Consider the following 115,343-nt stretch of genomic DNA (forward strand, 5'->3'; position numbering starts at 1 on the left):
TTGACATTCCTTCCTGCTGTTGTTCTCCCAAATAAAAAAGACGATGAAGATATCCTCTCCCCGTCTTTAGGTTTGTCTCGCGACTTAAATATTAAATTTAAAATGTTTATATTACCACCTCCTAAAATTTTAATCATTTGTGATATAATGTTAATATATTTACTGGAAGGACAAACTATGAACATATATATAGACGAATCAGGAACAATTAATAATCAACTTAAAAATGAATACTTCATTATCACGTTAATTATTCCAGATAATTCTAATACTCTAAAAAGATCCTATAAACGTTTTGTAGCATCTAATCTTGAAGAGCTTAAAAGAATAGACAATAGGCAAAAAATGTTTTTAAATGGATCATTTCATGAGTTAAAAGGTTCTGCTTTTGATAGACCCATGAAACAAAAATTTATAAACTTCTTTGCCAGAAAAAGCAACTTCAGTCTTTTCTATTTAAAAGTTGACAATTCAAGACTCAAAGATACTTTTTGTTCAAATACATCTAGAGTTTTCAATTACCTATTAAAAATATCACTGGACTACTTCATAAGAAATAATTACATACCAAGTGAGAATCATCTTTTACAACTTGATGAAAGAAATGAAAGAACCGAATCGAGATTCTTTCTTGAGGACTATTTAAACACTGAACTTTGCATAACTGGGATTAATCAAGGAAATTTTTCGGTTTCATATTTTGACTCTGCCAATAACTCAAATATTCAAATCGCTGATGTTTTCTCAAATATCTTGTATTCTCATCTTAAAACAGGTAATTACGCAGATGAGTTTAAAACTTTAAGAGACAATGGTATCTTAAAATATATTTTTGAATTTCCCCTATAAAACTTGACTTTTTTCTATTTTTAAAGTATCATGATTATATCAACAGTAAGTCTTATTCAAGTGCCATTATCTAGGTAAGCGATATGTGTTATCGTCACTCATAAGCAATTGGTATACATATTCTAGCCACCTATATGGTGGCTTTTTTCGTGCATTTTTACTTAACTCTAAATCTCGCCACTTTTCTAAATTTGGCTATGATAAATCAAAAATAGAGAGATTAAAAAATAATCAATCCCCTATCATCATAAACCGACTCACTAGTATCATTGCCACACCTTATAGCCCTATCTAGAGCCATTATTGTAGCAATTACTCCATCTATCTTTTCTGTAGATTTTTCTTTGTCTGCCTTGATGTTTCCAGCAGGATCAGTTCTTATAAAAATATTGTCCATCATCCATCTTAGAACTGGATGACCTCCATGGGCTATTTTTCTTTCGAGAGTTAGCTTCATTAATTCTTTTGTTGGTGGAGACATATCTTTAAATCCTTGACCAAAGGGAACTACTGTAAAACCCATGCCTTCTAAGTTTTGAACCATCTGAACTGCTCCCCACCTGTCAAAGGCAATTTCCCTAATGTTATATATCTCACCTAAGTCTTCTATAAATTTTTCTATAAAACCATAATGGACTACATTGCCTTCTGTTGTCATAATATGGCCTTGTTTTTTCCATAGATCATAGTTTACATGGTCTCTTTTTACTCTTAGATCGAGATTGTCTTCTGGCAACCAAAAGTAGGGTAATATTTGATACTTATCATCTTCGTCTATTGGAGGAAAGACTAAAACAAAAGCTGTAATATCTGTTGTAGATGATAGGTCAAGACCTCCATAACAAACTCTTCCTTTTAATTCTTCTTCATTAACAGCAAAATTACAGAGGTCCCATTTTTCCATAGGCATCCACCTGATTGCTTGTTTGACCCACTGATTTAATCTTAACTGTCTGAAGGCATTTTCTTCAGTTGGATTTTGCTTAGCCGATTCACAGGCTTGTCTTACTTTTTCTATAGGAACTGTAATTCCAAGAGAAGGATTTGCTTTATGCCATACTTTTTCATCTGTCCAATCATCTTCTCTGTCTGCTCCATAAATCACGGGATAGAAAGTTGAATCAGTTTTTCTTCCTTCAAGTATGTCGACTGCTTTTTGATGTGTTTCGTAGCAGATTGATTTGGTATCTGTTCCTGCAGTTGTTATGAGAAAATATAGGGGTTGAGTTCTCGCATCACCAGACCCTTTTGTCATAACATCAAATAACTTTCTGTTAGGTTGAGTATGAAGTTCGTCAAAGACTACACCATGAATATTAAATCCGTGTTTAGAATAAGCCTCTGCAGATAAAACTTGGTAAAAAGAATTAGTCGGCTTATATATCATCCTCTTTTGAGATGCTAGAATTTTTACTCTTTTAGATAAGGCTGGGCTCATCCTTACCATATCAGCTGCAACATCAAAGACGATAGTTGCTTGTTGCCTATCAGCAGCACAACCATAAACTTCTGCTCTTTCTTCTCCATCACCACAAGTTAGAAGAAGTGCTACAGCAGCTGCAAGTTCAGATTTCCCCATCTTCTTTGGTATTTCAACATAGGCTGTATTAAATTGTCTATATCCCGTATCTTTTACAATGCCAAATAAGTCTCTTATGATTTCTTCTTGCCAGTCAATAAGCTTGAAATCTTTACCTGCCCATCTACCTTTTGTGTGTTTAAGGCATTCTATAAAAGTAACAGCATAGTCTGCCTTGTTTTTATCATAGTGAGATGTAGGTAGCATAAATTTTGTTGGTTTATATTTCATTTGACCTCCTTCCTTGAAAAATAGGCATAAAAAATAGCCACTTGCTAGTGACTTCTACTACGACAAATAGAGCCTAAACTCTATTTGGATTTTTATTTTATCTTTGTCTTGCTATGTTTAATTCTTTGTATGCTTTCTTAAGTTCTCTTCCTAGTGTTTCTGATTCACAAAATAATTCAAATTCTTCTTCGTTTAGGTTTCCTTGTGACTCTTTCCAAAGTTCTTCATGAACTTGGTCTGCACATTTCTTTGCTGTTCCTGCTATGTCTAAAAGGTTAATAGCTGCTCCAATCTTGCCTTCTTTTGATTTTTTTATTGAGTTTTCTGCGTATCTTTTGCAAGCTTTAACTTCTGCTTCTAATCTTTCTAAAAGGTCTTTTTTCATGGTAATGCTCTCCTTTTCTTTTGTTGTACACATATTCCCGTACACCGAGAGATAAGTCAAGCAATCATCTTGCTTAACTCTCTATTTTTATTCTTAATTTCTCTTGAAAAGAAGTGCAGGTGTATATTCTTTTTCTTCTTTGTTTTCTTTAAAGTTCCAATTAGTCCTTCCTGTATCTATTTCAATCAAGTCTATAGGAAAGTACCCTTTTCTTTTAAAACTTTTTAACCCTTTCATAAGACCTGTTGACTGGTCTGAAATTGTAAATTCTTGTATTCCAAATCTTTCAAGATTCTCTATCATATCTTCGTGATTATCTACAAATCCAATGTCATCAAAGTTTATGATGTATCGCCCTATCCTTTGGGATTCCCTATATGCCCAATAAAATCTGTAACTGATTTTATTTTCTTCGAATTCTTCTTTTTCTTTAATGTTTTCTAACAATTCAATCTTTTTCATTTTTGTACCTCCTCTTTTGTTGTACACATATTCCCGTACAATAGAGGAATAGTCAAGCAATGTATGGTTATTTATTTAGATTTTTCAATAATATCCTCCCTAATAATTACATTTAACATCGAACCATTATCCCATTTTACTAAGATTGATCCAAGGGCATCTACCCCATAAACTGTGCCTAAAGTTCCAACTGGTGGAGCCTGTCCATCTTCCATTTGGATTAGTTTTACTCTTGTACCTACTGGATACGTCTCTTTCAATTTTTGTATAATTTCCCTTGAAATCATCTAATCACCCCACATACATATATCACTCAATCTAGGATTTATATCAAGTCATATTAATAGCATCTTCATACTTATATTTTTTTCCATCTCTTAAAAGGCTTATATCTTTATCACTACCCACTAAATTTAAATATCTTTTTACTGCTACATCAACAAATTTAGGTTCTATTTCTATTCCATAGCAGATTCGATTAAGCTCCTCACAGGCAATTAATGTAGATGCACTTCCTAAAAATCCATCAAGGACTAAGCCATTTGTTTGAGTTGATTGCTTTATTAAATAAGCAATAAGTGGTACTGGTTTTGATGATGGATGACCACATCCTTCTTTTTCTGAATCTTTAATTCCATCGAATTCAAAGACTGCTGTTTGTTTTTGATCTCCATACCAGTTATGTTTTCCATCTTTTCTCCAACCAAAGATAATAGGCTCCATATTAAATTTCCAATCTGTTCTCATGAAAGGAGCTCTTGGTTTTTTCCAAATAAGCCCTGCACCAACTTTAAAGCCTGCATCTTCAAAAGCATCATAGAAAACTCTAGCTTTCATAGTTGCATAGAATTCATAAATTGATGCATCCTTAGCCATTGCGTCTTTAAAGTTTGTAAAGACCTTCATTAAAAATTCATAGGCCTCTTTATCATTTAAGTTGTCATTTTTAATCGTTCCCGATTTATTTTTTAATTCAACAAAATATGGTGCATCGGTACATACTAAATTGACCTTAGTTTCGCCTAGTAACTTTTCAAAAGTATTCCATAGAGTAGAATCTCCACAGATAACTTTATGTCTACCTAGAGTCCAAATATCTCCTTCCTTGGAAAAAATAGGCTTTTTAAGTTCTTCTTCAACATCAAAGTCATCTTCTTCAGCCTCTACACCAAGGTCAAAGAGCGAAGATAATTCTTCAGTTGAAAATCCTGTAAGCTCTACATTAAATCCATAATCTTCTAGGGATTCAATTTCTACTCTTAGTAGTTCTTCATCCCATCCAGCATCAAGAGCCATTCTGTTATCAGCTAAGATATAGGCTTTCTTCTGCGCCTCATTTAGATGGTCTGCAAAGACACAAGGTACTTCTTTTATTCCCTCTTCCTTTGCTGCCATAATTCTTCCATGGCCTGCAATAACTCCGTAGTCCTTATCAATAATTACAGGATTGATGAAACCAAACTCTCGAATTGATGATCGTAGTTTATTAATCTGGTCTGCTGAGTGAGTTCTTGCATTGTTTACATAAGGTACAAGTTTTTCAATATCAACTAATTTCATTTCTTTTGTTGTAATCATATAAGCCCCCACTTAGTAAATTCCTCAAAACCACCGATAGAATTTATATAATCTCTAGCAATCTCAACTATTTCTGAATATGGTCTGCCATCCACAGCTTCATCTCCGATTGCACAGGATAATTCAATCTCTTTATTTTCTTCTTGTGCCTTTAAGTAGGCGTAAATATTTACTGATACATCAGCCTTTGATAGGTCTTTACCATGAAGACCCCCACCAGTTACTGCTCGTCCCATATCTGAGCCGAGTTTTCTATTAGTTGCTCCAGTATCAACATTAAACCCTCCAGTCCAATCTCCTAATGGATTTACTATTGCTCTTGGATAAATTGATTTTAAGATTTCTGTAGATACATTTGACTGACAAATAATAAGTTTATCTCCATCAATAATGTATTTTCCATCGTAAGGATAATTAGAATAAATTTCACGAGCAATTAAAGATAGTTTCTTTTCTTCATCTGATGTGGGTACTCCCTTAAAAATTCCATTGTCTCCACATCTTATCTTTTCTTTTTGATTCTTAGAAAGGTGGATATCCTGTTCTACTATTTTAATATCTGCCATGACATTTCCAGCTATCCTCTTAATCGCTGTTTCAATTTCTTTTTTATTTAGATTGCAGTCCGTTTCTATAATCACATGACAATTTCCATGCCCCAGCAAAACTTCAACTGCTATTTTAGGATTTTCTTTTTCCTTATATGCTAAATCTACAATTGCACCAGCGATACAATCTGCTATTTTATCTGGATGTTTTGGGTTTACTTTTTCAAACAAATTTATTACCTCCTTTGCCTTAGTAATTTTTCCATCATATCTTCCCCATAGTCTTCATAAACTTCTGTGCAGTTTTCTTTCACTATGTCATAAATTTCATACCATAAAAGATTTGCTGTCTTTTGAAACTGTGAAGACATCTGTACAAATGGAGATGCAATAACTCCTCCCGTAGTAGGATGCTTGCCTAATAGGCCAAATTGACTTATTGCCTCTTCACATTGAATGTATCTTGCAAAAGCCTGAGAGTAGGATTCTAATAGTCTTGGATTTACTAAATTTTCACAGTTTCTTTGTTTTAACCAACCCCAAGTCTCTTTATATATTTCATCAGCACCAAGTGGTATTCCATTCTTTTGCTTTGCAGATAGATAGTCACTAGGAGCCGGCATATCCGTTCCATCAAGAACTGCACCATCTGGTAAGTCAACTGCATCTATTTCTTCTGGACTAAATGTAGGAATATCATTCATTAGTATTTCTACTTTTTTACCTTTTTCTATTTTTTCAGCAGCAGGCTGTGGTTTACCTCCTGCTTTTACTCTTCTTCCGCCTCTATATGTTCCATCTTTAGCGATAGTATCACCTCCTAGTTTATTATTTTCTTTAATAGGGCCTTTGAACCCGTTTTTTTGTGCGTGAGAGGGCGGCACCGTTGGTAGGGAAATCAGCTTTTAAGATAACGACTCCCCCTCCCTCAAAACTTTTCTCGTCCAAATCTATCTCCACGCTCAGCATGAATCTTTGAGTGACAAGATTTACAAAGACTCATAAGATTATCTTCGTCATTAGTTCCACCACGAGAAAGAGGAAGTATGTGATGTACTTCCTCTACCTTTGTCATTCTATTTTCTTTTAAACACATTTCACAAAGTGGATGTTCACTGACATATCTTTTTCTTATAAGTCTCCACGCTTTTCCATAACGCTTGTGAGTTTTAGGGTCTCGTTTATATTTTTCATAGTTTTTGTTGTATTCTTTCTCATGTTTCTTACAGAATCGTCCATCAACTAACTCTGGACAACCTGGATGTGAACATGGTCTCTTAGGTTTTCTTGGCACTTTATCACTCCATAAAGAAAGCCCTGAAGATTAAATCTCCAAGGCTCTTTTAATTATTCTTTTGCTATTTTAACTATACTACAACTCCATAGTGACATTCTATGACATTTTGTGACCACTTAATTTCAGAGAGGATATTTCTTTCAATCCTCGATTATGAAGCCTATGAATATGTCTAATATCATAATTCATTTCAACTGCTATCTTCTCCCAAGATTCAAAACAAAGATATCTTTTTTCTAAAACGACTTGAAGTTCTTTATCTTCAATCTTTTTTATTGCTCTTACGATTTCTTTCTTTAAATCCACCAACTTATCTATGTCCCTATTAATTTCTTCTTGAAGGTCAATAATCTTAACAATAGTATCTTCAAGTTTTGATGGTCCTCTATTAGGACTCTTAGGCATATCGGATAAGGTTGATGTAGCTTTTGTAGCTAGTGCATTTAAACTTTCAACTTGCTCTAGCTTACTGTTAATTCTTTTGTCTAAATAAAAAGCTTGTTTTAAATATTCTTTTGCGTTCATTTCTTACCTCCATAAGTTTTTGAGGTAAGTTATCCATATAACTTCTACTCTTGTATTAATCTTAGCAAATTTTGATAGTGACATTCTATGACATCAACTCTCTAGATTTGCTTTTACTGCATCTATAAGTGCAGCTTGTGTTTTGTTCTTATTTTCTAATGCTTTTATAACATCTTCATCAATAGTTCCTTTTGCCAGTATATGATGAATCACAACTGTTTCTTTCTGTCCTTGTCTATAAAGTCTGGCATTGGTTTGTTCATAAAGTTCTAAGGACCATGTAAGGGAAAACCAAATAAGTGTTGAACCTCCAGCTTGTAGGTTAAGTCCATGACCAGCAGATGCTGGATGGATAATGGCAACTGGAATCTTACCTTGATTCCATTCTTTAAAGTCCTCACTTGTCTTAAGTTCTATTACATCAAACTTGTCTTTTATTCTTTTTAAATCTGACTTATACCAATAGGCTATTAGAACAGGTTTACCATTTGCACCTTCTATTAAATCTTCTAAAGCATCAAGCTTTCTATCATGAATATGAATCATATTTTTATTTTCATCGTAAACAGAACCTGATGCCATTTGCAGTAGCTTATTAGAAAGGGATGCAGCATTGACTGCATCTATATCTTTATCCTTAATACTAACAACCAAGTCTTTTTTTAAGGTCTCGTAGATATCTCTTTCTTTATCTGATAGATTTACAAAAACTTCATTGTTTATCTTCTCTGGCATTTTTAGATAGTCTTCAGCTTTCATAGAAACTGTGATATCTGATATCTTTTCATAGATTGCATCTTCAGCAAAAGGAAGTGGCTTATAGGAATAAATGATTGGTCCGTTTCTCTTATCTGGTTTGAAGTAGATTTCTCTGTACTGACCAATAAATCTTCCAAGTCTCTCTCCCATATCAAGCAGTCTAAACTCAGCCCATAAATCCATTAGACCGTTAGATGATGGAGTTCCAGTAAGACCAACTATTCTTTTTACCTTTGGTCTAACTTTCATCAAGGCTTTAAACCTCTTTGACCTATGAGATTTAAAAGATGATAATTCATCAATTACGATCATGTCGTAGTTAAATGGTAGTACGCTCTTATTTATTAGCCAGTCTACATTTTCCCTATTGATTATATAAATATCTGCCTGCTTATTTAATGCTTTTATTCTTTCTTTTTCACTACCTATGACTACTGAATATTTTAAGATTTCAAGATGAGACCATTTTTCTATTTCTTCCTTCCATGTATCTCTAGCAACTCTTAATGGCGCTATTATTAGAACTTTAGAAATTTCAAAAGAATCAAAGAGTAAATCTTTTATAGCTGTTAAGCTTATGACCGTCTTGCCGAGACCCATGTCAAGTAGAAGTGCTGATTCTTCATTTTCTTTTATAAATTCAGTAGCATAGTTTTGATATTTATGTGGAGTATATTCCAATTAGTCACCTCCAATCCTCTTAATTATTTCATCAATATTTTCTTTTGAATCAAGAACATAAGCCTTGAAACCTAAGTTTTTAAATTGCCTTATTCTCTTTTTCTGAATTGGTCTAGGTTCTCCTCCAGGTCTTTTTGTTTCAACAAATCCTATCTTTCCTTTAGGTAGAAGTATTATCCTGTCTGGTATTCCCGTCATTGAAGGAGATGTAAATTTAAGACAAAGACCCTTATTCTCTTTTACTCTTTTTACAAGGGCAGATTCAATCTCTTTCTCTCGCAATTTTCATACTCCTTCCACGCTTTCTCAAAAGTCACCATACAATCATAACAAGCACCCTGGCTCTCTAAATAACTTTTAATCAGTCTTTTCCATCCTTTAAATTTCCCTGTTTTATTTTTAGGAAAGTCTATATCTTCCTTCATATCTCTTGCTAAATCTCCTCTTAGAGACTTTTCATATAAATGATTTTTCATCATGTAATTATAGAAATTCATAAATCCTCCTTTTTTTCTAAAGTGTTGTATAGTGTAGCTTTATATAAACCTTTTACACGAGAGAATAAAAATAATATATAAAAGAAAGTAGGCTATAACTATTCACACCATACAAAACGTCTATATTAAGCCATTTTGCTGTTAAGTCAAGTGTAAATAGTCATGTCTTTTTGTAGTTTAGTGTATGCACTTTTCATTAATTAAGAAAAACTTTTTTCTATACAATCATCTTTATTTAGCCTATAAATGCTACACTAAGATGCATTTATAAAAAGTCGTCTTCCGACTCCATTAAATCATTGATGGTTATACCGCCCCATTCAATTCCCCTATTTGTCCTTTTCTTTTCATAACCTTCTGCTATAAGGGCTCGTGAAAAATCTCTATTATTCCTAATGTATTCTCCATTTGAACCAGCCCACTCACGATAAACTTGATATAACCTTGCACTCATTTCTTTATAATTTGTTCCTTTTATGCATTTATCTGAAATAAAATGGTTTATCCAGTCATTTTCTTCTTTATATGATCTTTTAGCATCATCTACAACATTACACTTTGGATATTTAAAGCCTGCATCTATATATTCTTTTGCTCCTTCAATCATCCACTGTAGAATTGCCCCACCTGCTTTTTCTATAAGCTTATCTATATAGTCTGTCTTAGGATTTTTAATGGCGACAGAAAATGGAGCCACCACAATTCTTCTCCAGGTTCCTCGATCATTAGATCCCACCTTTGGTAGATGGTTTGTATAGAGAATAGTAGAATGCGTTGGCGTAAATGAAAAGGGTGCATAGTATTTTCTTTCTGCTGAAATATCATCAACACTTGCTATCTGCTTCAACATAGAACTTGACAGTCTTTGACCCTCTTCTGTTTCAGAGGCTAGAATAAATCTCTTACCACATAACTCTGCAAGATCAACCTTCACATTCTTTGCTCTTGTTGTTAAAGACTCAGCTGGGATTTTACCTGCATAGTCTCCAAGAACGTGAGCCTCTGAATTAAAGACTGTAGACTTCCCATTTCCTCCATCTCCATAAGCTATAAGGAGTGCTTCTTCATAAACATGACCTATTAATGTCGACCCTGCATGGAACTTTAAGAAATTTATAAACTCATTATCTCCACCAGTTACATCCCTCAAAGTATCTATCCACATATCCATATTATCCTTGCTTGGAGCTAGGGCAGTAATCTTCGTGCAGTAGTAAGACGGGTCATGCTCTTTTATTTCACTTGTTTTTAAATCAATAACTCCAACAGGTGTATTTAAAATAAAAGCATCTGCATCAAGTTTTTCATTTTTAACTTCTAACAACGACTTAGCTAGTTTTAATATTCCAGATACTTTTCCGTGGTCGTTCATCTTTTTAGCAAAATTGAGATAGGCTTTTGCAGTATTTACTTTTAATTTTGCTTGTGCCTTTTTTTCCTTATTTCCCATCATTTCAGCACCTGCTAATTCTTGATAGGTCTCTTTAAATTCAATGCTTGCATTTTCTAAAACTTTTTTGGCAGTCTCCATATAAAGACTCATTACTTTTAGCTCAGAATCTTCCCATTTCTTTCCCGTCCAATAAAGCCAGCCTTGAGATATCGTGTAGATAGCTTTATCTTTGTTGTGCTTAGTAAAGATTTCAGCCATTGCTATATCTGTAAGTTTCTCTGGCTTATATTCCTCATATCTTTCATTGTATTCTTCAGGTGGAACATAATCTTCACTTGCTGCTACCTTTTTATAGAACTTATAAGCTGACCTCCAAATTTGTTCTAACTCATCATCTGCTAATGGTGGAGAGCAAAGGCTAGCTTTTTTATCGAATAGTTCTCTCGCCTCATCTGTATTTCCATATCGAATTAGAACCCTACCAGCAAAATGGTTCATAGTTGAATTTCTAGAGCCTTGCTGAATCAAGTCTTGAGAATTATCAAAATCCTCAAAGTCATCTTTTAGAATTTCTGTTACATATTTCCTTCCCCTAACTATTTCAACGGCAGGATTCTTAACTCCAAAGAAAAACCTCGCTCCATCTAAGGCATTCCCATCAAAGAAAGTATAAGTCTCTGATAACCTTTCTTTTATCCCTACATATTCAGCTAAATTTATAACCTTAGGAATTGGAAAATATATGTGCATTCTCGGTCTTGCAGCTTTTCCATTTTTTTCTTTTCTATGGTTTCTGCTATAAACTATGGTAAATTTAACTCCGTCAAATATTCTCTTTAAATCATTAGCTAAAATCCAGTCATCTGGATTTTCTGAATGGTCGTTGTCTATATCCATAGGAACACATTCTGACTCTATAAAATTATCGTTGGACCTGTAGGAGTTTTTATACTTTGCCATTACATGGTCAAAACTTGCAGCTTTCTCAAAGGACCTAACATCTACTGCATTAACCTCATTTGGATAAACACAATTTGACTCCACTCCTATTAAATTTGAGGTGTATATCTTCAATTAGGCTACCTCCTTTATATATCGAATCTTCATTTTTCTCTTCTCAGCAACTCCTATTTCTTCTGCCATTCCAGTGCTTATATAGTCACCAAAAACCCAGACTTCTTCACATTTACCAAGAAGGACATAATTAAAATGCATGGCAAGTTTTCTCTCGCTTTCATCACTCATAAACTGAGGAAATAAAAGATGTGGTGCTATGGGAATATTTCCTTTATCCAAAGCATATCGAGAGTACATCTTTGCCTTAATTACATTATTTTCTACATCTCCAGAAAATGGACTGCAGATATATACCAAGGGATAGTATCTCTTCTCTGCATTTTTAATTGCTTGATAAGGAGTGGAATCCTTGCACCCATTCCTGTTGTATAGTTCTTTATTCATAAATATCCCTCATTGTTTCACTACAAGTATTACAGCAAACTTGAGTAGAAAATAAATCGCCATCTTCCAATACTTTATTTAATTCTACTCGAACTTCTTTTCCACATTTTGGACAGGTGCAAAAGACATTCTCATCATTTATTTCAATGCTTACTTCCATGACATCATTTATTTTTTCTTTAACATAAAACATGAATAACCCTCCATTAATCTTTCTTATAAAATTCACTTTCAAACCCATCTGCATCTAGAATAAGTCCAGGTGCCCAACTAGGTACTAAGGACATGATTTCATTTATCTCTTCGATACTAGATGAATCACTTTCTATTACAACTTCATCATGGATATGCATGACGATATTAAATCCTTTTTTCTCAAGCCTCATCATAGCCTCTGCTAAAATATCTCTGGCTATTGCTTGAACTATATTTTCTACAAATTTTCCTCCGTAGGATTCTATCTTGTCCCATTTATTTCCTACTACGATTCCTTCATAGACTATTGATTCTCCACCAAATCGATTCGTCCCGATTTTTGCTTTTGGATAAGCAAGTCTTCTTTTTGAGGGTAGTTCTATAAAAAGAATGCCTTTTTCATAGCTAATAACTAGGCTCTTATATTTTTCTTTACTTCTAGTCTTTACAACTCTTTTTACGACTGAATCTATGTCCCACCAAAGACTTACTATATTTGGATTAGCCTCTCGCCAGGAATCAACTATTGATTGAAGTTCATCTTCAGATAAACCCATCTCAATACCACCCATTGCTTTAAGAGCACCTAAGGCTCCTTGGTAGCCACAGTTGTGAACTAATTTCCCTGATACGGTAAAACGGTTATTCTTTCCGGCATTTCGTATATCATAAAGTCTAGTCTTGCCTCTATACCTTTCCAATTTTTTCTTTTCTCGAATACAGCTAATTCTGCATCTTCTATAATTTCGTCTCGGCTTAATCCTTTTGAAAGTTTCCTTATAACAACACTTCGTGCATAAGGCCAGTATTTTTGATGAAATTCTGTTAATACAGTATTTCTCTTGTTCGAAGCATTCTCTATACGAGTTACAAATCTTAAGTTGCCTCTTTCGTAATGCCCATTGTTGTCTATTCTGTCTATTTCTAGTTCTTTTTTTGGCAATCCAAATCTTTCTATTAAATAAAGACCTGCCTCTAGAATTGAAGGAAACTTGAATTTTATTCCTCTTTCTCCATAGTTTTTGTATTCTGGATCTTTTGGGTTGGTACACCTTTGCTTTGCTGCTGTTAGCCTTCTGTCCAACCATCGTGGAATTTGTCTTGGTTGGGAACAAGCTTGACACCCCTTTGATCTTCCTGTCGTTAAATTTCCCCTGTCTTGCCATTGAATGCTTCCACATCCTTGACATCTTGTTAGGACATAACAAGAATTCCAATTTTTCGCCCATCTTTTTTCTGGACTTATAATCTTCACCCACCCGTATTGCTCTCCTACCATCTCCTGATTGTAGGAGATGTGCTCCGCTGGCGGCAGCTTCTCCAAATTGTATTGGCTTTTCTTGCCCCTCGATCCATACGATATGATCTTTTGTTGCTCTAAGCCCGTCATATTCAATCACTTCCCCTATCCCCTTATATATAACTCCATCATGTAAAACCCAGTTTTCTCCATCCCATAATTTATGAGCTTTTGTAAGGTTTTCTATAGGAACTAACCCCTTATCTGTAAGAACTAACTCACCTTCAGCAATACAAGCTAAAGTAGCAATCTTTCCTTTTTGTCTAAGATGTCCGTTTACTCCATGCTTTTCAACTGGCACTCCAAACATCCTCGATGCCGTTCTGCAATAGATATCTTCTCCATTTTCAAAGGCATCCAGTACCCATTGTTCCCCTGCAAGCCATGCAAGGACACGGGCCTCTATTGCTGAAAAGTCAGAGATAATAAACCTAGTTCCTTCTTTTGCTATAAAGGCTGTCCTTATTAGTTGGGATAAAATATCAGATGGTGATTCATATAGAATTTCCATAGTTTCGTAATCTCTATTTTTTATAAGACTTCTGGCAAGGTCTAAATCTTTTAGATTGTTTCTCCTTAAGTTTTGAACTTGAATAAGCCTTCCTGAATACCTTCCAGTTCTATTTGCTCCATAAAATTGGATCAGACCCCTTGCTCGATTATCTTTTCCTTTTACATTTTTCATAGCATCATATTTTCTAACTGAAGACTTAGATAATTCTTGTCTAAGTTCCAATACTTCTTTTATATCTCCCTCAGTATTTTTAAGAGCAGATTCTACATCTTTTTTAGCTAAGGAGTCTATCTCTAAGCCTTTTTTATTAAGCCATCCTTTTAGCTGTAAGGGGGAATTTGGATTTTCAAGACCAGTTAATTCTATGGCTCTGTCCATATTTTCTTCTCGTAATATTTCATCAAATTTAATAGCTGAATCAACTAAAACTTCATCAATTAAGATTCCTCTGTCATTGATGTTTTGGTCTATCCAGTAGTTTTCCCATTCTGATTGAGGCATAGGAAAGGCTGATAGTTTTTTCTTTATCTCCATTTCTGTTTCCACATCTCTTTGGTTATATTCTTTAAAGGTAGACCACTTTTCTAAATCATGATGTGGTAGATTTCTTGTCCTCATACCATTGGTCTTAGTAGGCTTACAAGGAATAGAAAAATATCTTATAAGAGCCTTGCCTTCATTCATCTTTTGCTTATCAAGTTTCAAAACCTCTCCGACTTTTTCAAGGGATAGAGGTAACCCTAGATAGGCTGACCAAATCATGGTGCAGTACCAACCTTGAGGTTTTAATCTCTTACCTAAAAACCTAGATAGACACACCCTTTCAAAGTTCGCATTAAAGGCCCACTTTTCTATACTTTCATCACTAAGTGCTGATAATATTTCTTCAGGAATAATCTCTCCACTTGCCAAATCTATGACCTTAACTTCTCCATCATCAATAGAATAGGCAAAGAGGAGGATTTCAAAATCCTCACTCTCGGCATATTTGTATACACCACTTTTGCCTAAATCAACTGAAGAATAGGTCTCAAGATCTATGGACAATATCTTCATAGCTATCACTAAGCTTTGTTAATTCTGCTAAATTATTTTTTCTATCTTCTTTTATTTGTTTTTCTATTTTTCTGATATCTCTATCTAGTTCTTTTAGCTGAGCTTGTAAAAATCCAAGCTTATACCATAAAAAGGACCAAATAGCTAAAACTATCGCTGTAATTAAATAGTCCATTTCTACCTCCTATGCTAAGAAATCTTCGTCATCATCGTCCATCGCATCGAAGTCATCTGCTGCATTAGACCTATTTCCTAGAGGTTGACCATCTCTTAGTTTTTGAATATTTCCTAGGCCAACGGCCACTCCTTTATTACCATTTACATTGTAGGCGTAGAAGTTAAGAGATACCCTTGCATAAACCCCTGAGTAGACTTCACTTCTATCAAGAATAGGTTCTACATTTCTATCCACAATTTGAGGTGCTGTCATAGAGTTGGCATTTAAGAAATATGCATCTGCATAAGCCTCATCATCTTTTTCTGTGTCACCATCTCTTAATGGAAGCTTGATAGCTTTCTTATTTGGTTTCTTTCCATTGAATTTAGAAAGTCCTTCATCAATAGCAGCATCCACTGCTTTTTCAATTTTCTCAATTGTCTTTTGGTCGCTCTTTGGAATAATGACAGATACTGAGTATCTTTCTTTACCGCCATTGATTGACTTTGGTTCCCATCCGTTAAAATATGATAATCTAACTTCACCTGTAATTACTTTTGTTTTATTTTGCATAATTTTCCTCCTGAATTATATTTAATTTTGCAAATCTACCATGATACTTTTTTGCCGCTTCGTTGTACGCCATTGCAGCGTCTACTTCTTTATCAAAACTGCCTAAATAAATATGCTTTTCATTTATTCTGATGCACGCTTGCCAACATCTATCTCTAATATGAAAAGTAACTCCCTTATATCTAGAGTGAGATTTCATGTTAAACTTTTTTCTATTAAAAGAATTTTCTTGTCTAGTTGCTAGCCTCAAATTAGATCGTCTATTATCTAATCTATTCAGATTTATATGATCTACTTCCATATTCTCTGGAGCATTTAGAATTTGCCTATGCATTCTAATATGGCGAGATTTATTCTCTGGATTGTGTCTACAGGCATATAACTGACCTGGATGACCGCTGGCAAACCACTTATATTTTGATAGTTCTTTGTAATCTTCATCGTCAACTAATGCATAAAGTCCTTTTGTAAGTGGTATTTTTTTCATTCCTTAACCACTCCAAATTCTTCTTTAACATTGTCAATTTTTACTTCCTCTCGTTTGTCATCAATGCTAACTAGGGTTAACTTTCCTTTTGGTTTTTCTAATAAGTCTACGATATTTTCATCAAAGACTTTTTTACCTAGTAACTTAGTCATAGCTGTGATGCCAAGTAACTTCTCTTCAAAGGGATTAAATCCCAGTTCTTTTACTTTTTTTACAACTTCATCTTAATCTCGGTATTTTCTATTTGACCTGCCTTCGACAAGTTTTAGGTTCTTCCATCTATGGCCCTTCATTGCTCTTTCTAAAGCATAGGCCTTGATATCTTTGACCCATTGTTCCATTTCGTCTAGTCTTGGTAAAATCTCTTCAATTTCATCATCAGATAGTTCTGGTGGTAGGATAAATTCTTCTTGTGCCAGTTTTAGGTTTTCTTCCGCTCTTTCCCTGCATTTATTCTTAGCTTTGCAGAAGATGCACCATTCTCCACAAGAGAATTCTCCTTCTCCTTTGTAAGCTTTCTCTGCAATCTCTCGTACAGATTCTCCCCACTTATAAAGTTCTATCTTTTTAATTTCATAAATTGATATATTACACCTTCTTGGTTGATAGATGTGAAGTATTACATTTTCGATATCATAAATTCCATCAAAGAGAGTCAGAGCACCTAGGCCATATAACATGAGTTGTGAATTCTCTTTAGCATCTACTAAAACTCCTTGACCATACTTTAGATCTATTACATGAAGTTCTTTTCCTCCAACAACTACACAGTCAGCTGTACCAAAAGACTCCTTAACATAGTCTGATAGGTCAAGCCTTTCTTCTACAAAGACGGCTGGACTTTCGTATCTACTTACTACTTCTGTTACATATGAGGCATATCCTTCAGTTAACTCATCCATTTCTTCATCATAAAAATCCAAATCCTCTGTTGGGTCTTTAGTATCTAAACCTAATAACTTCTTTAGTTTATATTCTGCTAAGGCATGAGCTGAGGTGCCTTCAAGTGCATAAGGACTAACTTCATCTTCATATTTTTGAGAAAGCCTAACGCTTGGCGGACAGTGAATCCATCTATTAGAAGATGATGCTGATAAAATAGCATGATCGCCCATTACAACTTCTCCACATCTGCTACCAAGCCTTTATAGTTACTTGGTTCAATCTCAGATAACTTTTTAGCTCCATACTTTTCTAAGAGTTCTCTTATTTTAGCTGTATGGCCTAATCTTGATTTGTCGGCTAGTATCTTTCTAACATCTTCAATTTCATAGGTCTTTTCTTCTTGTTTCACCTTCTCTTCTTTAGGTAGTTCCTCATCACTTTCTAGTGCTGTTAGAAGGACACCTATACTAGATGCAAGATTCTCTGCATCTTCTTTGATTTCCATTAGTAGCTTTATTCTTGACACTTTTTTCTCCTTTCTCTGGTTGCATTAATTCCTTAGCTATCTTCTTAGCTACAATTGAGATGGCTATTAAACTTTCTGCCATCTGTTCGTTTTTTACTAAGTCCACTTTGTTCCTCCTTTCATATTCCTTGGGACATTCATTAAATTTTTGAGTAAGATTTCTCCTCTCATACTCCTTAGGACATTTGCCTTCATTTTGAGTAAGTTGTATCTCCTCATACTTCTTAGGACATCCTGTTTGTATTTGAGTAAGACTTCTTCCCTCATATTCCTTAGGACATCTAGTAAGTTTTTGAGTAATTATTTTTTCCAAGGTCTCAATTTCTCTTGAATCTTTGGTAAATGCTTATTTTTGATGTTATTAACTGTTTTTTGGGATATTCCTACTACTTCTGCGACTTCTCTTTCTTTCATTTCGTAGAGAAAAAGTAGTTTTAGAACTTTTTTATCTCTTTCAGAAAATTCACTAATGACTTCTAAGAATGCTTCTTCTAGAAGTTTGTACGTTACTATGTCCTCAGTATTTTTAACGCTAGTTACTTCAAAGTCGTATTCTTCTTCAGCAACATCAAGGGATAAGGGAAGACCATATTCTTTTGTTTCGACAAATCCTGTTTCTAAGCTTCCTGCTTGGACGTAGTTTCCATTTTTCTCAGCCGCTGTTTTAATTCTTTCTTTATCCTGTAGCCCTTCTAAATTCTTGTAGGCTCTTTGGATTCTCTTTTTTTCTCTCCAGATTGGTTTCATATATTCTTTGTAGACTTCTTCACTAACTTCGATTTCTTTGCCATTTATTTCTAAATATCTTTTCTTTGCCATCTTTTGCCTCCTTGCAAAATCTCTAGATCCGCAAGAAGGCCATCCGTAAAAACAAAAAAAGACGGCAATAGAAAACCATGGTTTGGTTTTCCGACTGCCGTCTAGCGTTCTTGCGGATATCTTTTACTTATTTAAAATTTTAATTTCGCCTTTAACTACATAGGCTATGGTTGTACTTTTACCTCGTCTGATAGTTAGCTTTTTCTTGTCTTCACTAATATCACAGACTCTTTTTCCTTCTTTGTTTCTTATTTCTATAGGATCACCTCCTTAATATAAAAATAGCCAGATGAGTTTCCTTTTGAATACTCATCCGGCTATTTGATAGTTACATTTACTTCTTTGCTCGGTATGGTTTTTTCTTATTTTTGTTTGATATTTCCAGTGTTGAGATTTTCCCACAGTGTGGACATTTTGCTGCTATCTCTATTTTCTCTAAAGGAATTCTTGATACATCAAAAAATCTCTTTTTACAGACTGGACATGCCATTTGTTCCATAATACCTCCTTATCTTTCCTTGTTAGCTTCTTTGCTAATTTCTTTCTTAAAAAAATATAGCTAAGCTATATTTTAAAAACTAAATTCGTTATATAGTTCTTTTGTTAATTCAAAGTCATTAGGTGCATAGCCTAATACTTTTAATCGAACTAATGCTGCTGTTTTTGATACTTGGAATTGCTCTGATACTTTCATGACGAAATCAAATAGATAAGTTTCATCCTTAATATGCTTATCATAACCTAGATAGTATAAATACTTTATAATCGCTTTTTTATTCATCAAAAGACAAGAAGCAAATGTATTCGCCTGCCATTCTATTGTATCCATAAATCCCCAGCGTTTATTTTTCTTTTTATTAACATCGCCAGTTCGACAAGCAAGTGATGCAGGCTTTTCTTCTTCATTAAAAAAAGATAGTTGGTTTGGATCTCTATAAGATACACACGGATGTATGACCCCATGTCCACATTCATGAGCTAGGGTGAACCTTCTAAACCCTTTATCTCTTGGATTGTCTAATTGCTTATCTATTAGAATAGTATTGGCTCTATCTGTAAGATATTCTAGTTCCCATTGTCCAGTTTCAACATTTGGCATCAGGCTTTTCATTGTTCGTATTACTTGGTCATCATTAAAGACCATCATCCCTGCATAGCATCCGTTATGAGATAAGTAGGCATATTCAACATTAAACCCTAAATCAAATTCTGCCAGTCCCTCAATATCTACTGCTTCAAAATTTTCAATTGCAGAAGGACAATATTTATTGAGAATTTGCTCGGTCAGTGATTCAATTTGATCTAAAGTGATAAATGGAGCACCTGTACTTGATTTGTTGAAGTTATATTGATACATGCCTACCTCTCTTTTTCAATTTCTTCAATGAATTTTATCCACTCTTCTTCTTTTACATCTAAGTCTCTAGCCTTTCTCAAAGCTACGCTTAAGCCTTTAGTCTTTAAAATATACTCTGGCAAATCAGGTGCCACCGTATTTCTTTGCTTTCCAGCTAAATCCATCATAATGGATGATTCTTCTTCATCCAAGTTTAATATTTTAGCAATTTGGTTCAACCTATCTAAGTCAAAAGAATCTCTTTTTCCTTTCTCTACATCGCTTAGATACGGTGAGGAAATATTAAGCCTGTCTGCCATATCCTTTAAGGTGATTCTTAAATCCTTTCTCTTCTGAGAAATAAAATCCCCAAAAGTCAGTTCGTGATTGTTCATGATTACCTCCTATTACTTTATTAGCTAATCTGCTAACTTGTTTATATTTTACAACTTATTAATTGATGTGTCAAGTCCTAATATCTATTCTGTTCACTCTCCCTATAAATATCTATCCTGTCTACACACCCCTGCGATTTTTACTATTAATATGTTCCCACAAGGTATTTTTCAAATAGAAAAATGGCTTTTAAGATTTCTTCTAAAATCCTAAAAGCCATTGATTTCAACAGTTTTATAGCTTGTTATTCTATTTTCTTGACATCAATACTACAGTCTCCACATGTCTTGATCTCGGAAATTGGTCTATTATTTGGTAGTTTTTTATTTGGTAGCCATTTGCTAGGAATGTTTTTAAGTTTTCTACTTGAGTTTTTGGATTGCAGGATATGTAGACGAATTTTTCTGGATTTACTTGTAGAATTTTTTCTAAAGTTTTTTCATTTATGCCTGATCTTGGTGGATCGAGGATTACAAGATCAAATTTACCTTTAACTTTTTCTATTTCTTCTAATACATCTCCTGTTAGAAAATTTATATTTTCGATACCATTTTCTTTGGCATTTTCTTTGGCTTTTTCTACTGCTTCTGCTACTATTTCAATACCTGTAGCTGATTTTGCATTTTTTGCCATAAGTTGAGTTATAGTTCCTGTTCCAGAGTATAGATCAAGAACATTTATATTTTTATTTACATCGGCAAATTCTATGGCTTTTTCATATATTATCTCTGCTGCAAATAAGTTTGGTTGGAAAAATGAAAATGGAGAAATTCTAAATTTTAATCCCGACATTTCTTCTGTAATAAATTCTTCTCCGTACAAGAGATCAATTTTTTCCGCAATTACAGCATCTGCTAGCGAATTATTTGTAACATGAAAAATAGATACTAGTTTACCTGCTAGTTTAAGACTTAATAAAAATTCTACGAATTTGTCTTTTTCATTTTTATCAAAACTTTGGTCATCTGTTGTTACTAATATTGCCATTATTTGACCAGTTTTGTGAGCTTTTCTTATGATAAAATGTCTTAGTAAGCCTTCCTTTTTTGATTTGTGGTAAAATTCTGTGCCTTTTTCTCTAAAATAATTTTGAACTTCTTCTCTAATTTTGTTAAAGTCGCCATCTACTATGTTACAATTTATAGTATCCACAATTTCATAAAATCTATTTTGCCTATGTAAGCCTAGGACTAATTCTCCGCCCTTGTAGGAATCACCGAAAGTATATTCCATCTTGTTTCTATACTCATAAATTTTAGGAGGCGAATTGAAGATAATATCACTATCGATATCCATTTTGTTAGTTACAAGTAAATCTTTTATCATTTCTTCTTTTAAAGCTGATTCAACTTCATAATCTAATTTTTGATAGGAGCAACCTCCACAAATATCGGCATTGGGACAATGATTTTTATTAGTTTCCAAAGGAGAATCTTCTATTAGTCCTAAAAATTTTCCGATTTTTTTATTATTTCTATTTCTGGTAATTTTTACCTGGGCAATTTGGCCTTTAAGTCCGCCCTTAAATTCAACAGTTTGACCTTTTTCATTAAGACCTAGAGAAATATTTGGATATTGCATTTCATTTATCTTAACTTGGTAAATTTGTTTTTTTCTCAATATTTTCCTCCCAAAAATTATTAGCTTCTTCTTTTAGTAAAGAGCCTGTATTTACAATTTTAATTTCTTTTTTTCTCCAATGTTTTGGATAAAGCAATTGATATTTTCGACTTGTAAATCTATCATCTAAAAGGTAGATTATTCCCCTATCGTTTTCACTTCTTATAACTCGTCCAGCTGCTTGGAATACTTTATTTATGCCTGGATAAGTGTAGGAATAATCAAAGCCAGAATATCCTAATTTGTCAAAATGTTCTTTGATTAAATTTCTAAGGCTTGAAACTTTAGGCATCCCAACTGAAATTATCATAGCACCAATTAATTTTTCTCCAAGAAGATCAATTCCTTCAGAAAAAACTCCACCTAATACAAGAAAAGCAGTTTTGGCAGATTTTTCATCAAAATTTTTAATAAATTTTTTGATATCTTTTTCGCTCATCGACCTATCTTGTAATAAAATTTCATCGTCAAATTTTTGCTTATAGTCATTATAAACTTCTTCTAAATAAGCATAAGAAGGGAAAAATATAAAGTAATTTCCTTTTTTTGAATTGATAAATTCATTGATACTTGTGGAAATTTGCTCTAAATTTCTATTTCTATCTTTGTATCTCGTGCTAATTTCTCTACTAAATATGGCAAAATTGTTTTCAGGAAATGGCATATCTAGCCTTAGTTTTAAGCTATTTTCTGCCCCTAATATTCTCATAAAATAAGTAATTGGAGATAAGGTTGCAGAGAAAAACACCACTGTTCTTGCAAATTTATACTTATTATCCAAAACTTCTGAAGGATCAATGCATTTGATTTGAAAAATAATAGTTTGGTTTTCTTCATCAAAAGAAATAATCGAATAAAATCCTTTGGTATAATAATCACTTATTTTAAAATATTTATTTATATCAAAAAACAAATTTAACAAATCTTCATAATTAGGATCATTTTTTTCCTCTACCAAAAATCTTTGCAAGGGCTTTATTAATTTTTGTAAATATTCATCAAAGTCATCGATAAGATTTTCCTGGTAATAATATAATTTTTTGCCATGTTTATTGTATAATTCGTCAAATTTATCGATAATTTCCCTAATAATTTTAGAAATTTTTTTATATTTTTTTTCTTTTAATATTTCTAGCAAATCAGTAAATCTATTTTTTGAAAAAGTAAAAGAATACATTTCTCTTGCTCTTTCTAACAAATTATGTGATTCATCTACCAAAAATATATATCTACTTGAAATTTCATCAAAAAATCTTTTTAAATAAATATTTGGGTCAAAGACATAATTATAATCACAGACAACAAAATCTACATAATTTGAGATATCAAGCTCAAATTCAAAGGGGCAAATCCTGTATTTTTCAGCATAAGAGATTACTTTATCAAAATCTATTATTTCCTCATTTGAGATTATATCTAAAATACCATCATTTACTCTATCAAAATGACCCTTGGCAAAGGGACAATCGATGGGATTACATTTAACTTCATCATTTAGGCAAATTTTTTCCTTGGAAGTTATATTTAAAGCCTTGATAAATAAGCCTTTTTCTCTTAAAATTTTTATGGCTTTCATGGCTTCTTTGCCTTGGGTATTTTTGCTGGTTAAATAAAAAATTTTATCAGATAAGTCTTCTCCCATTGATTTTACTGATGGAAAAACCGTCGATATTGTTTTGCCAATGCCAGTTGGTGCATCCACAAATAAATTTTTGGAATCTAAAATAGATTTATAAACAGCAAGGCACATTTTTCTTTGACCCTTGCGGTAATCCTTATATGGAAAGTCTAAAATTTTGATACTTTCATTTCTTTTTTCTATATTTTTAGCTAAAATTTCTGAAAATTTTAGATAATTTTCCAATAAATTCATATAGAATTTGTGCAAATCTTCAATACTAAATTCTTTTTTAAAAATCTTTGTAGAATAATCCTCAACACTTACATAGGTTAAAGTTATAAATATTTTAGATAATTTCTTATCTAATGCATAAAAATACGCATAGCACATTCCTTGAGCCCAGTGGAGTTTGTTCGTATCGTCAATATCAGAAAGATCTCTTGCAGTAGATTTGATTTCATCGATAATAAAATCGCTTCCATCTTTTATAAGTCCATCAGCTCTACCAAAAACATTGAATGTGACAAAAGAAATTGTCGTTGAATTTTTTAGAGAAACTTCTTTTTTATAGTTATCTCCAAAAGAGCTTTGGATTTTTTGATGAGCTCTAATTCCTTCAATAAGTCTTGCATTATCTCTAAAAGTATTATCAATATCTCCAGATCTCATCACAAATTCTATTAAATTTCTTACAGAGATTTTAACTATCATTTTATCACCTTTTATTAATATACCTTAAGGCTGGGTATAAATGTATAGAAAGAAAGGGAGCAATTATGAACAACACAATCAAAGATCAACTAAATCACAGAACAATTAGAGAATTTAAGGATGAAAAACTCGACGATGAAATTATCGACAAATTATTAGAAGTTGCAAATAGATCTGCTTCAAGTAATGGTATGCAATATTTTTCCATAATAAATGTTACAGATCCAAAGATTAAGGCAAAATTTGCAGAAAATGGCGACCAAGAATATATGGCAAGAGTTCCACATCTTTTTATTTTTGTAGTCGATTTGTTTAGAAATTATATGATAGCAAAAGAAAATCATGAAGAAAATGATGAAATGATTGGTTTTGATAAATTTATCCAAGGATTTTCTGATGCGATAATAGCAGCACAAAATTTAACTGTAGCATGCGAAAGTCTTGGCCTAGGTTGTAATTATTTTGGCAATATCCACAATGATACAAAAATGGTTATAGATTTGCTAAAACTTCCAAAATATACCTATCCTGCTGTGGGAGTAGGATTTGGAATTGCTAACCAACAACCACAACTTAAACCAAGAATTGATATAAAACTAAAAACTTTTGAAAATTCTTACAAAGTTTTTGATAACTATAATGAAATGATAAAAGATTATGATGAAATAATCACTACTTATTATGATTTAAGAGATCATAATAAAGGTTCTGATTCATTTTCCAAACAAATTCCTAAAAAACAAGGAACTACAAAGAAAAATAGGTCTAAAATGTTTGAAACACTTATAGACCAAGGATTTAAGATTAATTTTAAGGATAAGACTCTTTAGGCCTTATCCTTTTTTGACTTTTGAAACATAAGGATTATCTTTTATATAAAATCTATAGGGATAATCTTTTGCTTCTTTGGCATAGTCGATACCGATTCTTTTATCAGCAATTATTTGAAAATCTTTAATATCATCTTCTAGATAGAAATTTTCTGTAAATAGATTTTTTCCATTTAGTTTTTTATCTATGGCTAAGGCTTTGGTTATTTTACCTGGACCATTTGTTAAATTTTTCTTTTGATATGGCGATAGATTTTCATACTTTAGACCAAATCTATTTAAGGAAAAGTTGTCTATTTCTGATAGCGGTTCTATAGCCCTTATCAATACTCCTTCTGGATGATTTTTATCTCTGGTTATAAAATTCATTAGATAATGTATGCCATAAGTTTGGTAGATATAAATAGTTCCGGCATCCTCATACATAATTTTATTTCTATTAGTTTTATTATTACCAAAGGTCTGGCAGGCTCTATCTTCTATTCCCATATAAGCTTCAGTTTCTACAATTCTAGCTTTATAGATTATATTATTATCTTTTCTTATTATAATTTTCCCCAGCAAATCTTTTGCCACCTCTAATGTATCTCTATCAAAAAATTCTCTCTTTATCATAAGCCCTCAATGTTTTTATTTTTCTATTTATATGATATCATATAATCATCAGAGTAGATAGGAAGCATCAAGTGCTAGAAAATGGGTTGTTGTTTCTAGACGAAGCCAAAGGCTATGATTTTCTATCGCAACCGCTGCCTCTGATAGAAAGGGGAAAAATGAATAAGAAGTTAACTATTAACACGCTTACAAAGATTGCAATTCTTGCAGCCTTATCAGTTGTTCTAAGAAGGTATTTTACAATTACAATTCCTGTAAACAAAAAACTTGGCATTGGTTATATTCCAATAATTATGTCAGGTATTTTGTATGGGCCAAGCCTTGGAGGAATTACAGGTGCTTTAGCTGATGTAGTTGGTATGCTTTTAAATCCAGATGGGATCTTCCACCCTGGTTTTACCTTTAGTGCATTTTTGATAGGATTTTTACCAGGCATTGTTTCATTTAAAATTTTTCATAAAGATTTAGATGAAAAATTAAATTGGATTATTATAATTAGTTCATTTTTAGTTTTTATGCTTGTAAGATTATTAGTTGATTCAATATGGTTAGTCCAATATTCCAAAAACCCATATTGGATTTATGTTTTAGGTAGAGTTCCTAAACAAGCTATTGAAACTGTTCTAAATATCTTTGTATTAAAAATATTATTACCAAGAATAAAAAAATACGCATAAAAAAATAGCTTTAAGCTTTTAAGTAAAAAAATGCAAGCGAAATTTTACTTAAAGCTTAAAGCTTTTTAATTTTTCTTTATAAAATAATTTATTAAATCAACTAATTCTTCTTTGTAGGAATTATCTCCAGCATAGCCGACAATAAGATGTCCATGCTCTTTGACTTTTCCAACTATCATCAAATTTCTATATAATTTATTTTCGCCAGTTCCTATGTATCTCATATCAGTTATGATTCCAATTATAAGCCTTGGAAAATCTATTCCATGCTCTTTTTCAAATTCTGCCATAACCCCATGAGCCATAATTTCTGCTGCTACTCCATCATCAATTGATAGCCCATCAAGGCATGCTATCAATATATTTGCTTTTTTTAGTTCAGCAGTATCTGCTTGGGCGATTTTTATATCGGTAATTATATCGTCATTGTTTTTCTTATCGTTGATATCTGCATTTCTTTGAGGAACATACAAAATTAAATCAGTTTTTTCTTCTATATATTTTGCTAAATTCTCAGTCCATGTAAACATAGCATCATTAAAAAAATGACTTGCTAAATATCCATACATTTTTTCTCCTTAAAAACCTCTTCCAGCTCCACCGCCACCGGATGAACCTCCGCCACCAGAAAATCCACCAGATGATCCACCAAATGAAGAAGATCCAAAATCGCTGCCTGAAAATAAGCTATCAAAAGAACTTTCATAACTTCTACTACTATAATAACTTCTCTTTCTTGGAAATCCATTTTTATATCTTTTAGATGGATAAGCTCTGTATAGAACTCTTCTAATCAAATTAGAAAAGATTATAAAACAAATTAGTATTAAAAACAATGTCCCTAAACTTATTCCTTTTTGACTCGGATTATTTGCCTTTAGATATTGATCGTAATTTCCATCTAATTTGATTTGGTATTCATCGGCAATTTCTGCAACTACAGCATTAAATCCTTCGTTTAAGGCCTTAGAATAATTAGAAGCTTTTAGATCGCTTAGCATAAAATTATCTATAATTCTACCAACTTTACCATCGTTAAGTCTTCCTTCAATTCCATAACCAGTTGCAATAAAAACTTCTCTTTTTCCACTTGTGTCATCTTGGCTTATAAGTATTAAAACTCCATTTTTTTTCTTACTATCGCCTATTTTCCATTTATTAAAAATTTTTACTGCCAAATCACTTGCTGGAAGCGATTGAGTGTTTTTGACAGTTGCAACTACGACCTGAGAACCTGTTTTGCTTTCTAGCTCTTTGTTGGTGGAATTTATATTATCCTTTGCACTTTGATCAAGCATATTTAGCTCATCTAAATAATAATCACTTGGAGGATCTGGTAGGTTTTCATTAGCCAAAGAAAAAAAAGGAAAAACTAATAGGCTAATGAGTAAAATCAAGTTTATTGTAAATATTTTTCCTTTCTTCATTCTTCTCTCCTTAATTATTTTTGTTAAAATCTACCGTTGGTGCATCTTGAGCTTTTTCGCTGGCTTGGAAATACTCAGCTTCTTGGTAGCCTGTTATTTTTGCTATAAAATTTGTCGGAAATCTTTTAATATCAGCGTTGTATTTTTTAACAGCTTGATTGTAATTTCCTCTTTCGACAGAAATTCTATTTTCAGATCCTGCAAGCTCATCCATTAATTGAGTGTATTGGGTATTTGCTTTTAAATCTGGATAATTTTCAACTACGACATTAATATCACGAATTGCTTGGCTAAGATTTTCGTTAGCATTTGCCAATTCTTCTGGTGTTTTTGCGTTAGTTACCCCAGCTCTAGCTTCTGTTATCTTTGTTAGGGTTTCGCCCTCATAATCAGAGTAACCCTTGACTGTATTTACCAAATTTGGTATAAGGTCTGCTCTTCTTTGCACGACATTTTGCACTTGGGCATAGGCTTCATTTACATTTTCTCTAGCTCCTGCCAACCTATTGTAGGTAGGAACTATTAGAAGTAAAGCTACCGCTACAATTGCTATTATTATTCCTATAGGTCCGAGACCACGTTTTTTTTGATAATTCTGGTTCATTTTTCCTCCTAAAATATTTATATTATATTAATACCCCTCTAAAAGTATAATCTTATTTTCTTTTAATGAATTTTTTACATCAATAATCCTTTGATTTTTTGAGCCTCTAAAAGCAAGTGTCAGATCTTTTTTTTCTTCTATAAAAGGTCCATCAACCAAAACATCTATTAGTTTTAGTAATTCACGAGCTTTTTCAATTCTAATTAATATTTCAAAAGTATAACCAGAATAAATCCATATAGACTTATCTATTTCTTTTCTAATTATTTTTACAATGTCCACTAGTCCGTCCAAATTTTCAAATGGTTCGCCACCTAGAATAGTTAAGCCTGAAACATTTGGATCTTTCAAATAACTTATAAGTTCTTTTGTTGTATCAGAAGTCCATTTTTCGCCAAAATTATGGTCTTGATATTCTTTATTAAAGCAGTTTTTGCAATTAAGTGAGCAACCAGTTACGAAAAAACTTGTTCTTATTCCTGGACCATTTGCTATATCATATTTTCTAATTTGGGCATAATTCATATGTGTAAAACCCTAGCTTTGATTTCTTTTGTACGTCCTTCATTCCAGAAATTTTCACCTAGATAACCACAAGTTCTTCTTACAACTGTTAGTTTGCTACGATCTTTGTTGCCGCAATTTGGACAATACCAATTATTTTCATCATCTAATAATATTTCTCCATCAAAGCCACACTCGCTGCAATAATCAGATTTGGTGTTAAATTCTGCATATTGAATATTATCGTAAATATATCTTATCATTGTCATAACAGCTTCGATATTATTAGTCATATTAGGAATTTCTGCATAAGAAATACAACCACCAGTTGATAAGCTTTGAAATTCCGATTCAAAGTCAAATTTTTCAAATACAGAAATTTTTTCTCTTACATCAACGTGAAAAGAATTTGTATAATAACCCTTGTCAGTCACATCTTTTATATCTCCAAATCTCTTCTTGTCTATTGATGCAAATCTATGGGTTAAGCTCTCTGCTGGAGTTCCGTAAACAGCAAAGGCTATGCCATATTCTTTTGACCATTCTTCTTTTTTCTGATTTAACATTCTCATTATTTTTAGGGCGAATTCTTTGCCTTCTTTGCTTGTGTGAGATTTGCCAGTTACAAGTATACTTGCTTCGTAAATTCCTATATAACCGATGGTTACAGTTGCATATCCATTTTCTAGAAGTGGCTTAATTGGCGTATGTTTTGGAAGTCTTGCAATTGCTCCATGAGAAAAATGTATTGGAGAAGAATCGCTTGTTACTTTTGATAAGTGATCGTATCTTAATAGTCCAACTTCTTTTACCAATTCAAGTCTTTTTTCCAAAATTTCAAAGAATTTTTTCTCATCATTTCTAGCAAGTATTCCAATTTGTGGAAGATTTATTGTACAAACTCCCATATTAAATCTGCCTTCAAATTTATAATTGCCATCCTCATCTTTATATGGAGGCAAAAATGCTCTACAACCCATTGGAGAGAATACATTGCCCTCATAATTTTCACGCATTTTTTTTGCGGAAATATAATCTGGATACATTCTTTTTGCCGTGCATTTTCCAGCTAATTGTGTTAAATAGTAATATTTACTATCTTTATGGATATTATTTTCATCCAAAACATAGATTAATTTTGGAAAAGCAGGTGTTACATATACTCCAGCTTCGTTTTTTATGCCCAAATATCTTTGTCTTATAATTTCTTCAATGATTTTAACACTTTGATCAAGATTTGGATCATTTTCATCTGTATGCATGAACAATGTTACAAATGGAGCTTGACCGTTACTAGTCATTAGCGTATTTATTTGATATTGGATTGTTTGTATACCAGATTCCAAATCCTTTTGAGTCATAGCTTCTGCCATTTTTTTTGAAACTTCGCCCTCGCCTAAAGTTTTTTCTGCAAGTCTTAGATTTTTATTATAGGATTTTTTTAAATAAGGACTTAGACAACTAATGTTTATTGATTGACCGCCATATTGGTTAGATGCAATTTGAGCTATTATCTGAGTCATGACATTGCAAGCTACTTGAAAAGATTTTGGTGTTTCTATTAATTTGCCATTTATAACCGTTCCATTATCTAGCATATCTTTCATATCAACTAGACAACAGTTAAAAATTGGTTGGATAAGATAATCCAAATCGTGAATATGTATGGCTCCTGATTCGTGAGCTTCTACCAATTCTGCTGGTATTAATTTTCTTTTTGCTATATCTTTGGCAACTTCTCCTGCTATAAGATCTCTTTGAGTTGATGCAATTAGTGGATTTTTGTTGGAATTTTCATCCATTACATCGACATTAGTCATATTTAATAAACCTAAGATATCCTTATCTGATGTATTTTGCTCTCTCTTGTAAGCTTGAACAGATTTGTAGGATTCGTAGGCTCTTGCAGTTGCTGGATTATTTTTTTCTATTAATTTGTAATATACCAAGTCTTCAATTTCATATATACTTAATTCGTTTACATCTTTTTTCTCATTTTCAATTTCACTAGCTATTTGATCTGCTTGACCTTTTATGTAAACTCCTGATGGAGAATGCATAGCTTTTTCAATTGCTATGGTGATTTTTTCCTTGTTAAATTCAGTTTTTTTATTATCTCTTTTAATTACTGTAGTCATGACGCTCCTCCTATATTGTGATTAAATTATACCATATGTAGTATGTTTTTTGCAATAGCTAACTATATATAGTATATAATAGTGAAAAACTTGCAATTAAAAAAAGCTTACTTAAGCTTGTAATTTTAATATTTCTAGTAAAATACAAGTAAGTAAGCTATTTTAATATTAAAATAGTGACATTTTTGCAATGATTAGACTAAGAAAAGTTATTGATAGTATTATTTTCATATTTTTTTTAAAGTAATTATTAAAATTAATAAAATATATTATTATAACTATTGAAACTATAGACGAATAAAATGCATAGGTTCTATCAAAAAATTTATCTGAAAATAATAAAATTATTACAGAAATAATAGCAAGCAGTTTTATAATTATATCTCTAAAACTTTTCATTAGTATTTACCTACACCAATAATATGAAAAATAGGGTTCGGATTAACTGTCACATAGATTCCATGTTTTTTACTAGTACTAGCGTCCCACAAAGCTGCTGAAACTCCAGTTGAGTAACCGCCAAATATTGCCGCAACAATATTTGCAGGTGGAAATGCAATGCCTATTGTTGAAGCAACTAATGATGCAACACCAGCAGCAGTTGCACTTTTCCCCAAGATGTTTGTTAACTTATAATATGAAAAGTAATACGTTTTGTTTACTCCTTTTCTTGCAAAACGGTATGTGAACAAATTATTATTATGTAAATTTGTATCCAGAGATGTATATTTACCAGTAATTGTAGAATAAATCTTATTTTCATTCTTGTAAAAAATTAATTCATCTATGGTTCCCTTATCTAAACTTAACATTCTAACTGTTCTTGTTTTATCATTTTCTAAAATTGTAATTTTTGTGTTTTCTACAGTCGTATAATTTTCATACTCTTCATTTCTAAAAGTACTATAATTACTAGTGTTCTCTACTTGTGAATATGCATAAGAATAAGAAATTGAATGTAAAAATATTAATATAGATATCATTAGCATTAGCTTCTTTTTCATAATTTGCTCCTTGTCTTATTAATTATCAATAATATTTTAAATATAGAAATATATTTCGTCAATAGAAAGTCTTAAATATTTTATATAAAAGAAAAAGTGCCTAACTTAATATTTATAAATTAAGTTGGCACTTTCTTAGCTATTTATTTTTTTCTAATTTTTAGCGCTTTATTTTCATCTACATCCAAAATAGCTGTATCTTTTTCTATTATATTTCCTTCGATTATCATTTTGCCAAGTTCAGTTTCCACATGAGTTTGTAAAAATCTTTTTACAGGTCTTGCTCCATATTCTACATCGTAAGCTTTTGCTAAAATGTATTCTTTAGCAGCTCCTGTTATTTCAAGTTTAATATCTAAATGATCAAGTCTTTTTTGAATATCTGCTATTTGTAAGTCTATTATCTTATAAACTTCCTCCCCAGTTAGTGGGTTAAACATTACTATATCGTCAATTCTGTTTAAAAATTCTGGTCTAAAGGAAGATTCAAGAGCTTTTTTAACCAAATCCTTACTATTTTGATCAATTGTTCCATCATCTTTTAAGCCGTCTAAGAGGTAATGGCTACCGATATTTGAAGTCATGATTATGATTGTGTTTTTAAAATCAACAGTTCTTCCCATTGAATCAGTAAGTCTACCATCATCTAAGACTTGTAATAAAATGTTAAATACATCTGGGTGAGCTTTTTCTATTTCATCAAATAAAATTACAGCATAAGGCATACGACGTACAGCTTCTGTAAGTTGGCCACCTTCTTCATAACCAATATAGCCTGGAGCAGCACCGATTAATCTTGAAACGGAATATTTTTCCATATATTCACTCATATCAATTCTTATCATGTGTTTTTCATCATCAAACATTGCTTCTGTCAACGCTTTTGCAAGTTCAGTCTTACCAACTCCAGTAGGACCTAAGAAGATAAATGAACCAATTGGCTTATTTATATCTTTTAGTCCACTTCTAGCACGAATTATGGCATCAGAAACAGATTTTATGGCAACTTCTTGGCCTATGACTCTTTGATGAAGTTTTTCTGGAAGTTTTAGAATTTTTTCCCTTTCGCCTTCTACAAGCTTAGATACTGGAATTCCAGTCCAATTGCTAACTACATCTGCAACATCTTCATCTGTTACTTCTTCTTTGATAGAATCATCTTCGTTTTGCTTAGACTCAAGACTCGCATTTTTTAATTTTTCTTCAAGAGATGCTAATTTGCCATATTTTAATTCTGATAATTTTTCAAAGTCGTATCTTCTTTCAGCTTGTTCTATTTCAACTTTAACTCTATCAATTTCTTCTTTTATTTTTTTGATATCATCGATAGATGATTTTTGTTCTTTCCATTTTAGGAAATCTTGATCGTATTTTTCTGACAAATCTGCCAATTCTTTTTCAAGAGTTTCTAGCCTTTTTTTAGAATTTTCATCTTCTTCTTTTTTTAGAGCGGTTATTTCAATTTGTATTTGTAATAATTTTCTTTTCTGCTCATCTAAGTAGGCTGGCATAGTGTCAATTTCTGTACGAACCGTTGCACAAGCTTCATCCATAAGATCTATTGCCTTATCTGGCAAAAATCTATCTGTTATATATCTATCTGATAATTCTGCTGCTGCAATTACTGCACTATCTTGAATTCTAATACCGTGAAAGATTTCGTATTTTTCCTTAATTCCTCTAAGAATACTTATGGTATCTTCAATTGATGGTTCATTTACCATTACTTTTTGGAAACGTCTTTCTAAGGCTCCATCTTTTTCAATATATTCCCTATATTCATTTAAAGTTGTCGCTCCAATTACCTTTATTTCTCCACGAGCTAGCATTGGTTTCATTATATTAGATGCATCCATTGCTCCTTCGCTTTTTCCAGCTCCAACAAGAGTATGAATTTCATCTATAAACATTATAATTTGACCATCAGATTTTTCTATTTCGTTAAGAACTGCCTTGAGTCTCTCCTCAAATTGTCCACGATATTTTGCTCCTGCTACTAAAGCGCCCATATCAAGGGAAAATATTTTTCTTCCTTGGAGCGGTTCAGGAACATCGTTATTTACAATTCTTTGGGCTAAACCTTCTACAATTGCAGTTTTACCAACGCCAGGATTACCAATCAAAACTGGGTTGTTTTTCTTTCTTCTTGATAAAATCCTTAGAGCATTTCTGATCTCATTATCTCTTCCTATAACCGGGTCGATTTTTCCTTCTCTTGCTTCTTTGGTCAAATCTCTACCAAATTTTTCCAAAGGGTTTGTGGTTTCTTCTGGATTATCTGTAGTAACTTTTTGACCTTTCCTGACCTTTGCTATAGAATTTTTAAAATTTTTATAAGTTAAGCCATAGGTATTGTTAGTATCAGATACATCGCTCTTTTCATTTAATAAAGATAGGAAAATGTGCTCTGCTGATACAAAGCTATCTCCCATAGCCTTTGCCTCATCTTCAGATTTTAGTAAAATTCTAGTAAATGTTTGGGTTGGATAAATATTTGATCCACCTCTTACTTGTGGAAGTTTTTCCATCATATTTTTAATTTCTTCTCTATAGCTATTAAAGTCAATATCCATAGTTTTAATGACTTGTGAAACTATAGAATCTGAATTTTCAATTAGGGCAAAGTTTAAATGAATCTCATTAACATCAGGATTTGAATTTTTGATAGCTATGTTATTGGCATTATTTATAGCCTCTAATGATTTTTGTGTAAATTTGTTGTAATCCATAATTATTCCTCCACTTCTTGTAATTTCTCGTATAATTCTTTTGCTTCTTTTGATAGATTTTTAGGGTTATCGATGATTAATTCTAAAATCAAATCACCCTTATTACCCTTTCTATCGGTGTAACCGTATCCTTTTAATCTCATTTTTTGACCTGAATTAGTCTCTTTTGGAATATTTACCATTAGATTGCCATCAATGGTTGATATCTTCTTTTTGCAGCCAAAATACGCCTGCCATGGAAGTATTCTTTCTCTTTTTATAATATCAATTCCATCAAGTCTTCTATCATCTTCATCCTTAATAATAATTTTTGCTAAAATATAAGCATTTATTCCATATTTTGATCCATCAATTTTTATCTTATTATTATTTTTAATTCCCTTAGGAATATTAATTTCTATATTTTTTATTTCGTTAGAATCTTTCACACTTACAGATTTCTTGCAACCCTTAATTGCTTCATCAATAGAAATTTCTATTATGGTATTTAAGGTGTTTTTTTTCTTAGAAGTGAAAGTTGATCCATTGGTAAATCTTTGAGATCCTGGCCTAAAGTTAGATGAACTTTTTCCAAAATTTCCAAACAAAGAATCAAAAAAGTCTGAAAATCCACTATCAGAACCTGTTGTATATGTGTAAGAAGATCCTCCAAAGTTTCCAAAATCAAAGCCAAAATCATTTGGATTAAAGTTTTGACCAGCTGAAAAATTGGCATTTTTGCCAAAAGTATCGTATTTTTTTCGCTTTTCAGGATCTGATAAAACCTCGTAAGCTTCGTTTACTTCGGAAAATTTATCTTTTGCATCTTTATCATCTGGATGAAGGTCTGGGTGGTATTTTTTGGCAAGTTTTCTATAGGCCTTTTTAATTTCGGCATCACTCGCTTTTTTGTCCACTCCCAAAATTTCATAATAATCTCTATATTTCATCTTATCCTCCATCGTATTTGTGTTTGACCATCTCTGACCTTAATAGAATTATACTATCTTGATATTAGTATTCAAGTAATTAATTTAAAAAAAATAAAAAATTAAACAAGTTTAAATTATCTTATTAATCATAAAAAAGCCCTCAAAAGAAGGCTTATTTTAATGATCGTATTGAACAAGGGAAATAATTTTATAATCGCTTAGTTTTTCTCTGGCTTTTAGAGAGGTTAATTCTATTAGGAAAGCAAAAGCTGCTACCTTTGCTCCTTGAGATTCGATTAATTTAGCTGTTGCCTGTGCAGAACCACCAGTAGCTATCAAATCGTCGATAATAAGCACCTTATCTCCTTTGTTTAGAGCATCTTTGTGCATTTCAAGTTCATTTTGACCATATTCAAGATCATAAGAAACTTTTTCAATTTCTGCTGGTAATTTTCCTGGTTTTCTAACTGGTATAAATCCAACACCAAGTCTATCTGCAAGAGGTGCACCAAAAATAAATCCTCTTGATTCTATGCCAACTATATAATCAAAGTCCAAAGAAGCTACTTCTTTTTCCAAAAAGTCTAAAGATTCTTTAAAAGCCTCCTTATCTTTTAGCAAAGTTGTTATATCCTTAAAAGATATTCCCTCTACTGGATAATCTTCAATTACTCTAATTTTTGATTTTAATTCCATATCATCCTCCAGTTAAAATTATACCCTAAATGATTCAAATTTATCGAAATAAATATTTTTTATATCTTGTTTTATTCTTTTAATTTTGGTTATAAATATATTGTAAGAATAAGGAGATATAATTTATGAAATATAGCATAATCGACCAAGAAAAAAGAGCTCATAATATTTATGAATCAGAAAATCAAGTTGTTACTCATCTAAATATTAAAAAAGGAGAGGAAATTCCAAGTCATGATAGCCCAATGACTGTAATAGTTGTAATCTATCAAGGAGAAGTTTCTTTTACAGAAGAGGGTGAGACTTTTGTTATAAAACCTGGAGATATAGTTAGTCTAAAACCAGGTGTTAGTCACAGTTTATTAGCAAAAGAAGATAGTAAGTTAATGGTAATCAAATCTAAATTAGCAGATTAACTAAAAAAGCGATCTAGAATTTTTTCTGATCGCTTTATTATTTTAATTGGTATTTTCATCGTCGTATTTAAGAACTGCCAAAAATGCATCTTGTGGAACTTCCACATTTCCTAATTGGCGCATACGCTTTTTGCCTTCTTTTTGTTTTTCAAGAAGCTTTTTCTTTCTTGAAATATCGCCACCATAACATTTGGCAATTACATCTTTTCTCAAGGCTTTTACAGTTTCTCTAGCTATGATTTTGCCACCAATGGCTGCTTGGATTGGCACTGCAAATTGTTGGCGAGGAATTTCTTCTTTTAGTTTTTCTACAATTGATCTTCCTCTACTATAAGCACTATCTTCATGAACTATAATTGAAAGAGCGTCGACAACTTCCTCATTTATTAAAATTTCAAGTTTTACAAGTTTTGCTTTTTGATAGCCTATTAGCTCATAATCTAGTGAAGCATAGCCTTTGCTTCTAGATTTTAAAGAGTCAAAGAAGTTATAAATTACTTCGTTTAGTGGAATTTTGTATTTAATAGAAACTCTCGATTGATCAATATATGTCATATCAACCATTTCTCCCCTTCTATTTTGAGCAAGATTCATAACCTGTCCTATATAATCTTTCGGTGTAATAATTTCTACCATAGTAATAGGCTCTTCTATATATTCAATGTTTGCAGCTTCTGGAAAATCGTTAGGGTTTTGTATCTCAATTTCTTCATCGGCATTTCTCATCTTTACCTTATAAATTACAGATGGAGCTGTTGCGATAATGTTTAAATCATATTCACGCTCTAGTCTTTGGGTTATTATATCCATGTGCAATAATCCCAAAAATCCTGCACGCAAACCTACCCCTAAGGCTTGTGAATTTTCTTGTTCATAGACCAAGGCTGCATCATTTACCTGTAATTTTTCTAGGGCATCACGAAGTTTATCAAAGCTTTCCCCTTCTGCTGGATAGATTCCAGAATAAACCATAGGCAAAACTTCTTTGTAACCTTCAAGTGCTTTTGCTGTAGGATCGTTGGCATTTGTAATGGTATCACCAACTCTTGCATCCTTAACTTCTTTTATACTTGCTTCTATAAAACCAACATCACCTGATCTTAATTCTTTGGTTTCTATACGAGTTCTCATGGTATAGCCTACAGTATTTACTTCATAGGTCTTACCTGTATTCATCATTTTTATCGTATCGCCTGGTCTTACAATTCCCTCAAAAATTCTAACATAGCATATTACTCCCCTGTAAGAATCATAATAAGAATCAAATATCAAGGCTTTAAGTTGCTTATCATCGTGATCTTCAGGTGCTGGAATATTTTTTACTATATCTTCTAAAACATCTTCAATATTTAAACCTGTTTTAGCAGAAACTAGTGGGATGTTATCGGTATCTAAACCAATTTGGCTTTCGATTTCAGCTTTTGCTTCATCAACTCTTGCAGATGGCAAGTCGATTTTGTTTAATACTGGCAAAATTTCCAAATCTTGTTCTAACGCAAGATATGTATTTGCAAGAGTTTGTGCTTCAACTCCTTGAGAAGCATCCACAACAAGTATAGCTCCCTCGCAAGCTTTAAGAGATCTTGAAACCTCATAATTAAAATCAACATGGCCTGGGGTATCTATTAAATTTAGATCGTAGATCTTACCATCTTTTGCTGAATAATGAATTTTTATTGACTTTAATTTAATTGTAATCCCACGTTCTCTTTCAAGTTCCATATCATCGAGAATTTGAACGCCAGTCTCTCTAATATCAATATTTTCAGATCTTTCAATTAATCTATCAGCCAGTGTACTTTTACCATGGTCTATGTGGGCTATTATCGAAAAATTTCTAATGTTATCTTTTTTTGCACTCATCTAATTTGTCTTTTCTCCATAAGGATTGTTATCTATTAAACCAAAATCAGAAAATGGATAAATTCTAAAGAAAGCATGTCCCACTATCTCATCTTTTAAAATTGGTCCAAAGTTTCTTGAATCGTTGCTAGCTCCTTCTAATCTATTATCACCCATGACAAAATACTCATTTTCTGAAAGTTGCCACTCTAATCCGCCATTTTCAGGCAAAGTATAATCTACAGAAGTATAAGGTTCTTGTAACTCTTCTCCATTTAGGTAAACTTTGTCATCTTTTAGTGAAATTGTATCTCCAGGAATGCCCACAACTCTTTTTACATAAAGTCTATTAGGATAATCAGGGGCATCCAAAATAATAATTTGTCCTCTCTTATAGCTTGTAAAATGCTTGCCTATTTTATTTACTAAGAGCATATCATCGTGGTGTAGAGTATTAAGCATAGATTTGCCAGAAACTCTTGTTGCATCAACAATAAAAAGTTTAAGAACTAAGGCTATTAATAAAGCTGTAAGTATTGTTTTTATCCAATCGATGATAGTATCTTTTAAGCTATCCTTTTTTACTTCAGTTTTTCCTTTTTGTATTTTTATCTTTTCGTTATTATCTTCCATAATTCTCTCCTTATTTTCTCTTATATTATAAACTAAAATTAAAAAACTTCAAAAATATAAATTTTGTCAAATTTACTTGTAAAATATACAAATGTATGGTAGAATAAATCAGTCAAGCAAAAATAAAAGCAAGAAAGAAGGTGAAAATATGGCAAATATAAAATCAGCAAAAAAGAGAATTGAAACAAACAAAAGAGATACTCTAAGAAATAAATCTCGCAAGTCTGAAATCAAAACTTACATCAAAAAATTTGATCAAGCTTTAGAAGCTGGTGATTTAGACAATGCTAATCAAATCTTCAAACACGTTGACAAAAGATTAAAACAAGCTGAATCTAAAAATGTTTATCACAAAAATAAAGTTGCTAGAACAAGTTCTAGATTACAAAAAGCTTTAAACAAGGCACAAAACGCATAATAAAATGAGTAATTATCAGTATTGGATCCTCACATATGATTACTGATAGTTACTCATTTTTTAATTGCATATTTTATTTATAAAAATTAAAGTTTCTATTTTCATATCAAAATCTTGAGATTTTTGTCTAATTTCCATATCAAAAAGTCTTTTGTGAGCGGAAAATAGATCATCCAAAGTGAAATTATTTTCAAATTCTCTTAGTTTTTTTAGTTCATAAGTTCCTATGGAAATATTTTTCATTATAAAAGAATCGTTCTTGCCATTAATTTTTAGTGTCTTATAGGCTATTAAATTTCTAATTTGTCTTATAATCATATGAAAAATCATAAATAAATCATCATCTTTTTCCGCCATTTTTAGATATATTTCTGTAGCGGATTTTGCATTTCTCATACTTATTGCATCGGTTAGATTAAAGATATTTAAGTTTAAAATTTCATCTAGCTGGCTTCTAACATCTTCAATTTTTATAATCTCATCAGTTGAATTTGCTATTATTTTATCAATTGTATTTACAACTTCATATAAGTCTATTTCGCTATCTTTTTGTAGATAAGAAAATCTATCGATAATTTCTCCTATCATTGATTTTTGTATTTTTTTATTATTTCTAACAAATCTTCTTCCAATAAAAGTTTCTAGGTCTTTTTTGCTAAGTCTTTCGATTCTTACAATATTGGCATATTTTTCTATTTTTTTATAAAATTTTCCTTTAAAGGGTCTATTATCAGAAAAAATCAAGAAGTTTGCGTAAGCCGGGAAATTTTCAAGGTCTTTTGTGATATTTGCAAGTATTTCTTCATAATCTTTTATAGAGTTTTTGGAAAGATCGATGTTTTTCCAGACTATATATTTTTTTTCTTCCATAACCGGATATGTTTCATATGCTGTTTTAATAGTTTCAAAGTCACACAAGCCTTTTATTTCTATATAATTAAAATCTGGAATACTTACCAAACTTTTTGTCGTTTCAATAATGCTATCAGATAGAAATTTTTCTTCTGAATCTATAAGATAAATTCCTTTTGTATTTTTATCTAATAGAATATTCATAAATTCTTTGTAATTCATCTATATTTTCCTTATTATATTTTCATATAATCTCTATCAATTTTATCTTTTATAAGCCAAGATATTTTACCAAAACTTGCAAATTTTCCGTAGTTTGATAGGGCATATTTATCTCCACAATTTATTATTTGCAAGTATTTTTCTTGTGGCTTATAAGTTATAAAATCACTTTCATTATTTATCATCTTTTTGAGATTTTCATACAAAATAGGAGCTTCTCTTATAGCAAAAACTCCTGCTTTTGGCATTTGAGGATATTTATTTATAGTACAAACATCGCCCATAGCAAGTATATTTTCTCCTGCAAAAAGTCTTTCATCAACTTTTATATAATTTTTTTCAAAGAGATCAAAGCCCATAAAGTCAATATCCTGACCCCTAAATCCTGAACTTACAAAGCAAAAATCGAATTCATGTGTTGTCTTGTTTGTGAAAATTTGCTTATCTCTTATCTTTAAAACTTCTTCATTTTTATATATATTTATATTTTTCTCTGTCAAAATTTTTTCAAATTTCTTTTTTGCTTTTGTGTTAAAATTCTTAAGAATCTCTCCTTTTGTAACAATATTTACAGAAGCTTTTTTGTAGGAAGTTTTTAAAGCTAATCCTAATTCTATACCAGAAGCTCCTCCTCCTACTAAAAATATATTTAAATTTTCCTTATTTTTGTAATTTTCATTTAATATTTCTTTTGATTTGACAATATTTGCTATAGGTTTGACCAAAATAACATTTTCCGAATCGATTGGAAAATTAATATTCATAAGAGATCCTAAGTTTATTGACAAAAAATCATAGCTATAAGTATTTTTCTCAGTTTTTATGGCCTTGTTTTCTTTGTCAATAGAAATAATTTTTTCTTCTATATATTTTACCCCTGCTTTTTGGCAAAGATTTCTTACATCAAAAGAAATTTCATCTTCACTATAAATTCCTTCCATAAAAGCTGCCAACATCCCTGAGTAATATTGCTTTTCGTTGTCTGTTATTAGTATAATTTCAAAGTTTTCTATTGGTTTTTTTAATAAATTTTTAAGAATATTTATATGTCCGTGGCCACCACCAGCTAAAATTATTTTTTTCATAATATCTCCTTAATTTTAAAATACGCAATTTTACTTAAAATATCCACCTTTCAAATATGGATCTATTTTTACTTTTTTATCAAAACTAATTTTTACCATTCCATCTTTTTGGCTGTTATAAATTTTTACCCCTGATAAATTTTCTATAACTTCCTTGTGTGGATGTCCATATATATTATTTCTACCTGCAGATATTAGAGCTACTTTTGGCTTTACATTGGATAAAAAATATTTAGAAGTAGAAGATCTTGACCCATGATGAGATACTTTTAATATATCAGCTCTTAAATCTAATTTATCTTCATATTCTTTTGGCAAGTCTCCCAAAGTTAGTATTTTTTTCTCTTTAATAATAATCAAAAATCCTGTTGAATGGCTATTTTCTTCTCCTTCAATTCCTTGAAAAACGCATTTTATTGTCCCATTTTTAAGTTTTATTTTCTGATTTTCTTTAATAACTTTTGCCTTATATTTTTTGATTAATTTTTTATTATGTGGGCCTGTTATTAGACATTCGACTTTGAAATTGTCGTATAGGGTCTCTAAATTTCCACTATGGTCTGAGTCTTCGTGAGAGATAAAAACTCCCTTTATTTTTTTTATTCCTAGTGATTTAAGATAAGGAACTAAAATTCTTTGACCTGAGTCATAATCATCGTATTTGGGACCACCTACATCAAATAAATAATAATCTCCTCCATCATTTAACAAAAATGCATCTCCTTGACCAATATCTATCATAGTAAAGCTTACTTCAGGTTTTAGCAAATCTTTTATAGGACTTATGCTTACAAAAAGTAAATTTATTATAAGAAATTTTTTAAATAATGCTCTATTAGATTTTTTTATGTAAATTAGCGCTAAAACTAACAAATAAAAATATATGCAAATTAAGATGCTAGGATGGGCAAAGTCAATTGTTAGAAATTTTATTGTATTTAAAAGATGGCTAATATTTGTAATACTTAAAACAAGATAATTAAGTATTGTAAAAACTGGTTTTAGAAAAGCTTTCGCCAATGGATAAAGCAAAGTTATGCCAAAAATCAAATACATAGCTAGGGTAAAAATTGGAACTATCAAAAAGTTTGCCAAGATGCTTAATAAATTTATTTTCCCAAAATAATAAATCGTAAATGGAAAAAGTGTAGCCTGAATAGTAGCTGTAAATCCAAGATTTTCCATTATAAGCTTATCCTTAAAATACTTTTTAAATTTTGGATAGATTAAGTAAATTCCACTTGTTGCAACAAAGGATAATATAAAGCCAGAGTTTAATATAGCAAAGGGATTAACTAATAAAATTAGTGTAGCTGCTATTAGCAAAGCTTTGATTTTATCGAAAGGCTTCTTGTACAAAAATCCTAAAAATCCAATCAAATTAACCAACAAAACTCTTATAACAGAAAAAGGGAAAGCTATTAAATATCCATAAAATAAGCAAATAGAAAGAGCAAAAATGTAAGCCTTTTTGTAATCTAAATTAAAAATATTAAAAATAAAAATAATAGCTGCAAAGAGCAAATCAATATGAAAACCAGAAACAGCCAAAATATGAGATAGTCCCAGATTTCTAATATCGTTATTTTCCAGCAAATTTTCCCCTAAAATAACCGAAATTACAAAAGAGGATGATTTCTTGCTTAGATTTTTTTCATATATATTGTGGATATAAGAATAAAATTTTCTCCTTAATTTTAATAAAAAATTAGAAGTTTCCCCTATTTTTTTAAATTCTTTTATATCAAGATTACTTGCTACATTTTTGGAAATCAGATAATTTCTATAATTAAAAAGATTTGGATTGGTATTTCTATTTGGAATATTAATATCGGCATCAACAAATAGTTTATTCCCTATTTCGAATTCATAATCAGAGAAAATGACCGATTTCTCCTTGATTTTTTTACCCTTTACTCTTACAAAATACCTATAAGAATCCTTTGTTTCTCTTTTTTGAAGAATTGTTACATTAGCCTTGATATTTTTGAAATCTTTTAGCTTATAAGAATTAAAGTTTAGAAGACTTAATGAAAATCCCAGACCAATGCCAAGGCTTATAAGTAAGTATTTCTTGTCAATAAAAAGTAAAATTATAGATATTACTAAGATAAATCCTAGTAAAACAAGCGGATTAAGATTTTCAAAATTAATGAAAATTCCAATTCCACTTACTAAAGAAATCAAAAATAAAAAAATAAACTTTCTCATGGCCTTTCCTCGGGTATATTATATCATAAGAATTTATTTAAAGATGAACTTTATAGGAGAGAAAAATGCAAAAATTATATATGGACTATCCAGAAATTTCAAAAATAAAAGCTAATATAATCTCAAGACGCTATCTAGATGACAAAACTCAAATAATCCTAGATAGGACAATTTTTATGCCAAATTCAAAAGAATTTTTAGCTGATATGGGAACTATCTCTGCTATGGAAGTTTTAAATGTAGAAGAAAAAAAGGACAATATAATCCACACCATCCAAGGAAAGCCTCAAAAATCCGAAGTTTTTCTTGATCTTGATATGACAAACAGAAGAAAAAATCTCTCTTATAACACCGCCTACATAATTTTTAAGCTAATTTTTGATTCTTTTTATAGGTCAAGCTCCATAAATCTAATAAGAAAAGAAGAAGATTTTTTCATTGAAGTATGTGATTTTTATGATGTTTTTGATAAAAAACTGATACTCGATCAAATAAATTTTCTAATAGGAGCCAATCTTAAAATTGAAAGCAAGCAAGGAATTACAAAAATTGACCCTATTGGAGATGTGATTAATAATTTTATATGCTTTGATAATACAGGAAAAGTTCGTGGACTTATTTTTGAAAATATAGATATAAATAAAAGCTCACTAAAAATAAAAATTAAAGCTTGTGACGATATTCTAAAATGATGGTTTGATGCCGTCATTTTTTAATTTTATTTAAAAGTATTTACATTAAATTAATAAAGTGATATAATTTTATTATATTTTATGAAAGGAGTAGAAAAATGACAAAATTTAGAAAAAGCAAATTCGGAGAAAAATGTAACTAAAGTCATTGTAAGAAAATGCCTTACCTTGACTAAGAAAATCAAGGAGGTCGAGGTTTATCCTCATATATGAAAGAATTAAAATTTGTTTTTAAAGAAATGTGGTCAAAAGACCCATTTATGTATTTTATAATAGTCGCAACATCACTACTTAACGGAATCATTCCCTTTGTTTGGATTCTAGCACCTGCTTATGTCATAGAAAATAGAACACTCGGAATGAAGTTTTTTATTCCCTTTTTTATCGTATTATTTCTAATTACAAGCCTATCAAGCTTTTTTATTTCATTTCTTACTGGAAATTATCGAATGAGAATGAATAACATTAGATATGGACTTGCTATAAATATCATTGATTATAGTCTAAATTTATCCTACATTGATCAGCAAGATAAAAAACAAAGAGAAATTATTAATAATGCTTTGCGCGCTGTGGATAATCCTTTTCAAGGGATTGGTGGCATGATTTTAGAGATGCCAAATATGCTAGGACTAATAATTTCAAGTTTTGGCTTTATTTGGATTTTTTCGTCTATGGATTTTTATATTCTTGCCCTAACACTAATTTTAACTATTATCGCTGCTTATTTTCATAGAAAGGCAGCTAATATTGAAAGCGATTATTGGGTCGAAATGGAAGAATGTGAAGAGCAACTTATGCAAATGAATTATGAACTAAAAAATCCCCTATCTAAGCTTGATTTGATAATGTATGACATAATTGGCTTATTTAGAAAATATTTTCAAAATCTAATGGATTATAAAAATGATAAAACTAAGGAAGTTACCAAAAAGAACTTACAATTAGTTAGTGTTTTTGCTCTTATTTCCTTGCTAAGAGATATTATTATATTTTCTTGGATGATAAAAAATTTTCACGATGGCAATATAAATATTGGTCAATTTTACATATATTTTACAGCTGTTTTTTCTTTTATCTTATTTGTAGAAAGATTTTCCTTATATTTTGGTTCTTACATCAAAGATATGGGTTTTGCCAAATCTTATTTTAAGATTTTAGATAAAAATATTCAAAATTATGAAGAGTTTTCTGAAGATGATTTTGATATAGAACTAAGAGATGTTTATTTTAAATATCCATCAAATGACAACTACACTTTGAAAAACATCAATCTAAAGATAAAAAAAGGCGAAAAGATAGCTCTTGTTGGAGAAAATGGAGCAGGTAAATCAACCCTTGCATTAATTCTTGCAGGTCTTTACCAAGTAACTAGTGGTAAAGTTTTGATAAATGGAAAAGACCTTAGCGAAAGCAATATTGATTTAACAAAAATTGTATCTGCTGTTTTTCAAGATAGCCTGCTCTTACCCTATAGCATAAAAGAAAATATTTTGCTTAATTCTAACAAAGAAAACTTAGATGATCTTTACAAATTGACAGGGCTTGATGAAATAGTAGAAAAATTTGAAAAGAAGGACGATCAAATATTGTTAAGAACTCTAGATGATCAGGGCGTTGACTTATCTGGTGGCCAAAAACAAAGATTATTTTTAGCTCGTGCCTTAAATAAGAAAAATGCAAAGATGTTAATATTAGATGAGCCGACAGCCCAGCTTGATGCCATTGCAGAGCGAGATTTGTATGAGCTTTATAACACTTTGACTGATGAGTTATCAAGTGTATTTATTTCTCATAGACTTGCTTCAACGCAATTTTGCGATCGAATTATTTATTTGGAAAATGGAGAAATTACAGAAGAAGGAACTCACCAAGAACTTTTAGATGCAAATGGAAAGTACAAAGAGTTATTTGACATCCAAGCCAAAAATTATAAGGAGAATATTTATGAAGAATCTCTTTAAAATTTTAAAATTGATGAATGAACAAAACAAAGGATTTTTGCTAAAAGCAATCTCATTTTCCTTAATTCTTGGTATCCTACCCTTATATAATATCATAGCACCAAAACTTGTTATTGATGAATTTAACGGAGCTAGAAGATTTTCTATTATGCTTTTGATAGTACTTGGAGTTCTTCTTATTAATTTTATAAGCTCGGAGATAAATTTTTATTCAAGATTTTATTATATGAAAATTTTTCATAATTTCATCTTTGAATTACAATTTATGGTCAATGAAAAAGTTTTAAGACTTCCTATAGAATTAACCGATTCAAAATCCATACAAAACAAGGTAGAGCAAGCTTCTGAGGCTATTTGGTATGTCTATAGTCTTTTTGATGTATTTACAATGGTTGTAGGTGCGCTTATTACGGGAATAATATCGATAATAATCTTGATACGATTAAATATCTTCATTCCCCTACTAATATTAGGACTATTTCTATTAAATATTCCCTTAGCAAAAAAAATCAAAAAGAATGAAGTTAGCTATACAGAAAAAAGTGCCATTGAATCGAGAATTTATAGATACTATATGTATTTTTCTAAAGACTTTAAATATTCAAAAGACTTAAAAATTTACAAGGGCGAAAAACTAATTTTGGATAAGGCGGCTTTCCATCTTAATCAGATGTATAAAGTTAACCATAAATATTTCACTTCAAATGGTGCTTATTTAGGCTTAATGAATTTGATTAATAACTCTGGAGTAATTGTTTCATTTATCTATCTAAGCTTTAGACTTATTGAAAATACGCTTTCTATTGCAAATTTCACCTTATATTTAAACTCTCTTATAAGACTAATAGATGGTTTAAATATCCTCCAGCAAAATGCTGCAAATATTATGGGAGCAAATACAATACTTGAAGTTCTATTTGAATTTCTTGCTATAAAAGAAGATGAAAGTACAGAAAACGGGATAAAAGATATAGATTTATCAAATGTGAAAATAGAATTTAAGAATGTATCTTTTAAATACCCGACAAGTGAAGAGTATATCTTAAAAGACTGTTCATTTGTCATCAATCCTGGCGAAACACTTGCTCTTGTCGGAAGAAACGGTGCAGGTAAATCTACCATAGTAAAGCTTTTGTGCAGATTTTATGATGTGAGTAGCGGAGAAATTTTACTAAATGGCATTAATATAGAAAATATAGACAAAAATTATTATTACCAAATACTTTCTCCAACTTTTCAAGATTTTAGACTCTTTCCTTTTAGGATTGATGAAAATGTCGCAACTATTGGTCATGAAGAAATTACCGATAAGGATTATGACGAAATGGATAAGTCCTTTAAGCTTTTAAATATCGAAAATTGGGTTGATTCTTTAACCAAGAAAAAAGCCAATTACATTACTAGCTTATTTGACGATAAGGGAATCGAACCATCTGGAGGACTTGGTCAAAAACTAGCACTTTCTCGTTCTATGTACCATAAGGGCAAATTCATTATAATGGATGAGCCGACAAGTGCTTTAGATCCAAGAAGTGAACAGGAAATTTTTGAAAATATGCTAGAGATAACAAAAGATCAGACTTCCCTATTCATATCTCACAGACTTTCCTCAACCAAATTTGCGGATAGAATCCTTGTTTGCAATAATCACTGTATAGAAGATACTGGAACTCACGATGAGCTAATGAAGAAAAATAAATTATACAAAGAAATGTTTGAAACACAAGCAGAATTATACACTTAAAAACGATTAGAAAAATGATGTGATCCAATTCTAAGGATCACATCAAATCTAATCGTTTTTAAAATTTATTAACAATAAAATCAAGACCCATAGCCCAACCCATGGAATATAGGAATATTGATGGTGGTTTGCACAAAAGAATTATGGTTGCAAACTTTTTAAAACTCATATCTGTAAGGCCTGTTAGATAACATAAAAAATCATCTGGTGCTACTGGCAATAAAATTGCTATAGCAAAAAATTTCTCGTAAGTCTTATCTTTTAGTTTATGCTTATATTTATCATAAGTTTCTTCGCCAAATATATCTAAAATTATTGATTTGCCAAAGGTTCTTGAAATGAAAAACACCAACATTGAACCTAGGCAAATGGAAATGTAATTGTAAATAAATCCCCAAAAAGCTCCAAAGATTATAACTCCAAACACTGTTGTAAGTCCTCCAGGAATTATTGGCACAACAATTTGTATGACCTGAATAAGCATAAATATTATGTGAGCCTTAGTTCCGTAGGATAAAATAAATTCTCTAAAGCTATCTATAGAATTAAAAAGACCTTTTTTATAACCTAAATATCCTAAAAAAGTAAGACCTACCAAAGCTATGACTGCTATTATATTGTACTTGTTTTTTCTTAGAAATTCTTTCATAAACGCTCTCGATCTTTACTATAAATCTAATACAATCATGAGATTTTATTTTGATTATGTCAAATTAATTTGACTAAAAAAATAACCTACGTACCATGTATAATAATACACCATAGGAGTTTATTTGTCAATTATTATTTTCATTATAAATTAATTTAAAAAAATAAAGGCTAAAAAAAGCCTTTATTTATTTACTACAATATTTAATATTTTACCTGGAACGTAAATTACTTTTTTAATTTCTTTTTCAAGTAGATAATTACTTACATTCCTATCAGCTTTTGCTGCTTCGATAGCTTCTTCTTTATTGGCATCAACTTTCATTATTACTTTGCCACGCATTTTTCCATTGATTTGAACTGGCATTTCAAATTCATTAAGGACTAGTTTATCTTCATCATAGCTTGGCCAAGTACTTTCGTTTAAGTAACCATAAAAGCCTGCCATTTGCCATAATTCTTCTGTTAAGTGTGGTGCTACTGGATTAAGTAAAGTTATATAAGTTTTAAAATCAGCTTTGGTGATTTTTCCAAGGCTTCTCATCTCATTAGATAGGCTCATTAGAGCTGATATGGCTGTATTAAACTTCAAATTTTCATAGTCTTCAGAAACTTTTTTGATAGTTTGATGGATTGAAACTTCAAGCTCTTTTGAATAATTATCAGAATCAGATATTAAGTCTATCATATTGTAAACTCTTTCTAGGAATTTCCTACAACCACGAACTCCTTCATCTGACCAAATTGCAGTTGAACCAAAATCTCCTATAAACATTTCATAGCATCTTAGGGTATCTGCTCCGTAATCTCTTATTATATCATCTGGATTTACTACATTTCCACGAGATTTACTCATCTTTTGATGATCTTCTCCAAGAATCATTCCATGACTTGTTCTTTTTATATAAGGTTCTTTTGTTGGAACAACTCCAATATCATAGAGGAATTTATGCCAAAATCTTGAATATAATAAGTGTAGTGTTGTATGCTCCATTCCACCATTATACCAATCTACTGGTGAATAATAATCTAGTGCTTCCTTGCTTGCAAGATTTTTATCATTGTGTGGATCCATGTATCTTAGATAATACCAAGAGCTTCCTGCCCATTGAGGCATGGTATCAGTTTCTCTTTTGGCAGCTTTTCCACAAATAGGACAAGTTGTGTTTACAAATTCATCTATTTCTGATAGTGGAGATTCTCCTGTAGCTGTTGGCTTATAAGATTTTACTTCTGGTAATAAAAGTGGAAGATCAGATTCATCAATTGGAACCCAACCATGCTCATCACAATAAACCATAGGAATTGGCTCTCCCCAATATCTTTGGCGAGAAAATACCCAATCGCGAAGTTTAAAATTAGTTGTAGCTTTTCCTAAATTTTTATCTTCAATATATTCTATAGCTTTTGCCTTGGCCTCTGTCGCTGATAAGCCATTTAAAAACTGAGAGTTAATTGAAATTCCCTTGTTAATGTCAGTTATTGGAAGATCTTCGTCATCTTCTGTCTGATATACTGGAATAATTGGCATATCAAATGTTTTTGCAAATTCAAAATCACGAGTATCATGAGCAGGAACTGCCATGATTGCACCTGTTCCATAAGTCATAAGTACATAATCTGAAACCCAAATTGGAATTTCTTTATCAGATAGTGGATTAATTGCTGAAATGCCGTCAATCATAACTCCAGTTTTTTCTTTATTTAACTCTGATCTTTCAAAATCAGATTTTTTGCGAGCTTCTTGTTGATAAGCTAAAATTTCATCAAAATTATTAATTTTTTCTTTATACTTATCTAATATAGGATGCTCTGGTGAAATTACCATATAAGTAACACCAAAAATTGTATCTGGACGAGTTGTATAAACTGTAAGTTTTTCATCGCTATTTTTGATTTTAAAATCTACATTACAGCCCTTAGATCTTCCAATCCAATTTATTTGCTGAGCTTTTATCCTATCTTCATAATTAACTAAGTCTAAATCATCTATGAGTCTATCGGCATAATCAGTAATTTTTAGCATCCATTGATTTTTCATCTTATGAATGACTTCACTTCCACATCTTTCACATTTACCATCGACAACTTCTTCGTTGGCAAGGCCTACTTGACAAGATGGACACCAATTTACGCTCATTTCATTTTTGTAAGCTAGACCATGTTTGTATAGTTGAATGAAAATCCATTGAGTCCACTTGTAATAATCAGGATCTGTAGTGTTTACTTCCCTATCCCAATCAAAAGAAAATCCAATTGATTTTAGTTGATTTTTGAAATTATTTATATTATCTTCGGTAACTTTTGCAGGATGAATTTTATTTTTTATTGCATAATTTTCTGTTGGAAGTCCAAAGGCATCAAAGCCCATTGGAAATAAAACATTATAGCCTTCAAGTCTTCTTTTTCTAGATACAACATCTAAAGCTGTATAAGGTCGTGGGTGACCTACGTGTAGGCCTTGACCTGATGGATAAGGAAATTCTACTAGAGCGTAAAATTTTTCTTTATCTTTATCAATTTGGCTATGAAAAGTTTTATTTTCATCCCAATATTTTTGCCATTTTTTTTCTATGAAATTAGGATTGTATTCTTTATAATTTTTGTTATTTTCTGTCATTTTTACTCCTAGTTCTTAGCTCCAAAGGCATTTACATATCTTGGATAAGGGATTACATCACGGATGTTTTTCATTCCTGTCACATACATTACAGCTCTTTCAAATCCTAAACCGTAACCAGAGTGAACGACACTTCCAAATCTTCTTAGATCAAGATAGTTTTGATAATCTTCTTCTTTTAGACCATTTTCTTTGAAAGATTGTAAAAGTTCGTCTATATTTTCCTCTCTTTGTGAACCTCCGATTAATTCACCTACACCTGGAACAAGCATATCAAATGCTGCTACTGTTTTGCCATCAGCGTTTCTTTTCATATAAAAAGCTTTGATATCTTTTGGATAATCCGTTACAAATACTGGTCCATCTACTATAACTTCTGATAAATATCTTTCATGTTCAGTTTGTAAATCCATGCCCCACTCAACTGGGAATTCAAAATTTTCTCCACTTGCTTTTAATTTTTCAATGGCATCTGTGTAGGTAATTCTTGCAAATTTTGCATTTCTAACCTTATCTAATCTTTCAAATAAATTTTCATCTATAAATCTATTGAAAAACTCCATCTCATCTTTATTATTTTCTAAAATATAATTAATTGCATATTTTATCATATCTTCTGCCACATCCATACATACGTTGTAATCTGCAAATGCTATTTCAGGTTCAAGCATCCAAAATTCTGCCGCATGTCTTGGAGTATTTGAAACTTCCGCCCTAAAAGTTGGACCAAAAGTATAAACATCTCCAAAAGCTAGTGCATAATCTTCAGCTTCTAGTTGGCCAGATACTGTTAGATATGACTTTTTGCCAAAGAAATCTTTGTTGTAATTAATTTCTCCATCTTCTGTCAATGGTGGATCTTTAGGGTCAATTGTAGTTATATTAAACATTTCCCCAGCACCTTCAGCATCTGAAGATGTTACTATTGGTGGATTTACATACAAAAATCCTCTTTCTTGGAAAAATTTGTGAAGGGCAAAAGCAAGAGAGCTTCTTACCTTAAACACTGCTCTAAAGGTATTAGTTCTTGGACGTAAATGTGGAATTGTTCTCATGAATTCAAGAGTTTGTCTTTGTTTTTGGATTGGGAATTTATCTGAAGATTCTCCCAAAATTTTAATTTCATCAGCTTGAATTTCGTAAGGAGTCTTGTTATTACCAGTTTCTACTAATTTTCCCCTTACCCAAAGACTTGTTGATAAGAATTGATGAGAAAGTTCATCGTAATTTTCTTTGTCAGTTCCAACAACTATTTGTAAATTTTTGAAAGTAGATCCATCATTTAGTTCGATAAAACCAACGTTTTTACCAAATCTTGAATTTCTTATCCAACCTTCAATTATTACTTCTTTGTCAAGATATTTTTCAATATCTGAAAGCATTTGTCTAATTTTCATTATTTCCCTCTTTTCTTTTCTTTAAATTTTCTATCATTATTTTCTCATATCCAACATTTTTTGCCAGGTAAAATTTTTCATTTACAAAATCATCTGGCAGATAATCCTGCTTAACATAACCCCCATAATCGTGAGGATAAAGATAGGTGTCTTTGATAAACTTTTTACTTTGTGGATAATGAGAATCTTTTAATTTGTTAGAAACTTCTCTATCCGGATTATTTTTTATAAATTTACTAGCTTTTTCTATTGCTAGATATGTAGAATTGCTCTTTGGAGCAGCTGCCAAATAAGTTACACATTGAGCAAGAATTATTCTTGCTTCGGGCATGCCTACAGCATTAATTGCATCAAAAGTTGAACTTGCCAATATTAAAGCATTGGGATCAGCATTTGAAATATCTTCTGATGCAAAAATCATCATTCTTCTTGCAATAAATTTAATATCTTCACCTGCTTCTAGCATTTTTGCCAAATAGTAAAGGCTAGCATCAATGTCAGATCCTCGCATGGATTTTATAAAAGCAGAAATAGTATCATAATGCCTATCTCCATTTTTATCATAAATCGCAATTTTCTTTTGGATAGAATTTTCTATGGATTCTTGGTCTATAGTGATTTTACCATCTTTTGCTTCTTGTGAAAATATTGCAATTTCAAGTGCATTTAATAAGGCTCTACTATCGCCGTTTGAATATTTTATAAGGCTTTCTTTGGCAGTTTTTGTAAGTAAAATATTTTTACTAGAAAGAATCTTATCTTTAGTTAGCGCTTGATTTATAAGTTTTTCTAAATCAGAATTATTCAAAGGCATAAGCTCAAAGACATACATTCTTGAAATCAAGGCCTTATTTATTTCAAAATAAGGATTTTCTGTTGTAGCTCCTATTAAAATAATCGTTGAGTTTTCAACAAAAGGAAGCAAATAATCCTGTTGAGATTTATTAAATCTATGAATTTCATCGATAAATAAAATGGTTTTTTTGTTTTCGTATTTTAGATTATCTTTGGCTATTTCAATCTTTTTTTTGACATCAGAAATCCCAGATGAAACTGCTGATAATTCTTCAAAAGCCATACGTGTTGACTCTGAAATTATCTTGGCAAGGGTAGTTTTACCGACACCTGGAGGTCCATATAAGATCATAGAATAAATTCTATCTGCCTTAATCATTCTATTTATAATTTTTCCCTCTGCAAGCAAATGAGATTGTCCTATATAATCTTCTAAACGTCTTGGCCTTAATCTATCTGCCAAGGGTGCAGATTTTTCCAATTCATATTTTTTATTTAGCTCAAATAAATCCATAGAAAACTTCCTAATAAAAAAGATGCTAGAAGCTATTTTCTAGCTAAATACTAGCATCATATTTAATCTCTTAAATTAAGTATCTCTTCATAAAATGAATCTACATCTTTAAATTCTCTATATACTGATGCAAATCTAACATAGGCTACAGGATCAAGTTTTTTTAGCTCGTCCATGACAAGCTCTCCTATATAATTTGATGTAACTTCCTTATTACCTTCATTATTGATTTTTACTTCAATGTTTTTGGCAACTTGTTCAATTTGCTCCATGCTTACAGGTCTTTTTTGACAACTTTTTACAACACCTGAAATGATTTTTGCTGGATTAAATGATTCTCTTGTGTCATCTTTCTTCACAACCATAATAGTGTTGTCTTCATATCGCTCGTATGTTGAAAATCTCTTTTTGCAATCTTCGCACATTCTTCTGCGTCTTATTGCAGTATCATCTTCTGTAGCTCGTGAATCGATTACTCTTGTGTTAGTTGAATGACAATACGGACATTTCATCTTATTTCAAAAAATCTGGTAATTCTATATCGTCAAATGGATTTTTTTTAGCCTTTTTTTCTTCTGCAACTCTATTTCTGCTCGGAGCCTCAAAATCTCTTCTTTGAGATCTTTGTGGACTTAGATCTTCTCTTCTTGATGGTCTTACTCCATTATCAAAACCTGTTGCAATTACAGTAATCTTGATGTCATCACCAAGAGATTCATCGCTACCAACTCCAAAGATTATATTAGCATCAGAATCTATATTTTCTCTAATTAGTTCAGCTGCTTCATTTGCTTCCATTAGACCAACTTCAGCTGCAGTAACATTTAATAAGACTGCTTTTGCTCCATCGATATTTGTTTCTAATAGTGGTGAGTTAATTGCAGCTTTAGCAGCATCAACTGCTCTATTTTCTCCATTAGCTCTACCAATTCCCATGTGAGCTATTCCTTGATCGCTCATTATTGATTCAACATCTGCAAAGTCAAGATTTATTACATTTGGTACAGCTATTAATTCTGAAATACCAGAAACTGCATCCATCAAAACTTGATCAGCAAGTTTAAATGCATCTACCATTGATGTTCTTTTTTCAACGATTTGTAATAATCTATCGTTAGGAATTGTAATAAGAGTATCTACGTTTTCTTTTAATTTTTCAATTCCAGCTTCAGCTTGAGATTGTCTTTTGCGACCTTCAAAAGTAAATGGTTTGGTTACAACGCCAACAGTTAGTATATCTAAATCCTTAGCAACACTTGCTACAACAGGTGCAGCACCAGTTCCAGTTCCGCCACCCATACCAGCTGTAATAAATACCATATCAGCACCTTTTAGTGCTTCTGTTATTTCATTTTTGGATTCTTCAGCAGCTTTTTCTCCTACACTAGGATTTGCTCCAGCGCCTAGGCCTCTTGTAAGTTTTTCACCTATTTGTAAACGAATATCTGAGTTTGATTCTTGAAGAGTTTGCAAATCAGTATTTACTGCTACAAATTCTACTCCAGATAATCCGTTTTCTCTCATTCGGCTAATAGCGTTATTTCCGCCACCACCAACACCTATTACTTTAATTTTTGCCAAAGAGTAATTTTCCATTTCCATGTTAATATTTGCCATATTTTCCCCCATCATTCATATTTATTACTTATTGAGATTCTCATTAAAAGATTTGCTGTAAACTTTCACAATTGGATTTTTTCCATTATTTAGATCAATTGAACTAACTTTTATGTCCTTATTTTTGATTTCACTAAGAATATGATCTAACAATTTTAATTTAAAATTGATATTATTTAAATCACCGAAATTTACATCTATATCTCTTAACATTATACCAATATCGGTTTTATTTTCCAAATTTAATTCTTTTAGATCTTTAAAGTAAGGATATTTTTGAATTTCGTTAATAAAATCAATTGTAGCTTTCGAGCTAGTAAAGTTTTGTCCTATAGTTTTTTTGGTTTTTGCTCCACTTATTTTTATCAAAGACTGGTCATAATCTTTAATATCAGCCTTTAAAACTTTGCACTTATTAGAAATAAAAAATATTTCATTTTCATTTTCTTGGTAAAACAAAGGATAGTTTTCGTCAACTTTTACACTTAATATATTTGGAAAAACTTTTTTTATTTCCACATCGTCAATTTTATCGAGTTTTTTTAAATTTTCCTCGCTGTCGTTTACTTTATAAAATAAAATATTTTTACCAATAGGATTTGATAAATACTCTATTATCTCACTATCGGATATTGTATTATTGCCAGTTACATAAATATCAGAAATTTGCATATAAGGATGAAAATACGCACAGATAGTGATAGTTGCTAAAGCAAGAATTATTAGTAGAAAAACAAATCCTTTAGAAAATAATTTTTTGTCTGTATCTTTTTTTAAAGAATTTTTCCTAGCAACATAATTCTTTTTTACAGTTTTTCCATTTTTTTTAAGATATCTATCATCATTAGTGTTTTTCATTTTTTTCTGTAAGTCCTATTACAAATTCCAAAATTTTATCGCTTGCATCCTTATTGGCAAGTTTTCCACTAGCTTCGCCCATTTCTTTAAGTTTTTCCTTATCAGAAATCATTTTTAAAATATTTTCATTTAACATATATCCACTCAAATCTTTTTCCAAAATCATTAGCGATGCCTTATTATCCACATAAGTCATAGCGTTATATTGCTGGTGATTTTCAGTGGTATAAGCTTTAGGAATTAGAATTGAAGGTTTTTTTACAGAAGATATTTCGGCAAGACTCATTGCTCCACTTGAGGCGATTACCAAATCACTTACTGCATAAAACAAATCTATATTGTCAATATAAGCAAAAACTTTTATAAAGTCATTTTCTGTCATTTCATCCATGAATTTATCGTAGTTTTTTTTGCCCGTTTGATGAAGTAGATAATACTCTCCTCCAATATTTTTTGATAATTCTAAAACAGCTTTGTTAAGAGCATAAGAACCGTTTGATCCACCAAAAGAGAATACTACTGGCCTATCTTTTTTTATTCCTAAAGTTTCTAAATCAGAATCGGAAAATTCATTTTTAAAATTATTTCTAACAGGATTTCCCGTTACTACAATATTATCCTTATACTTAAAATGTTTTAAAGCTTCTTTATAAGAAATGCACAAAACATCTACCTTTTTATTCAAAAATTTAGAAGTTACTCCTGGATAGGAATTTGACTCGTGTAAAAGTGTTGGAACTTTGGCACTTGCTGCTTGAAAAATAATTGGTCCACAAACATAACCACCAGTTCCAATTGCTATATCAGGTTTAAATTCTTTTACAATCTTTCTAGCCTCTCTAAATCCTCTCATATTCGTAGTTAAGGATTTAAAAAATCTTTTATTAATTTTTCTTGGAAGTCCCATTCCCTCAATAGGTCTAAATTCGTAAGAATATTTTTTTGCTATATTTTCTTCAGGACCACCTTTAATTCCAACATAAAGAATTTGGCAATCTTTGATATTTTCTTGAAGTTTTTGAGCAATGGCTATAGCTGGATAAATATGTCCACCAGTTCCACCACCAGAAATTATTACTCTCATCTAATGTTTCCTTTGTATTTATTGACTAAATTTTTAAAATCTTTGCCTCTAATCTCGTAAGATTTGTACATATCCCAGCTAGCACTTGCTGGTGATAATAAGATAATATCTCCATTTTTTGCAAGACTTACGGCATATTTTACGGCTTCTTCCATATTTTCTACTATTTTATAGGAAATTTCAAATTTTTCGCATAAAGATTTTAGTTGATATTTGGTTTGGCCCATGATAATCATTTCTTTACCATTTTTCTTAAATGCTTTGACATAGTCAGTGTAGTCAATTTTTTTGTCGTATCCACCTGCAATTATTATTAATGGTTCTTTAAAACTTTCTATTGCTTTTACACTACTATCGACATTAGTACCCTTGGAATCATTATAAAATTTGACATTTTTTTCTTCTGTAACAAATTCCAAACGATGTTCAATTGATACAAAAGTTTTTGAGGCTTTTGCAATATCTTCTAATGATAGACCAAATAAATATGTTTCTAATATTGCAGCCATGAGATTTTCGTAATTGTGATTGCCTATGATTTTTAAATCTTTTACATCAAGAATTTCAATTATTTTCCCATCTTCTACAAATTTTATCTTGTTATTTTCTAAATATAAACCCTTATCAATCTTATTTTTTGAAGAAAATTCATAAATATTTGCTTTTATTTGATTTTTCTTATCTTGTAAAATTTCATCTTCATGGTTAATGATTAAATAATCATTAGAATTTTGATTTTTTGTAATATTTAGCTTTGAATTTATATAATCATCAAAAGATCCATGCCAGTCTATATGATCAGGTGTAATATTAAGGAGCGCTCCTATGTGCGGATGGTATTTGTAGGTATCTTTTAGTTGAAAAGAAGATAATTCTTCTACAAATACACATTCTTTTTCATACATCTGCCACAAAATTCCCTCGCCAATATTTCCTACAGAAACAGCATCTATTCCATTTTCATTTAGAATGTGGGTTATCATAGATGTAGTTGATGTTTTCCCATTTGTCCCTGTTACTGCAAGGAATTTTTTATCAGGGAAAAGTCTATAAGAAAGTTCTATATCAGAAATTATCTCGAATTTTTCGGCTAATTTTCTTAAAATTTCATCACTTGGATTAATTCCAGGAGATTTTACTACAAAATCATAAGAATTTTCCATTAATCTACAATCAGAAATAGGGCTATAATCATAGCCCTTTAATTCATCAATTTCTTTTTTATTTTTATCATAAGTGTAAACTTCATATCCCATTTTGCTTAAAGTTTTTACTGCAGATATTCCGCTTATTCCTAATCCGTATACTAAAACATTTTTCATAAAATAGCCACCAAAGTTATTAAACATAGTACAACACTTACTATTGTAAAGGCTGTCACTATTTTTGGTTCTTTATATCCTTTCAATTCAAAATGATGGTGAATAGGAGTCATCAAAAACACTCTTTTTTTGTTTCTATGCTTGTAAGAATAGACTTGGATAATAACTGATAAAGTTTCTACAACGTATACTCCACCAAATATTACAAGATAAATTGGTATTCTTTCTATAATTGCAAGAGCAACTACTGCTCCCCCAATTGCCATTGATCCTGTATCTCCCATAAAAACTGAAGCTGGATTTGAATTAAAAAATAAAAATCCTAATAAAACGCCAAACATTATTACAGAAAACATTCTGCTCGTATCTTTGCTAGTTAACAAAAATAATGACAAAAATACAGGAATTGATACGCTTGCTGCTAGTCCATCTAAACCATCAGTAAGATTAACTGCATTTGTTGTTCCAACAATAATAAATATTAGAATTGGAAAACCAAAAAAACTTACTGGTAGTTGATAATTAGAAAAAGGAATAGTCATCATTGTGACTGATTCTTTGTTGTAAACAAAAGTAAGTATTGTGATAATTATTGCAAGAGAAAATTGCAAAACAATTTTTTCTTTAGGTTTTAAACCTTCAGATTGTTTTAAGACAAGTTTTCTAAAATCATCAACAAAGCCAATAGCACCAAAACCTATTGTTGAAAGTAGCAAAATTAATGTACTTAAATCAAAAGGTACAAAAATCAAGGTAATCAAAAAAGCTGCAATTATAAAAATTACGCCACCCATAGTTGGAGTTCCAGCCTTTTGATAGTGACTTTTTGGCCCTTCTTTTCTAATATTTTGACCTACTTTCATATTCTTTAGGATAGGTATTATCGCATATCCTAAAGCTATTGAAGATATAATACTTATTAAAGCTATTTTAAAAATTTGATTCATATCTAGTTACCATTTTCATTTGCCACTTCTTTATCATTATTAGCATATACCATTCCAAGCTCTTCTAATGCATAGCGTTGGATTCTGTTTAGATCAATAGCATTTTCAAGTTTTGCATTCAATCTATCTTTTTTAAGTTGTTTTGATATAACTTCATTCATAAGTGTATTATACTCGTATCTTTTATTATTCAATTGTTTTCTTTTTTGTAAATTAAAATATCCAAAAATAGCAATAATAAATATGGTTAATATAGTAAAAATTCTTTTAAAGCGAAAAGCTCTTTTTTCTAAGCTTCTATTTCTATATTTAGGAGAAACTTCCTTAGTCTCTTTTACTTTAAGTCTTTTTCTATTTTCATTAGTATTTATTGAATTTGCTCTAATCCTTATCTCAGCCATATTAAATCCTTTGACACACTCTTAATTTTGCACTTTTTGACCTTGAATTTTCTTTTTGTTCTTTTTTGCTTGCAACAATAGGTTTGTTGGTGATAATTTTAACTTTAGAAACTTTCCCACAAACACAAACTGGGAAATTGGGTGGACATATACAGTCTTTTTCTAAGTCCTTAAACTTATTTTTTACTATTCTATCTTCTAGGGAATGGAAAGTTATTATACATAATCTTCCGCCTTCATTTAGGTGATCAACTGCTTTTTCAATAGTATTTTCTAAGACATCTAATTCTCTATTTACCTTTATCCTAAGAGCTTGGAAAACTCTTTTTTCTGGATGAGCTTCTTTAGATTTTACGCTGTTATTTATGATATCTCTAAGCTTAAAAGTCGTATCTATTCGCTGTTTATTTCTATATTCGACAATATTTCTAGCTATGGTTTTTGAAAATCTTTCCTCACCATATTTAGAGAAAATCTCAGAAAGTTCATCTTGTGAATATTCGTTTATAATTTTTTCTGCTGTTAACTCATTACTTGTGTCCATCCTCATATCCAAAGGACCATCATGCATATAGGAAAACCCCCTTTCTGCATTGTCGATTTGATATGAACTGACACCAATATCCATCAAAAAACCATCTACTTTTTCTATAGCTATTGATTGCAAAACTTCATCTATATTCTCAAAATTTGTTTGAAAATATAAAACATTTGAAAAATCTTTAAGATTTTCCTTACTAGCTTTGATTGCTTCATCATCTTGATCAAGACCTATTAATTTTCCTTTTGAAGAAAGTTTTTGTAAAATTCTTTTGCTATGTCCACCTTTTCCTAGGGTAAGATCTACATAAATTCCATCTGGCTTAATATTTAAATTTTCTATAACTTCATCAGCTAAAACTGATACATGACTAAATTCCATATCAACTATCCATTATATCGGATAAATTCACCTCGACTTCATTAATGTAAGCTTCCCAAGTTGCTACATCCCATATTTCTATGGTTGTGTTGTTGCCAATAATCATCGCCTCGCTATCAATATTTGCATAATCTCTCAAATTTTTGTTAAGCAAGACTCTACCTTGTTTGTCAAGACTTGTTTTGATAGTAGATGAGAAGAAAAGTCTTTTTATTGCCCTGTTTTTTTTGTTTTCAATTACTAGGTTATCAAGTCTTTGACTTTGTTTTTCAAACTCTTCTTTTGTGTATATTACTAAAGATTTTTCAGGGCCTTTTGTGATATAAAATTCTTCTGATAAAATATCACGAAACTCACTAGGCATCATTATTCGATTTTTATTATCCATTTTGTGAGTAAATTCTCCTAAAAACATATCTACCACCATTAACCACTTCATTCCACTTTATAATTATTTTATACCATATTTGAAATTAAAGCAAACAAAAAATCGACTATTTGAGTCGATTTCTATCTGTTTTTATATTAATTTGTTAATTTACTTAAAGTTTATGATCTTTTCTTCTTTTTTTACCACTTTTTCCTCTTTAAAATAAGGTGGGAGATTATTTTTATCTGATATATAAAATATAATTATTCCAACTATTACAAATATTATTGATATTAACTGTGCCGTTCTTATGGATCCAATGTATAGGGAATCTGTTCTTAATCCTTCTACAAAAAATCTCAAAATTCCATATCCTATAAAATATGTTGCAGAAATTTTTCCCTTGTCTGGATTATTTTTCCTCCAATTAATTAAAATAAGAAAAATTACCATATCCCCAATAGATTCGTATAAGAAAGTGGGATGAACTTTAACTCCATCAATTATAATCCCCCAAGGAAGATCTGTTGGACCTCCATGGGCTTCTTGATTCATAAAATTTCCCCATCTGCCTATTGCCTGGCCTAAAACAAGTGAAGGAATTAGGACATCAGCCATATCCCAAAATGGCAGATTTTTTTTCTTGCCATAAATATACAAGGCTAAAAGTCCAAAAATTATTCCACCATGAATTGCTAGTCCTCCTGCTCTTATATTTAGGATTTGGATTGGATTTAAAGAATAATAGTCCCATTCAAATAAAACATACCAAAATCTTGCACCCAAGATTCCTATCGGAACAATTACAAATAAGACATCATAGACGAAATCTTCATCAAATCCACGTCTTACAAATTCTTTTTTAGCAAAATAAGTTCCCAAAAGCATACCAGCAATTATTATCAAAGCATACCAACGTATCTCTATGCCAAAAATAGAAAAAGCTACTGGATTAAAATTAAATTCCATTATTCTTCCTCACTTGGTAAATCCCAGTTTGTAAAGACATCTTGGACATCATCATTATCTTCAAGGGTATCAATTAATTTTTCCAAATTAGAAAAATGTTCACTAGAAACTTCTATTAAATTTGCTGCTATATATGAAATTTCTGCACTATTTATATCATAGGCTAATTGTTTAAGTTTATCGACAGCATCGTTAAAAGCTTCAAGGCTTGTTAGAGCTTGGTAAAATTCGCCATATTCATTTACATCATCGCATCCAGCTTCAAGTGCATCCATCATAAATTGATCGAAATCTTTGTTGGTTTTGTCAACTAAAATCTCACCCTTATGTTCAAACATAAACATAACAGATCCATCAGTTCCAAGATTTCCACCATTTTTATCAAAAGCATGCCTTACATCTGGGGCTGTTCTTTGGATATTATCTGTTAGACAATCAACTATTATAGCAACTCCTCCTGGACCGTAACCTTCATAAATTACTCTTTGGTAATTGTCAGCAGCTCCTTCGCCAGTTGCTTTTTTGATTGCTCTTTCAATATTATCATTTGGCATATTATCAGCTTTTGCCTTATCAATTGCAGCTTTTAATGTTGGGTTATAATCTGGATTATCTCCACCTTGCCTTGCTGCAACTGTAATATTTCTAGCGTGTTTGGTAAAAATTTTACCACGTCTAGCATCTTCTGTTCCTTTTTTATTTTTAATCTTGCTCCATTTATTATGTCCTGACATAAATCCTCCTATTTACTATAAAGCATTTCAGTTTTAATTTTTTTTATTGAAATTTCTGCGCTGGTCAAATTTATCAAATCCTCAGTTATTCTATCAAAGGATTCTTCTGACAAATAAATATTCATCTTTACCTTATCTGTAAAATCTTTGTCAATAATATATATTTTATTTTCATTTAGGTAATTTTCAATTTGACCTAAGACATTATAAGAATGAATTAATTCTACTACAAAAAAAGGTCTTTTGTAAATAATTTTATTATTTAAGCACTCACTTACGCCCTTAGAGTATGCTCTAATAAGTCCTCCCTTGCCCAAAAGTTTGCCACCAAAATATCTTGTAACAACTGCCACAATATTTTTTACATCATTTTTTTCTAAAACACTTAGCATAGGAAGGCCAGCAGAACCTGTAGGTTCGCCATCGTCATTATATCTTTTAATCAAAGGATTTGTATTGATTATAAAGGCAGAGCAATTATGAGTAGCATCCTTATATTTTTCAGATATTTCTTCTATGAATTTATTAGCGTCATCTTCACTTTCAACATGGCTAATGTTGGTGATAAAAATAGATTTTTGCTCAGTAAACTCACTTTTTATCTCGCCTTTTACAGTTTTATATGCATTCGATATATTTTCCATACTTATTCATATCCTCACTAGATATTTCAAATTGAATGATTGTTCCCAGACCATCGTATTTTGTATCCAAAATATCATAATTTGTCATCAAATAATCCAAAACATCTCCATCTGAAAAAGGTATATGCATAGAAACTTTTTTATAATCTTTTTTTATAATTTCTACGATTTTCTCTTTAAGTTTTACTAAATCTTTCTCATCTTTTGCTGAGATATAAATCCTATCTTCTTCTCTTTTAAAAAGTTTGACTTTAAAATCATCATCAATTTTGTCCATTTTATTAAAAACATATAAAATATGCTTATCTTCTAAATCTATGTCCTCTACTGCCTTTTCTATGGTTTTTATTTGATGATCGATATCTAAACTTGCATCAATTACAATTAAAAGCATATCAGCAAATCTAATTTCTTCTAAAGTCGTCAAAAATGAATCATTTAATTCTTTAGATAAATTATCGATAAAACCAACAGTATCGGTAAGAGTTACCTTGGTATTTGAAAAATCTAATCTTCTGGTTGATGTATCTAAAGTTGCAAACAATAAATCATCAGAATAAACAAATTTATCTTTACCGTACAAATGCATCATACCATTAAGTATGGTTGATTTTCCAGCGTTAGTATAACCTAGTAAAGATATATTATAAATATTATCTCTTGATTTTCTATTTGTAATTTTTGTCTTTTCTACATCTTTTAATTGTTTTTCAAGAGATTTTATGTCACGTATTACTGCACGCCTGTCGGTTTCAAGCATGGTTTCACCAGGACCTCTTGTTCCTATACCACCAGCTTGTCTTGACAAATATGAAAACCATTTGTTAAGTCTTGGCAATTGGTATTTTAGTTGAGCAAGCTTAATTTTAAGTCTACTTTCTTTAGTATTTGCTCTTTGGGCAAAGATATCTAAGATTAGACTAGTCCAATCAACAACGTGAAGTTTTAACTCTTCTTCAAGATTATATAATTGACTAGCTGATAGTTCCACATCAAAAATAACTGTATCTATCCCTAGTTTTTTTGCCAAATCTTTAATTTCAGATACTTTTCCACTGCCTATAAAAAATCTTGGATTAACTTTTTCTACAACCTGACTTACATAAGCCATAGATTTGCCACCGGCCGTATTTATTAACGATTCTAATTCGTATATTTTATTATCAAGATCATCTTCTCTATTTAAAACATTAACTTGTATAACTTCCTGCATAAACATCCTTTCTAAAAGATTATACGATAGCTAAAAATATTATAAAGATGCTAAGATATAGATATATTATTAAAAAAATGATAAAATAGAATTGATATTGAAATAAATAAATAAAAAAATAAATTTAGGAGGCTAAATGTTTAAAAAAATTGCCTCTATAGTGATAAAACTAATTTTGATAATAATACTTGGCATAGGATCTATCCTTGTTGTATTTGGAGGACTTATGGGAGGAGCAATACTTGAAGTTATGAAAACTGCCCCAGAAATCGATCCAAACATTATCAAGTATGAAATGAGTCAAAATTCCACTATAGTTGATGAAAATGGAAATGAAGTTGATTCTATAGCTACTAGCGAATACAGAGAAATAATTGATTATAAAAAAATCCCAAAAGCTTTAAAGCTTGCTTTTGTCTCAATAGAAGATGAGAGATTTTATAAGCACCCTGGTTTGGATTTTCAATCTATTTTAGGCTCTGCCCTAGAAAATTTTAGAGCTGGTAGTATTGTCCGTGGGGGCTCCACAATAACTCAGCAACTTGCTCGTAATACTTACCTTACAAATGATCAAACCTACGAAAGAAAAATTAAGGAAATTTATCTGGCTTTGGAAATAGAAAAAGCCTTGAGTAAAGATGAAATACTTGGAGCTTATCTAAATAGAGTTTTTATGGGACAAAATACCTACGGTGTTCAAGCAGCTGCAAGAACATATTTTGACAAAGACGTTTCAGAGCTAAATTTAGCTCAGTGTGCAGCTCTTGCAAGTATAGTCCAATCCCCATCTGAAAATTCTCTTTACAAAGCAATAAAAGTAAGTGAAGTTACTGATCAAAGAGTTATGGGAGAATTTAGTATTGATGGTGAAAAATATGCAGCGATTTATAATGAAAATCCTTATAAAAGAGAACAATATGCCCTAGAAAAAATGCTTGAACTAGGCTGGATTTCTAAAAAAGAATACGATGAAGCCAAAAATTTCGATGTTGCAAGCACTATTAAGCCTGCTGAAAGATCAAATACCGAAATTGCAAGCTATTTTAACTCCTTGCTAGAAAAACAAGTTGTTAGAAAATTACAAGAAATCTATAATTTAAGCGAAAACCAAGCTTGGGATAGACTTTATTATGGTGGATTAAGGATAACAACAACCATAGATGAAGACATGCAAAAGGAATTGGAAAATATCTACGCAGATTTTTCCTCATATTTGATGGGCGATACTTCAGGATGGAATCAAGCTCCTCTACTTGATTTACGCTATGACCAATATGGAAATATAATAAATAGCGATGGCAATTTGTTATATTATGCAAAAAGCAACATCTTAAATGACAATAACGATATTAGACTTAGAGATGATGAAGCTTGGTATGATGATGATGGAAATTTAGTTCTATCAACTTACAAGGCCTATCTTGACCAAACTAACCTATACTTTAGGAATTATTATTCCTTAGATGAGAATAACAAAAATTTAAGAACTCACAAGACTGGACACATTACTTTTAAGAGCAATGAAGATGCAAGTCTTGATGAGGATGAAAATATTGTTATATCAAAGAAATTCTTAGACGAAAATGAAAATATTATAACAGCTTATGAAGACGGAACATTTTCTATCAACAAAGATTTCTATGAAATAGACTTAGAAGGAGTAATCCAACCTCAATCTTCAACAGTAATTATGGATCAAGCAAACGGTCACATTAAAGCAATTATGGGCGGCCGCGATCAAAGTGGTATTAGAATTTTGGATAGAGCTTCAGCTATTCCAAGACAACCTGGCTCATCAATAAAACCAATTGCAACTTATACAGCTGCTTTAGATAATGGCTTTAACCTAGCAACTGGTATGGATGATGTGCCATTAATGAAAAATGAAGAAGATCAACCTTGGCCAAAGAATGTTTACGAATATTATATGGGTCTTGTTCCTATAAGAAGAGCCATAGAATTGTCCATAAATACTATTGCAGTAAGAACTCTAAAAGAAGTAGGTATTGCAAAGAGCTTAGAATACTTAAAGAATTTTGGAATAATAAGAGAAGATGGCGAAGATAACTTTGTTAGCAAAGAAGATAACCCTACAACTAACGATGAGAATTTAGCAGCCTTAGGTTTAGGTTCCATGACAAATGGTCTAACAACTTTGGATATGACTGCAGCTTACGCAGCTTTAGCAAATCAAGGAAAATACAACGAACCATTGACATTTTCTAAAATTGAAGATTCAACAGGCAAAGTTTTATTTGATGATAAAAATGTAATAACTCATCAAGTAACATCTGCTGAAACAGCTTACCAAATAACCTCTGCCCTAGAATCAACTGGACAAAGCTACAACAACATCTATATTAACGACATAGATTATGCAACCAAAACTGGTACTACTGATAATAAAGTAGATTTTTGGTGCATGGGCTATACTCCTTATTACACAGTTGGAATTTGGATGGGAGCAGATGATCAAAATCTTAGAATGAATGGAAATTCTATCGAAAGAGCTGCTTTGATGTGGAATATAATCAATAATCATATACTTGACGGCTATGACGTAGCTAATTTTGATATTCCAGATGGCATTGTTGAAATACAAGTAGATACCATGAGTGGAAAACTTCCTTCAGATATATCCAGATGGGATCCAAGAGGAACAATAAGAACAGAAATTTTTGGTCCAAACAATACGCCTACAGAAGTTGATGATGTTCATGTTATGATAACAGTAGACGATAGAAATAATCTCTTAGCATCAGATATCACACCAGAAGGGCATATAACAAGTAGAGTATTTATAAGACCAAAAAGTAATTATGATCCTAACGAATTTGGTGGAATTTATCCAAAAGATTGGACTTACAGACCTCCTACTGCATATTCAAATTTAGCTGAAGATCCAGAAGAAGAGGATGATGAGAAGGATAAAGACGGTAAGGATAAAGATAAAGATAAGGACAAAGATAAAAATCCTGATGATAACAAGGAAAATAATCAAAATCCTGACCAAAACCAAAACACAAATCCTTAAATTTAAAGGGACTATAAGAAATATTTCTTACAGTCCCTTTTTAAATTTACTAAATTTTATTAGTTTATTAAAATTATTTTCTAGTTGGCCCTTTGTTTTTTCCCGTAACAAGGTTGATAATCCACAATAAAATTACAGCACCAATTACTGACCATAAAATTATTGCAAAAGTTCCTGGTCCACCAGCTTTTAGGAAAAACGAATTATAAATCCAACCGCCAATTACAGAGCCAATAATTCCTACGATTATATTTGCAAGACTTCCCATTTCAGAGTCCTTACCCATTATCCTACTAGCAATCCAGCCAGCCAAAGCTCCTAATATTAAAGTCATTATTATACCTTTTCCACTTAACATAATATCTCCTTTCATTTTTTAAAATATTTCGTAATAAAATATTAAATTACTTTATATATATATCCATTTTTTGTTTTTTTAAACATTTTTATAAAGGCTAAATAATACTAGCTTTTGTGTGGTATAATGAAAGAAGAGGTGAGTTTTTTGAATAATATCAATATTTTAATAATTGAAGACGAAAAGAAAATTTCAACTATAATGAAATCTTATTTTGAAAAAGAAGGCTATAATGTTTTGCAAGCTTTTGATGGCAAAGAGGGCTTAGAGCTTTTTAATAATAACGAAGTAGACCTAATCATACTAGATTTAATGTTGCCAAAATTACCTGGTGAAGAAGTTATAAAGGAAATTAGAAACAAGTCTGATTTACCAATAATTATGGTTTCTGCAAAGGTTGAGGAAGATAATCGTGTAGAAGGATTAAGACTTGGAGCTGATGATTACGTGACCAAACCATTTTCCCCAAAAGAATTGGTCGAAAGAGTAAAGGCAGTTCTTAGAAGAATCGAAAAATACAATATTCCTAGAGCCGATATTATAAAAACTTCCGATGGAAGATTGGAAATGGATTTACAATACAATAGAATCTTTAAAGATGGAAAAGAAGTTTTGCTAACAAAAAACGAATTTCAAATTTTAAAAACTATCTTCTCTTCTCCAAATAAAATTTTTTCAAGAGATGAAATTATCGCTCTTACATTTGGTTATGATTACGATGCCTACGACAGGGCGATTGACACTCATATAAAAAATATTAGATCAAAGATAGAAGATAATCCAAAAAGACCTGCTTATATCAAAACAATTTATGGTATGGGTTATAAATCTGGTGGAGTAGATGATTACATTAAAGAGTAAAATTATAAGAAACTTTGTCGCAGGTATTTTAGCTTGCGTCTTGGTTTTCTCAATTTTGGTTACTATTTTTGTCACATTTAACTACAGACAGATGCTAATGGAAATGAAAGATGTCAGAGTGACAGAAGTTAGCACTTGGTTTATAAAATATCAAAAAGATCCCAACACAAGCATTGAAGAGATGTGGCAAGGACTTGATAATCTTGCCAAGGATCTTGAAGTTGATATTAATTTTGAAGAACCTGACGGAACAATTTCTTATGAAGTTTTTGGTAGAAATCCTTCAAATACTTACCCAATAAAAAGAGAGCATTTAAAATTATTTAACGCTGATAAGGCCAAAAGGTCTGGAACTTTAAATATAACCTATAATGTCAATCCTGAACCTATAGAAGATTTGCAAAGAAATTTTACAAGTGCAATAATCTATGGGTTAGTAATTTCTTTGATAATTGGATTTGTCATAAGTCTAATTTTATCTGAAAACATTTCAGAACCTATTATGTTAATTAGCGATGATACACTAAAAATTAAAGATGGCAAATATGAAGTTACCGATAGAAATACTGATATTATAGAAATTGAGAATCTCCAAGACAATATAACTTATTTATCAAATAACTTAAAAAATCAAGAAAATATTAGAAAACAATACGCTCAAGATATATCTCACGAATTGCGTACTCCCCTAACGAATTTGCAACTTTACATAGAAGCAATTAAAGACGGGATTGTAGAAGCTGATAGTCAAACAATGGATATTTTGCTTGAAGATGTAATTCGCTTACAAGATTTGATTGTTGGTCTAAAAAAGACCTTTGATGAAAATGTTGAATTTATCCAAGTAAGAAACGAAGATACAAATATTACTAATCTTATTAAAAGAATTGCCTATGCTTTCTTGCCAAAAGCAGAACAAAATAACATAAAAATCTCAGAAAATCTTGCTGAAAACGTTATTATGTATACTGATAAAAATAAGTTCACGCAAATTTTAAATAATCTCATATCAAATGCCATGAAAGCTATTGGAGAAAATGGGAATATAGAAATATACCTTACTGAAGATAATAAAAAAATCGAAATAAAAGTAATCGATGATGGAATAGGAATTGCAGAAGATCAAATTGATAGGATCTTTGATAGATTCTACAGGATAGAAGATTCAAGAAATACCAGTGACAACGGCCATGGCTTAGGACTTGCAATTAGCAAAAATTTTGTCGAGGCCCTAGGTGGTAAAATCAAAGTAGATTCTGTACTTAACCATGGAACTTGTTTTACACTAAGTTTTACAAAATAAAGTAGGAAAATTATGTCAAGAAAACGCATAAATAAAAGAAAAACTAAAAAAAATGAATTATTAACAAATAATGATAGAGACGCTTACAATATACAATCTGACTCCCAAAGAAAAAGAGCCGAAAGGAAAAAACTTCAAAGAAGAAAAAAATTTATAAGACGCAGAATAATCCTTGGCCTAATATTTTTTGCTCTAATAGTTCTTGGTGGTAAATTTATTTCTAATGCCATAAACTCATACAAAGTTATGGGCTATCCAGACTTTAGAGATGAAGTTTTGGAAAGTTTGGGAAGAGAAGTTTTTGTTTCCCCATCAGAAAATAGATCTTTAAGTGCTGGCGAAAAAATCACCGATTTTGAAAGTTTGTATAATATAATCCAAAGATCTTATGCAGTGGATAATGAAAATAAAGAAAACTACAAGAAATTTTTGGGTCAATACAACGATTTTAGAAAAAAAATTGCCCTATCTAAAACTGACCAAGAATACTTTACATTAATAAATCAGTATCTAGCAATACTTGATGATAGCAGAACCTTTATTTTGGAAAAAGATACTTACCAAAATCTCTTTGATTATTATAAAGATAAGAAAAATTCAAACAAAAAATCAGTACTCGAAGATCCACAAGCTGTCGATAGGTACAAAAGATTAATTACTGATGCAAACAGCAAAAAAGAAGCTACAAAAGGCGAAATCATCACAAACGGCCTAATGGTAATAAGCATGGAAGATTTTAGACCTAAAGAATTTGAAAATGATCTAAAAAAAATAACAGACACATTTTTGGCAAACCCACCAGTTGGTAAACTAATCATAGACTTATCAAATAATAATTCAATAGATCATGTCTATTGGAATAAATTTGCAAGAATTTTAATTCCTGAAGACTACAAAGAATCTAATATAATTTTTTACAGATCAAAACTATTTGAAGATTCGCTAAAGACTTTTAAGGAGGATGAAAACAATCCTTATGATACAGCTCTTGCAAAAAATGATGCAAGTAAATACAAAGAAACTAAGAAATTAATAAATCCAAGCGACTATTTATATTACGACCAATTAGACTTGTCAATAACAAAAAACACAGATTATTCAACAAGAAAAATTTATGTCTTGACAAATTCTAACACAGCCAACGAAGCCATAAAATTTGCAGACTTTTTGAAAAAAAATGGAGCTTATCTAGTAAAAAATGCACTAGACTCAAAAGAAACAAAAAACGACATAGTTTATAATGCTCCAAGTGATCTTTACTTATTAGAACATTCTGGTCTAATTTTATCGATAAACTCATCTTTTTGTAAAAATGATGAAAATATTTACCTATCTTACGATCAGAAAATAAATTCCAAAGATCCGAAATCAAGTATGCTAAGCATAGTAAACCAATAAAATAACGCCCCCATCTAAGTTTGTGATAAAACTTATGGAGGCGTTTTTAATTTGTCACTTATTCTAATTTATTTTAATTAATCATTCTTTTTTCTTAAAGCAACAAGAGATGACATAGAAATTGCAAAGCTTGCAACGATTGGTGCCATGCTAACTACACCTGTTTTTGGATTTGAGTGTTTCTTAGCAGGAGCTTGTTTTTCTTCATTTTTATTGTCTTTTTCTTTATCAGTTTCTTTTTCAGGATCTTTTGTAGGATCTTCTTTCTTGTCGTTTCCTTCTTGATTTGCTTCGTTTTCTTTAAGGATTTTTTCGATTTCTTTTGTATTTTCAGTAATTTTTTCTATTAAATCCTTAGCCTTATTTTCATCTTTATTTTCTTCTTCAACTTTATCATCAGTTCCAACTTCAGTTTCATCATCAGAATCACTTGTTGTGCCTGGTACAACTGGGTTTGATGGATGATCTGGAACTACTGGTTTATCTGGATTTGGTTTATCTGGATTTGGATTTGGTTTCTCATCTTCTTTTGCTTCAAATCTATAAAACCATCTTCCATTTGCTCCTTGGTCAGCTGTAACTTTAAAGTTATTTTTCATATTTTTTGGCATTGCTTCTTCGCCAGCTTTTATAGCAGCATCTTTTGTTTTGTAACCATTTTCATTGTTTTCTGGTTTTTCGTCTGTTTGAGGATCCTCTGGATCTTCTTCTGGAGTATCTATTTTTTCATATGATGATAGGAGATAAATATATCTACCGTCTGCATTTTGGCTGATTGTGTATGATTTGTTAACTGGATCATTCTTTAAAGCTTCTTGAGCTGCTTTTTCGGCTGCTTCTTTTGTTTTGTAGCCATTTTCATTGTTTTCTGGTTTTTCTTCAGGTTTTTCTTCAGGGATTTCTCCATTTTTGTTTACGCCATTAATTGTGTAAACTAGAGTTTCTTCGGTTCCGTCCCCATTTTTTACAGTTAATACAAGATTAACAGTTTTGCCTACAAAATCTTTAAGTTTACCAGTTTTCTTTCCTGTTCCTTGAGCAGCATTTACTATGTCAGCTCCAAAAACAAGTTTAAACATTTGTTCTACAGTCATTCCTGAACTTGGAGCAGCGGCAGCAAGAGCTTTTAAATCTCTTTCATCTTCGCCACCTACTTTTATTTTTACAAGATTATTTTCATTATATAATTTTGTTAAACCAGCTACTAATCCAGTTCCACTAATTTCTTTTGCGTCTTGAGTTTCATCAAGGATTGTTACTGTTACGTTCTTGCCATATTTATCGTAAACAGCGTTATAAACTCCTTCTTTTTTTGAAATTCCATCAAACATGCTATCAGCAGCTTGTTCAAATGCATCAGATTCTGGACTTCCTAGAGCTTCTTTCTCTTCAAGGTCGCTAATTTCAAGACCGCCATTATCATCAGCTTCTTCATCTTCTTCTAATGGTTTAGCTTCTTCTTCAGTTTCTAGATTTTCTTCTTCAGTTTCTTCAGTTTCTTCTTCTTTTTCTTCTTCTTTTAAAGTTTCGATAGCTTCGGTTGGATTTGTTTCTTCTGTATTAGCTTCTTCTGCAAATGCAGTTTGTGCTGAAACTACAAAGGAAATTGACAATGCTAAAGCTAGTATGGTGCTCTTTTTATTTTTCATTTCTCCTCCAATTTTGTTATAATTACATAATTAAAATTTAATTATTATTTACCTCTATTATATATATATATATATATATGAATTTGCAAGCTTTTATACTAATAGTTATATGTAAATTTAATTAAAATTTAACTATCATTTATCTCTATTATATATATATGAGTTTGCAAGCTTTTAGCTTAATAGTTAAATTTCAATTTCACTAAAAAACTCGACACTTTTGTGTCGAGCTTTCTTTTAATGATCTTATTTATTTTTTGGAATTATTTTATCTTTTCCGCCCATGTACATTTGAAGTGGAGCTGGGATTTTTACGCTTCCATCTTCTTGTAGTAAGTTTTCAAGGAAAGCTATTAGCATTCTTGGTGGAGCTACTACTGTGTTATTTAGAGTGTGGGCAAAGTAGGTTCCCTTTTCTCCTCTTAGTCTTATGTTTAGTCTTCTAGCTTGTGCATCTCCAAGATTTGAGCAAGATCCAACTTCAAAGTATTTCTTTTGGCGTGGGCTCCATGCTTCGACGTCACAAGATTTTACTTTAAGATCTGCAAGATCTCCTGAGCAACATTCTAGAGTTCTTACTGGAATTTCTAGACTTCTAAAGAAATCTACTGTGTTATTCCATAATTCGTTGTATAGAGTTTTTGAATCTTCTGGCTTACAAATTATTACCATTTCTTGTTTTTCAAATTGGTGGATACGATATACTCCACGCTCTTCTATACCATGAGCTCCTACTTCTTTTCTAAAGCAAGGTGAATAGGATGTCATTTTTAGAGGCATTTTTTCTTCTTCATTTATCGTATTTATAAATTTACCTATCATGGAGTGTTCGCTTGTTCCTATAAGATATAGGTCTTCGCCTTCTATCTTATACATCATATTTTCCATTTCTTCAAAGCTCATAACGCCTGTTACAACATCAGATCTTATCATAAATGGTGGAATGTAATAAGTATAGCCACGATCTATCATAAAATCTCTTGCATAAGAAAGGATTGCTGAATGAAGTCTTGCAATATCGCCTCTTAGATAATAAAAACCTGAACCAGATGTTTCTCTTGATGCATCTAGGTCGATTCCGTCAAATGTTTCCATGATGTCAACGTGATAAGGAACTTCGTATTCTGGAACAATTGGCTCTCCAAATCTTTCGTTTTCAACATTTTCGCTATCATCTTTGCCTATTGGAACAGTTTCATCTATTATTTGTGGGATTTTTTGCATACGAGTTTTTACCTCATCTGCATAATTTTTGGTTTCTTCTTCGATTTTTAGAAGTCTATCGTTTATTTCTCCTACATGGGCTTTAGTTTTTTCTGCTTGGTCTTTTTTGCCTTGACCCATCAAAGCGCCGATTTCTTTTGAAAGTTTGTTTCTTTCTGCTCTTAGATTGTCGCCTTCGGTTTTGACAGCTCTTTGTTTTTCGTCTAGTTCTAAAACTTCATCTACTAAAACTAATTTTTGATCTTGAAATTTCTTTTTAATATTTTCTTTTACAAGATCTGGATTTTCTCTTAAAAATTTAATGTCAATCATTATTACTCCTTTTTGGCATATAAAAAGACCTCCTCCCTACATGGGACGAAGGTCTCGTGGTGCCACCCAATTTTTTTCTTAATTTTATAAGCTAAAGGTAGATTCCCCAAATTTCATCAAAGATTTTCACCAACCATCTTCTCTCTAAAAACTTCCTAAGGGTACTAAGTCTTATCATTGCTTTATTTAGTTAACTATAGTATACGAGTTTTCTAAAATTTAATCAAGATTATTTGGCAAATCTTTGCTTATCTTCTCTGATTTTTTTGTCTTATTCTTCTTTTTTCTGAATCTTACAATTAAAATTATTATTACAATAAGTATTACTAAGATCGGCCAATAGGAAACCATTATAACTAGTAGATCCATGATAGAATTTAGGAAAATTCCAACAGAGTTTCCAAAAGCTTCTGCTATTCTCTCTCCAAAGCGAGGATTATTTTTGGAAATATCATTATAATCGTAAACTTCTCTTAGAAAAATTGTGAAAGTATTGTAAGCTACTCTTTGGTCAAGATCTCTTAGATTTGAATTAATTTGATCTATTTCGCTTTCAACTTCAAGAATTCTTTGACTAATGGCCATAGTTTCTTCTATATTTTTGGATTTTTCCATTAGCTGGTTGAGTTTGTCTAGTTCTTTTTTCTTGGTTTCAAGTCTTAAATTTACATCTTTATAGTCTTTGGTCAAATCATTGCTAGATTGACTTATATTATTAATTTTTCCAATTTTTGTAAGATCTTTGGCAAAACCAGCTGATGTATCTCTAGGAATTTTTATTACAACCTGATAACTTCTAAGATCAATTTTATCATCATTTCTTCTATCCATATAAAAATCAGAAGAATCGATATATCCCTTGTATTTACTTGTTAGTTCATTTAGCTTTTTATAATCATCGTCATAAGTTGTTGTTTCTATGGTATATTCGTAAAAATATTCGATCTTTCTATCTTTTATTTGATTATTTTCTTCAATCTGACCACTGATATCAAAAGAATCGCCTATATTGTCAGTTGCTTCTTCAGTAGTATCTGAAATCTCTTGCTCAGAAGCTTCTTCACTTTTCATGTTATCATATGAAGAATTTTGTAAAGATTTGTTGCTTCCACAAGAAGTTAAAGCTAAAATCAAAAGTAGATTTACTAGTAGTTTATTCTTAAATTTCATAATTAACTCCTCTAAGGATAAGTTTCATTAAGGACATGGTCAATTGCCTTTTGAGGTATGCCTATATCTTCTACGACGCATTTATTTTTATAAATCGATCTGTCATAAACTCCTTTTTTCATAAGTTGCATAGAAACGATCAAATCGCTATCAACCACTTCACCCCATGCTTCGCCAGTTGTCGAATCCACTCCTGATGGAATGTCAATGGAAATTATGTATTTCATCGACCTATTTAGCATGGCTATAACATAGGCGTAAGTACCTGTAATCGTTCTGTCAAGTCCAGTTCCAAAAATTCCTTCGATAATTGTAGAAACTTTGGAAATATTTTTTTCCATTACTTCCAAATCCAAAATAGTTTCTACTAGAGAAATTTTATCGGTTAAGTTTTTGACTGCCTGATAATTTAAGATAAAATCTTCTTTAGCTTTTTCTATATTTCCTATTATATAGACTTCGACATAATAATCTCTGGCAAGAAGATTTCTTGCAAGAGCCAAGCCATCAGCACCGTTATTGCCAATTCCAACTACAAGGGCAAAGGTTTTTCTTACATTTAAATCAATATTCTTAATGACAGAAAGAGCAGCTCTTTCCACCAAACAAATTGAAGGAATTTTTAGCTCATTAATAGCATATTGATCTATTTTTTGCATTTGATCTTTATCTACAACAATCATTGCTAGCACCTATCTTTCTTTTAATCTCAGATCTTCTCCAAATACTTCGTATACTTTACTATTACCCACAATTCTTGAAAATATGCGCCCACCGTAGACTTCTGAAAGCATGGACTCGTCATAATTTGTAGAAAAAATTATTGGTTTTTCGCTAATCATCCTACTATTTACAATATCAAATAAATTTGCCGGATCATTTTTACTAGTTGCTTCACTACCCAAATCGTCAATTATTAACAAATCACATTCTTTAATAAAATCGTATTTTTCTTGATGTTTGGATCTTTGCTCTTCAAAGGCCCGGTTATAATCGTTTAAAAATTTAAAAAGACTAGAAGATGTGATATAAAAAACAGAATAATTTCGGTCTAAAATTTCTTTGGCAAGAGCATTTAGTAAAAAAGTTTTGCCTCTACCCACATCTCCAAAAATATAAAGATTTGATTTTTCTTTATCGAAATTATTGACAAATTTTAGAAGTTCATCTTTTATTAGCAAAATATTTTCTCTAGGGCTTATAGGATAATCTTTGTAGGGATTTGCAGAAAATAAATTTGCATCAAAAGAATCGAAATTTTCCCTAAGAATCAAGCTTTTTATTGACGAATTGCTATAATTTTCTTCAATTATTATTTGCTTTCTACAAGAGCATATCTCTGTTCCGACAAATCCAGTATCCTTGCAAAGCTCGTGGTGGTAATGCATTTGTAAATAGTCTTTGGAAAAGCCATTCTCTAATAAGAGTTTTTCTTTTAGGTCTAAAAGTTTTCTTTGCTCATCTTCAAGATCTTCTGTATTTATATTGTCCAAACCATAGCTTACAATCTTAAATCCCAAATCTTTTATAGTTTTATCAAGTGCTTTCATATTTGGAATTTTTTCATAAACTTCATTTACTCTATTTTGTAAATTTATTATATTTTCTTCGCGTCTTTTGGCTAAGATTTCACTGGCTTTGCTATTTTTGTTCATAGCTATCATCCTTTTCTAGCATTTTTTTAAATCTCTTTGCTCTTGCTTTTTCTGCGTATGACTTATAATCATCATTTGAAAAATTCGTAGATTTTGTTCTTTTGTATTGGCGAGGAGAATTTTTTCTTAGAAGTTTTTGTCTTTCTTCTTGAGTTTTTAGGTCATTTAGTGTGAAAATATTTTGATCTCTCCAAGTTTTTAGGTAACCCATAACATATTTTACATCGACATTGCCAGAGGTTTTAGCTTGTCTAAAGGCTTCTGTTACAAGCTCCGGATCTTGCTTATAATCTTCTAAAGTTTCTTGAATTCTTGTAATATCTGCTGGTGTAAGGGCTCTATTTATTATATTTATGATATTTTCAAACATAACTTGTTTTCTGCTTGATAAGTCAAAACTATTTTCGTTTATTGGATTTTCATCATCACCAAAATACATCTGTCTAAATGAAACTATTTCAATGTAAGATTGGTTGTTCATTGATTTTTTTTCTCTAAAAACTCCCATGCTAATCCAGTAATCTATGCATTTTTTTATATCTTCATCAGAAAAATCTAGTTGTCTTTGAATTTTGTTAAGGTCAACATTTCCCTGATTATAAATATCTTTATATACTAACAAATAAAATTTTAGGGCATCGCCACTAGCCTTATCTACATACATATTCAAAAACATATTTTCAAACGGGGTCATTCCCAAGTCAACTTTTAAGCTTTCTATCTTAAATTCCATAATAATCATCCTTTGTAAGTTTCATTTTCAATATTTTTGAATATATAAGTCCTCTTTTTTCTTCAAAATATCTTTGGTCAAATTCTATATCTTGATTTTCAAACACTTCGCTTGTTAAGCCTGTTTCTTTAAATCCTAAACTTTTGTAAAGTCTTAAGGCCCTATCGTTAAATAAATTTACTTCCAAAAGCAATTCTCTAAATTTTAGGGTATTGAAATAATAATCAAGTAAGATTTCCATTGCTGCATAGCCATAGCCCATGGATGTGAAATTAGGATCAAAAACTATTCCAAGTTTTGCTTTTTTTGTTAGAGGATTATAATTTTTTAATCCCAAAAAACCAATAAATCTATTATCACTAGTTCTTTTTACGGCAAAATATTTTTTTCTAGGCGTAGTTACTGAGCTATACCAAAAACTTATCTCAAAACTGCTTAAATTTCCATAATTATAGCCTGATAAGCGTGGGTCTGAGAAATTTCCCCATTGGTTTAATTCGCTTGCTACTTGTCTATTTATTTTTTCAAGATATACTTTATTTTGTTGATTTTTCTTTTCCATTTTCTTCTTTTAAGCTTAAATCTCTAAAAGTTGTGCAAGGTTTGTTGAAAAATAAATCCAAAGTTCCTGTGGAACCATTTCTATGTTTTGCTACAATTATCTTTGCAATATTTGGATTATCTTCTTCATTGTAATAATCTTCCCTATAAAGAAGCATTACCACATCTGCATCTTGTTCAATAGCACCAGATTCTCTTAAATCGGATAGAATAGGTCTGTGATCAGCTCTTTTGTCTGCTTCACGGGATAATTGGGCAAGAGAAAGAATTGGACAGTTCAATTCTTTGGATAAGCTTTTTAGGCCACGTGAAATAGAGGCTATTTCATTTTGCCTATTTTCCTTATAACCTTCTGCTGTCATCAGTTGAAGATAATCTATTACAACAAGGTCTAAGCCTTTTTCTGCCTTTAATCTTTTTAGTTTACTTCGCATTTCTGATAAGGAAATTGCTGGAGTTTCGTCTACATACAAATCTTTGCTTGCTATCTCTTTAACAGAATCAAATAAAAGTTGCCATTCATGATCTTTTATTCTTCCATTCATTACTTGATCAAGTTCTATCAAGCTTACCATAGAAATAAGTCTATAATTAAGTTGTAAGCTAGACATTTCAAGTGAGAAAAATCCTACAGATTTGCCAGCTTTTGCTGCGTTCCAAGCAATTGTAAGGCCAAGAGCTGTTTTTCCCATAGCTGGTCTTGCTGCCAGAAGTATTAGTTGAGATTGTTGCAAACCTGAAAGTTTCATATCCACTAAGGATAGGCCAGTTGGAACTCCTGTTATATTTCCATCGTTTAAAGATAGCTCGTTTATCTTTTGTATGGTTTCATCTAGGGTATCTGATACTCTGACCAAGCCATCATTTAATCGGTCTTGTGATATATCAAAAATTTTACTTTCAGCTTTTTCTAATATTGTGCCAATATCGTCACTTTGCCTGTAGCTATCCTCCATTATATCCGCACTTGCCTCTATTAGATTTCTTAGCAGAGATTTTTCTTTGACTGTTTTTGCGTATGTATCGATATTTGGAGTATAAAATGAGGAGAGGGTAATCTCAGCGATAAACTCCTCCCCTCCAACTTCTTCTAATATATTCTCATTCCTTAACTGGGATAATAAGCTCACTTCGTCAACTTTTATGTCTTTTTCAAACATAGTTACTATTGATTTATATATCCTTTGAGTTCTGGAATCGTAAAAGTCCACAGGTTTTATTATTTGATTTGCTCTATCGAAAGTTTCATTTTTCTTAATTATACTTCCGATAATAGCTTTCTCTGCTAAAAAGTCGTATGGAAGAGGCCTATTTGCCTCAGTCATTATTCAGCCTCAGCTACCACTTCAACTTTTAGATTAGCATTTACTTCTGGATACAATCTAACATTTAGTTCATATTCACCAACTGATTTGATTGATTCAACATTTTCAATTCTTTTTCTATCGATTTCTATGCCATTTTCAGCTAAAGCTTCTGCTAGAGATTTGTTTGTTACTGAACCAAAAAGTTTTCCATCTTCGCCAACATTTACTTTTTGGGTAATTGTTAGTCCTTCGATTTTTGCCTTTAATTCTTCAGCTTCTTTTCTATTTTGAGCTTCTTCTTCTTTTAGTTTAGCTTGCATTTCTTCAAGCTCTGCCATATTTTTCTTGTTAGCTTCTACTGCTAATCCTTGTGGGTTAAGGTAATTTCTAAAATATCCTGGTTTTACATCAACCAAATCTCCCTTTACGCCTACTCTTACAATATTATCTGTTAGTATTACTTTCATCTTCTTCTTCCTCTCTTAAATATTCAATTATTGCTTTTTTGAGCAATTTTTCAGCATTTTCCATGCTCATATCTAATTGGGTGGCTGCAGCCGTTAGATGACCACCACCTCCGATACGCTCTAATATTAATTGTACACTTATATCGCCTAAGCTTCTACCTGAAATGTGAATTTTATTATTTGCTCTTGTCAAAACAAAACTTGCTTTTACACCTTTTATGCTTAATAAATCATCAGCAGCCTGACTTGCTATAAGGGTTGAACCGTCTATATCTCTATTAAAATGAGCAATAGCAATCATATCATTTACTATACTCGAATCTGCGATTACTTCAGATTTATATCTAACAATTTCATAATCATCCTTAAACATTCGTTTTATATAAACCGTATCAGCTCCCCAACGCTTTAGTATGCTTGCTGCTTCAAAAGTTCTTACACCTGTCTGATAGACAAAGTTTTTGGTATCAACTGTAATTCCTGCAAGAAGTGCTTCTGCTACTGGAGTTCTTGCTTTAAAATTTTCATCCAAATAGTTTAGTATTTCTGTTACTAATTCAGAAGCGGATGAAGCATAAGGCTCGATGTAAGATATAGTTGATTTTTTAATATAATCTTTGCCTCTTCTGTGGTGGTCTATAATAAAAATTTGATCTGTTTTATCTATAAGACTTGGTGCTTCAGTTGAGTTTTTCCTATGATTATCGCAAACTACAATCACAGATGATGACTTGATTTTTAATAAAGCTTCTTCTTCTGTTAATATATTGTCTTTAAGTTCTTTTAAATTATTAATAGAACTATTGTAAATATTTTCAATTTGCCTTGGAATTTCATTTAAAACTAAATAGGCATCTTTTCCCAAAAATTTGACCCCTTCGTAAACTCCTAAAGCTGAGCCAAAAGAATCCATGTCTGGATTATTATGACCCATAATAAAAACATCGCTGCTTGATTCTACAATTCTCTTTAAGGCTCCTGAAATAACTCTAGATTTTACTTTTGAGGTTTTTTCTGTGGCCTTGCTTTTGCCACCAAAATATTCGTAATTATCTTTAAGTTTTACAACAGCTTGATCTCCACCACGGGATAAAGCTATATCGATTGAAACTCTAGAGTCATTATAAATTTCATTTGGATTTTGACCCAAAACCCCAACTCCGATAGACAATGTTGGATTTATTAGGTTTCCATGGCTTATATTCCTAACTTCATCAAGAATCGAAAATTTGCTTTCGTATATTTTCATGTAATCTTGATATTCCATGACAACCATGTATCTATCATTTTCGTATTTTCTTACAACGCCTGTTCTTGATTTGAAATATTCGTTAATCGTTCTATCAATTGCCCCCAAAACTTGAGGCCTGTTTAGTGAATCGGTTGCATTTCTCAAATCTTCATAATTATCAAGATATATTGTAAAAAATACCAATCTTTTGTCTTTAAATAGTTGCTTTATTGACTCATCGTAAGTGTTATCAATGCCGTAGATAAAAGTTTCCATTTCATCTAGTTCATCATTTTTAACATTATTAAAATAAAACTGAATTTTTTTATCTCCAATATCAGCTACTAATGCTCTATCAGATTTTGTTTCCTTTAAATCTATTTTGACAATTGCTGGTATTATCTTATTTATATCACTTCCAATAAGCTCTTCATCAGGAAATAAATTTCTAAAGTAGGTGTTGTGCCATTTTATTTGCTTTTTTTCATTTAAAACAACAATTGGAAATGGCATTTCAAAAACTAAGCTTTTTGTAATGCTATTAAAACTAAGGTCTAATTGATCAACATATTTTTGTAAAAGTCCTTGGTTATAATCGTTAATATTTTTTAAATGAAAATATAAGGCTAGGCAAAGTATAAGAGCAATTATACCAAGTACAGGATTAAAATATATTAGGATGAAAGAAATTGCAATTGGCAGAGCCAAAATCCCAGGTATTTGTTCTTTTCCTCTTATCTTAAATTTTTCCATAAATTCCTCCAAGCTTTTTTCTTAAATCCATAAATACATCAATTATTCCTAGAATAAAAAACATTATTGCTAGCAAATAAAAAAATAACAAAATAAAAAACCACTGTAAGGTCTTAGTTAAAAGATTCTGCCTATAAGTAAGGATATAGTCAAAAGTAAACATCCCATTAAGGGTAAAAATCGCAAAAAGCATAAAAATAATGTTTATCCTTATATATGTTTTATTTACCCCAAAAAATCCTAATAAAAAATAAATTACTATGGATATTACAAATATTACAAGCAAGTCCTTCTTTTCTAGCCTAAAAGTATTTACACTTAAAAGATCTTTGCCAATATTTTTATAGGATAGAAAGTTTCTAATAATTTTAAGTCCTATGAGGCTATAAATTAAAGAAGCACTTGAAAGTATGGCAGGATACAAGGCAAAAGAAGCTTTATAATAGCTAATTGCTATCTTATAATCGCTAACTTCTTCTAAAGCTTTTTTTAAATCATTTGCAAGTTTATCGATGTCTATATTTTCAACAACCATGGATAGTTTATATATGACAATTAATATCAAACTTATAAAAATCCAAGATATAATTATTTGCTCTCTATCAGAAATATCCGATTTTATAATCAATAGAAAAATCAAACTTATTATAAATAAAGGTAAGATATTAAGGGCCATGAATCTAAAATCAGCAAAGATAAAAGCTAGCACTAAGCTAAAAGCTATGGTCAAAAAATATTTTCCTAAACCATAAGAAAAATAAACTATTGCTAGTAAAATTGGGCAAAAAGCAAAAACTATTAAAGAAGCATCACTAATTAAAAGTAAAATAGTAAATAGACAAATTCCCAATAAAATATTTATAATTTGCTTAATATTTTTGCTAACTTCCATAATCATCCTCTTAACTTATTTTAGCATATATACTAATATTAAAACAACGTCTATTTATATTACTTCAAATTACTAGCTTATCAAATAATAAAATAAAAACTATTTTTATTTTAATAAAGTTTAATTAATAACAAGTATCGGTATATTATAGATATATAGAAAATACAGGGGTGTCCTATGAAATTAAAAGAAATAGATGATTTCGATATATCAATTATAAGCGATCCTCATGTACTTAGCTTTGATTTAATAGCAGATACTGAAGATTTTAATAAAGAAATAAAAATAGATAGAAAATTAATGGTTGAAAGCGAGGCTTTGTTTAAAGAAGCTTTAAGCTTAGTAGATAAAGCAAATAGTGAATTTTTATTTATTCCTGGTGATCTAGTAAAAGATGGCGAATATAAATCTCATCAAGTTGTAAAAGAAAATTTATTGGCTTGGAAAAATAAAGATGAAAAACGAGAAGTTTTTCTAATTCCTGGTAACCATGACTTAAATAATCATAAATCCTACGATTTTAAAAAAGATAAACCTACAAAAAATATAAATCCAAGGGAATTTTTGGATTTATACGATTTTGTTTTCAAAAATCCTTATGTACTTGAAATGTATAAGGATTCTGATATTTTTAAGACTTATTTAGATGAAGTCAACAAAAAATACGATAGAAAAGAAGAGTTTTCATATTATGCTCATGGATATTTTTCTTATGTAGCAAGAATTCCAAGCAATAGAAATGATAGCACAGGCCTTACATTAATAGCAATTGACACATCCATTTATTCAGCAGACACTGAACAAAATCACAGAGATCAAAGAGAAAATGTAGCAGGATCTATAACTTTAAATCAAATGAAATGGATTGTAGAAAAAATTGACCAAGCCAAAGCTCGCAAAGATCTAATTTTTGTCATGGGTCATCATGCCATTATGCCAAATTTTAGAAATCAAGAACTAGTTTTTTCACCTTTTATAATAAAAGAATGGAGAAGTAAATATATCGATGAAGATCCGAAAATAAATGGAAAAACTCCAATAGAAGTCTTAGCTGATAATGGAGTGAAATTTGTTTTTACTGGTCATTTGCACGAAAACGGAACCGCTAAATATATTTCAGAAATTGGCAATGTTATTTATGACATTCAAACAGGATCTCCAATAACTTATCCTTTGCCAATAAGGCATATAAAAGTTGTAAATAGAGTAGCTGAGGAAAATGGCTATGAAGTATATATCAAAACTGAGCTTATAAAAGAATTTACCTATAGAAATTTGGATGATGAAATTGAGGTGGTTTATGATGCTATAAACTATACTATCAACAAACAACTTTCACTTAGAGATGTTTTGCACAATTACATAAGAATTCAGGTAAATAGCCCTAAGTTTGAACATTTGGATCTTAAAAAAGAAATTTCTAATCAAATTTCTTCAAGATTAAATATAAAAATTCCAGAAAAAGGCTATGTAAATGAGCTAATGTTTCCTATGGTGGAAAAATTTCTACCTATTTATAAAAAACATATTGGAAAGATTTATCTAAGAAAGATAGATGGAGAATATCAGCTAGTGGTTGAAAAATCCAAAAATCATTTTATAATTAAGGCTAGTAAGCTTGAAGAAGCTATTAATATAATTTTAGATCAAATTCAAGATAAAATATTAACTCCCTACAAAATCGTAAGATATTGGGATAAAAACATCAACAAAGGTCTTGATATGCCAATAGACGAATACGGCCACAAACTTTACGATTTTGCAAATTATTTATACCAATACAAGCCTTTGGGTGAAGACCAACGCCCAAATTTTGTAAATAAAATGATAGATAATCTCAATGATCCGAGCTATGACATCATTAATCTATTATTAGATTATATGAAAGATGATATAAACGAAAGTTTCGATAAATTAGCTAGTTTGGTAAAGTTTGAAAAGAATAATTCCAAAGATCTATTTTTTGATGACCTTGTAGAGATAAGAGGACTTTGGTTTAAATTAGCTTATAAATATTTAAAATTTAAGGTTAATACCCTAAGAGATTTGCTAGATTTCTTCTCTATGAATATCACCAAAGAGAAAAAAATTAGCGGAGTTGATTTAGCAAAGACAATTGTAAGGTCAAAATCATTGATAAAAGCCAAGGAAAGCTTCTCAACGACTATGTTTGGTCAAGCAAGTCTTAGAAAGTTTGTAATTGATATGATTAATTCAATGAGCGATGAGATGGTGGAAATTTACCAAAATGAAGATACTAATGAATTAGAAAAATATTTTAACTATGTTGAATATGATGATTACAACAAATAGAAAAAAGATAGGTTGTTAGAATTTTCTAGCTCCTATCTTTTTTTATGAAAATTATTAATAAGCAGTATCTTCACCAAAAACTGGATCTTGAGTGAAGTTCATTTTTAGTTTTCTTAGCATTCTTTTTTCACTATCATTTAAAATCACTGTGCTATGAGCATCTAAATTTTCTAAGTTTTTAATCTCTTCTATTGCCATGTGAGTTAGAGGATTGGTTGTAGCAGAGATTGCAAGAGCTATAAGCATTTCATTTATTGAAAGTGATGGTTTGCTTTCTCCAAGTGATTTTGTTTTAAGATTTGAAACAGGTTCAATTATATGTGGACTTAATAGCAAAATTTCATCATCGATATTTCCAAGTTTTTTTAAGGCGTTTAAGATACAAGCCGCTGGTGCTGAAAATAGTTTTGATTTCTTGCCTTGAATTATATTTCCATCATTTAACTTGATCGCAAAGGATTCTTTTTCTGTAATTTGCTCTTTTTCTCTAGCTTTTAAAGCGACAATTCTATCATCGGCATTAATATCTAGATTACTCATTAAAGTTTGAATTTTATCCACGGTTTGGCTTGATTCTTTGGCAAGTCTTACATCTACCAAAGCGTTGTAATATCTTCTAATAATTTCTTCTTTGGAAGCTTCTATTGCAACTTTGTCATCAACTATACAAAAACCTACCATATTTACGCCCATATCCGTAGGAGATTTGTATGGAGTTTCTCCCATGATTTTTTCTAGCATTCTTTTTAAAACTGGAAAGGCTTCAACATCTCTATTATAATTTACAGCAGATTTGCCATAGGCTTCAAGATGATAAGGATCAATCATATTTACATCGTTAAGATTTGCCGTTGCAGCTTCATAAGCCATATTTACTGGATGCATTAGGCCTAAATTCCAAATTGGAAATGTTTCAAATTTTGCATAAGAAGATCTTTTGCCCTTTTCATTATCAAGATACATTTGTGAAAGACAAGTTGCCATTTTGCCAGAACCAGGACCTGGGCCTGTTAGTACAACGAGTGGATGATTTGTCTGTATATAGTCATTTTTACCAAATCCATCTTTTGATAAAATAAGATCGATATTGTTTGGATAACCCTTGATGTCATAAGTTCTGTAATGGTCGATGGATAAATTATCCAAATATTTTTCAAATCTTATTGCCTTATCCTGATTAGCAAATTGAGTCAGTACTATGGAATTTACCTTAAATCCCCTCTTTTCAAAAGCTTGTTTTAATCTTATTGATTCAGTGTCATAGGAAATTTCATTGTCTCCTCTGATTTTGTTATTTTCTATATCGTTAGAATTAATAGTTATTATTATTTCGATTTTATCCTTAATGCTTTCAAGCATTCTAAGCTTGCTATCTGGCAAAAATCCTGGTAATACTCTTGATGCGTGTCCATCGTCAAATAATTTTCCACCAAATTCTAAGTATAATTTATCAAAATGACTTATCCTTTCAAGAATTTTCTCCGATTGGAGTTTTATATATTTATCATTGTCAAAGGCTAATTTATTCATCGCTTACTCCTTATAAACTTACATTAAAATAAAAATTCAAATAAAATTAAATGTAAAAATCGGACGATTGTCCGATTATTCTTCTAGTTCTTTCCAACCATCAGTTTTATATTCTTTATCTTCTAGATCTATCCAATAAGCTTCAATGCCAAATTTCTTGCAAGCTTCTTTGCCCTTGTCTAAATCTATGGTAAATAAATATGTGCTTAGGCCATCGGCTAAAGCAATATCATCGCAAATAACTGAAACCGACTTAAAATACCTTGCAGGCATATTTGTATCAGTATCTATTATATGATGATATCTTACTCCATCTACTTCAAAAAATCTCTGATAGTCGCCACTTGTGACAACTGTTGTGTTTGTTAATCCGACTATGGATCTATAATTTTCTTCTGAGTTAAGATCTGGATTTTGGATTGCTATGTTCCATTTACCATTTTCCCTTGCTGGATTATCACCTATTAATAGGTCATCTCCCCCTACGGATAAAACGGCGTTTTTAACTCCAGCATCAACTAATATTTTCCCAAGTTTTTTTATTGCAAAACCCTTATTAACAGCTCCAAGTTCAAGTTTCATTTCTGGATCTTCTAAAAAAACAGTATTATTATCTTCGTCAACTATAACTTTATCAATGTCTTTATGTTTAGCTCTTTCTTCTAATTCTTCTTTACTTGGAATTACATCCCTATTTTCTGTTTCTAAAAATGTTTCTCTAGCATTATGCCAAAGCTCTAGGACACTTCCATAGGCTATATTGATTTTGCCTTCACTATCCTTATATATTTCTTTTGCAAAATTAATTAGTTCAATTATTTCCGGGTCAACTTCTACTGGTTTTTTTCCAGCATTTTCATTAATAGTTTTGATATTATTTATACCTTCAAAAGAATTATAACCATTGTATAATTCATGATATCTTTGCATAGCTTTTTCTAAAAGATCTAAATATTTGTTAAATTCTTCCTCAGTTTTTGTGTAAGCTGTAAAAGTAGTTACAGTATCAAAATAGTCATAATAAACCTTATCGTGCTTGGTCAATTCTGTGGAAGGATTTGTTTCTTTTAAGCTTTCATTGTCTGTTTTTTCTTTTGTATCTGAGCTTTCGCTAGTTTCAACTTTTTTTATGCTCGGTATATTTTTATCTTCTGTCATATTTGAATTGTTGTTATTTTTTGAACAAGAACTTAAACTTATGACAAAAGCTAAATACAAAATGATTTTTTTTATTTTCATAACTTATCTATATTTATTGTTTCCATATCTTTATTTACAGATATTCTCTCATCTTCTGCCCAGTTTAGAAGTATATATGCCACTACTTTTGCGCTAAATTCATTAAATTCTTTTTCTAAACCCAAAGAATAGATTATATCCAAAAATTCTTCCCTTGGTGCCATACCATCAAATTGGTCAATTAATTGATCTTTTTGATGTCTTGATAGGGTTTCAAAAAATGCTTGCCTAACTTTCTCTTCATCAAATTCATCAGCAGTTGGCATTAATACATAATTTTCAATATCACCATCTATGTCTATATAGTTATTTATTATATCTTCTTCTGTTTCTCCTTGGTTAATTCTAATTATATCTAGACTTTCTGTATTTAACCAGATACTTTTTAAATAAGAATCCTCATCTAATAAGGTCCATTTTTCTACTAACCAAGATAAATTAATTGTCTTATTCATTATTTTTTATCTCAAAAATTGCAGCTTCATATTCCCAAAGCTCCAACTTTAGTGGACTTCCTTTCTCAATTTTTATATTCCTTAGATAAGTTTTTGCTCCTCCATATCTAGGATTAAAAGAATTAATTTTCTCTTCAAATGTTAAATTCTCATCGTAATATATTTCATAAGATCCATGATAGGTGTTTGTCATATTTAATACTATCAAAAATCTGCTATTTTCAGCTACTCTTTCAAAGGCAAAGACAGAAGTATTTGAATCATCTACGACTATCCGCTTAAAGCCTTTTTCTTCATAGTCATATTTGTAAAAAGCAGGACTATTTTTGTACAAATAATTTATATCTTTCACAAATCTATTAAGATCATCATGCTTAGGATATGATCTAATATCCCAATTGATACTAGCATTTTCATTCCACTCATCAAAAGTTGCAATTTCATTGCCCATAAAATTTAAAATTTTGCCTGGATGAGCCATTTGATAAGTGTACAAAACTTTTAATTGTTTAAATTTATCTTCATAAGAACCATTCATTTTATTTATCATAGATCCCTTAAGATGAACAACCTCATCATGGCTTAATGGCAAGATGAATTTTTCATTATAAAAATAGAACATAGAAAATGTTATTTTGTTATGGTAGTGGGATCTGTTATAAGAATCAACCTTAAAATATTTTATGGTATCATTCATCCAACCTAAGTCCCATTTGTAATCAAAACCCAGACCGCCATTTAAAACATCTTCTGTAACCAAAGGATATGAAGAAGAATCTTCGGCAATTAACATTACATCTTCATATTTTTCTTTCAATGTTTGGTTTAAGTCTTTGATAAAATAAATATTATCCTTATGAACTCCCCTATTTTCATTGCCATTGTAATAAATCATATAGCTTACTGCATCAACTCTTATCCCATCTAAGTGGAAATTTTCTATCCAATAGCTAAAGGATGATTTCATAAAGCTTCTTACATGTGCTTTTGAATAGTCAAAATTTATAGACCCCCACTGAGAATAAGTGAGATCTTCATAAGGCGATTCATACAAGAAAGAGCCATCAAAAGTTTTTAGTCCATAATAATCACTTGCAAAATGAACTGCAACCACATCTAGTATGACACCAATTCCATTTTGGTGAAGTAGGTCTACAAATTTCTTAAAATCAACCGGTCTTCCGTATCTAGAAGATGTAGCAAAAAATCCTGTGGATTGATATCCCCAAGATGGATAATATGGATATTCAGTGATAGGCATAATCTCTACATGAGTATAATTCATCTCTTTTACATGTTTAATTAATCCATCGACTATATCTAAAAAATTTACCCTATCTCCATATCTTATCCACGAACCAATGTGAAGTTCGTAAATATTCATAGGATTATTAAAATTTTTGGATCTTTTTTCTATAAAATCTTCATCAGAAAATTCATAAGAATCATCGGTAATTAGACTTGCAAAATCTCCCTCATAATCCATGGCTTTGCTATAAGGATCAGCATGTTCCACATAATTACCATCTTTAACAATCACATATTTGTAATAATCATTTACTTTGGCGTCTAATTTGATGAAAAAATAACCATAGTCGACATTTTTTGTCATTTCAAAGTTTTTCCAATTTGTAAAATCACCTTTTATATAAACTTTATCGGCATTTGGAGCATAGAGTCTAAATATATAACCGTCATCCCTTGCTATTGCTCCCCATATCTTGTGGCCTTCGTTTGAATTTCCGTCGATGTACGCTTTTATTTTAGCATAATCAGTTTCTATTAGATTAACATCCATTTTTATCCTCAATCATATCTGCTATATGTTTCACTAAAATTTCAATACCCTTAGTATTTTCTGCTCCACGTGGAATAATTATGTCTGCATATTTCTTTGTCGGCTCGACATATTTTTCATGCATTGGCTTTACTTGCTTTATAAATTGATCCAAGACTGACTCTAGACTTCTGCCACGCTCTTTTGTATCTCTAAGTATTCTTCTTTTTAATCTTATATCGCTATCAGCATCTATAAATACTTTTGTATCTGTAATATCTCTTATTTTTTTATTTTCTAATACCAAGATGCCCTCAATTAAAATTATTTTTTTAGGATTTACTCTTATAAAATTCTTACTTCTAGTATGAATTGTATAATCATAGGTTGGCATATCGATGCTTAGGCCTTCTTGAAGTTTTAATAAATCCTCATAAAACAAATCATTATCAAAAGCACCTGGATAATCGTAATTTAACTTAGTTCTATCATCAAAGCACAAATCATCGTGAGCTTTATAATAATTATCATGGCCAATTACAACTAAATCATCCTTAAATATTTGGGAAATTTGCTTTACTATAGATGATTTCCCCGAAGCAGAGCCACCAGCTATAGCGATTATTTTTATATTTGTCATAACTTTATCTCATTAACAATATTACCTTTCAGATATTCATACAAATTATTAAAGACGATTTCCGCTCTATTTTCCATAGCTTCTTTGGTGTAGAAACCTACATGATTGGTCAAAATTACATTTTTTGCATTTCTAAGTGGATAATCATCTGGTAAAGGTGGTTCCATGTCAAAAACATCTATTCCAGCTCGAATTTTGCCCTCATTTAATATTTTTGCTAAATATTCATTGTCTACAACAGGTCCTCTTGCGCAATTTATTAGAATTGCCTGATCTTTTAATAAATCAAGCTTAGATTTGTCTAGGAAATTTTTTGTATTTTCATTATTAGGAATGTGAAGGGAAATTAGGTCAGATTCTTTTAAGAGAGTATCTAAATCCACATATTTTACTCCCATATTTCTGATTTCCTCTTTTTCGCTTCTTGAATAAGCTAAGATTTGGCAATTAAAAACTTTTAACATTTCAATTAATTTTTTGCCGATTCTTCCAGTTCCAATTACTCCAAACTTCTTATTTTTTAAAGTTTCTCCCATTAGAGGAAAATTAGTTTTTTCAAAAATATTTTTGCGATTTTGATCAAATTTTCTCATTATGGCAAGACTTAGCCCAATTACAAGTTCTGCTACTGAATCATCACTATAACCACTTGCATTTAGAAGCTTAATATTATTTTCTTTGACAGCCTTCAAATCAACATGATCAACTCCTGTAAAAGCAACGTCAATCATTTTTAAATTTTTGCAAGCATTTATCACATCAGCGGATAATTGTTTGTTGGTAATTATTGCTATATCAGAATCACTTAGTCTATTAATGATCTCTTGGTCATCTTTTGCAATGTCATCGTAAAAAACAAATTCATGACCAGCTTCTTCTAATTTATTTTTATTATCAATAATTATTTTTTCATCAACTTCCAAAGGATTTAGTAAAGTTATTTTCATTTCTTCCTCCTAGCTCTAATATGATTATACTATAAAATTTTAGGACTAAAGGAATTTACAAATAAAAAAAAGACCTTATGAGAGTAATTTTTCTCAAAAGATCCTTATTTTTCCTTTGTTTTATTTCTATTTCTTAACATTTTAAAAAATGTTTGTATCTCGTAAAGGCATTCATCTTCCAAAAGTGAAAATTCTGCATCAAGATAATGAAGTTGACTTCTATCACCTGTTATATTTGTATTTGACCCACAAGCTCCACGTTTGTAATCAGCAATTCCTATGACTAATCTTTTAATCCTAGAATTAATTATAGCTCCAGCACACATAGAACAAGGTTCCATAGTGACATACATAGTACAATCTTCTAATCTAAAGTCATCAATGTAGGCACTTGCTTTTTCAATTGCTAAAATTTCTGCATGCTTTAGGGCAGACTTGCCCTTAAAAGTATAATTGTGAGCGCGAGCAATGATTTTATCTTCATAAGTAATGACACAACCTATCGGCACTTCTTCGATTAAACGAGCAAGCCTAGCCTCATAGATTGCCTCATTCATAAAAAAATAATCTTTCTTAGAAAAATTAAGATCAGTCATAAAAGTTCCTTTACAAAATAAAAAAAATACCTTTAAAAAAAGATATTTTTCAAAAAAAATGGTGTTCCAGAGAGGATTCGAACCTCCGACACCCGCCTTAGGAGGGCGGTGCTCTATCCAGCTGAGCTACTGAAACAAACAAGCCTGGCCGGCTTCCTGAGAGGCCTCGTGCCAAAAAGCACGAAATACCGCAGCGAAGCGAGGACATCTAAAAACGCCGTAGGCACAATTTCAAGGCCGTGCGCCTTCCGGAGCACTCGTGCCAACAAGCACGAAATACCGCAGCGTAGCACGGACCTCAAATAAAGCTCTTAAAAATATATTTAATAATATACTCTAAAGTATTTTATCTTGCAATTAAGGCTTGGAGCAAAAAGTTTGTTGCATCTTCGCCTGCTCTTAACATTTTAGAATAAAGTGTTGCTTCTTCAAGATTTGTTTTTGAAACCAAAGAAACGTCAAATTCCTTATCTTGATAATTAACTTTTGCCAATCCTAAAATTTCGCCAGCTTTTATAGGTGCTTTAATAGATCCATTAAAACTTGCCTTGATAGATGGATTTTCACCTTTTTTTACTATCAAATTAATATCTTGATCAGGATATAAATCGACATAGCCTTGCTTAGCGGTGTTGACTTTTAGTGATTCGTAAGAAACATTTTTATCTAATACACTTACGCTATCATAATATCTACTTACATAGTATATCAAATCACTCATTACTTTATTTCTTGTATCTTTTTGATCTGCTCCTAAAACCACTCCAATAGTTCTAAATTTGTCTTTGTCGTCGATTTCTTGCATATTTGTTGTAGTAACTAAACAATATCCAGCTTCTTTAGTTGATCCTGTTTTTAATCCATCAACTCCTGGTATTTCGCCAACTAAAGGAATTGTTGAGTTTACATCAATTTCACGTCTTTGATCGACAATTGACCTTATTTTGGCATATTCTAAAACTTCTGGATATTTGTCTATTATATATTTACTAAGAGTAAATAAGTCTTTGGCAGATGATGAGTTTTGCTGGCCATCTTCTGTTTCTACTCCACTAGCGTTGTAGTAAACTTGGCTTGATAATCCCAATTCTGCAGCTTTTATATTCATTTTTCTGGCAAATTCTATTTCACTCTTGCTAACTGTAACTGCTAGTTGATAAGCACAATCATTGCCACTTACAACCATTAGTCCTTCTAATAGTTCCTTTACAGTAAAGACATCTCCCTCATCTAATCCAAGATAAGAATATTCCCAATTGTGAAATTTTGCAGCTTCTTTTCCTACTGTAATTTCTTGATCCATGCTTAGTTTGCCATCATCTATGCTTTCTTTTACTAATAAATAGGTCATCAATTTGCTAAGTGAAGCCATAGGATAAGATTCTTCAGAATTTTTCTCGTAATATATATCTCCATTTTCTTCATTGGCGATTAAGTAAGCTTTTACATTTTTGTCAAGACCTACAATCTGAGTTTGATTTGCTGCCATAGATTTTATTGGATATATAAAAAATAAAAAAGTAAGTATTATAAATAAATTTAATTTCTTTTTCATAATAGCTCCTAATTTAGAAAAGACTCAAGCTTTTTATAATTTTTTCTTAAAACTTTGTGAGTTTCTACATCTATTTCTTTTGGGTACACGAAGTTAAATTTCTTACAAATATCCATTGCTAATTTTCTAAATAATACAGTAGCCTTAAACAAAGAATAATATATATCCATCAAATCATCATGGTGGTAGGTTAGAAGTAGACTTTCTTTTATATCTACTTCCAAAGTATTATGTAGCCTTTGGCCGTCATCTCCCATGTCAAGTTTGTATGAATATTTGTCTTTGATATAGAAATTTATCATTGCTATTAAATAATTTCTCAATGAATCCATTTTCATACAAGCTGCCAGTTGATCTTTTTGATCAATATAAAGCGAAACTTCATAAGCGCTTGCAAAGAAATTTTTGATAGTAGAAACAACTTCATATTCTTTTGGCTTGTCAAAAACAAATTTGCTTTCAATATCAAAGCTATTAAAACCAGGCTTGCTATATAAAATTTTTATATCACCATCTATGGTTTTTATAAAATCATCTGCATATTCGCTAGAAATTATAGACTCAGTTAATTTTAAATTGTCATCTGTATAAATATTTAAGTTTGTATAATTGATATAGGTCTTATTAATGGAAAATTCTCCCTTGCTCCTATTTACCATTATCAAATTATCAAAAAGTCCTACAAGTTCTTCTTCTAATTTTCCGATAATTACATCATTTACTAGAGTATAAACGTGAATAATAGACTCATAATTGTCGTTAAGAACATAAAATATCGTATCTATAGCATCGTTTTCTCTAGCATAATCTGTTAGTTTATTACTTATTTCTTTATTCATATTCATCTAAGCTTTCTATAAAGTTTTTTAATAATTTTGCAGTCAAACCCCATATTACTGGATTAGTATCATAAAAATACATATCGTGGTATAAAGATACAAATTTATAATCTCTACCATTGGGAATTTTTTCAAAAGGAAAATCGTTTGGAAATTCCATTTTGTAGGGCGCCCTGTACATAATAGGCTGGTTTTTTTTCAAAAAATCCACTGATACTGCAAATATTGATTCTACTTCTTCATTATACTTTATTTCTTCAATATTTTTATTAATTCTCCCATAAAATGATTTGATGTGCATATAAGAAGAATTAAGAATCATAGAAGAGTATCCCATATACAAGATATCATCTCTTTCTAATAACAACTCCTCCATAGTTTCTCTTATAGCAGCATCTTTGAAAGATTCATTTTCCTCAAGTTTTCCTCCAGGAAAGGAAACTTCTCCAGCTTGCGCTATATTTTTACCTCTTATTTCAAGAAGCACATGATCTTTGCCATCAATTTTTATTAAAGGGATAAAAACTGCATAATTTTTAATTTTTTGATAAAATTCATCATCTACCAATAAATTTTTCATAATTACCTCTAATTAAATGATATTAAATTAATAGGCTTTAGTCAACTATATAGTATAGTATTATTGTATTTTAAAAAAAGGAGAAGAATATGCTAGAAGAATTTAAAAAATTTATTTCAAAAGGCAGCGTTTTGGATATGGCAATTGGTATCATAATGGGTACTGCTTTTACAGCTATTGTAAATTCTGTTGTTGAGGATTTATTGATGCCAATAATTACTGGTCTTACGGCTGGGGTTGATTTTCAAAACTTAACTGTCAATGTTGCAGGTGCGACTTTAAAGGTTGGCAACTTAATAAATAATATCATAACTTTTCTAATTGTAGCTTTTGTATTATTTTTAATTATGAAATCATTTAATAGAAACAAAAAAGAAGAAGTTAAAGAAGATACCAAAGTTTGCCCATATTGCAAATCAAAAATTGCTATAGATGCAACAAGATGTCCACATTGCACAAGCGAGCTAGTTGGATATCATAATGAAAATGCATTAAATTAATTTTAGAACCTTAAAGGAGGTTCTTTTTTTTTTGAAAATTTTCCTTGACAATGAAATTAATCTGGCTATAATATAATTAAGTTAGTTAATTACTTGTGTAACTAACCAGTTAATTAAGGAGGTTATATGGATGGATTCTAATAAGCTAATCTTTGAACAAGTTGCAGAAATTGTTGAAAATCAGATTCTAGATGGCTTGTTAAAAACAGATGACCGATCTCCCTCAACGACAGAATTTGCCAATGCTTACGGCATAAATCCTGCAACGGCAAGAAAAGGACTCAATATTTTGGTAGATGAGGGAATTTTGATAAAAAAAAGAGGAATGGGAATGTTTGTGACTAAAGATGCTAAAAAAATTATTAAGGAAAAAAGGAAAAAGGAATATTTAGATAATATTTTGCCCGACTTAATAAAAAATTTGAGATTCCTAGAAATAAGTAAAGAAGATCTAATAAAAGAAATTGAAAAAATTTATGGAGAGCTAGCAAATGATTAAAATAAATAATTTATCCAAAACTTACGGCAATAAATTAGTTTTGGAAAATGTAAATTTGGAAATTAAAGAGGGCAAAGTTTACGGCTTAATTGGCAGAAACGGTGCTGGAAAAACAACTTTGATGAAAGTTTTATCTGATCAAATTATAAATTACCAAGGTGAAATTTACTATAAAGGCACAAATATTTTACTTAGCAATCAGTTAAAGAAAAATCTAATTTACATTGGTGAAGATTTTTTAACTTATAATTTGAAAGAAAAAAAGCTAATAAAAACCGTAAACTATATAAAAAAATTGTATCCTAAATTTAATCAAGAAAGATTTGATGAACTAAGCGCTCTTTTTAAAATTGATTTATTAGCTAAATATAAGAAACTTTCTTACGGCAATCAAAGCCTTTTTAGAAATATTATCGCCTTATCTTTACAAGCTCAATTTTTATTATTAGACGAACCATCAACAGGCCTTGATGAAATAAATAGGGATTTGTTTTATGGAAAATTAATTGAATACCAAGAAATCGACAATTCAACTGTTATAATTTCTTCTCATATTCTATCAGATATAGAAAAAATAGTTACTGACCTACTTATTTTAAACGAAGGAAAAATTATCGTAAACGACCCTATCGACGAGCTTTTGGAAAAAGCTTTTGTTATTACAATAAATGCAGAAAATTTACATTTTTTTGCAAGCAAAAATATCATCAAAAAATCTAATATAGGAAAACAAATCATTTTATATGTCTATGATAGTTTTTCAAATGATGAAATGAGAAAAATAAAAGAAATCGCTGATATAAAAAGATTAAATTTAAAAGAATTATTTCTAGCTTTAACTAAGGAGGATTAGATGAAAGATATAAAAAAAATATTATCATTAGAAATAAAAGAATTTGCTAGAAGTTACTTGATATTTTCTATAGTCGCACTTATTTTGGCGATGATTTTCTTTTCCCGCCAATCTAGTACTGATGTTAATGACTATATTATTTCTGGTAAAATTATAATTGCAGGTTTCATAATTTTGTTTGTACTCGTATATATTGTTTTATCCACAGGTCAATCTATGCAAGAAACTTTCATCATGGCCAACAAATTAGGCTACAGTAGGAAAAATATTTCAGAAGCTTTGATTATCAAAGATTTGTTAGTAATTTTAATATCAACATTATTAGTTTTTTACATAAGCAATTTTATAATAACAAAGGCAGAGCTAGTGTCATTTATGGAATTTAAAGATATAGAAAAAATTATTAGTAATTTGGGAAGCTTTGATAATGTATTGAGAATTTGCATAATTTACTTGAGTTTTTCTAATATATTTGCCAATATTGCCTATCTTGTAAAATCAAATCCTCTTTCTGGATCAATATTTGGAATTTTTATTTTATCTATATTTAATGATATATTTTTAGGTTTAAATGGATTAATTAATTCCATAATCTTTACTTTAATAATATTTATACTAGGCCAAATTATAAAATATTATGTTATAAATAAAGTTGACGCAAAATCTTAGAATCTAAAAGAGATGAGCTTTTCTCATCTCTTTTTTTCTTTGATATATCCGCAATTTTCGCATCTTATTTCATCTACATTACGGTTTTTCTTATGAACCAAAAGTTCTCCACATTCAGGGCAAATATCTCCTGTTGGTGGATCCCAAATTGCATAATCGCAATCTGGATAATTATTGCATGCATAAAATCTCTTGCCTTTTTTGCTAACTTTTTCGATAATTTCACCCTTTTTACATTTTGGACATTTGACTCCTGTGGTTTTTACAATTGATTTGGTAAAATCACAAGCTGGAAAATTTGTACATCCTATAAATTTTCCATTTCTTCCATGCTTTTCTGCCAAAGGATGGCCACATTTCGGGCATTTTTCATCTAAGATTTTATCTTTGACCTTATAATCCGTATCGTCTTTTTTGACGTTTTTCATATCTTTTTCAAAATCAGAATAAAAATTGCTTAAAACATCTTTCCAATAAACTTTATGATCGGCGATTTTATCAAGTTCATCTTCCATTTCAGCGGTAAATTCAACATTTATTATGTCGTCAAAATTTTCCACCAAAAAATCATTTACAGTAAAGCCAAGTTCTGTCGGATAAATTGATCTGCCTTCAAATTCCACATAATTTCTATTTACTATTTGATTTATGGTTGCAGAATAGGTTGATGGACGGCCTATGCCAAATTCTTCCAAAACTTTTACAAGGCTTGCTTCTGTGTATCTTGCTGGAGGATTTGTAAAATGTTGTGATTTTTCTATATTTGTGGCAGAAATTATATCCCCTTCTTTTAGTTCTGGCAAAATATTTTCTTTTTCAAAGGATCCAGAAACTTTATTAAAACCATCAAAAATTGTTATTTTGCCATTGCTTTTAAAAATCAATCCTTGATTATCAAATGAAATACTTGTTGATAAATATTGATAATCGGCCATTTGAGATCCTACAACTCTAGTCCATATTAATTTGTATAATTTGTACTGAGCATCTGATAAATATTCTCTAAGTGATAAGGGATCTCTATAAATTGAAGTTGGTCTTATGGCCTCGTGAGCATCTTGTGAGCCTTTTTTCTTTGCCCCGTAAGTATTGCCCTTGCCAGCATATTTTTCTCCATATTTTTCATTGATGTATTTTAGAGATTCGCTTACAATTTCTGTGCTTATCCTTGTAGCATCGGTTCTCATATAAGAAATCAAACCAACGCTTCCCTCATTACCAATATCAATTCCTTCAAAAAGCTGTTGGGCCAATTGCATGGTGAATTTGGTTGAATAACCCAATTTGTTTGAGGCATCTTGTTGGAGTGTTGAGGTTGTGTAAGGTTTTGGAGGCTTTCTAGTTTTCTTAGTTTTTTTAATTTCGACTACTTTAAACTTATCCTTATCTATTCTTGATAAAATTTTATCGGCACCCTTTTCATTTGTAATTTTGATCTTTTTGCTTGAACTTCCATAAAATTCCGAATCAAATTCCAAATCATCTACTTTGTGATTTGCAGTTATTGTCCAATATTCTTCTGGTATAAATGCGTCAATTTCTCTTTGCTTATCTACAATTAATTTTAAGGCTACGGATTGGACACGACCTGCGGATAGGCCGGATTTTACTCTTTTCCACAAGATCGGACTAATTTCATAACCTACGATCCTATCCATAATTCTTCTTGCTTGTTGGGCATCGACTAAGTTTTGGTCGATTTTTCTAGGATTTTTTATGGCATTTTTTACGTTGTTTTTAGTTATTTCATGAAATTCTACTCGATTTTTCTCGTCTGGATCAAGGCCTAAAAGATATTCCAAATGCCAACTTATTGCTTCTCCCTCCCTATCAGGGTCTGTTGCAAGATAAACTCTATCAGCTTTTTGGGCTTCTTTTATTAATTCATTGATTGTTTTTGCTTTGCCACGAACTTTTATATATTCTGGCTCAAAGTTATTTTCTATATCTACGCCAAATTTCGATTTTGGTAAATCTCTCAAATGGCCAATAGTTGCCTTTACTTTGTAGTTACTGCCCAACATTTTGCCAATAGATTTGGCTTTGGTTGGGGATTCTACAATTACTAAATTCTTAGCCAACTAATCATCTCCTTACTGTAAATTCATTATTTCCCATATTTTCTATATAATCTCTTAACTCCAAGGAAGTTAGAAGGTAATTTATTTCATCAATGCCGATATTTAAGTTGGAAGCCATGATATCGGCTGTGCTATTAGGATTTTCTTCGATATATTTTACTATTAGTAGTTCATCTTTATCAAGTTTACTATAATCAAGTATCCTCTTTTCGTCACTTCTGTCAATCAGATAATCCAATTCTTCCAAAATATCGTCACTTGATGTTATAAGTTTGCTACCTTCTTGGATTAGTTTGTTGGTACCTTTGGAATAAATAGAATTAATATTTCCTGGAACTGCAAATACTTCTTTTCCCTGTTCTAGGGCGCACCTTGTTGTAATCATTGTCCCTGATTTTTCTTTGGCTTCTATGACAACAGTTGCAAGTGAAATTCCTGAAATTATCCTATTTCTTCTTGGAAAATTAAAGGCTCTAGGTTCTGTTCCTATGGGAAATTCCGATAAAATTAAACCTTTTTCTTCCATTTCTTGGTATAAGAACCTGTTCTGTTTTGGATAAATCTTATCAATCCCACAACCAATGACACCAATAGTTCTCCCTGCAATTTCCAAAGTCGCCTTATGACTTATCCCATCTATCCCGTAGGCAAGGCCAGAAACGCTTGTAAGTCCATTTGAAACAACTCCTTGGACCAAATTCCTACAAGCCCATTTTCCATAGTCAGTACATTTTCTTGCCCCAACAAAGGCTATAGAATTTTTATCTTTTTCCTTATCCAATTTGCCCTTATAAAACAAAATTGCAGGTCTATCGTCAATATATCTCAAATTATAAGGGTAATTCTCATCCAAAATTGTCACATAATCATAGGCAAATTTGTTAACTTTTTCTAAATAAAAATTAAAATCATCAAGGGATTTTTGACTAAAGATCTTTCGGTAATTGTTGTCATTAATAAAATCTAAGTCTTGCCTTTCTTTGGCAAATAAATCTTTGTAGGGAAAATTTTCACCGATTTTTAAAATTATTCTATTGTCTAAATTTATATAATTTAAATATAAAATTACTTCATTATCTCTTAGATCAAAATGCATTTTCTATATAATTAATCTCTCTACTTTCTGTAAAAACTTCAGCAACATCAAAAGTTATTATAAAATCCGTTAAATTATTTTCTATCAAAAAAGCTTGGCTTGCCTTAATAATTCTTTGTTGCTTGTGGTAATTTACCGCTTCTCTTGGGTAGCCATATTTGGTAGATTTACGAGCTTTGACTTCAACAAAAGATATGATATCATTTTTTATGGCAATAATATCAATTTCTCCAAATGGCTTGTTGTAATTTCTTGTAAGTATCTTATATCCTTTGTTTTCCAAAAAATCTGCAACTAAATCTTCTCCCAGATTTCCAATTTTTCTTTTTTCGCTCATAAAAAACTTTCCTGCTTAGCATAATACTTTTTTAGAAAACTTTTCCTATGGATAGGACAAAGTCCCAATTGATCTATTCCTTGATAGTGCTTTTTTGTCCCATAGCCAACATTAGTTTCAAAAGAATATCCTGGATAAATTTTAGCAAATTTTAACATAATATCATCTCTTCTAATTTTGGCAAGAATTGATGCACAGGAAATTGCATATTCGTTTAAATCGCCTTTCACTATGTTTAGCTGGGGTATGTCCACATTTATTTTTTCGGCATCGATTAATAATATTTCTGGCTTTATTGAAAGATTATTAACTGCCATTTCCATAGCTCTAAGGGTTGCCTGTCTGATATTTATTTTATCAATCAAAAGATTATTGGAAAATCCATAAGAAATTGCTAGGGAATCTTCAATTATTTTATCTTTTAGCTCAAGCATTTTTGATCTTTTTAATTTTTTGGAATCAGTAACTCCATCTATATGAGAATCTTTTTTCATAATAACTGCACATGTTACAACTGGTCCTGCCAAAGGTCCTCTTCCAACTTCGTCAATTCCTGCAAGTAAATCGTATTTTTGGTAAATTTCTTTTTTTATTTCTTCGTTGTATTCTGAATATTTCATGGTCTTTCTAGGGTAATTCTTCCAAGTTTACCAGATCTAAAATCTGTCAATATGATATTTGCAGTTCGTGTGTAGTCGAAATCTCCACCTTTTGTAATGGCTCCTCTTTTTCTTGCTATATCTTCGTAAATTTCCAAGGCCTTTTTATCTGGATCAACTCCATATCTTTTAGTCAAAAGTTTTGGATAGTCTTCTTGCATTTTTTCTAAGAATTTTAGGGTTAAATCCTCGATATTTAAAATTTCATCTTTAATTGCGTGAGTGTATGATAAATTAAGTCCTGTTTCTTCGTCAAATTTTGGCCACAAAACTCCTGGTGTATCAAGCAATTCTAAATTATCATTAGTTTTGATCCATTGTTTGGTTTTTGTAATTCCTGGACGATTTCCTACATTTGCGGATTTTCTTTTAGAAATATTATTGATAAAGGTTGATTTGCCAGAATTTGGAATACCAACTATCATCATTCTAATTATCTTATTTTCTATATTTTTTTCTTTGTTTTTGTCAAATTTTTCTTTTAATTCTTCCTTAGCTATTTGGTAAATTTTATTGACATTTATTTTTTCTTTAGAATTCATTAACAAAGCTTTGGTATTTTCATTTCTAAATTTAATAACCCAGGCCTTATTCATTTCTTCATCTGCCAAATCGGACTTATTCATTATTATAATGCGTGGTTTTTGGCCAATAATTTCTGCAAGCATTGGATTTCTTGATGATTCAGGGATTCTTGCATCGATTATTTCCAAAATTATATCCACTAATTTTAGATTGTTTTGGATTTCCTCCTTGGTCTTTTTCATGTGACCTGGATACCAATTTATGTTCATCGCCATAATTTTCTCCTTATTTACTTAATATATTATACATAAGATATTGTTTTTATCTAGAATTTTCTAATGGCCTTAATAAAATGAAAAAAGACTTCACCTAAGAAGTCCCATAATCTTATTTTAAATTATTAAAATAATCATCGCAAAACTTATTCCATTTATTATCAAAGACCTCATGAGTCAATATTTTCATATCCTTAGGGGAAAATACTGACCTTTTCTGACATTCTTTGACAAAATAATGAGTTCCTTCAAAATCTTCTGATATATAGGCATATACAAATTCAAATCCAAGTTTAGTTCCTAGCTTTAGCCTTGTATGCCCATCAAGAGAAATAATTAGGTCATTTTGCTTAGCTATAGGAATAATAATATCTGTTGGACTTTTGACAAAGCTTTTAATAGCATTTAATTTTTCTTCATCTACATAGAACTGACTTGGCTGAATTTGATCAATAGCTAGCTCAAAAATACTAACCGGTTCAAAGGATTCTATAAGTCTGCCATCCCTAGCATAGAATTTGCTGATATGCTCAGAAAAAAATCTAAATTCATCAATTACTTCTTTAATATACTTCCTCTCACCTTCTATAAGGGCAGAATCCTTAGATATAATTTTAACCTGATATGGATACTTTCCATTAACAATAAAACATCCATGTTGGTCTAGGATCTCTTGGTCAAAACGACTATCTTTATAGCTATCAATTCTTTTAATATCTACTTTGTCCATATTTTCTCCTTATTACTAATACTATACTAGTAATTAGACAAAAGATTATAATATGATTACATATTTAATAGCTCATAGAATATAACAAAATCAAATATCTGATGTATTATTCTTTTTATGAGAATAAAATATAGATGCTATATAAATTTAAAATAAAAGATAAAATCCGTATAATTGTATAGAAAGAAAGCTCATTTGAAAACTTAAATAGTACAATGTTTTTAGCAACTAAAACTAAACTAATAGAAATCATATCACTAACCAATCCCCATTGATATCAATGAGGATTGGTTAATATCTTCTAATTATGAAATAGTAAATATTGTAATATTAATTTTACACATTATTATGAGCTTGAATTAGAATTAATACTATGTAGTCAAGAATTTATTATTCTATTAAATCATAATACAATGAGGAGAAGATATTATATTTTTCTTCTTCGTATCCATACACATATGATTCATGTAAATCTAATAGTTTTTTAACTTGTTCATTATTTTCCTTAGAAAGTTTAACTAAAAATTTTAATAAATAATGATTCTTTATAATTATCTTATCATCTAATATTCTTTTATCTATGTATACATATGTATTAAATAAATATTCCAATAAATTTCTTAATCGGTCAATAGAACCATCTATATTCTTTTTTATATTATAGTAATTCGTTAATAAATATTTATTTTTCAATATATCATATACATTATTATTAGCATACTTAGTATCAATAGTGTAATTATCAGATTGAAGTGAATTATAATATTTCTTTGTTAATTCTGACCCTGGGAAAAATTGAATTTTATTTATTTCGTAAATTATTAAAGCGTTATATTTATTATTCTTTTCAATGTTTTTTATGTCCCACATTAATTCAATCGTTTTATTTAAGTCGCATTCTAATTCTCTCGGATCAGATATTATAAATGAACAAATTATATTTATTTCATTTTTTATCAAGTAATCAATATTATGTAAAAGTTCCTTTGCATTTATTTGCTTTCTATAGTATTTTCTAATTCTAGGACTACCACTTTCAATACCAAGAAAAATAGATTTACAGTTCCCTTTTCTCAATAAGTTTATTATTTCTTTATTTAATAGCTCCGCTCTAAGGCTACATGAGAACTCATAATTTAACTTATTTTTCGTCTCTATGAATTCCTCCACATCATTCTCATTTTTAAAAAATAATTCATTAGAAAAAAATACAGATTCAATATTAGACGCACCTAAACACTCATTTATTTCTTTATAATTTACATCATAGTTCTTATAATCAATATAAGGAATGTTCAAACTACAATATTCACACTTATAAGGACATCCATTAAAAGTATTTAAAGATAACTCTCTAGAGTTAACTTGGCTTATGATTTTTTTACAATCAAATTCTTCCTGAAAGTTCAATATTGCATAGTCTAAATCATCGTATTTTTTAATTAGATTAGGATAAATATAATTTAAGTAATTTCCAAAAAATACTATCTTATTATGTGTTTTATAGTTTAAATAAAAGTATATTGCATCTAATACATTTCTATACGTTATGTGAACATAGATTTCATAACCAACCAATACATATTTAATAAAAAATTCATCAAGAACTTCATCATTCTTGAAACTATCACAATATTCATTAACTGTATCCGATACTCTTATTACATTATCTATATTAAACTTATCTTTTAGAATGAAAATTTCACAATCCATTTGCTCCCTATTGTTCGGATTTAAGTCATCAATATCTATTATTAGTGTCTTCATTTTAATTCTACTTTTTTATCATATCTACTCTCGAATAATGCATTACTATTATGAGCTATATGTATAACCATTTTCCCTTCTAAATTTAAAATTTCATCTTCGACTTTAATAGAATTTTCATAGTCTAATCCTGACATAATCTCATCTATTATTACTATTTTTTTATTTGATAATAATACTTTTGCCATATATAACCTTGAAGCTTCCCCACCTGAAATAGAGTTTATGTCCTGATTTATCACTCTATCAAGTCCTTCATTGTCAAGTATATAGGAAAGATTCACCTTTTCTATTGCTTCAAGTATTTCTTTATCGCTATGCTCTAATAGAGGATCTATATTTTCTCTGATAGATTGATTAAATATAAATAGATTCTGGGGAACATATATTATTTGACTATTGATATCTTTATCCTCTAAATCTTTCAATTCTATGTTGTTAAATTTTATTGACCCTATGTAATTATCATTATATTTCATTAAAATTTTAATAAGAGTCGACTTGCCGCTTCCGCTTTCACCTTTTATAAGATACTTTTTATTACTTTCAAAGCTTATATTTAAATTTTCTTTAAACACCCTTTCGCACTCGCTGTACTGGTAATTTACATCTTTCAATTTTATTTTTTCGATTATCTCCATAGTACTATTATAATTATCAGTATTTAACTCTAATACTTTAGATAAATTTTCATTTATTTCTTTAACCGTGGATATTCCTACGAAAGCATTTATTATGGAAATCACCGGTTGCTGTATATAAACTGATAACTGTATAAATGTCATAAAAATTCCAAAATCTATATTACCCTTCATATAATAAATGAAACTTATAATTATTGAGGAAACTTGCGAAATAGTTACTCCTGTATTAGCAAAATAAGCAGATAAGTTTCCCAAAAATTGATCTTTTTTAGATGCTTTGTTAGCTCTATTTATAACATAGTCAACTTTATCCATAGATCTTTCGTACGAAGTATTATTCTTTATGATTAAAATAGATTCTATATATTCTCTCATAAACTCTAATAAATTTGTATTCTCTTCCATACTTTTAAGAGTTGTTTTTAACATTTTTTTAGGAAATACTATATTGTTTATCACTAATGGTAGAATAAAAACTAATATGAGGATATTTATTTTAATATCAAATGTTGAAATTAAAATCATAACCCATAACAATGATAAAACATTTGTAGCTATATTTATACAGCTATCCAAATACCTAAATTTCCACATATCTATTTTGGCTAAAATTTCATTATAAAAATACCCTTTTGGTTTTTCAGATATATATGAAGATTTTGAGCACATTATATTTTCAAATGATTTTTTTCTAATTTCTGCACATATATCTTCTCTTATTAAACCAACATATATATAATTATAACCTGCAAAAGATAGTGCTATTATTATTAATAAAATAATCTTTAAAAGTTCAATCGAATCTATATTTCCATTTTCGGAAAAAATATTTGTAAGCAGTGAAAATGAATAAGCTATTGATACTTCAGATAATGAACCTAAAAAAATAGCTACTATTAGTAATATCTTTTCTTTAAAACCAATTAATTTAGAAATATTTTTTAACATACGCCCTCTTATATAAATTTTTATGCCGACCTATTATTATTAATTATTAATTAACTCCGCCTTCTTAAGATTAATTATATCAATTAACTTTCCTTGCGTCAGCCAATTATTACAAGCACAATTACTCATTGGTGTTACTTTAATAACTTTCATCTTATTTTTATAATCTTCTTTTTGCTTATTTTTTTTCTTTAATATTACTTCACTAGTCATAATCGCTCCTTATTTCTTCTTATAGGTCGGCATAAAAATTTATTAGAATTCTATATAATTGCTTTCAGTAAATAATCCATAAGTAATTTTGAATGTATACAAAAACCTTCATCAATATGTCTATCACTATATTGCTTATAACATCCCCCACCACATATTGGTAGAGCATAACATTCAATACAGGTTCCATTATATATAGGACTATTTCTTTTAATATTTAATTCTGTATTTTCTATTTGTAGCAAATTTTCAAAATTATTTTCTTTTATATTCCCAATGTAGCTACTTTTATCGTTAAAATCACAGTTACATATAGATACATCTCCATTATATGAAACAGTAAGCTGTTCCCCAGCCATTGCAGAACAATCGGCATAGTTAAAATTATTATTATAGAAGGACTCTAACTTCCTATTAATTCTATCCTCATATATATTTGAACTGTTAATATAGCTACTAATAATAAAATTAGTGACATCTTTATAATATTTTTTTATATAATCTAAATTATAATTATCATCCCGAAAATGTAGCATATTGTAATTGATACTCTTGACATCTCGTCTAATATTCCAAGAGATAACTTCCTTTTGTTTTTTAAGAACTTTATTTGTAATAGTAAGTGATAATCCATAATCTATTTTATTTTCATTCAACAAAGGAATTTTTTCTAATACACCATTATATACAGAACCGCTATGCTGTTTTCTCTCATTTACTCCTACTGGACCATCTACTGAAATCACAATACTCACATTATTTTCAGAAAGAAATTTCACCGTTTTTTGATCTAAAAGAGTTCCATTAGTAATCATAGATATTTTATAAGTGAATCCTTTTTCCCTCAATGTTTTTACTATGTAAAAGAATTCTCTTTTATTAGTTAAAGGCTCACCACCATAAAATATTAATATGAATTCTTCAGAATTTATATTAATATATTCAAATATCCTATCAATAAGTATATCTGACATTTCCCTATCCATCTTATAATCATCATTATTTATGTAATTATTTTTGTAAACAAAACAATAATCACATTTCATATTACATGTTGCCGATGGAATCACATAAAGTGTTTTTAAATTACTCTTTTTTTCAAAATTTTCTAATAAAATTTTATATAGGTAATTGTCTATATCGTCATCACTTACATAAATATATTTATTAAGTAAATCATTCTTTTCGTCTAGATCAACTTGATAATTTATTATTCTTTTTAAATAATGTCTATCTACATATTTGATATCAAAGTATATATTATTATACACAGCATAACAATCATCGTTAATATCTATAATCTTAGTATATCTTGATAGCTTCATATTTTTTTCCAAACTTTAAATAACAATATAAGTTTGCTACTTTATATTTCATATCTATTATTGCATAAATAAATCGTATTGTCCTCTCTATCATTTCCTGTTAAAGTTACTATAATATTGAGTGCCAATATAGTACTTAGTATAATTCTTATTATTAGTTTTTTATTCATTTACATCTCCATTTTTGTTATAATGATAACAACTTAGTAACTTTAAATATATATACAATCTTTCTATAGACAAAAGAATGTATATATTATATAATAATTTGTTAGGTGATAAATATGAAATCAGTAAATCATTCTTTTGCTAACTATATGAAAAATATTAGAAAATCTAGAAAACTTACTCAAGAAAAACTATCAGAGCTGTCCTATATAAATATAAAAACTATTTCTGAAATGGAAAATGCTAAGGCTAATATTGACTTAGATAAGCTGGAAACACTTTCTACCGCCTTAAATATAGATCTAGTGGAGCAATATTTCAATATTTTATTTAAAGATTCAAATAGTATTGATCAAATAATTAATTCCTTGAATAGCAGAGACAGATTTCATGGAAGCAGTCAATCTAAGGAAATAGAAGCTTTAGAAGATATAAAAAATAGAACTGATAGGAAAATAATAAAAAATAAAGCTCAGAAATTGATTTTGTATTTTAAAAGCATTGAAGTAAAAGATGATGTTACTCTCAAAAGAAAGCTTCTCTTGGATGCTTTAAAAATAAACCGTAATTTTGACTTTGAAAATCTAGAAAATAATAATTATAGCAAAGTAGATTACAGAATACTATTGAACTTTGCCTACACAGATAAGAATCCTAGGCAAAGACTAAAAATTTATAAATTTATTGAAGATTCTAATATTGATGATAATGATTTAAATTCTATCTTATTTCATAATATAGCTAACACATACTATATTCTAGAAGAAAGTGAAATAGCTTTAGAATATATAAATAAAGCTATTAATCTCAATTCTGATAACCCAGCTTCTGCAGTTATGCTTTATACTAAGTCCCTTATATTATATGATCTATCTAAAGATTATGAACCATACGCTCGAAAAGCTCTAGAAATTAGCAAGGAAACTGATCAGAAACTTTATTCATATATTTTAAATAAATGTAAGAATATATTTGTCAAGTAGTGTTTTTTTGTTCAAAATATGATCCACTTTTCTTATATTTAAAAAAAGCAAGAATAGAAATATTCTTGCTCGATTTTTAATAATTTGTTTTTTCTTTTACCTTTGTAGCCTTGCCTTGACGATCTCTTAGGTAGTTTAGTTTAGCACGACGTACTTTACCATGTCTTGTTACTACAAGTTTTTCTATTCTTGGTGAATGATATAGGAAAGTTCTTTCAACACCAACACCGTAAGAAATTCTTCTTAGGGTAAAGGCTTTGTTGATTCCACCCTCTTTAATCTTAATTACTGTTCCTTCAAAGTCTTGAAGTCTTGTTTTGTCACCTTCTTTGATTCTGTATGATATTCTAACTGTATCACCTACGCCAAAGTCATAGTTTTCTTCTCGTAGATTTTCTTTTTCAATTTTTTTAATTAAATCCATTTTTATTCTCCTCTCTTAGGAATTTTTCGTATAAGTCAGCTCTTACTCTTTTTGTTTTTTCTATTGCAGATTTTCTATTCCACTGTTTTATCTTTTTATGATTTCCACTAGTTAACTCATTTGGTACGAAATAACCATTGAAAACTCTTGGTTTTGTGTATTCATCTTGCTGCAATAGTATATTGTAATGTGAATCAGTAACAAGTGATTCTTCTTTTCCTACTACTCCGTCTATAAATCTTGCCATGGAATCTATCAGTACCATTGCTGGTATCTCTCCACCAGTTAATACATAATCTCCAATGGATATTTCATAGTCGACATAGTGGTTTGTAATTCTAGCATCAATTCCCTCATAGTGGCCACAAATTATTATAAGATCTTTAATTTCTGCAAATTCGATTGCTAATTTCTGATTTAATAAGGATCCTGTAGCTGACATAAATGCTACTTTTGATCCAGGTTTTTTCACAGACATTAAAGCCCTGTATAATACATCTGGCTTAATAAGCATTCCTGCCGCTCCACCATAAACTGTATCGTCTACATGATTGTGCTTGTCATTTGAAAAATCTCTTATATTTACAAATTCTAATTCTAATAATCCATTTTCTATGGCCTTGCCTATTACTCCATAAGTTTTTAGGAATTCAAAACTTTCTGGAAATAAGCTTAGGATAGTTACTTTATTCATAGTCGCTAAAGTTTTCTACTTCTATTAATCCATTTTCTAGATCAATTTTTTTTATTGTAGCCTTGATTGCAGGTAGATAAATTTCGTCTTTATCTGTTTTTATTATATAAACATCGTTGGGATAAACACCACTTATTACATCTAGAACTTCTCCAACTTTTTGCCCATTGTCGTAGACATCTAGACCAATTAGTTTATAAATATAGTACTCATTTTCTTCTAAGTCCCCTAAATCTTTTTCATCTATATAAATATCTTTGCCGACAAATTTTGTAACATCATTTATATCGCCAAATTCTTTAAATTTGATGATTTTAAGATTTTTTTGATCAAAAGAAGATTCAATGGTTAATTCTTTATCATCGATAAATAATTTTGAACCATTTTCAAATCTTTTTTCATTATCTGAAAGACTTTTGATTTTAAGATTTCCCTTTATTCCGTGAGTACCGACAATTTCAGCTACTGTAATTCTCATATTCTTATATTGACCTTAACATTTTCTTTAATAGCTGCAGATCTTGCTATAGTCCTTATTGAGTTGATGATATTTCCACGAACGCCAATTACTTTGCCCTTGTCAGCGTCATTTACATGGATTAGTATATTTACTTGACCATCTTCTCTACTTTCTTCGATTTCTACAGCATCTTTGTCATCTACTAATTCTTTTACTATTAATTCTACTAATTCTTTCATATCATTAAGCTAATACGTTGTTGTCATTGAAAAGTTTTTCAACGATTGATGTTGGTTTTGCACCATTTTTTATCCATTGTTTTGCTTTTTCGTTGTCAATTTTGAATACTTTTGGTTGACTTACTGGATTGTAATATCCAATTTCTTCGATGAATTTTCCATCACGTGGACTTCTTGAATCTGCTACTACAACTCTGTAAAATGGTTTTTTCTTTTGACCCATTCTTTTTAATCTAATTTTTACTGCCATTTTTCTTCCTTTCTTTTACTAAAATTTAATATTGTTTTAAAATGGGAATTTAGGCATCCTAAATCCTCTTGTTCTTTTAGCTTGGCCTTTCATATTTGACACTTGCTTCATCATCTTTTTTAGTTCTTTAAATTGTTTTAATAGTTTATTTAGTTCTTTGACATCGACTCCAGAGCCTTTGCTTATACGCTCTTTTCTGCTTTTGCCGATAATTTCTGGTTTTTCACGTTCTTGTTTGGTCATTGAGTTAATTAATGCTTCGATTTTTACAAAAGCTCGATCATCGACGTTAATATTTTTAAGCATCTTGTTGTTAACTCCAGGTATCATTGCTAAGAGATCTTCCAATGGTCCCATATTCCTAATTTGATTAATTTGTGCCATAAAATCATCTAGGGTAAAGCTTTGATTCCTCATCTTCTCTTCAAGCTCTTTGGCACTTTCTAAATCAATTTGATTTTGAGCTTTTTCGATTAATGATAGGACATCTCCCATGCCTAGGATTCTATTTGCCATTCTATCTGGATAAAAAGCTTCAAGATCTTCTAGCTTTTCACCTACACCAACAAATTTTATTGGTTTGCCAACGACTTCTCTGATTGATAAGGCTGCACCACCTCTAGCATCACCGTCAAGCTTGGTTAAAATTACACCTGTGATGTCAAGGTATTCGTCAAAAGTTTTGGCTACATTTACAGCTTCTTGACCAGTCATGGCATCAACTACAAGTAAAATCTCATCAGGTTTACTAACTTCTTTGATTTTCTTTAGCTCATCCATTAGGTCAGTATCAATTTGTAAACGACCTGCAGTATCTAATATTACGGTATCGTAATTGTTAATTCTTGCATAATCTTTGGCATTTTTGGCAATTTCTACTGGATCTTTTTTGCCTTCTTCAAAAACAAAAACTCCAGCATTTTTCCCAACAACTTTTAGCTGATCGATTGCTGCAGGCCTATAAATATCAAGGGCTGCTAACATAGGATTTCTATTTTCCTTTTTTAGTTTATAAACGAGTTTACCAGAGTGTGTTGTCTTACCTGAGCCTTGAAGTCCCACCATCATTACAACATGAGGAGTGGATCCTCTAAGATCAAGTTTTGAATTCTCCTTACCCATCAAATCGGTTAGCTCTTCATTTACGATTTTTACTACCATTTGACCAGGTGTCAAAGATTTCATAACATCTTCACCAAGGGATCTTTCCTTGATTCTTTTTACAAAATTCTTAACAACTTTATAATTAACATCAGCTTCAAGAAGTGAAAGTCTTATCTCTCTCATTGCATTATCGATGTCTTTTTCTGTCAATTTCCCTTTACCAGTAAGTTTTCCAAGACTTTGTTGGAGCCTATCTGCTAAACCTTCAAACACCATAATATCACTCCTAAATATTTTCTATCTGTTCATTCAACTTTAAAATTGCTTGTTCATAATTTGAACTTTCCATCAGCTCTCTTATACTCATAAGAGCATCTTTGAGCTCCTCTTTCTTTTTTAGCAAAGAAAGCTCATCTTCAAACTCAAATAGTTTATCAACGCTTCTTGTTATCATCTCTGAAATTGCTTGCTTACTTTTGTTGTTGTTATCGGCAATTTCTTGTAAGGACAAATCTTCGTTATAATAGCAATTTATCACATCTTTTTGTTTATCATTTAGTAGTGAGCCATATATGTCGAATAATTGGGCTACTTTAACAATTTTTTCCATCTAATAATTCCTTGCTGTTTAAAACTCTAAAATAAAACAATTTATAGAATAAAACTAACCATCAAGAAATTTTCTTGACCTATAAAGTATACTAGCAATTCAATCTAATGTCAAGACTTTTTCTTGACTGTTTTTTTTTGAATTTTCAATCTTAAATAAAATTATTTCAAGCAAAAATTAATTTGAAATTTGAAAATATTT

Annotated in this window: 116 protein-coding genes, 1 tRNA gene, 1 pseudogene and 1 riboswitch; of the genes and pseudogenes, 18 read left to right on the plus strand and 100 right to left on the minus strand. The window is 30.5% G+C overall.

The genetic code is table 11. The features are described from left to right. Positions 1 to 849: DUF3800 domain-containing protein (locus GAN53_RS03695; protein WP_225791813.1), on the plus strand; the 849-nt coding region annotated here is incomplete at its 5' end. Positions 850 to 1,069: 220 nt separating this feature from the next. On the opposite strand, the gene GAN53_RS03700 is transcribed toward GAN53_RS03695, so the two are convergent. The 28 genes and pseudogenes from GAN53_RS03700 to GAN53_RS03830 form a co-directional block, all read right to left on the minus strand. After that, positions 1,070 to 2,659 (minus strand): terminase large subunit, encoded by a 1,590-nt coding sequence (locus GAN53_RS03700; protein ID WP_151409653.1) that lies wholly within the window; start codon positions 2,657 to 2,659, stop codon positions 1,070 to 1,072. A gap of 97 nt (positions 2,660 to 2,756) precedes the next feature. Continuing rightward, positions 2,757 to 3,044, minus strand: a complete 288-nt coding sequence (locus GAN53_RS03705) for a transcriptional regulator (protein WP_192574069.1) — start codon at positions 3,042 to 3,044, stop codon at positions 2,757 to 2,759. 93 nt (positions 3,045 to 3,137) lie between these two features. After that, entirely contained in the window at positions 3,138 to 3,506 is a 369-nt protein-coding gene (locus GAN53_RS03710; protein ID WP_151409012.1) for a hypothetical protein, read from the minus strand. A 71-nt stretch (positions 3,507 to 3,577) separates the two neighbouring features. Then, positions 3,578 to 3,793, minus strand: coding sequence for a DUF4314 domain-containing protein (locus tag GAN53_RS03715; RefSeq protein ID WP_151409013.1), 216 nt, complete (start codon positions 3,791 to 3,793; stop codon positions 3,578 to 3,580). Positions 3,794 to 3,836: 43 nt separating this feature from the next. Then, positions 3,837 to 5,084, minus strand: coding sequence for a site-specific DNA-methyltransferase (locus GAN53_RS03720; RefSeq protein ID WP_151409654.1), 1,248 nt, complete (start codon positions 5,082 to 5,084; stop codon positions 3,837 to 3,839). Continuing rightward, complete coding sequence (locus GAN53_RS03725) at positions 5,081 to 5,863, minus strand: S-adenosylmethionine synthetase N-terminal domain-containing protein (protein WP_151409655.1); 783 nt, start codon at positions 5,861 to 5,863, stop codon at positions 5,081 to 5,083. Before GAN53_RS03725 ends, GAN53_RS03720 begins: the two co-directional genes overlap by 4 nt. Positions 5,864 to 5,868: 5 nt before the next feature. After that, positions 5,869 to 6,441 carry a P27 family phage terminase small subunit gene (locus GAN53_RS03730; RefSeq protein WP_225791837.1) on the minus strand — a complete coding sequence of 191 codons (573 nt, stop codon included), beginning with the start codon at positions 6,439 to 6,441 and terminating at the stop codon, positions 5,869 to 5,871. Between the two features lie 119 nt (positions 6,442 to 6,560). Further along, positions 6,561 to 6,926 (minus strand): HNH endonuclease, encoded by a 366-nt coding sequence (locus GAN53_RS03735; protein ID WP_151409657.1) that lies wholly within the window; start codon positions 6,924 to 6,926, stop codon positions 6,561 to 6,563. 99 nt (positions 6,927 to 7,025) lie between these two features. Next, positions 7,026 to 7,454, minus strand: coding sequence for a hypothetical protein (locus tag GAN53_RS03740; RefSeq protein WP_151409658.1), 429 nt, complete (start codon positions 7,452 to 7,454; stop codon positions 7,026 to 7,028). A 93-nt stretch (positions 7,455 to 7,547) separates the two neighbouring features. After that, the gene (locus GAN53_RS03745; RefSeq protein WP_151409659.1) at positions 7,548 to 8,894 is read right to left on the minus strand and encodes a DEAD/DEAH box helicase; all 1,347 of its coding nucleotides are present in this window, start codon (positions 8,892 to 8,894) and stop codon (positions 7,548 to 7,550) included. Continuing rightward, complete coding sequence (locus GAN53_RS03750) at positions 8,895 to 9,176, minus strand: VRR-NUC domain-containing protein (protein WP_151409660.1); 282 nt, start codon at positions 9,174 to 9,176, stop codon at positions 8,895 to 8,897. Then, positions 9,143 to 9,391 carry a sterile alpha motif-like domain-containing protein gene (locus GAN53_RS03755; protein WP_151409661.1) on the minus strand — a complete coding sequence of 83 codons (249 nt, stop codon included), beginning with the start codon at positions 9,389 to 9,391 and terminating at the stop codon, positions 9,143 to 9,145. The genes GAN53_RS03750 and GAN53_RS03755 overlap by 34 nt, the downstream gene beginning before the upstream one ends. Before the next feature lie 265 nt (positions 9,392 to 9,656). Next, a complete protein-coding gene (locus GAN53_RS03760; RefSeq protein WP_151409662.1) occupies positions 9,657 to 11,858 on the minus strand; it encodes a phage/plasmid primase, P4 family in 2,202 nt (733 codons plus the stop codon). Next, on the minus strand, positions 11,859 to 12,245 hold the full coding sequence (locus tag GAN53_RS03765; RefSeq protein WP_151409663.1) for a DUF4406 domain-containing protein: 387 nt from the start codon (positions 12,243 to 12,245) through the stop codon (positions 11,859 to 11,861). It lies immediately after the preceding gene. Then, positions 12,238 to 12,438: a hypothetical protein gene (locus tag GAN53_RS03770; RefSeq protein ID WP_151409664.1), complete on the minus strand. Its 201-nt coding sequence runs from the start codon at positions 12,436 to 12,438 to the stop codon at positions 12,238 to 12,240. Before GAN53_RS03770 ends, GAN53_RS03765 begins: the two co-directional genes overlap by 8 nt. A 13-nt stretch (positions 12,439 to 12,451) precedes the next feature. After that, a complete protein-coding gene (locus GAN53_RS03775) occupies positions 12,452 to 15,310 on the minus strand; it encodes a DNA polymerase (protein ID WP_151409665.1) in 2,859 nt (952 codons plus the stop codon). After that, positions 15,285 to 15,485, minus strand: coding sequence for a hypothetical protein (locus tag GAN53_RS03780; RefSeq protein ID WP_151409666.1), 201 nt, complete (start codon positions 15,483 to 15,485; stop codon positions 15,285 to 15,287). The genes GAN53_RS03775 and GAN53_RS03780 overlap by 26 nt, the downstream gene beginning before the upstream one ends. A gap of 9 nt (positions 15,486 to 15,494) precedes the next feature. Further along, positions 15,495 to 16,040, minus strand: a complete 546-nt coding sequence (locus GAN53_RS03785; RefSeq protein WP_044565544.1) for a DUF2815 family protein — start codon at positions 16,038 to 16,040, stop codon at positions 15,495 to 15,497. Beyond that, positions 16,030 to 16,527: an HNH endonuclease gene (locus GAN53_RS03790; protein ID WP_070611445.1), complete on the minus strand. Its 498-nt coding sequence runs from the start codon at positions 16,525 to 16,527 to the stop codon at positions 16,030 to 16,032. The genes GAN53_RS03785 and GAN53_RS03790 overlap by 11 nt, the downstream gene beginning before the upstream one ends. Then, positions 16,524 to 17,642, minus strand: a pseudogene (locus tag GAN53_RS03795) (DUF2800 domain-containing protein). Before GAN53_RS03795 ends, GAN53_RS03790 begins: the two are co-directional and overlap by 4 nt. Further along, positions 17,642 to 17,938 (minus strand): hypothetical protein, encoded by a 297-nt coding sequence (locus GAN53_RS03800; protein ID WP_151409667.1) that lies wholly within the window; start codon positions 17,936 to 17,938, stop codon positions 17,642 to 17,644. The pseudogene GAN53_RS03795 and the gene GAN53_RS03800 overlap by 1 nt, the downstream one beginning before the upstream one ends. Beyond that, complete coding sequence (locus GAN53_RS03805) at positions 17,880 to 18,251, minus strand: hypothetical protein (RefSeq protein ID WP_039880613.1); 372 nt, start codon at positions 18,249 to 18,251, stop codon at positions 17,880 to 17,882. The genes GAN53_RS03800 and GAN53_RS03805 overlap by 59 nt, the downstream gene beginning before the upstream one ends. Continuing rightward, the gene (locus tag GAN53_RS03810; RefSeq protein ID WP_071027603.1) at positions 18,239 to 18,757 is read right to left on the minus strand and encodes a sigma-70 family RNA polymerase sigma factor; all 519 of its coding nucleotides are present in this window, start codon (positions 18,755 to 18,757) and stop codon (positions 18,239 to 18,241) included. Before GAN53_RS03810 ends, GAN53_RS03805 begins: the two co-directional genes overlap by 13 nt. A 334-nt stretch (positions 18,758 to 19,091) precedes the next feature. Then, entirely contained in the window at positions 19,092 to 19,256 is a 165-nt protein-coding gene (locus tag GAN53_RS09720) for a hypothetical protein (protein WP_002834910.1), read from the minus strand. Positions 19,257 to 19,328: 72 nt separating this feature from the next. Continuing rightward, positions 19,329 to 20,114 carry an ImmA/IrrE family metallo-endopeptidase gene (locus GAN53_RS03815; RefSeq protein ID WP_151409668.1) on the minus strand — a complete coding sequence of 262 codons (786 nt, stop codon included), beginning with the start codon at positions 20,112 to 20,114 and terminating at the stop codon, positions 19,329 to 19,331. A 2-nt stretch (positions 20,115 to 20,116) separates the two neighbouring features. After that, on the minus strand, positions 20,117 to 20,488 hold the full coding sequence (locus tag GAN53_RS03820) for a helix-turn-helix domain-containing protein (protein WP_002834913.1): 372 nt from the start codon (positions 20,486 to 20,488) through the stop codon (positions 20,117 to 20,119). Positions 20,489 to 20,738: 250 nt separating this feature from the next. Continuing rightward, a complete protein-coding gene (rlmD, locus tag GAN53_RS03825; protein ID WP_151409669.1) occupies positions 20,739 to 22,109 on the minus strand; it encodes a 23S rRNA (uracil(1939)-C(5))-methyltransferase RlmD in 1,371 nt (456 codons plus the stop codon). Continuing rightward, positions 22,081 to 24,441, minus strand: a complete 2,361-nt coding sequence (locus GAN53_RS03830) for an ATP-dependent DNA helicase (RefSeq protein ID WP_151409670.1) — start codon at positions 24,439 to 24,441, stop codon at positions 22,081 to 22,083. Before GAN53_RS03830 ends, rlmD begins: the two co-directional genes overlap by 29 nt. Before the next feature lie 65 nt (positions 24,442 to 24,506). On the opposite strand from GAN53_RS03830, the gene GAN53_RS03835 reads away from it, so the two are divergent. Further along, entirely contained in the window at positions 24,507 to 25,271 is a 765-nt protein-coding gene (locus GAN53_RS03835) for a nitroreductase family protein (protein ID WP_151409671.1), read from the plus strand. Positions 25,272 to 25,274: 3 nt separating this feature from the next. Here GAN53_RS03835 and GAN53_RS03840 read toward each other — a convergent pair whose 3' ends face one another. Continuing rightward, a complete protein-coding gene (locus GAN53_RS03840) occupies positions 25,275 to 25,886 on the minus strand; it encodes a DNA-3-methyladenine glycosylase (protein WP_151409672.1) in 612 nt (203 codons plus the stop codon). A gap of 47 nt (positions 25,887 to 25,933) precedes the next feature. Next, positions 25,934 to 26,025: riboswitch (THF riboswitch) on the plus strand. Between the two features lie 19 nt (positions 26,026 to 26,044). Here GAN53_RS03840 and GAN53_RS03845 point away from each other — a divergent pair. Beyond that, positions 26,045 to 26,563, plus strand: coding sequence for a folate family ECF transporter S component (locus GAN53_RS03845; RefSeq protein WP_151409673.1), 519 nt, complete (start codon positions 26,045 to 26,047; stop codon positions 26,561 to 26,563). Between the two features lie 65 nt (positions 26,564 to 26,628). Here GAN53_RS03845 and GAN53_RS03850 read toward each other — a convergent pair whose 3' ends face one another. The 9 genes from GAN53_RS03850 to GAN53_RS03890 form a co-directional block, all read right to left on the minus strand. Continuing rightward, entirely contained in the window at positions 26,629 to 27,132 is a 504-nt protein-coding gene (locus GAN53_RS03850; RefSeq protein ID WP_151409674.1) for a nucleoside 2-deoxyribosyltransferase, read from the minus strand. Between the two features lie 9 nt (positions 27,133 to 27,141). Further along, the gene (locus tag GAN53_RS03855; RefSeq protein ID WP_151409675.1) at positions 27,142 to 27,990 is read right to left on the minus strand and encodes a TPM domain-containing protein; all 849 of its coding nucleotides are present in this window, start codon (positions 27,988 to 27,990) and stop codon (positions 27,142 to 27,144) included. A 10-nt stretch (positions 27,991 to 28,000) separates the two neighbouring features. Further along, the gene (locus tag GAN53_RS03860) at positions 28,001 to 28,594 is read right to left on the minus strand and encodes a LemA family protein (protein WP_151409676.1); all 594 of its coding nucleotides are present in this window, start codon (positions 28,592 to 28,594) and stop codon (positions 28,001 to 28,003) included. A gap of 27 nt (positions 28,595 to 28,621) precedes the next feature. Further along, the gene (gene nrdG, locus GAN53_RS03865) at positions 28,622 to 29,119 is read right to left on the minus strand and encodes an anaerobic ribonucleoside-triphosphate reductase activating protein (RefSeq protein WP_151409677.1); all 498 of its coding nucleotides are present in this window, start codon (positions 29,117 to 29,119) and stop codon (positions 28,622 to 28,624) included. Further along, positions 29,116 to 31,236, minus strand: a complete 2,121-nt coding sequence (gene nrdD, locus GAN53_RS03870; protein ID WP_151409678.1) for an anaerobic ribonucleoside-triphosphate reductase — start codon at positions 31,234 to 31,236, stop codon at positions 29,116 to 29,118. Before nrdD ends, nrdG begins: the two co-directional genes overlap by 4 nt. 398 nt (positions 31,237 to 31,634) lie before the next feature. Beyond that, positions 31,635 to 32,240: a hypothetical protein gene (locus GAN53_RS03875; RefSeq protein WP_151409679.1), complete on the minus strand. Its 606-nt coding sequence runs from the start codon at positions 32,238 to 32,240 to the stop codon at positions 31,635 to 31,637. A 143-nt stretch (positions 32,241 to 32,383) separates the two neighbouring features. Then, positions 32,384 to 34,969 carry an ATP-dependent chaperone ClpB gene (gene clpB / locus GAN53_RS03880; RefSeq protein WP_151409680.1) on the minus strand — a complete coding sequence of 862 codons (2,586 nt, stop codon included), beginning with the start codon at positions 34,967 to 34,969 and terminating at the stop codon, positions 32,384 to 32,386. A 2-nt stretch (positions 34,970 to 34,971) separates the two neighbouring features. Next, positions 34,972 to 35,898: a DnaJ domain-containing protein gene (locus GAN53_RS03885; RefSeq protein ID WP_151409681.1), complete on the minus strand. Its 927-nt coding sequence runs from the start codon at positions 35,896 to 35,898 to the stop codon at positions 34,972 to 34,974. Between the two features lie 159 nt (positions 35,899 to 36,057). Beyond that, positions 36,058 to 36,576: an adenine phosphoribosyltransferase gene (locus tag GAN53_RS03890; protein WP_099320849.1), complete on the minus strand. Its 519-nt coding sequence runs from the start codon at positions 36,574 to 36,576 to the stop codon at positions 36,058 to 36,060. A gap of 125 nt (positions 36,577 to 36,701) precedes the next feature. On the opposite strand from GAN53_RS03890, the gene GAN53_RS03895 reads away from it, so the two are divergent. Beyond that, entirely contained in the window at positions 36,702 to 36,992 is a 291-nt protein-coding gene (locus GAN53_RS03895; RefSeq protein ID WP_151409682.1) for a cupin domain-containing protein, read from the plus strand. A gap of 42 nt (positions 36,993 to 37,034) precedes the next feature. On the opposite strand, the gene lepA is transcribed toward GAN53_RS03895, so the two are convergent. Then, positions 37,035 to 38,855 carry a translation elongation factor 4 gene (gene lepA, locus GAN53_RS03900; protein ID WP_151409683.1) on the minus strand — a complete coding sequence of 607 codons (1,821 nt, stop codon included), beginning with the start codon at positions 38,853 to 38,855 and terminating at the stop codon, positions 37,035 to 37,037. Then, positions 38,856 to 39,467, minus strand: coding sequence for a signal peptidase I (lepB, locus tag GAN53_RS03905; RefSeq protein ID WP_151409684.1), 612 nt, complete (start codon positions 39,465 to 39,467; stop codon positions 38,856 to 38,858). 148 nt (positions 39,468 to 39,615) lie between these two features. Here lepB and rpsT point away from each other — a divergent pair, with 148 nt between their 5' ends. After that, positions 39,616 to 39,885: a 30S ribosomal protein S20 gene (rpsT, locus tag GAN53_RS03910; RefSeq protein ID WP_151409685.1), complete on the plus strand. Its 270-nt coding sequence runs from the start codon at positions 39,616 to 39,618 to the stop codon at positions 39,883 to 39,885. Between the two features lie 60 nt (positions 39,886 to 39,945). Here the strand turns inward: rpsT and holA are convergent, their stop codons facing one another. The 3 genes from holA to GAN53_RS03925 are packed head-to-tail and all read right to left on the minus strand — an operon-like array spanning position 39,946 to position 44,255. Continuing rightward, on the minus strand, positions 39,946 to 40,959 hold the full coding sequence (gene holA, locus GAN53_RS03915; protein WP_151409686.1) for a DNA polymerase III subunit delta: 1,014 nt from the start codon (positions 40,957 to 40,959) through the stop codon (positions 39,946 to 39,948). A gap of 14 nt (positions 40,960 to 40,973) precedes the next feature. After that, positions 40,974 to 42,044 (minus strand): FAD-dependent oxidoreductase, encoded by a 1,071-nt coding sequence (locus GAN53_RS03920; RefSeq protein ID WP_151409687.1) that lies wholly within the window; start codon positions 42,042 to 42,044, stop codon positions 40,974 to 40,976. Positions 42,045 to 42,074: 30 nt separating this feature from the next. After that, positions 42,075 to 44,255, minus strand: coding sequence for a DNA internalization-related competence protein ComEC/Rec2 (locus GAN53_RS03925; RefSeq protein WP_151409688.1), 2,181 nt, complete (start codon positions 44,253 to 44,255; stop codon positions 42,075 to 42,077). A 65-nt stretch (positions 44,256 to 44,320) separates the two neighbouring features. Between GAN53_RS03925 and GAN53_RS03930 the strand changes: the two genes are divergently transcribed. From GAN53_RS03930 to GAN53_RS03940, 3 genes are all read left to right on the plus strand, one after another. Then, positions 44,321 to 44,947: a hypothetical protein gene (locus tag GAN53_RS03930; protein WP_151409689.1), complete on the plus strand. Its 627-nt coding sequence runs from the start codon at positions 44,321 to 44,323 to the stop codon at positions 44,945 to 44,947. A 209-nt stretch (positions 44,948 to 45,156) separates the two neighbouring features. Continuing rightward, entirely contained in the window at positions 45,157 to 46,911 is a 1,755-nt protein-coding gene (locus tag GAN53_RS03935) for an ABC transporter ATP-binding protein (protein WP_151409690.1), read from the plus strand. Beyond that, complete coding sequence (locus GAN53_RS03940) at positions 46,895 to 48,655, plus strand: ABC transporter ATP-binding protein (protein ID WP_151409691.1); 1,761 nt, start codon at positions 46,895 to 46,897, stop codon at positions 48,653 to 48,655. The genes GAN53_RS03935 and GAN53_RS03940 overlap by 17 nt, the downstream gene beginning before the upstream one ends. 58 nt (positions 48,656 to 48,713) lie before the next feature. On the opposite strand, the gene GAN53_RS03945 is transcribed toward GAN53_RS03940, so the two are convergent. From GAN53_RS03945 to hflX, 17 genes are all read right to left on the minus strand, one after another. After that, entirely contained in the window at positions 48,714 to 49,304 is a 591-nt protein-coding gene (locus tag GAN53_RS03945) for a TVP38/TMEM64 family protein (protein ID WP_151409692.1), read from the minus strand. A gap of 183 nt (positions 49,305 to 49,487) precedes the next feature. Further along, positions 49,488 to 51,923, minus strand: a complete 2,436-nt coding sequence (gene leuS, locus GAN53_RS03950; protein WP_151409693.1) for a leucine--tRNA ligase — start codon at positions 51,921 to 51,923, stop codon at positions 49,488 to 49,490. A gap of 8 nt (positions 51,924 to 51,931) precedes the next feature. Continuing rightward, positions 51,932 to 53,320, minus strand: a complete 1,389-nt coding sequence (asnS, locus tag GAN53_RS03955) for an asparagine--tRNA ligase (protein ID WP_151409694.1) — start codon at positions 53,318 to 53,320, stop codon at positions 51,932 to 51,934. Further along, a complete protein-coding gene (locus GAN53_RS03960) occupies positions 53,310 to 54,629 on the minus strand; it encodes a replication-associated recombination protein A (protein WP_151409695.1) in 1,320 nt (439 codons plus the stop codon). Before GAN53_RS03960 ends, asnS begins: the two co-directional genes overlap by 11 nt. A gap of 62 nt (positions 54,630 to 54,691) precedes the next feature. Continuing rightward, positions 54,692 to 55,141 carry a transcriptional regulator NrdR gene (nrdR, locus tag GAN53_RS03965; protein WP_099320863.1) on the minus strand — a complete coding sequence of 150 codons (450 nt, stop codon included), beginning with the start codon at positions 55,139 to 55,141 and terminating at the stop codon, positions 54,692 to 54,694. 1 nt (position 55,142) lies between these two features. After that, on the minus strand, positions 55,143 to 56,246 hold the full coding sequence (gene ftsZ, locus GAN53_RS03970; protein ID WP_151409696.1) for a cell division protein FtsZ: 1,104 nt from the start codon (positions 56,244 to 56,246) through the stop codon (positions 55,143 to 55,145). Positions 56,247 to 56,270: 24 nt separating this feature from the next. Beyond that, a complete protein-coding gene (locus tag GAN53_RS03975; protein WP_151409697.1) occupies positions 56,271 to 57,104 on the minus strand; it encodes a cell division protein FtsQ/DivIB in 834 nt (277 codons plus the stop codon). Further along, positions 57,091 to 58,188 (minus strand): undecaprenyldiphospho-muramoylpentapeptide beta-N-acetylglucosaminyltransferase, encoded by a 1,098-nt coding sequence (gene murG / locus GAN53_RS03980; RefSeq protein WP_151409698.1) that lies wholly within the window; start codon positions 58,186 to 58,188, stop codon positions 57,091 to 57,093. The genes GAN53_RS03975 and murG overlap by 14 nt, the downstream gene beginning before the upstream one ends. Beyond that, positions 58,185 to 59,510, minus strand: coding sequence for a UDP-N-acetylmuramoyl-L-alanine--D-glutamate ligase (murD, locus tag GAN53_RS03985; RefSeq protein WP_151409699.1), 1,326 nt, complete (start codon positions 59,508 to 59,510; stop codon positions 58,185 to 58,187). The genes murG and murD overlap by 4 nt, the downstream gene beginning before the upstream one ends. After that, the gene (gene mraY / locus GAN53_RS03990; protein WP_151409700.1) at positions 59,507 to 60,457 is read right to left on the minus strand and encodes a phospho-N-acetylmuramoyl-pentapeptide-transferase; all 951 of its coding nucleotides are present in this window, start codon (positions 60,455 to 60,457) and stop codon (positions 59,507 to 59,509) included. Before mraY ends, murD begins: the two co-directional genes overlap by 4 nt. A 2-nt stretch (positions 60,458 to 60,459) precedes the next feature. Next, the gene (locus GAN53_RS03995; protein ID WP_151409701.1) at positions 60,460 to 60,858 is read right to left on the minus strand and encodes a hypothetical protein; all 399 of its coding nucleotides are present in this window, start codon (positions 60,856 to 60,858) and stop codon (positions 60,460 to 60,462) included. Between the two features lies 1 nt (position 60,859). Further along, positions 60,860 to 61,780 (minus strand): 16S rRNA (cytosine(1402)-N(4))-methyltransferase RsmH, encoded by a 921-nt coding sequence (gene rsmH / locus GAN53_RS04000; protein WP_151409702.1) that lies wholly within the window; start codon positions 61,778 to 61,780, stop codon positions 60,860 to 60,862. A 1-nt stretch (position 61,781) separates the two neighbouring features. Further along, positions 61,782 to 62,195 (minus strand): division/cell wall cluster transcriptional repressor MraZ, encoded by a 414-nt coding sequence (gene mraZ, locus GAN53_RS04005; RefSeq protein ID WP_151409703.1) that lies wholly within the window; start codon positions 62,193 to 62,195, stop codon positions 61,782 to 61,784. 123 nt (positions 62,196 to 62,318) lie between these two features. Then, positions 62,319 to 63,119, minus strand: a complete 801-nt coding sequence (gene lgt / locus GAN53_RS04010) for a prolipoprotein diacylglyceryl transferase (protein WP_192574086.1) — start codon at positions 63,117 to 63,119, stop codon at positions 62,319 to 62,321. After that, positions 63,119 to 63,853, minus strand: coding sequence for a YebC/PmpR family DNA-binding transcriptional regulator (locus GAN53_RS04015; RefSeq protein WP_151409705.1), 735 nt, complete (start codon positions 63,851 to 63,853; stop codon positions 63,119 to 63,121). The genes lgt and GAN53_RS04015 overlap by 1 nt, the downstream gene beginning before the upstream one ends. Positions 63,854 to 63,861: 8 nt before the next feature. Then, positions 63,862 to 64,497 carry a YigZ family protein gene (locus tag GAN53_RS04020; protein ID WP_151409706.1) on the minus strand — a complete coding sequence of 212 codons (636 nt, stop codon included), beginning with the start codon at positions 64,495 to 64,497 and terminating at the stop codon, positions 63,862 to 63,864. Then, positions 64,472 to 65,710 carry a GTPase HflX gene (gene hflX, locus GAN53_RS04025; protein WP_151409707.1) on the minus strand — a complete coding sequence of 413 codons (1,239 nt, stop codon included), beginning with the start codon at positions 65,708 to 65,710 and terminating at the stop codon, positions 64,472 to 64,474. The genes GAN53_RS04020 and hflX overlap by 26 nt, the downstream gene beginning before the upstream one ends. A 136-nt stretch (positions 65,711 to 65,846) precedes the next feature. On the opposite strand from hflX, the gene GAN53_RS04030 reads away from it, so the two are divergent. After that, positions 65,847 to 68,744, plus strand: a complete 2,898-nt coding sequence (locus GAN53_RS04030; RefSeq protein ID WP_151409708.1) for a transglycosylase domain-containing protein — start codon at positions 65,847 to 65,849, stop codon at positions 68,742 to 68,744. A 73-nt stretch (positions 68,745 to 68,817) separates the two neighbouring features. Here GAN53_RS04030 and GAN53_RS04035 read toward each other — a convergent pair whose 3' ends face one another. Next, complete coding sequence (locus GAN53_RS04035; RefSeq protein WP_151409709.1) at positions 68,818 to 69,102, minus strand: GlsB/YeaQ/YmgE family stress response membrane protein; 285 nt, start codon at positions 69,100 to 69,102, stop codon at positions 68,818 to 68,820. Between the two features lie 147 nt (positions 69,103 to 69,249). Between GAN53_RS04035 and GAN53_RS04040 the strand changes: the two genes are divergently transcribed. From GAN53_RS04040 to GAN53_RS04050, 3 genes are read left to right on the plus strand one after another with little or no spacing between them, the layout of a single operon-like run. Beyond that, the gene (locus tag GAN53_RS04040) at positions 69,250 to 69,963 is read left to right on the plus strand and encodes a response regulator transcription factor (protein ID WP_151409710.1); all 714 of its coding nucleotides are present in this window, start codon (positions 69,250 to 69,252) and stop codon (positions 69,961 to 69,963) included. Then, on the plus strand, positions 69,944 to 71,266 hold the full coding sequence (locus GAN53_RS04045) for a sensor histidine kinase (protein ID WP_151409711.1): 1,323 nt from the start codon (positions 69,944 to 69,946) through the stop codon (positions 71,264 to 71,266). Before GAN53_RS04040 ends, GAN53_RS04045 begins: the two co-directional genes overlap by 20 nt. Positions 71,267 to 71,278: 12 nt before the next feature. Further along, positions 71,279 to 72,664 carry a peptidase S41 gene (locus GAN53_RS04050; protein WP_151409712.1) on the plus strand — a complete coding sequence of 462 codons (1,386 nt, stop codon included), beginning with the start codon at positions 71,279 to 71,281 and terminating at the stop codon, positions 72,662 to 72,664. Between the two features lie 77 nt (positions 72,665 to 72,741). Here the strand turns inward: GAN53_RS04050 and GAN53_RS09725 are convergent, their stop codons facing one another. From GAN53_RS09725 to GAN53_RS04105, 11 genes are all read right to left on the minus strand, one after another. Next, complete coding sequence (locus GAN53_RS09725; RefSeq protein ID WP_192574087.1) at positions 72,742 to 74,313, minus strand: DUF5633 domain-containing protein; 1,572 nt, start codon at positions 74,311 to 74,313, stop codon at positions 72,742 to 72,744. Between the two features lie 246 nt (positions 74,314 to 74,559). Beyond that, positions 74,560 to 75,849, minus strand: a complete 1,290-nt coding sequence (gene serS / locus GAN53_RS04060; protein WP_151409713.1) for a serine--tRNA ligase — start codon at positions 75,847 to 75,849, stop codon at positions 74,560 to 74,562. Between the two features lie 219 nt (positions 75,850 to 76,068). Next, complete coding sequence (locus GAN53_RS04065; RefSeq protein WP_151409714.1) at positions 76,069 to 77,019, minus strand: DUF4349 domain-containing protein; 951 nt, start codon at positions 77,017 to 77,019, stop codon at positions 76,069 to 76,071. Positions 77,020 to 77,030: 11 nt separating this feature from the next. Continuing rightward, positions 77,031 to 77,702: an NAD(P)H-hydrate epimerase gene (locus GAN53_RS04070; RefSeq protein ID WP_151409715.1), complete on the minus strand. Its 672-nt coding sequence runs from the start codon at positions 77,700 to 77,702 to the stop codon at positions 77,031 to 77,033. Positions 77,703 to 77,711: 9 nt separating this feature from the next. Next, complete coding sequence (locus GAN53_RS04075; RefSeq protein WP_151409716.1) at positions 77,712 to 78,674, minus strand: ATP-binding protein; 963 nt, start codon at positions 78,672 to 78,674, stop codon at positions 77,712 to 77,714. Further along, on the minus strand, positions 78,661 to 79,407 hold the full coding sequence (locus tag GAN53_RS04080) for a DnaD domain-containing protein (protein WP_151409717.1): 747 nt from the start codon (positions 79,405 to 79,407) through the stop codon (positions 78,661 to 78,663). The genes GAN53_RS04075 and GAN53_RS04080 overlap by 14 nt, the downstream gene beginning before the upstream one ends. Continuing rightward, complete coding sequence (locus GAN53_RS04085) at positions 79,397 to 79,969, minus strand: GNAT family N-acetyltransferase (protein WP_151409718.1); 573 nt, start codon at positions 79,967 to 79,969, stop codon at positions 79,397 to 79,399. The genes GAN53_RS04080 and GAN53_RS04085 overlap by 11 nt, the downstream gene beginning before the upstream one ends. After that, positions 79,944 to 81,293 carry a replicative DNA helicase gene (gene dnaB / locus GAN53_RS04090; RefSeq protein WP_151409719.1) on the minus strand — a complete coding sequence of 450 codons (1,350 nt, stop codon included), beginning with the start codon at positions 81,291 to 81,293 and terminating at the stop codon, positions 79,944 to 79,946. The genes GAN53_RS04085 and dnaB overlap by 26 nt, the downstream gene beginning before the upstream one ends. Then, positions 81,293 to 81,742, minus strand: coding sequence for a 50S ribosomal protein L9 (gene rplI, locus GAN53_RS04095; RefSeq protein ID WP_151409720.1), 450 nt, complete (start codon positions 81,740 to 81,742; stop codon positions 81,293 to 81,295). The genes dnaB and rplI overlap by 1 nt, the downstream gene beginning before the upstream one ends. Further along, the gene (locus tag GAN53_RS04100; protein ID WP_151409721.1) at positions 81,720 to 83,726 is read right to left on the minus strand and encodes a DHH family phosphoesterase; all 2,007 of its coding nucleotides are present in this window, start codon (positions 83,724 to 83,726) and stop codon (positions 81,720 to 81,722) included. The genes rplI and GAN53_RS04100 overlap by 23 nt, the downstream gene beginning before the upstream one ends. Beyond that, a complete protein-coding gene (locus GAN53_RS04105; RefSeq protein ID WP_192574088.1) occupies positions 83,713 to 84,618 on the minus strand; it encodes a DUF2232 domain-containing protein in 906 nt (301 codons plus the stop codon). The genes GAN53_RS04100 and GAN53_RS04105 overlap by 14 nt, the downstream gene beginning before the upstream one ends. Before the next feature lie 177 nt (positions 84,619 to 84,795). On the opposite strand from GAN53_RS04105, the gene GAN53_RS04110 reads away from it, so the two are divergent. Continuing rightward, a complete protein-coding gene (locus GAN53_RS04110; RefSeq protein WP_151409723.1) occupies positions 84,796 to 86,931 on the plus strand; it encodes a metallophosphoesterase family protein in 2,136 nt (711 codons plus the stop codon). 54 nt (positions 86,932 to 86,985) lie between these two features. On the opposite strand, the gene GAN53_RS04115 is transcribed toward GAN53_RS04110, so the two are convergent. From GAN53_RS04115 to GAN53_RS04165, 11 genes are all read right to left on the minus strand, one after another. Continuing rightward, positions 86,986 to 88,461: a DUF1846 domain-containing protein gene (locus tag GAN53_RS04115; protein ID WP_151409724.1), complete on the minus strand. Its 1,476-nt coding sequence runs from the start codon at positions 88,459 to 88,461 to the stop codon at positions 86,986 to 86,988. Between the two features lie 75 nt (positions 88,462 to 88,536). Next, positions 88,537 to 89,700 carry an FAD:protein FMN transferase gene (locus GAN53_RS04120; RefSeq protein ID WP_225791814.1) on the minus strand — a complete coding sequence of 388 codons (1,164 nt, stop codon included), beginning with the start codon at positions 89,698 to 89,700 and terminating at the stop codon, positions 88,537 to 88,539. Beyond that, complete coding sequence (locus GAN53_RS04125; protein WP_151409725.1) at positions 89,697 to 90,155, minus strand: UPF0158 family protein; 459 nt, start codon at positions 90,153 to 90,155, stop codon at positions 89,697 to 89,699. The genes GAN53_RS04120 and GAN53_RS04125 overlap by 4 nt, the downstream gene beginning before the upstream one ends. Beyond that, complete coding sequence (glgB, locus tag GAN53_RS04130) at positions 90,148 to 91,953, minus strand: 1,4-alpha-glucan branching protein GlgB (protein ID WP_151409726.1); 1,806 nt, start codon at positions 91,951 to 91,953, stop codon at positions 90,148 to 90,150. The genes GAN53_RS04125 and glgB overlap by 8 nt, the downstream gene beginning before the upstream one ends. Then, positions 91,943 to 92,572 (minus strand): uridine kinase, encoded by a 630-nt coding sequence (gene udk, locus GAN53_RS04135; RefSeq protein WP_151409727.1) that lies wholly within the window; start codon positions 92,570 to 92,572, stop codon positions 91,943 to 91,945. Before udk ends, glgB begins: the two co-directional genes overlap by 11 nt. Further along, positions 92,569 to 93,519 (minus strand): NAD(P)-dependent oxidoreductase, encoded by a 951-nt coding sequence (locus GAN53_RS04140; protein ID WP_151409728.1) that lies wholly within the window; start codon positions 93,517 to 93,519, stop codon positions 92,569 to 92,571. Before GAN53_RS04140 ends, udk begins: the two co-directional genes overlap by 4 nt. 104 nt (positions 93,520 to 93,623) lie before the next feature. Further along, positions 93,624 to 94,115 (minus strand): nucleoside deaminase, encoded by a 492-nt coding sequence (locus GAN53_RS04145; protein WP_151409729.1) that lies wholly within the window; start codon positions 94,113 to 94,115, stop codon positions 93,624 to 93,626. 59 nt (positions 94,116 to 94,174) lie between these two features. Beyond that, a tRNA-Arg gene (locus GAN53_RS04150) sits at positions 94,175 to 94,251 on the minus strand. A 210-nt stretch (positions 94,252 to 94,461) separates the two neighbouring features. After that, positions 94,462 to 95,670: a D-alanyl-D-alanine carboxypeptidase family protein gene (locus tag GAN53_RS04155; protein WP_151409730.1), complete on the minus strand. Its 1,209-nt coding sequence runs from the start codon at positions 95,668 to 95,670 to the stop codon at positions 94,462 to 94,464. An 8-nt stretch (positions 95,671 to 95,678) separates the two neighbouring features. After that, positions 95,679 to 96,515, minus strand: a complete 837-nt coding sequence (locus GAN53_RS04160; RefSeq protein WP_151409731.1) for an aminoglycoside 6-adenylyltransferase — start codon at positions 96,513 to 96,515, stop codon at positions 95,679 to 95,681. Further along, positions 96,502 to 97,089: an NUDIX hydrolase gene (locus GAN53_RS04165; protein ID WP_151409732.1), complete on the minus strand. Its 588-nt coding sequence runs from the start codon at positions 97,087 to 97,089 to the stop codon at positions 96,502 to 96,504. Before GAN53_RS04165 ends, GAN53_RS04160 begins: the two co-directional genes overlap by 14 nt. An 89-nt stretch (positions 97,090 to 97,178) precedes the next feature. On the opposite strand from GAN53_RS04165, the gene mscL reads away from it, so the two are divergent. From mscL to GAN53_RS04185, 4 genes are all read left to right on the plus strand, one after another. Then, on the plus strand, positions 97,179 to 97,589 hold the full coding sequence (gene mscL, locus GAN53_RS04170; protein ID WP_151409733.1) for a large conductance mechanosensitive channel protein MscL: 411 nt from the start codon (positions 97,179 to 97,181) through the stop codon (positions 97,587 to 97,589). Between the two features lie 130 nt (positions 97,590 to 97,719). Next, positions 97,720 to 98,088, plus strand: coding sequence for a GntR family transcriptional regulator (locus GAN53_RS04175; protein WP_225791815.1), 369 nt, complete (start codon positions 97,720 to 97,722; stop codon positions 98,086 to 98,088). After that, positions 98,081 to 98,941 carry an ATP-binding cassette domain-containing protein gene (locus GAN53_RS04180; RefSeq protein ID WP_151409735.1) on the plus strand — a complete coding sequence of 287 codons (861 nt, stop codon included), beginning with the start codon at positions 98,081 to 98,083 and terminating at the stop codon, positions 98,939 to 98,941. Before GAN53_RS04175 ends, GAN53_RS04180 begins: the two co-directional genes overlap by 8 nt. Beyond that, positions 98,942 to 99,610, plus strand: coding sequence for a hypothetical protein (locus GAN53_RS04185; protein WP_151409736.1), 669 nt, complete (start codon positions 98,942 to 98,944; stop codon positions 99,608 to 99,610). A 23-nt stretch (positions 99,611 to 99,633) separates the two neighbouring features. Here GAN53_RS04185 and topA read toward each other — a convergent pair whose 3' ends face one another. The 10 genes from topA to GAN53_RS04230 form a co-directional block, all read right to left on the minus strand. Then, the gene (topA, locus tag GAN53_RS04190; protein ID WP_151409737.1) at positions 99,634 to 101,691 is read right to left on the minus strand and encodes a type I DNA topoisomerase; all 2,058 of its coding nucleotides are present in this window, start codon (positions 101,689 to 101,691) and stop codon (positions 99,634 to 99,636) included. 4 nt (positions 101,692 to 101,695) lie between these two features. Further along, positions 101,696 to 102,787, minus strand: coding sequence for a DNA-processing protein DprA (dprA, locus tag GAN53_RS04195; protein WP_151409738.1), 1,092 nt, complete (start codon positions 102,785 to 102,787; stop codon positions 101,696 to 101,698). Then, on the minus strand, positions 102,777 to 103,124 hold the full coding sequence (locus GAN53_RS04200) for a YraN family protein (protein WP_151409739.1): 348 nt from the start codon (positions 103,122 to 103,124) through the stop codon (positions 102,777 to 102,779). Before GAN53_RS04200 ends, dprA begins: the two co-directional genes overlap by 11 nt. After that, a complete protein-coding gene (locus GAN53_RS04205) occupies positions 103,121 to 103,744 on the minus strand; it encodes a ribonuclease HII (RefSeq protein WP_151409740.1) in 624 nt (207 codons plus the stop codon). Before GAN53_RS04205 ends, GAN53_RS04200 begins: the two co-directional genes overlap by 4 nt. After that, positions 103,741 to 104,577, minus strand: coding sequence for a ribosome biogenesis GTPase YlqF (ylqF, locus tag GAN53_RS04210; protein ID WP_151410255.1), 837 nt, complete (start codon positions 104,575 to 104,577; stop codon positions 103,741 to 103,743). Before ylqF ends, GAN53_RS04205 begins: the two co-directional genes overlap by 4 nt. A 118-nt stretch (positions 104,578 to 104,695) precedes the next feature. Then, complete coding sequence (locus GAN53_RS04215; RefSeq protein WP_151409741.1) at positions 104,696 to 105,313, minus strand: hypothetical protein; 618 nt, start codon at positions 105,311 to 105,313, stop codon at positions 104,696 to 104,698. Positions 105,314 to 105,703: 390 nt separating this feature from the next. Then, the gene (locus GAN53_RS04220; protein WP_151409742.1) at positions 105,704 to 107,080 is read right to left on the minus strand and encodes a B12-binding domain-containing radical SAM protein; all 1,377 of its coding nucleotides are present in this window, start codon (positions 107,078 to 107,080) and stop codon (positions 105,704 to 105,706) included. Further along, positions 107,077 to 108,672, minus strand: a complete 1,596-nt coding sequence (locus GAN53_RS04225) for an ABC transporter ATP-binding protein (RefSeq protein ID WP_151409743.1) — start codon at positions 108,670 to 108,672, stop codon at positions 107,077 to 107,079. The genes GAN53_RS04220 and GAN53_RS04225 overlap by 4 nt, the downstream gene beginning before the upstream one ends. Before the next feature lie 39 nt (positions 108,673 to 108,711). After that, positions 108,712 to 108,885 carry a hypothetical protein gene (locus GAN53_RS09730; protein WP_192574089.1) on the minus strand — a complete coding sequence of 58 codons (174 nt, stop codon included), beginning with the start codon at positions 108,883 to 108,885 and terminating at the stop codon, positions 108,712 to 108,714. Positions 108,886 to 108,935: 50 nt separating this feature from the next. Beyond that, positions 108,936 to 110,210, minus strand: coding sequence for a radical SAM/SPASM domain-containing protein (locus tag GAN53_RS04230; RefSeq protein ID WP_151409744.1), 1,275 nt, complete (start codon positions 110,208 to 110,210; stop codon positions 108,936 to 108,938). 284 nt (positions 110,211 to 110,494) lie between these two features. Here GAN53_RS04230 and GAN53_RS04235 point away from each other — a divergent pair, with 284 nt between their 5' ends. After that, on the plus strand, positions 110,495 to 111,361 hold the full coding sequence (locus tag GAN53_RS04235; protein ID WP_151409745.1) for a helix-turn-helix domain-containing protein: 867 nt from the start codon (positions 110,495 to 110,497) through the stop codon (positions 111,359 to 111,361). Between the two features lie 76 nt (positions 111,362 to 111,437). Here GAN53_RS04235 and rplS read toward each other — a convergent pair whose 3' ends face one another. From rplS to ylxM, 7 genes are read right to left on the minus strand one after another with little or no spacing between them, the layout of a single operon-like run. Further along, positions 111,438 to 111,785, minus strand: coding sequence for a 50S ribosomal protein L19 (rplS, locus tag GAN53_RS04240; protein ID WP_151409746.1), 348 nt, complete (start codon positions 111,783 to 111,785; stop codon positions 111,438 to 111,440). Beyond that, entirely contained in the window at positions 111,772 to 112,479 is a 708-nt protein-coding gene (gene trmD / locus GAN53_RS04245; protein WP_151409747.1) for a tRNA (guanosine(37)-N1)-methyltransferase TrmD, read from the minus strand. Before trmD ends, rplS begins: the two co-directional genes overlap by 14 nt. Continuing rightward, on the minus strand, positions 112,472 to 112,957 hold the full coding sequence (gene rimM / locus GAN53_RS04250; protein WP_151409748.1) for a ribosome maturation factor RimM: 486 nt from the start codon (positions 112,955 to 112,957) through the stop codon (positions 112,472 to 112,474). The genes trmD and rimM overlap by 8 nt, the downstream gene beginning before the upstream one ends. Then, positions 112,954 to 113,178, minus strand: a complete 225-nt coding sequence (locus GAN53_RS04255) for a KH domain-containing protein (protein ID WP_151409749.1) — start codon at positions 113,176 to 113,178, stop codon at positions 112,954 to 112,956. The genes rimM and GAN53_RS04255 overlap by 4 nt, the downstream gene beginning before the upstream one ends. 4 nt (positions 113,179 to 113,182) lie before the next feature. Further along, positions 113,183 to 113,428: a 30S ribosomal protein S16 gene (gene rpsP / locus GAN53_RS04260; RefSeq protein WP_099320914.1), complete on the minus strand. Its 246-nt coding sequence runs from the start codon at positions 113,426 to 113,428 to the stop codon at positions 113,183 to 113,185. Between the two features lie 36 nt (positions 113,429 to 113,464). Continuing rightward, positions 113,465 to 114,808, minus strand: a complete 1,344-nt coding sequence (gene ffh, locus GAN53_RS04265; RefSeq protein WP_151409750.1) for a signal recognition particle protein — start codon at positions 114,806 to 114,808, stop codon at positions 113,465 to 113,467. 10 nt (positions 114,809 to 114,818) lie between these two features. Continuing rightward, a complete protein-coding gene (ylxM, locus tag GAN53_RS04270) occupies positions 114,819 to 115,142 on the minus strand; it encodes a YlxM family DNA-binding protein (RefSeq protein WP_099320916.1) in 324 nt (107 codons plus the stop codon). Positions 115,143 to 115,343: the final 201 nt, after the last annotated feature.

The organism is Anaerococcus sp. Marseille-P9784, from assembly GCF_902500265.1.
Taxonomy (GTDB): domain Bacteria; phylum Bacillota; class Clostridia; order Tissierellales; family Peptoniphilaceae; genus Anaerococcus.

Coding starts and splice junctions, on each gene's coding strand:
- GAN53_RS09730 (WP_192574089.1), bottom strand. CDS start 108,885: ATGACTAGTGAAGTAATATTAAAGAAAAAAAATAAGCAAAAAGAAGAT.
- GAN53_RS04145 (WP_151409729.1), bottom strand. CDS start 94,115: ATGACTGATCTTAATTTTTCTAAGAAAGATTATTTTTTTATGAATGAG.
- GAN53_RS03815 (WP_151409668.1), bottom strand. CDS start 20,114: ATGTATCAATATAACTTCAACAAATCAAGTACAGGTGCTCCATTTATC.
- nrdR (WP_099320863.1), bottom strand. CDS start 55,141: ATGAAATGTCCGTATTGTCATTCAACTAACACAAGAGTAATCGATTCA.
- glgB (WP_151409726.1), bottom strand. CDS start 91,953: ATGGATGTTAATCTAATAGAAACTGATTATGCTAAAATAAAAGCGTAC.
- GAN53_RS04125 (WP_151409725.1), bottom strand. CDS start 90,155: ATGAATAAGACAATTAATTTATCTTGGTTAGTAGAAAAATGGACCTTA.
- GAN53_RS04100 (WP_151409721.1), bottom strand. CDS start 83,726: ATGGAAAAATTTAAGATAAGAGGAAAAGAACAAATACCTGGGATTTTG.
- GAN53_RS03925 (WP_151409688.1), bottom strand. CDS start 44,255: ATGAGAAAGTTTATTTTTTTATTTTTGATTTCTTTAGTAAGTGGAATT.
- serS (WP_151409713.1), bottom strand. CDS start 75,849: ATGATTGACATTAAATTTTTAAGAGAAAATCCAGATCTTGTAAAAGAA.
- GAN53_RS03775 (WP_151409665.1), bottom strand. CDS start 15,310: ATGAAGATATTGTCCATAGATCTTGAGACCTATTCTTCAGTTGATTTA.
- GAN53_RS04120 (WP_225791814.1), bottom strand. CDS start 89,700: ATGAAAATAAAAAAAATCATTTTGTATTTAGCTTTTGTCATAAGTTTA.
- GAN53_RS03700 (WP_151409653.1), bottom strand. CDS start 2,659: ATGAAATATAAACCAACAAAATTTATGCTACCTACATCTCACTATGAT.
- GAN53_RS04110 (WP_151409723.1), top strand. CDS start 84,796: ATGAAATTAAAAGAAATAGATGATTTCGATATATCAATTATAAGCGAT.
- GAN53_RS04160 (WP_151409731.1), bottom strand. CDS start 96,515: ATGAATATGAATAAAGAAATAAGTAATAAACTAACAGATTATGCTAGA.
- GAN53_RS03995 (WP_151409701.1), bottom strand. CDS start 60,858: ATGGCTGAGATAAGGATTAGAGCAAATTCAATAAATACTAATGAAAAT.
- GAN53_RS03715 (WP_151409013.1), bottom strand. CDS start 3,793: ATGATTTCAAGGGAAATTATACAAAAATTGAAAGAGACGTATCCAGTA.
- GAN53_RS03835 (WP_151409671.1), top strand. CDS start 24,507: ATGAACAACACAATCAAAGATCAACTAAATCACAGAACAATTAGAGAA.
- GAN53_RS04115 (WP_151409724.1), bottom strand. CDS start 88,461: ATGAATAAATTAGCCTTTGACAATGATAAATATATAAAACTCCAATCG.
- rpsP (WP_099320914.1), bottom strand. CDS start 113,428: ATGGCAGTAAAAATTAGATTAAAAAGAATGGGTCAAAAGAAAAAACCA.
- asnS (WP_151409694.1), bottom strand. CDS start 53,320: ATGAAAATTAGACAAATGCTTTCAGATATTGAAAAATATCTTGACAAA.
- GAN53_RS03845 (WP_151409673.1), top strand. CDS start 26,045: ATGAATAAGAAGTTAACTATTAACACGCTTACAAAGATTGCAATTCTT.
- GAN53_RS03840 (WP_151409672.1), bottom strand. CDS start 25,886: ATGATAAAGAGAGAATTTTTTGATAGAGATACATTAGAGGTGGCAAAA.
- GAN53_RS03830 (WP_151409670.1), bottom strand. CDS start 24,441: ATGATAGTTAAAATCTCTGTAAGAAATTTAATAGAATTTGTGATGAGA.
- rplI (WP_151409720.1), bottom strand. CDS start 81,742: ATGAAAGTAATACTAACAGATAATATTGTAAGAGTAGGCGTAAAGGGA.
- GAN53_RS03770 (WP_151409664.1), bottom strand. CDS start 12,438: ATGTTTTATGTTAAAGAAAAAATAAATGATGTCATGGAAGTAAGCATT.
- GAN53_RS03975 (WP_151409697.1), bottom strand. CDS start 57,104: ATGAAAAACACTAATGATGATAGATATCTTAAAAAAAATGGAAAAACT.
- GAN53_RS04175 (WP_225791815.1), top strand. CDS start 97,720: ATGGATTCTAATAAGCTAATCTTTGAACAAGTTGCAGAAATTGTTGAA.
- GAN53_RS03720 (WP_151409654.1), bottom strand. CDS start 5,084: ATGATTACAACAAAAGAAATGAAATTAGTTGATATTGAAAAACTTGTA.
- GAN53_RS03710 (WP_151409012.1), bottom strand. CDS start 3,506: ATGAAAAAGATTGAATTGTTAGAAAACATTAAAGAAAAAGAAGAATTC.
- GAN53_RS04180 (WP_151409735.1), top strand. CDS start 98,081: ATGATTAAAATAAATAATTTATCCAAAACTTACGGCAATAAATTAGTT.
- hflX (WP_151409707.1), bottom strand. CDS start 65,710: ATGCAGGAAGTTATACAAGTTAATGTTTTAAATAGAGAAGATGATCTT.
- GAN53_RS04050 (WP_151409712.1), top strand. CDS start 71,279: ATGTCAAGAAAACGCATAAATAAAAGAAAAACTAAAAAAAATGAATTA.
- udk (WP_151409727.1), bottom strand. CDS start 92,572: ATGACAAATATAAAAATAATCGCTATAGCTGGTGGCTCTGCTTCGGGG.
- lgt (WP_192574086.1), bottom strand. CDS start 63,119: ATGGAATTTAATTTTAATCCAGTAGCTTTTTCTATTTTTGGCATAGAG.
- GAN53_RS04155 (WP_151409730.1), bottom strand. CDS start 95,670: ATGAAAAAGAAATTAAATTTATTTATAATACTTACTTTTTTATTTTTT.
- rplS (WP_151409746.1), bottom strand. CDS start 111,785: ATGGATTTAATTAAAAAAATTGAAAAAGAAAATCTACGAGAAGAAAAC.
- GAN53_RS04080 (WP_151409717.1), bottom strand. CDS start 79,407: ATGGAATTTAAGATAGAAAGCTTAAAAGTTGACTTGGGAATGACCCCG.
- mraZ (WP_151409703.1), bottom strand. CDS start 62,195: ATGTTTTTAGGAGAATTTACTCACAAAATGGATAATAAAAATCGAATA.
- nrdD (WP_151409678.1), bottom strand. CDS start 31,236: ATGACTACAGTAATTAAAAGAGATAATAAAAAAACTGAATTTAACAAG.
- GAN53_RS03930 (WP_151409689.1), top strand. CDS start 44,321: ATGCAAAAATTATATATGGACTATCCAGAAATTTCAAAAATAAAAGCT.
- GAN53_RS03765 (WP_151409663.1), bottom strand. CDS start 12,245: ATGAATAAAGAACTATACAACAGGAATGGGTGCAAGGATTCCACTCCT.
- GAN53_RS04015 (WP_151409705.1), bottom strand. CDS start 63,853: ATGTCAGGACATAATAAATGGAGCAAGATTAAAAATAAAAAAGGAACA.
- GAN53_RS04235 (WP_151409745.1), top strand. CDS start 110,495: ATGAAATCAGTAAATCATTCTTTTGCTAACTATATGAAAAATATTAGA.
- leuS (WP_151409693.1), bottom strand. CDS start 51,923: ATGACAGAAAATAACAAAAATTATAAAGAATACAATCCTAATTTCATA.
- GAN53_RS03860 (WP_151409676.1), bottom strand. CDS start 28,594: ATGAACCAGAATTATCAAAAAAAACGTGGTCTCGGACCTATAGGAATA.
- nrdG (WP_151409677.1), bottom strand. CDS start 29,119: ATGAATTATGCCCAAATTAGAAAATATGATATAGCAAATGGTCCAGGA.
- GAN53_RS03855 (WP_151409675.1), bottom strand. CDS start 27,990: ATGAAGAAAGGAAAAATATTTACAATAAACTTGATTTTACTCATTAGC.
- GAN53_RS03945 (WP_151409692.1), bottom strand. CDS start 49,304: ATGAAAGAATTTCTAAGAAAAAACAAGTACAATATAATAGCAGTCATA.
- GAN53_RS04205 (WP_151409740.1), bottom strand. CDS start 103,744: ATGAAATATTCAGAATACAACGAAGAAATAAAAAAAGAAATTTACCAA.
- rsmH (WP_151409702.1), bottom strand. CDS start 61,780: ATGGAATTTAGTCATGTATCAGTTTTAGCTGATGAAGTTATAGAAAAT.
- lepA (WP_151409683.1), bottom strand. CDS start 38,855: ATGAGTGCAAAAAAAGATAACATTAGAAATTTTTCGATAATAGCCCAC.
- GAN53_RS03885 (WP_151409681.1), bottom strand. CDS start 35,898: ATGAAATATAGAGATTATTATGAAATTTTGGGAGTGGACAAAAAAGCG.
- GAN53_RS03920 (WP_151409687.1), bottom strand. CDS start 42,044: ATGAAAAAAATAATTTTAGCTGGTGGTGGCCACGGACATATAAATATT.
- GAN53_RS04075 (WP_151409716.1), bottom strand. CDS start 78,674: ATGAACAAAAATAGCAAAGCCAGTGAAATCTTAGCCAAAAGACGCGAA.
- GAN53_RS03755 (WP_151409661.1), bottom strand. CDS start 9,391: ATGAATTTCTATAATTACATGATGAAAAATCATTTATATGAAAAGTCT.
- GAN53_RS04020 (WP_151409706.1), bottom strand. CDS start 64,497: ATGGAAAATATATCGAATGCATATAAAACTGTAAAAGGCGAGATAAAA.
- mraY (WP_151409700.1), bottom strand. CDS start 60,457: ATGAATCAAATTTTTAAAATAGCTTTAATAAGTATTATATCTTCAATA.
- GAN53_RS04225 (WP_151409743.1), bottom strand. CDS start 108,672: ATGTTAAAAAATATTTCTAAATTAATTGGTTTTAAAGAAAAGATATTA.
- GAN53_RS03940 (WP_151409691.1), top strand. CDS start 46,895: ATGAAGAATCTCTTTAAAATTTTAAAATTGATGAATGAACAAAACAAA.
- trmD (WP_151409747.1), bottom strand. CDS start 112,479: ATGAATAAAGTAACTATCCTAAGCTTATTTCCAGAAAGTTTTGAATTC.
- GAN53_RS03740 (WP_151409658.1), bottom strand. CDS start 7,454: ATGAACGCAAAAGAATATTTAAAACAAGCTTTTTATTTAGACAAAAGA.
- GAN53_RS09725 (WP_192574087.1), bottom strand. CDS start 74,313: ATGAAAAATAAAAAGAGCACCATACTAGCTTTAGCATTGTCAATTTCC.
- GAN53_RS04215 (WP_151409741.1), bottom strand. CDS start 105,313: ATGGACAAAGTAGATATTAAAAGAATTGATAGCTATAAAGATAGTCGT.
- GAN53_RS04165 (WP_151409732.1), bottom strand. CDS start 97,089: ATGAAAAATTTATTGGTAGATGATGAATTTTATCAAAAAATTAAAAAT.
- GAN53_RS03785 (WP_044565544.1), bottom strand. CDS start 16,040: ATGCAAAATAAAACAAAAGTAATTACAGGTGAAGTTAGATTATCATAT.
- dprA (WP_151409738.1), bottom strand. CDS start 102,787: ATGCATTTTGATCTAAGAGATAATGAAGTAATTTTATATTTAAATTAT.
- GAN53_RS04230 (WP_151409744.1), bottom strand. CDS start 110,210: ATGAAGCTATCAAGATATACTAAGATTATAGATATTAACGATGATTGT.
- GAN53_RS04070 (WP_151409715.1), bottom strand. CDS start 77,702: ATGATTGTTGTAGATAAAGATCAAATGCAAAAAATAGATCAATATGCT.
- GAN53_RS04085 (WP_151409718.1), bottom strand. CDS start 79,969: ATGGAAAAGAAAAATCAACAAAATAAAGTATATCTTGAAAAAATAAAT.
- GAN53_RS03890 (WP_099320849.1), bottom strand. CDS start 36,576: ATGGAATTAAAATCAAAAATTAGAGTAATTGAAGATTATCCAGTAGAG.
- GAN53_RS09720 (WP_002834910.1), bottom strand. CDS start 19,256: ATGGAACAAATGGCATGTCCAGTCTGTAAAAAGAGATTTTTTGATGTA.
- GAN53_RS04220 (WP_151409742.1), bottom strand. CDS start 107,080: ATGAAGACACTAATAATAGATATTGATGACTTAAATCCGAACAATAGG.
- GAN53_RS04140 (WP_151409728.1), bottom strand. CDS start 93,519: ATGAAAATAACTTTACTAAATCCTTTGGAAGTTGATGAAAAAATAATT.
- ftsZ (WP_151409696.1), bottom strand. CDS start 56,246: ATGGCAAATATTAACATGGAAATGGAAAATTACTCTTTGGCAAAAATT.
- clpB (WP_151409680.1), bottom strand. CDS start 34,969: ATGGATTACAACAAATTTACACAAAAATCATTAGAGGCTATAAATAAT.
- rpsT (WP_151409685.1), top strand. CDS start 39,616: ATGGCAAATATAAAATCAGCAAAAAAGAGAATTGAAACAAACAAAAGA.
- ylqF (WP_151410255.1), bottom strand. CDS start 104,577: ATGAACATAAATTGGTATCCAGGTCACATGAAAAAGACCAAGGAGGAA.
- GAN53_RS03810 (WP_071027603.1), bottom strand. CDS start 18,757: ATGGCAAAGAAAAGATATTTAGAAATAAATGGCAAAGAAATCGAAGTT.
- GAN53_RS03960 (WP_151409695.1), bottom strand. CDS start 54,629: ATGGATTTATTTGAGCTAAATAAAAAATATGAATTGGAAAAATCTGCA.
- GAN53_RS04200 (WP_151409739.1), bottom strand. CDS start 103,124: ATGAGCGAAAAAAGAAAAATTGGAAATCTGGGAGAAGATTTAGTTGCA.
- ylxM (WP_099320916.1), bottom strand. CDS start 115,142: ATGGAAAAAATTGTTAAAGTAGCCCAATTATTCGACATATATGGCTCA.
- lepB (WP_151409684.1), bottom strand. CDS start 39,467: ATGGAAGATAATAACGAAAAGATAAAAATACAAAAAGGAAAAACTGAA.
- ffh (WP_151409750.1), bottom strand. CDS start 114,808: ATGGTGTTTGAAGGTTTAGCAGATAGGCTCCAACAAAGTCTTGGAAAA.
- dnaB (WP_151409719.1), bottom strand. CDS start 81,293: ATGACTGAGGCAAATAGGCCTCTTCCATACGACTTTTTAGCAGAGAAA.
- GAN53_RS03875 (WP_151409679.1), bottom strand. CDS start 32,240: ATGAAAAAGAAGCTAATGCTAATGATATCTATATTAATATTTTTACAT.
- GAN53_RS04105 (WP_192574088.1), bottom strand. CDS start 84,618: ATGGAAGTTAGCAAAAATATTAAGCAAATTATAAATATTTTATTGGGA.
- GAN53_RS03820 (WP_002834913.1), bottom strand. CDS start 20,488: ATGAACAATCACGAACTGACTTTTGGGGATTTTATTTCTCAGAAGAGA.
- GAN53_RS03935 (WP_151409690.1), top strand. CDS start 45,157: ATGAAAGAATTAAAATTTGTTTTTAAAGAAATGTGGTCAAAAGACCCA.
- GAN53_RS04030 (WP_151409708.1), top strand. CDS start 65,847: ATGTTTAAAAAAATTGCCTCTATAGTGATAAAACTAATTTTGATAATA.
- murG (WP_151409698.1), bottom strand. CDS start 58,188: ATGAGAGTAATAATTTCTGGTGGTGGAACTGGTGGACATATTTATCCA.
- GAN53_RS04035 (WP_151409709.1), bottom strand. CDS start 69,102: ATGTTAAGTGGAAAAGGTATAATAATGACTTTAATATTAGGAGCTTTG.
- GAN53_RS04065 (WP_151409714.1), bottom strand. CDS start 77,019: ATGAAATTTAAGAATAAACTACTAGTAAATCTACTTTTGATTTTAGCT.
- mscL (WP_151409733.1), top strand. CDS start 97,179: ATGCTAGAAGAATTTAAAAAATTTATTTCAAAAGGCAGCGTTTTGGAT.
- GAN53_RS04185 (WP_151409736.1), top strand. CDS start 98,942: ATGAAAGATATAAAAAAAATATTATCATTAGAAATAAAAGAATTTGCT.
- GAN53_RS04045 (WP_151409711.1), top strand. CDS start 69,944: ATGATTACATTAAAGAGTAAAATTATAAGAAACTTTGTCGCAGGTATT.
- GAN53_RS04255 (WP_151409749.1), bottom strand. CDS start 113,178: ATGAAAGAATTAGTAGAATTAATAGTAAAAGAATTAGTAGATGACAAA.
- GAN53_RS03790 (WP_070611445.1), bottom strand. CDS start 16,527: ATGAAAAAAATACCACTTACAAAAGGACTTTATGCATTAGTTGACGAT.
- GAN53_RS03895 (WP_151409682.1), top strand. CDS start 36,702: ATGAAATATAGCATAATCGACCAAGAAAAAAGAGCTCATAATATTTAT.
- holA (WP_151409686.1), bottom strand. CDS start 40,959: ATGAATTACAAAGAATTTATGAATATTCTATTAGATAAAAATACAAAA.
- rimM (WP_151409748.1), bottom strand. CDS start 112,957: ATGAGAATTACAGTAGCTGAAATTGTCGGTACTCACGGAATAAAGGGA.
- GAN53_RS03705 (WP_192574069.1), bottom strand. CDS start 3,044: ATGAAAAAAGACCTTTTAGAAAGATTAGAAGCAGAAGTTAAAGCTTGC.
- GAN53_RS03850 (WP_151409674.1), bottom strand. CDS start 27,132: ATGTATGGATATTTAGCAAGTCATTTTTTTAATGATGCTATGTTTACA.
- GAN53_RS03780 (WP_151409666.1), bottom strand. CDS start 15,485: ATGGACTATTTAATTACAGCGATAGTTTTAGCTATTTGGTCCTTTTTA.
- murD (WP_151409699.1), bottom strand. CDS start 59,510: ATGAAAAATGTTTTAGTATACGGATTAGGAATAAGCGGAATATCTGCA.